At 38.1% G+C, this 115,343-nt stretch carries 101 protein-coding genes (1 of these 101 running past the window's edge); 49 read left to right on the top strand and 52 right to left on the bottom strand.

Translation table 11 applies throughout. From position 1 onward, the window contains the following. From AC1DDK_RS21075 to AC1DDK_RS21045, 7 genes are all read left to right on the top strand, one after another. Window positions 1-520 carry the 3' portion of a LacI family DNA-binding transcriptional regulator gene (locus AC1DDK_RS21075; RefSeq protein WP_288884262.1) on the top strand. The gene continues 491 nt to the left of window position 1, outside the view, so 520 of the gene's 1,011 nt are visible here — the last part of the coding sequence; its start codon lies beyond the left edge, outside the window; it ends in the stop codon at window positions 518-520. A gap of 105 nt (window positions 521-625) precedes the next feature. Further along, window positions 626-1,180: an RNA polymerase sigma factor gene (locus AC1DDK_RS21070; RefSeq protein WP_172659324.1), complete on the top strand. Its 555-nt coding sequence runs from the start codon at window positions 626-628 to the stop codon at window positions 1,178-1,180. Between the two features lie 129 nt (window positions 1,181-1,309). After that, window positions 1,310-2,380 carry a FecR family protein gene (locus tag AC1DDK_RS21065; RefSeq protein WP_172659325.1) on the top strand — a complete coding sequence of 357 codons (1,071 nt, stop codon included), beginning with the start codon at window positions 1,310-1,312 and terminating at the stop codon, window positions 2,378-2,380. A gap of 292 nt (window positions 2,381-2,672) precedes the next feature. After that, window positions 2,673-5,840, top strand: coding sequence for a SusC/RagA family TonB-linked outer membrane protein (locus AC1DDK_RS21060; RefSeq protein WP_288884264.1), 3,168 nt, complete (start codon window positions 2,673-2,675; stop codon window positions 5,838-5,840). Between the two features lie 20 nt (window positions 5,841-5,860). After that, the gene (locus tag AC1DDK_RS21055) at window positions 5,861-7,459 is read left to right on the top strand and encodes a SusD/RagB family nutrient-binding outer membrane lipoprotein (RefSeq protein WP_172659327.1); all 1,599 of its coding nucleotides are present in this window, start codon (window positions 5,861-5,863) and stop codon (window positions 7,457-7,459) included. Between the two features lie 165 nt (window positions 7,460-7,624). After that, window positions 7,625-8,515 (top strand): pirin family protein, encoded by an 891-nt coding sequence (locus AC1DDK_RS21050; RefSeq protein WP_172659328.1) that lies wholly within the window; start codon window positions 7,625-7,627, stop codon window positions 8,513-8,515. Window positions 8,516-8,524: 9 nt separating this feature from the next. After that, on the top strand, window positions 8,525-9,061 hold the full coding sequence (locus AC1DDK_RS21045) for an NADPH-dependent FMN reductase (protein ID WP_172659329.1): 537 nt from the start codon (window positions 8,525-8,527) through the stop codon (window positions 9,059-9,061). Here AC1DDK_RS21045 and AC1DDK_RS21040 read toward each other — a convergent pair. The 3 genes from AC1DDK_RS21040 to AC1DDK_RS21030 all read right to left on the bottom strand — a co-directional run bounded on the left by AC1DDK_RS21040 (window position 9,045) and on the right by AC1DDK_RS21030 (window position 12,068). After that, complete coding sequence (locus AC1DDK_RS21040; RefSeq protein ID WP_246269383.1) at window positions 9,045-9,800, bottom strand: alpha/beta fold hydrolase; 756 nt, start codon at window positions 9,798-9,800, stop codon at window positions 9,045-9,047. The two genes, AC1DDK_RS21045 and AC1DDK_RS21040, sit on opposite strands and share 17 nt — an antisense overlap. Window positions 9,801-9,903: 103 nt before the next feature. Next, window positions 9,904-10,782, bottom strand: a complete 879-nt coding sequence (locus tag AC1DDK_RS21035) for a sterol desaturase family protein (protein WP_172659331.1) — start codon at window positions 10,780-10,782, stop codon at window positions 9,904-9,906. A 164-nt stretch (window positions 10,783-10,946) separates the two neighbouring features. Next, window positions 10,947-12,068, bottom strand: coding sequence for a metallophosphoesterase family protein (locus AC1DDK_RS21030; RefSeq protein ID WP_172659332.1), 1,122 nt, complete (start codon window positions 12,066-12,068; stop codon window positions 10,947-10,949). A gap of 166 nt (window positions 12,069-12,234) precedes the next feature. Here AC1DDK_RS21030 and AC1DDK_RS21025 point away from each other — a divergent pair, with 166 nt between their 5' ends. Continuing rightward, window positions 12,235-12,492: a hypothetical protein gene (locus tag AC1DDK_RS21025; RefSeq protein WP_172659333.1), complete on the top strand. Its 258-nt coding sequence runs from the start codon at window positions 12,235-12,237 to the stop codon at window positions 12,490-12,492. Window positions 12,493-12,618: 126 nt separating this feature from the next. Beyond that, window positions 12,619-14,658, top strand: coding sequence for a M13 family metallopeptidase (locus AC1DDK_RS21020; RefSeq protein WP_288882582.1), 2,040 nt, complete (start codon window positions 12,619-12,621; stop codon window positions 14,656-14,658). Between the two features lie 107 nt (window positions 14,659-14,765). On the opposite strand, the gene AC1DDK_RS21015 is transcribed toward AC1DDK_RS21020, so the two are convergent. From AC1DDK_RS21015 to recJ, 4 genes are all read right to left on the bottom strand, one after another. Further along, window positions 14,766-15,194 carry a CBS domain-containing protein gene (locus AC1DDK_RS21015; protein WP_172659335.1) on the bottom strand — a complete coding sequence of 143 codons (429 nt, stop codon included), beginning with the start codon at window positions 15,192-15,194 and terminating at the stop codon, window positions 14,766-14,768. 72 nt (window positions 15,195-15,266) lie between these two features. Next, a complete protein-coding gene (locus tag AC1DDK_RS21010; RefSeq protein ID WP_288882581.1) occupies window positions 15,267-16,778 on the bottom strand; it encodes a GH3 auxin-responsive promoter family protein in 1,512 nt (503 codons plus the stop codon). A gap of 20 nt (window positions 16,779-16,798) precedes the next feature. Then, window positions 16,799-17,533, bottom strand: a complete 735-nt coding sequence (gene lptB / locus AC1DDK_RS21005) for an LPS export ABC transporter ATP-binding protein (RefSeq protein WP_172659337.1) — start codon at window positions 17,531-17,533, stop codon at window positions 16,799-16,801. 9 nt (window positions 17,534-17,542) lie between these two features. After that, the gene (gene recJ, locus AC1DDK_RS21000; protein ID WP_337717918.1) at window positions 17,543-19,246 is read right to left on the bottom strand and encodes a single-stranded-DNA-specific exonuclease RecJ; all 1,704 of its coding nucleotides are present in this window, start codon (window positions 19,244-19,246) and stop codon (window positions 17,543-17,545) included. Window positions 19,247-19,393: 147 nt separating this feature from the next. Here recJ and AC1DDK_RS20995 point away from each other — a divergent pair, with 147 nt between their 5' ends. Beyond that, window positions 19,394-20,161, top strand: coding sequence for an MBL fold metallo-hydrolase (locus AC1DDK_RS20995; RefSeq protein WP_477634030.1), 768 nt, complete (start codon window positions 19,394-19,396; stop codon window positions 20,159-20,161). On the opposite strand, the gene AC1DDK_RS20990 is transcribed toward AC1DDK_RS20995, so the two are convergent. From AC1DDK_RS20990 to AC1DDK_RS20970, 5 genes are all read right to left on the bottom strand, one after another. Next, on the bottom strand, window positions 20,158-20,562 hold the full coding sequence (locus AC1DDK_RS20990) for a response regulator (RefSeq protein WP_172659340.1): 405 nt from the start codon (window positions 20,560-20,562) through the stop codon (window positions 20,158-20,160). The genes AC1DDK_RS20995 and AC1DDK_RS20990 overlap by 4 nt on opposite strands. A gap of 125 nt (window positions 20,563-20,687) precedes the next feature. Beyond that, entirely contained in the window at window positions 20,688-21,281 is a 594-nt protein-coding gene (locus tag AC1DDK_RS20985; RefSeq protein WP_172659341.1) for a YceI family protein, read from the bottom strand. A 111-nt stretch (window positions 21,282-21,392) separates the two neighbouring features. Then, window positions 21,393-24,269 carry an aminomethyl-transferring glycine dehydrogenase gene (gcvP, locus tag AC1DDK_RS20980; RefSeq protein ID WP_172659342.1) on the bottom strand — a complete coding sequence of 959 codons (2,877 nt, stop codon included), beginning with the start codon at window positions 24,267-24,269 and terminating at the stop codon, window positions 21,393-21,395. A gap of 48 nt (window positions 24,270-24,317) precedes the next feature. Next, entirely contained in the window at window positions 24,318-24,887 is a 570-nt protein-coding gene (locus AC1DDK_RS20975) for a hypothetical protein (RefSeq protein ID WP_172659343.1), read from the bottom strand. Window positions 24,888-24,902: 15 nt separating this feature from the next. After that, the gene (locus AC1DDK_RS20970; protein WP_288882577.1) at window positions 24,903-25,622 is read right to left on the bottom strand and encodes a pyridoxine 5'-phosphate synthase; all 720 of its coding nucleotides are present in this window, start codon (window positions 25,620-25,622) and stop codon (window positions 24,903-24,905) included. 75 nt (window positions 25,623-25,697) lie between these two features. Here AC1DDK_RS20970 and AC1DDK_RS20965 point away from each other — a divergent pair, with 75 nt between their 5' ends. Continuing rightward, the gene (locus tag AC1DDK_RS20965; protein ID WP_172659345.1) at window positions 25,698-27,266 is read left to right on the top strand and encodes a mechanosensitive ion channel family protein; all 1,569 of its coding nucleotides are present in this window, start codon (window positions 25,698-25,700) and stop codon (window positions 27,264-27,266) included. Window positions 27,267-27,279: 13 nt separating this feature from the next. After that, window positions 27,280-28,245 (top strand): polysaccharide deacetylase family protein, encoded by a 966-nt coding sequence (locus tag AC1DDK_RS20960; RefSeq protein ID WP_172659346.1) that lies wholly within the window; start codon window positions 27,280-27,282, stop codon window positions 28,243-28,245. Window positions 28,246-28,316: 71 nt separating this feature from the next. Here AC1DDK_RS20960 and ahcY read toward each other — a convergent pair whose 3' ends face one another. Continuing rightward, complete coding sequence (gene ahcY, locus AC1DDK_RS20955; RefSeq protein ID WP_172659347.1) at window positions 28,317-29,633, bottom strand: adenosylhomocysteinase; 1,317 nt, start codon at window positions 29,631-29,633, stop codon at window positions 28,317-28,319. A gap of 354 nt (window positions 29,634-29,987) precedes the next feature. Here ahcY and AC1DDK_RS20950 point away from each other — a divergent pair, with 354 nt between their 5' ends. The 3 genes from AC1DDK_RS20950 to AC1DDK_RS20940 all read left to right on the top strand — a co-directional run bounded on the left by AC1DDK_RS20950 (window position 29,988) and on the right by AC1DDK_RS20940 (window position 34,653). After that, window positions 29,988-31,241 carry a 6-bladed beta-propeller gene (locus tag AC1DDK_RS20950; RefSeq protein ID WP_172659348.1) on the top strand — a complete coding sequence of 418 codons (1,254 nt, stop codon included), beginning with the start codon at window positions 29,988-29,990 and terminating at the stop codon, window positions 31,239-31,241. A gap of 6 nt (window positions 31,242-31,247) precedes the next feature. Next, window positions 31,248-34,091 carry a porin family protein gene (locus tag AC1DDK_RS20945; protein WP_288882555.1) on the top strand — a complete coding sequence of 948 codons (2,844 nt, stop codon included), beginning with the start codon at window positions 31,248-31,250 and terminating at the stop codon, window positions 34,089-34,091. A gap of 151 nt (window positions 34,092-34,242) precedes the next feature. Continuing rightward, window positions 34,243-34,653 (top strand): BrxA/BrxB family bacilliredoxin, encoded by a 411-nt coding sequence (locus AC1DDK_RS20940; protein WP_172659350.1) that lies wholly within the window; start codon window positions 34,243-34,245, stop codon window positions 34,651-34,653. A 66-nt stretch (window positions 34,654-34,719) separates the two neighbouring features. On the opposite strand, the gene AC1DDK_RS20935 is transcribed toward AC1DDK_RS20940, so the two are convergent. Next, entirely contained in the window at window positions 34,720-36,318 is a 1,599-nt protein-coding gene (locus AC1DDK_RS20935) for a glycoside hydrolase (RefSeq protein ID WP_288882553.1), read from the bottom strand. Window positions 36,319-36,384: 66 nt separating this feature from the next. Here AC1DDK_RS20935 and AC1DDK_RS20930 point away from each other — a divergent pair, with 66 nt between their 5' ends. Both AC1DDK_RS20930 and AC1DDK_RS20925 read left to right on the top strand, forming a co-directional pair. Then, complete coding sequence (locus tag AC1DDK_RS20930; protein ID WP_172659352.1) at window positions 36,385-37,581, top strand: DUF4185 domain-containing protein; 1,197 nt, start codon at window positions 36,385-36,387, stop codon at window positions 37,579-37,581. A 21-nt stretch (window positions 37,582-37,602) separates the two neighbouring features. After that, window positions 37,603-38,571, top strand: a complete 969-nt coding sequence (locus AC1DDK_RS20925; protein WP_337717916.1) for a FecR family protein — start codon at window positions 37,603-37,605, stop codon at window positions 38,569-38,571. Window positions 38,572-38,780: 209 nt separating this feature from the next. Here AC1DDK_RS20925 and cdaA read toward each other — a convergent pair whose 3' ends face one another. Together cdaA and folP are read right to left on the bottom strand one after the other, a co-directional pair. Continuing rightward, entirely contained in the window at window positions 38,781-39,572 is a 792-nt protein-coding gene (gene cdaA, locus AC1DDK_RS20920; RefSeq protein ID WP_172659354.1) for a diadenylate cyclase CdaA, read from the bottom strand. Between the two features lie 20 nt (window positions 39,573-39,592). Beyond that, a complete protein-coding gene (gene folP / locus AC1DDK_RS20915) occupies window positions 39,593-40,450 on the bottom strand; it encodes a dihydropteroate synthase (protein WP_477634029.1) in 858 nt (285 codons plus the stop codon). 93 nt (window positions 40,451-40,543) lie between these two features. On the opposite strand from folP, the gene AC1DDK_RS20910 reads away from it, so the two are divergent. From AC1DDK_RS20910 to AC1DDK_RS20895, 4 genes are read left to right on the top strand one after another with little or no spacing between them, the layout of a single operon-like run. Further along, entirely contained in the window at window positions 40,544-41,086 is a 543-nt protein-coding gene (locus tag AC1DDK_RS20910) for a DUF1599 domain-containing protein (RefSeq protein WP_172659356.1), read from the top strand. Window positions 41,087-41,096: 10 nt separating this feature from the next. Further along, the gene (locus AC1DDK_RS20905) at window positions 41,097-42,248 is read left to right on the top strand and encodes a BT_3928 family protein (protein ID WP_337717912.1); all 1,152 of its coding nucleotides are present in this window, start codon (window positions 41,097-41,099) and stop codon (window positions 42,246-42,248) included. A gap of 2 nt (window positions 42,249-42,250) precedes the next feature. Then, complete coding sequence (locus tag AC1DDK_RS20900) at window positions 42,251-43,306, top strand: ABC transporter permease (RefSeq protein WP_337717910.1); 1,056 nt, start codon at window positions 42,251-42,253, stop codon at window positions 43,304-43,306. A 1-nt stretch (window position 43,307) separates the two neighbouring features. Beyond that, window positions 43,308-43,814, top strand: coding sequence for a shikimate kinase (locus tag AC1DDK_RS20895; RefSeq protein WP_288882546.1), 507 nt, complete (start codon window positions 43,308-43,310; stop codon window positions 43,812-43,814). Here AC1DDK_RS20895 and AC1DDK_RS20890 read toward each other — a convergent pair. The 16 genes from AC1DDK_RS20890 to AC1DDK_RS20815 all read right to left on the bottom strand — a co-directional run bounded on the left by AC1DDK_RS20890 (window position 43,797) and on the right by AC1DDK_RS20815 (window position 61,969). Further along, window positions 43,797-45,506 (bottom strand): M28 family peptidase, encoded by a 1,710-nt coding sequence (locus tag AC1DDK_RS20890; protein WP_337717908.1) that lies wholly within the window; start codon window positions 45,504-45,506, stop codon window positions 43,797-43,799. The genes AC1DDK_RS20895 and AC1DDK_RS20890 overlap by 18 nt on opposite strands. 53 nt (window positions 45,507-45,559) lie before the next feature. Then, entirely contained in the window at window positions 45,560-46,015 is a 456-nt protein-coding gene (locus AC1DDK_RS20885) for a DoxX family protein (protein ID WP_048903699.1), read from the bottom strand. An 86-nt stretch (window positions 46,016-46,101) separates the two neighbouring features. Beyond that, the gene (locus AC1DDK_RS20880) at window positions 46,102-46,911 is read right to left on the bottom strand and encodes a tRNA pseudouridine synthase A (RefSeq protein ID WP_288882544.1); all 810 of its coding nucleotides are present in this window, start codon (window positions 46,909-46,911) and stop codon (window positions 46,102-46,104) included. A 4-nt stretch (window positions 46,912-46,915) separates the two neighbouring features. Further along, window positions 46,916-48,877, bottom strand: coding sequence for a beta-N-acetylhexosaminidase (locus tag AC1DDK_RS20875; RefSeq protein ID WP_477634028.1), 1,962 nt, complete (start codon window positions 48,875-48,877; stop codon window positions 46,916-46,918). Window positions 48,878-48,898: 21 nt separating this feature from the next. After that, on the bottom strand, window positions 48,899-50,305 hold the full coding sequence (gene dacB, locus AC1DDK_RS20870) for a D-alanyl-D-alanine carboxypeptidase/D-alanyl-D-alanine endopeptidase (protein WP_337717904.1): 1,407 nt from the start codon (window positions 50,303-50,305) through the stop codon (window positions 48,899-48,901). 76 nt (window positions 50,306-50,381) lie between these two features. Continuing rightward, entirely contained in the window at window positions 50,382-51,374 is a 993-nt protein-coding gene (locus tag AC1DDK_RS20865) for an aspartate-semialdehyde dehydrogenase (protein WP_048903702.1), read from the bottom strand. Window positions 51,375-51,556: 182 nt separating this feature from the next. Next, window positions 51,557-52,441, bottom strand: a complete 885-nt coding sequence (locus tag AC1DDK_RS20860) for a sugar phosphate isomerase/epimerase family protein (RefSeq protein ID WP_172659364.1) — start codon at window positions 52,439-52,441, stop codon at window positions 51,557-51,559. Between the two features lie 10 nt (window positions 52,442-52,451). Then, a complete protein-coding gene (locus AC1DDK_RS20855; RefSeq protein ID WP_172659365.1) occupies window positions 52,452-53,333 on the bottom strand; it encodes a hydroxypyruvate isomerase family protein in 882 nt (293 codons plus the stop codon). A 38-nt stretch (window positions 53,334-53,371) separates the two neighbouring features. After that, the gene (locus AC1DDK_RS20850; protein WP_048903704.1) at window positions 53,372-54,613 is read right to left on the bottom strand and encodes an MFS transporter; all 1,242 of its coding nucleotides are present in this window, start codon (window positions 54,611-54,613) and stop codon (window positions 53,372-53,374) included. A 32-nt stretch (window positions 54,614-54,645) separates the two neighbouring features. Then, entirely contained in the window at window positions 54,646-55,338 is a 693-nt protein-coding gene (locus AC1DDK_RS20845) for a 3-keto-disaccharide hydrolase (RefSeq protein WP_172659366.1), read from the bottom strand. 28 nt (window positions 55,339-55,366) lie between these two features. After that, entirely contained in the window at window positions 55,367-56,824 is a 1,458-nt protein-coding gene (locus tag AC1DDK_RS20840; RefSeq protein ID WP_172659367.1) for a Gfo/Idh/MocA family protein, read from the bottom strand. 26 nt (window positions 56,825-56,850) lie between these two features. Then, the gene (locus AC1DDK_RS20835; RefSeq protein WP_288882541.1) at window positions 56,851-57,336 is read right to left on the bottom strand and encodes a c-type cytochrome; all 486 of its coding nucleotides are present in this window, start codon (window positions 57,334-57,336) and stop codon (window positions 56,851-56,853) included. 12 nt (window positions 57,337-57,348) lie between these two features. Beyond that, window positions 57,349-58,407, bottom strand: coding sequence for a sugar phosphate isomerase/epimerase family protein (locus AC1DDK_RS20830; RefSeq protein ID WP_288882539.1), 1,059 nt, complete (start codon window positions 58,405-58,407; stop codon window positions 57,349-57,351). A gap of 8 nt (window positions 58,408-58,415) precedes the next feature. After that, complete coding sequence (locus AC1DDK_RS20825) at window positions 58,416-59,576, bottom strand: Gfo/Idh/MocA family protein (RefSeq protein ID WP_172659370.1); 1,161 nt, start codon at window positions 59,574-59,576, stop codon at window positions 58,416-58,418. Next, on the bottom strand, window positions 59,576-61,279 hold the full coding sequence (locus AC1DDK_RS20820) for a GMC family oxidoreductase (RefSeq protein WP_337717902.1): 1,704 nt from the start codon (window positions 61,277-61,279) through the stop codon (window positions 59,576-59,578). The genes AC1DDK_RS20825 and AC1DDK_RS20820 overlap by 1 nt, the downstream gene beginning before the upstream one ends. Before the next feature lie 18 nt (window positions 61,280-61,297). Further along, window positions 61,298-61,969, bottom strand: a complete 672-nt coding sequence (locus tag AC1DDK_RS20815; RefSeq protein WP_048903711.1) for a gluconate 2-dehydrogenase subunit 3 family protein — start codon at window positions 61,967-61,969, stop codon at window positions 61,298-61,300. A 266-nt stretch (window positions 61,970-62,235) separates the two neighbouring features. Between AC1DDK_RS20815 and AC1DDK_RS20810 the strand changes: the two genes are divergently transcribed. Together AC1DDK_RS20810 and AC1DDK_RS20805 are read left to right on the top strand one after the other, a co-directional pair. Then, complete coding sequence (locus AC1DDK_RS20810; RefSeq protein ID WP_172659372.1) at window positions 62,236-63,180, top strand: NAD-dependent epimerase/dehydratase family protein; 945 nt, start codon at window positions 62,236-62,238, stop codon at window positions 63,178-63,180. A gap of 38 nt (window positions 63,181-63,218) precedes the next feature. Beyond that, window positions 63,219-63,944 carry a YebC/PmpR family DNA-binding transcriptional regulator gene (locus tag AC1DDK_RS20805; protein ID WP_172659373.1) on the top strand — a complete coding sequence of 242 codons (726 nt, stop codon included), beginning with the start codon at window positions 63,219-63,221 and terminating at the stop codon, window positions 63,942-63,944. A 21-nt stretch (window positions 63,945-63,965) separates the two neighbouring features. Here AC1DDK_RS20805 and AC1DDK_RS20800 read toward each other — a convergent pair whose 3' ends face one another. The 9 genes from AC1DDK_RS20800 to trhO form a co-directional block, all read right to left on the bottom strand. Beyond that, window positions 63,966-64,748, bottom strand: coding sequence for a carboxylesterase family protein (locus tag AC1DDK_RS20800; protein ID WP_172659374.1), 783 nt, complete (start codon window positions 64,746-64,748; stop codon window positions 63,966-63,968). A gap of 229 nt (window positions 64,749-64,977) precedes the next feature. Further along, window positions 64,978-67,275 (bottom strand): beta-glucosidase BglX, encoded by a 2,298-nt coding sequence (bglX, locus tag AC1DDK_RS20795; RefSeq protein WP_172659375.1) that lies wholly within the window; start codon window positions 67,273-67,275, stop codon window positions 64,978-64,980. Window positions 67,276-67,283: 8 nt separating this feature from the next. Beyond that, window positions 67,284-67,946: a GDSL-type esterase/lipase family protein gene (locus AC1DDK_RS20790; RefSeq protein WP_288882533.1), complete on the bottom strand. Its 663-nt coding sequence runs from the start codon at window positions 67,944-67,946 to the stop codon at window positions 67,284-67,286. A 14-nt stretch (window positions 67,947-67,960) separates the two neighbouring features. After that, window positions 67,961-69,709 carry a family 43 glycosylhydrolase gene (locus AC1DDK_RS20785; RefSeq protein ID WP_477621888.1) on the bottom strand — a complete coding sequence of 583 codons (1,749 nt, stop codon included), beginning with the start codon at window positions 69,707-69,709 and terminating at the stop codon, window positions 67,961-67,963. A 3-nt stretch (window positions 69,710-69,712) separates the two neighbouring features. Beyond that, window positions 69,713-70,993: a glucoamylase family protein gene (locus tag AC1DDK_RS20780; RefSeq protein WP_337717898.1), complete on the bottom strand. Its 1,281-nt coding sequence runs from the start codon at window positions 70,991-70,993 to the stop codon at window positions 69,713-69,715. Between the two features lie 129 nt (window positions 70,994-71,122). Further along, entirely contained in the window at window positions 71,123-72,604 is a 1,482-nt protein-coding gene (locus AC1DDK_RS20775; RefSeq protein ID WP_288882528.1) for a RagB/SusD family nutrient uptake outer membrane protein, read from the bottom strand. Between the two features lie 12 nt (window positions 72,605-72,616). Beyond that, window positions 72,617-75,631: a SusC/RagA family TonB-linked outer membrane protein gene (locus AC1DDK_RS20770; protein WP_337717896.1), complete on the bottom strand. Its 3,015-nt coding sequence runs from the start codon at window positions 75,629-75,631 to the stop codon at window positions 72,617-72,619. 249 nt (window positions 75,632-75,880) lie between these two features. Continuing rightward, a complete protein-coding gene (locus AC1DDK_RS20765; protein WP_337717894.1) occupies window positions 75,881-78,772 on the bottom strand; it encodes a ligand-binding sensor domain-containing protein in 2,892 nt (963 codons plus the stop codon). A gap of 6 nt (window positions 78,773-78,778) precedes the next feature. Beyond that, complete coding sequence (gene trhO / locus AC1DDK_RS20760) at window positions 78,779-79,726, bottom strand: oxygen-dependent tRNA uridine(34) hydroxylase TrhO (protein WP_337717892.1); 948 nt, start codon at window positions 79,724-79,726, stop codon at window positions 78,779-78,781. 292 nt (window positions 79,727-80,018) lie between these two features. Between trhO and AC1DDK_RS20755 the strand changes: the two genes are divergently transcribed. The 3 genes from AC1DDK_RS20755 (at window position 80,019) to AC1DDK_RS20745 (ending at window position 82,557) form a co-directional block, all read left to right on the top strand. Continuing rightward, on the top strand, window positions 80,019-81,212 hold the full coding sequence (locus tag AC1DDK_RS20755) for a C1 family peptidase (protein ID WP_430709612.1): 1,194 nt from the start codon (window positions 80,019-80,021) through the stop codon (window positions 81,210-81,212). A gap of 174 nt (window positions 81,213-81,386) precedes the next feature. Further along, on the top strand, window positions 81,387-81,899 hold the full coding sequence (locus AC1DDK_RS20750; RefSeq protein WP_172659384.1) for an RNA polymerase sigma factor: 513 nt from the start codon (window positions 81,387-81,389) through the stop codon (window positions 81,897-81,899). A 10-nt stretch (window positions 81,900-81,909) separates the two neighbouring features. Beyond that, window positions 81,910-82,557: a hypothetical protein gene (locus tag AC1DDK_RS20745; protein ID WP_172659385.1), complete on the top strand. Its 648-nt coding sequence runs from the start codon at window positions 81,910-81,912 to the stop codon at window positions 82,555-82,557. 4 nt (window positions 82,558-82,561) lie between these two features. On the opposite strand, the gene AC1DDK_RS20740 is transcribed toward AC1DDK_RS20745, so the two are convergent. Further along, a complete protein-coding gene (locus AC1DDK_RS20740; protein WP_337717890.1) occupies window positions 82,562-85,009 on the bottom strand; it encodes a DUF5686 and carboxypeptidase regulatory-like domain-containing protein in 2,448 nt (815 codons plus the stop codon). Window positions 85,010-85,151: 142 nt separating this feature from the next. Here AC1DDK_RS20740 and kbl point away from each other — a divergent pair, with 142 nt between their 5' ends. The 7 genes from kbl to AC1DDK_RS20705 all read left to right on the top strand — a co-directional run bounded on the left by kbl (window position 85,152) and on the right by AC1DDK_RS20705 (window position 90,630). Next, window positions 85,152-86,339, top strand: a complete 1,188-nt coding sequence (gene kbl, locus AC1DDK_RS20735) for a glycine C-acetyltransferase (protein WP_477634027.1) — start codon at window positions 85,152-85,154, stop codon at window positions 86,337-86,339. 104 nt (window positions 86,340-86,443) lie between these two features. Further along, window positions 86,444-87,481: a phenylalanine--tRNA ligase subunit alpha gene (gene pheS, locus AC1DDK_RS20730; RefSeq protein ID WP_172659388.1), complete on the top strand. Its 1,038-nt coding sequence runs from the start codon at window positions 86,444-86,446 to the stop codon at window positions 87,479-87,481. After that, window positions 87,481-87,891, top strand: coding sequence for a hypothetical protein (locus AC1DDK_RS20725; RefSeq protein WP_172659389.1), 411 nt, complete (start codon window positions 87,481-87,483; stop codon window positions 87,889-87,891). Before pheS ends, AC1DDK_RS20725 begins: the two co-directional genes overlap by 1 nt. Further along, entirely contained in the window at window positions 87,891-88,466 is a 576-nt protein-coding gene (locus tag AC1DDK_RS20720; RefSeq protein WP_048903726.1) for a TetR/AcrR family transcriptional regulator, read from the top strand. Before AC1DDK_RS20725 ends, AC1DDK_RS20720 begins: the two co-directional genes overlap by 1 nt. Before the next feature lie 82 nt (window positions 88,467-88,548). Continuing rightward, window positions 88,549-88,659: a phenylalanyl-tRNA synthetase subunit alpha gene (locus AC1DDK_RS20715; protein WP_172659390.1), complete on the top strand. Its 111-nt coding sequence runs from the start codon at window positions 88,549-88,551 to the stop codon at window positions 88,657-88,659. Window positions 88,660-88,751: 92 nt separating this feature from the next. After that, complete coding sequence (rlmD, locus tag AC1DDK_RS20710; RefSeq protein ID WP_172659391.1) at window positions 88,752-90,221, top strand: 23S rRNA (uracil(1939)-C(5))-methyltransferase RlmD; 1,470 nt, start codon at window positions 88,752-88,754, stop codon at window positions 90,219-90,221. A gap of 1 nt (window position 90,222) precedes the next feature. Then, window positions 90,223-90,630 carry a hypothetical protein gene (locus AC1DDK_RS20705; RefSeq protein ID WP_172659392.1) on the top strand — a complete coding sequence of 136 codons (408 nt, stop codon included), beginning with the start codon at window positions 90,223-90,225 and terminating at the stop codon, window positions 90,628-90,630. On the opposite strand, the gene AC1DDK_RS20700 is transcribed toward AC1DDK_RS20705, so the two are convergent. Both AC1DDK_RS20700 and AC1DDK_RS20695 read right to left on the bottom strand, forming a co-directional pair. Further along, window positions 90,631-92,307, bottom strand: coding sequence for a serine hydrolase domain-containing protein (locus tag AC1DDK_RS20700; protein ID WP_337717886.1), 1,677 nt, complete (start codon window positions 92,305-92,307; stop codon window positions 90,631-90,633). Window positions 92,308-92,423: 116 nt separating this feature from the next. After that, a complete protein-coding gene (locus AC1DDK_RS20695) occupies window positions 92,424-93,134 on the bottom strand; it encodes a head GIN domain-containing protein (protein ID WP_337717884.1) in 711 nt (236 codons plus the stop codon). Between the two features lie 160 nt (window positions 93,135-93,294). Between AC1DDK_RS20695 and AC1DDK_RS20690 the strand changes: the two genes are divergently transcribed. The 5 genes from AC1DDK_RS20690 (at window position 93,295) to hemH (ending at window position 97,338) form a co-directional block, all read left to right on the top strand. Beyond that, on the top strand, window positions 93,295-93,804 hold the full coding sequence (locus AC1DDK_RS20690; protein ID WP_172659395.1) for a phosphoribosyltransferase family protein: 510 nt from the start codon (window positions 93,295-93,297) through the stop codon (window positions 93,802-93,804). Window positions 93,805-93,843: 39 nt separating this feature from the next. Next, a complete protein-coding gene (locus AC1DDK_RS20685; protein ID WP_172659396.1) occupies window positions 93,844-94,464 on the top strand; it encodes a 1-acyl-sn-glycerol-3-phosphate acyltransferase in 621 nt (206 codons plus the stop codon). Next, the gene (locus AC1DDK_RS20680; RefSeq protein WP_172659397.1) at window positions 94,461-95,360 is read left to right on the top strand and encodes a hypothetical protein; all 900 of its coding nucleotides are present in this window, start codon (window positions 94,461-94,463) and stop codon (window positions 95,358-95,360) included. The genes AC1DDK_RS20685 and AC1DDK_RS20680 overlap by 4 nt, the downstream gene beginning before the upstream one ends. Window positions 95,361-95,413: 53 nt before the next feature. Beyond that, the gene (locus tag AC1DDK_RS20675) at window positions 95,414-96,262 is read left to right on the top strand and encodes a 4-hydroxy-3-methylbut-2-enyl diphosphate reductase (protein ID WP_172659398.1); all 849 of its coding nucleotides are present in this window, start codon (window positions 95,414-95,416) and stop codon (window positions 96,260-96,262) included. Between the two features lie 62 nt (window positions 96,263-96,324). Then, window positions 96,325-97,338, top strand: a complete 1,014-nt coding sequence (gene hemH / locus AC1DDK_RS20670; RefSeq protein ID WP_172659399.1) for a ferrochelatase — start codon at window positions 96,325-96,327, stop codon at window positions 97,336-97,338. Here the strand turns inward: hemH and AC1DDK_RS20665 are convergent. After that, window positions 97,335-98,549: a 3-deoxy-D-manno-octulosonic acid transferase gene (locus AC1DDK_RS20665; protein WP_172659400.1), complete on the bottom strand. Its 1,215-nt coding sequence runs from the start codon at window positions 98,547-98,549 to the stop codon at window positions 97,335-97,337. The genes hemH and AC1DDK_RS20665 overlap by 4 nt on opposite strands. A gap of 61 nt (window positions 98,550-98,610) precedes the next feature. Between AC1DDK_RS20665 and AC1DDK_RS20660 the strand changes: the two genes are divergently transcribed. From AC1DDK_RS20660 to rfbB, 5 genes are read left to right on the top strand one after another with little or no spacing between them, the layout of a single operon-like run. Next, a complete protein-coding gene (locus tag AC1DDK_RS20660; protein WP_172659401.1) occupies window positions 98,611-99,921 on the top strand; it encodes a UDP-glucose dehydrogenase family protein in 1,311 nt (436 codons plus the stop codon). Next, window positions 99,921-100,910, top strand: coding sequence for a UDP-glucuronic acid decarboxylase family protein (locus AC1DDK_RS20655; protein ID WP_172659402.1), 990 nt, complete (start codon window positions 99,921-99,923; stop codon window positions 100,908-100,910). The genes AC1DDK_RS20660 and AC1DDK_RS20655 overlap by 1 nt, the downstream gene beginning before the upstream one ends. 5 nt (window positions 100,911-100,915) lie before the next feature. Continuing rightward, the gene (gene galE / locus AC1DDK_RS20650; protein ID WP_337717882.1) at window positions 100,916-101,938 is read left to right on the top strand and encodes a UDP-glucose 4-epimerase GalE; all 1,023 of its coding nucleotides are present in this window, start codon (window positions 100,916-100,918) and stop codon (window positions 101,936-101,938) included. Window position 101,939: 1 nt separating this feature from the next. After that, window positions 101,940-102,506: a hypothetical protein gene (locus tag AC1DDK_RS20645; protein ID WP_477612184.1), complete on the top strand. Its 567-nt coding sequence runs from the start codon at window positions 101,940-101,942 to the stop codon at window positions 102,504-102,506. A 3-nt stretch (window positions 102,507-102,509) separates the two neighbouring features. Beyond that, entirely contained in the window at window positions 102,510-103,562 is a 1,053-nt protein-coding gene (gene rfbB, locus AC1DDK_RS20640; protein WP_172659405.1) for a dTDP-glucose 4,6-dehydratase, read from the top strand. Window positions 103,563-103,576: 14 nt separating this feature from the next. On the opposite strand, the gene AC1DDK_RS20635 is transcribed toward rfbB, so the two are convergent. Further along, complete coding sequence (locus AC1DDK_RS20635; protein ID WP_172659406.1) at window positions 103,577-104,809, bottom strand: ABC transporter permease; 1,233 nt, start codon at window positions 104,807-104,809, stop codon at window positions 103,577-103,579. A 92-nt stretch (window positions 104,810-104,901) separates the two neighbouring features. Continuing rightward, window positions 104,902-105,255 (bottom strand): HesB/IscA family protein, encoded by a 354-nt coding sequence (locus AC1DDK_RS20630; protein WP_172659407.1) that lies wholly within the window; start codon window positions 105,253-105,255, stop codon window positions 104,902-104,904. A gap of 179 nt (window positions 105,256-105,434) precedes the next feature. Between AC1DDK_RS20630 and AC1DDK_RS20625 the strand changes: the two genes are divergently transcribed. The 3 genes from AC1DDK_RS20625 (at window position 105,435) to dnaA (ending at window position 109,155) form a co-directional block, all read left to right on the top strand. Then, window positions 105,435-105,980 (top strand): DUF7935 family protein, encoded by a 546-nt coding sequence (locus AC1DDK_RS20625; RefSeq protein ID WP_288882502.1) that lies wholly within the window; start codon window positions 105,435-105,437, stop codon window positions 105,978-105,980. A gap of 2 nt (window positions 105,981-105,982) precedes the next feature. Continuing rightward, window positions 105,983-107,530, top strand: a complete 1,548-nt coding sequence (locus tag AC1DDK_RS20620) for an acyl-CoA mutase large subunit family protein (protein WP_172659409.1) — start codon at window positions 105,983-105,985, stop codon at window positions 107,528-107,530. Between the two features lie 194 nt (window positions 107,531-107,724). Further along, window positions 107,725-109,155, top strand: coding sequence for a chromosomal replication initiator protein DnaA (dnaA, locus tag AC1DDK_RS20615; RefSeq protein ID WP_048903745.1), 1,431 nt, complete (start codon window positions 107,725-107,727; stop codon window positions 109,153-109,155). Between the two features lie 78 nt (window positions 109,156-109,233). On the opposite strand, the gene AC1DDK_RS20610 is transcribed toward dnaA, so the two are convergent. The 5 genes from AC1DDK_RS20610 to AC1DDK_RS20590 form a co-directional block, all read right to left on the bottom strand. Then, window positions 109,234-109,785, bottom strand: a complete 552-nt coding sequence (locus tag AC1DDK_RS20610; RefSeq protein WP_172659410.1) for an NUDIX hydrolase — start codon at window positions 109,783-109,785, stop codon at window positions 109,234-109,236. 1 nt (window position 109,786) lies between these two features. Beyond that, the gene (locus tag AC1DDK_RS20605) at window positions 109,787-110,185 is read right to left on the bottom strand and encodes a hypothetical protein (protein ID WP_172659411.1); all 399 of its coding nucleotides are present in this window, start codon (window positions 110,183-110,185) and stop codon (window positions 109,787-109,789) included. 5 nt (window positions 110,186-110,190) lie between these two features. Continuing rightward, window positions 110,191-110,967 carry a TPM domain-containing protein gene (locus AC1DDK_RS20600; RefSeq protein WP_172659412.1) on the bottom strand — a complete coding sequence of 259 codons (777 nt, stop codon included), beginning with the start codon at window positions 110,965-110,967 and terminating at the stop codon, window positions 110,191-110,193. Window positions 110,968-110,970: 3 nt separating this feature from the next. Beyond that, window positions 110,971-111,414 (bottom strand): TPM domain-containing protein, encoded by a 444-nt coding sequence (locus tag AC1DDK_RS20595; RefSeq protein WP_172659413.1) that lies wholly within the window; start codon window positions 111,412-111,414, stop codon window positions 110,971-110,973. 83 nt (window positions 111,415-111,497) lie between these two features. Next, entirely contained in the window at window positions 111,498-112,079 is a 582-nt protein-coding gene (locus AC1DDK_RS20590) for a LemA family protein (RefSeq protein WP_048903749.1), read from the bottom strand. Window positions 112,080-112,509: 430 nt separating this feature from the next. On the opposite strand from AC1DDK_RS20590, the gene AC1DDK_RS20585 reads away from it, so the two are divergent. The 3 genes from AC1DDK_RS20585 to AC1DDK_RS20575 are packed head-to-tail and all read left to right on the top strand — an operon-like array spanning window position 112,510 to window position 114,900. Continuing rightward, window positions 112,510-114,051: an NAD(P)/FAD-dependent oxidoreductase gene (locus tag AC1DDK_RS20585; protein ID WP_477612183.1), complete on the top strand. Its 1,542-nt coding sequence runs from the start codon at window positions 112,510-112,512 to the stop codon at window positions 114,049-114,051. A 30-nt stretch (window positions 114,052-114,081) separates the two neighbouring features. Beyond that, complete coding sequence (locus AC1DDK_RS20580; protein ID WP_172659415.1) at window positions 114,082-114,537, top strand: DinB family protein; 456 nt, start codon at window positions 114,082-114,084, stop codon at window positions 114,535-114,537. A 3-nt stretch (window positions 114,538-114,540) separates the two neighbouring features. After that, on the top strand, window positions 114,541-114,900 hold the full coding sequence (locus AC1DDK_RS20575) for a CoA-binding protein (protein WP_172659416.1): 360 nt from the start codon (window positions 114,541-114,543) through the stop codon (window positions 114,898-114,900). Window positions 114,901-115,343 lie beyond the last annotated feature (443 nt).

The raw sequence follows: 115,343 nt of genomic DNA, 5'->3' as shown, positions 1-115,343 counted from the left end.
TTATGAAAGTGCTTACAATGCAACTTGTCATCTAATAGAATGTGGTTGTAAAAAGATTGCCTATCTGTTTGCACTTAATAATCTGGTGACCGGTAAAAATAGGTTTGCCGGATATCTGAAGGCTTTAGAAAAGTACAATATGCTTTATACTGATGAGATGATTGTTCATTACGACAAAGATACCAGCAAGAATTATGAAAATATAAAAGCCATGGTATCGAACCAGAAGCCAGACGCTGTTATTGCTTCAATCGAGGAGCTTGCTTTGCCCTGTTATTATGTTGCTCGCGAGTTAAATCTAAATATCCCGAAAGATCTAAAAATAATAAGTTTTTCCAATCTTAATACTGCACCTCTTTTAAATCCATCCCTTACAACAATTGAGCAGCCTGCTTTTGAAATTGGAAAAGAAGCAGCTGGTATTTTATTCAAAATATTAGAAAAAAAGTATTTTGAACCAAATGAAAACCACATCTTAAAATCCCGCTTGATTAAGCGCGAATCAACATCTTGCGGCTAGCTTGTTCGTTTTTGTTTATTGTATGGGTTAACAAGAATAAATAAGATCTGATCATGTAAATATTCCTTAGATTTTCTTAACATTGTCTTAATCTAAATTAACCAAATGGAGAATAAGCTCTTGCATCATTTATTATGGGAACGTATCAGGGGAGGTGATAATGGTGCATTTTTTGATCTCTACAAAGCGCTTTATTATGACCTGGTTAATTTTGGTATTCGTGTATGCGGAGATGCTGAAACATCAGGGGAGGCAACCGATCAGGTATTTATTACCATCTGGGAAAAACACGAGCAGCTAAACAGGGTTGATAATGTGCCTGCTTACTTGCGTACATTTTTAAAACGTAAGATTTTACGACTGTTAGAGCGTAAGCGCAAAATTAATGATGCGCTGCAAAATGCAGGTGCGGAGGGCGAGTGGATGGAGATGTCGTACGAAGAGTTTATAGTAAAAGTTCAGACCGATGAACTGGTACGATATAAACTTAAAAATGCGCTGGAGAAATTGACCTTCAGACAAAAACAATTGATTCATCTAAAATTCTTTGATGGATTGAGCTATGAACAAATAGCTGATCAAACTCAACAAACCATTAAAACTGCTTATAATACGGTTTATGATGCGCTTAAGATATTGCGTAAAGAGTTGAAAGACTAATAAATTCAGAATGGCGGGATGGTAAAAGTGTGCTATTAAGCAATGTTATTCGTGTAAAGTAAAAAAAAGTAAAATTTTCTTAGGAAAAACATAACATTTTTGGCACTGGTATTATAAAAGCCAAATGTTATGATAGATCGTAGTCTTTTCAATGTTGAAGACTTTTTAGTAGATAATACCTTCCAGCTATATTGTGCCGGAACAGATAAACTTTGTATTAGCTACTGGGAAAATTATATTAAAGCACATCCTGAGCAAGAGACTGTTATTGCCGAAGCAAAACGCTTGTATGTGATATTAAGTGGGAACAAGAAACCATTAAATAAACAGGTAGACCTCTTGAAAAATAATATTGAACCTCAAAATGAGGCTGATATTATCCCTATCCATAAAAATTATATGTGGCTGAAAATTGCAGCGGCGGTTCTGCTAATGGTAGGCGTTGCGGTTATCTTTAAAAATAACCCTAAAGAAAATACCCCAAAGGTTAGTTTGGTTACCAATTTTAGTACAAAAGGTGGCGAAAAGAAAAAAATCACGCTATCGGATGGTTCTGTGGTTTTGCTTAATGCCAAAAGTACATTAACGCTCGATAAGAATTTTAATGAAAAAAACAGGGAGGTTAATTTAGTTGGAGAGGCCTTTTTTGATGTTACCCACAATAAGAGTAAGCCCTTTAAGGTACATACCGAAGATTTTGATATCAATGTGCTTGGTACCTCTTTTAATGTTAAAATATATCCGGGAGAAGCAACATCTGAAACAGTGCTGATTAAGGGCCTGATTGTGATGGAGGGAAAAGGAACCAAGGGGAGCTCTATAACTTTAAGGCCAAGTCAGAAGGTTACTTTTTATAAAAAAGTTGACGAACTTCCTAGTAACATCAAACCACAAAAACCTTCAGTTGTACATCCGCAAATAGCTATTAATCAATATACCAAAGTTAACGACAGCACAATTGTAGAAATGGCCTGGACGCAAAACAGGCTGGAGATTTTAGATCAAACTTTTGCTGAAGTTAAAGGGGACTTGGAAAGATGGTACAACGTAGAGATTATTTTTAATGATCGTGAAGTAGAAAAATATCGTTTTACAGCAACATTTAGACATGAAAATATAGAGCAGGCATTAAAGGCATTTCAAGACGCAGAACATTTTAAATATGAAATAAAAGGGAATCAAATTACCATATCTAAATAATTAGAAAGGGACGGTGTTGACGCACCGCCCCAATAATTTTTTTGATATAAGCACTGGCAGTTTTATGCGCAAACAGATTGCTGCCAAATACTAAAGCAACCAAAAAAACAAAAATATGATTAATTATTACTTACTGCAAGTGCGTCCCGATGTCAGGACGTTCTTAAAATTCATTATTTTAATGAAATTAACCTGTATTATAATTTTTATTACATGTCTCAATGTTTCGGCATCTGTCTTTTCTCAGCAAAAGATATCACTAGATGTTACGAAAACAAAGCTGGGCAAAGTTTTGAAGATTATTGAAGAGCAAAGTGATTATCATTTTGTGTACAGTTCGTCAAATGTTCCTATAAACAAGGACATCACATTGTCGGTAAAAAATACTTTAGTTACAGATGTTTTAGCTGTAATATTTAACAACACTAACTTAAATTATTCTGTTTCTGGTGCAGGGCTGATTGTAATTAGCCGGAAAAAAGATATTAAAGTCAGCGGCACCGTCAAGGACGCTAATGGCGGACCTTTACCGGGGGCAACGGTTCGAATTAAAGGAAGTGGTGCAGGAACATCAACCGATATAAATGGTAAATTCTCAATATCGGCACTCCCAAATGCAATTCTAGTAGTTTCATATGCTGGTTTTCAGACAAAAGAAATAGCCGTTGATGGTAAAACAGACTTACAGGTTGTATTAACAGAAGACACCAAATTGTTAAACGAGGTAGTGGTAACAGCTTTGGGTATTAAAAAGGAACGTAGAGCACTGGGATATTCTGTTTCTCAGGTTCAGGGCGAATCTTTAACGCAAGCCAGAGAAAACAATGTAGCTAACGCTTTAGTCGGTAAAGTTGCAGGTCTGGACATCAGCTCAACTTCAGGTGGTGCAGGTGCAGCTACAAGTGTTACCATTCGTGGTGTTTCCAGCCTTAGCCAAAGTAATCAGCCACTATATGTAATTAATGGTGTGCCAATGGAAAATAAGCCTACAGGTTTAAACAATATCAATCCAAATGGGAACTCAGGTAGTCAGTGGGACAACGCCCCGGATCTTGGAGATGCAGTGGGTAACTTAAATCCTGATGATATTGAAAGTATCTCTGTATTGAAAGGTGCAGCCGCATCAGCACTTTATGGTTCAAGAGCTAAAGCAGGTGTTATTCTTATTACAACTAAAAGTGGTAAAGGAAATAGCGTTGACTTTAATAGTAATTACGTGGTAGAGCAAATCATGGACAGAACCGACTGGCAGTATGTATATGGGCAGGGGGCCAACGGCACAAAACCATTAGACAAGGCTGCGGCCGCACAAGTTGGTGGATCTAGCTGGGGTGCAAAATTAGACGGGACCAGCGTGGTTCAGTTTGATGGTGTTTCAAGACCGTATTCAGCACAGCGTAATAATATAAAGAACTTTTATGGTAATGGCGGTACATGGTCTAATACACTTGCCTTAAACAAAACATTTGAAGGAGGCGCAATCCGCTTTTCTGCCAATGATGTAAATAACAATTCTGTAGTTCCAAATTCAGGACTGAATAGACAATCATTTAATTTGGTAGGTACATTTGAGCCAGTTAAACGCTTAAACATTGATGCCCGCTCTAATTATATTTTGGAGCAGGCTAAAAATAGACCAATGGTGTCAGACGGTGCCGGTAATGCTAACTATAATGTGGTGTTTTTACCCACCAGCGTTAGCGTAAATGATCTAAAGCCAGGGAAAGATGCAGATGGGAATGAATTAAAGTACAATACCGGAAATGCATTTGCTACCAATCCATGGTTTGCTGCAAACGAATTTGTTAATGACACTAAACGCGAGAGATTAATTAGCTCTTTCAATGCACGCTATACTTTTGATAACGGTCTGTTTATTCAAGGTCGTGCAGGTCGCGATGCTTACTCTGATACTTATAAGAATGTGGTGCCATCAGGAACTGCGTATTATGAACCCGGCAAAATTGCAGAACAGCAAACCAAGTTTGCAGATGTTAACACCGATGTATTATTGGGGAAATCATTTGCTGTAGGTGATGAATTTACTGTTACTCCAAATGTTGGGGCAAGTTTCAGAAATACCAGAATTAATCAAACAACAAATAATGGGACTAATTTCGCAGTGTTTGGAGTTTATAACATCTTAAATGCTAAAAACAAATCAGTTGGACATATAGAGACCGAGTCAGAAACTCACTCGGTATATGGCACTTTAGAACTTTCTTATAGAGATATACTTTATTTAACCGGTAGCGGAAGATCAGACTGGTTTTCTACACTTGCTACTCCTGGAAAAGACAATAAACTCAGTGTTTTTTATCCTTCTGTAAGTGGTTCATTTGTGTTCTCAGAACTTTGGAAACCCTCATTCCTTAATTTCGGTAAGTTAAGGGCAGGCTATGCCATTGTTGGACAAGCAACCGATCCTTATCAAACCTTACTTACCTATGGTTTTAGAAGTGAAACCTTGAATGGAAATCCATTAGGTATCATAAATAACTTAAGTATTCCTAATCCGGGATTAAAAGCTTCTAAAGCAACTGAGCTGGAAATTGGTACTGAGTTAAGATTCTTTGGCGATCGTTTAAACCTGGATATGACCTGGTACAAAAAACGTTCAAAAGATGAGATATCTGTAGTTACCACATCAAGTACAACTGGTTATTCCGGAGCAGTTTTAAATTCTGGAGAAATTGAAAACAAAGGGGTAGAGGCACTAATCTCTGGGGTTATTCTTAAAAATGAAGATTTTACCTGGACTTCATCAGTGAATGGAACGTATAATGATAATACGGTGCTTTCTTTAGCAGAAGGATTGCCTTCGCAACTATTGGCAACTTCCAGATCGGGGGTTGGGTTTTTACAGAATATACCGGGGTTAGCTGCGGCTCAGGTAATGGCATATGATTATAAGTATGATGCTAACGGCGCAATTTTAAAAGATGCACTTGGAGAACCGTCAAGAGGAGATTTAAAAGCATACGGATCGGCATATAATAAATGGTTTGCAGGCTGGAATAATGAGTTTAACTATAAAGGGGTAAGTCTTTCTTTCCTTATTGATGGAAAATGGGGAGGCAAGGTATTCTCGGCAACTGATTACTACGGATATATTTTCGGATTACATAAAAATACCCTTGTAGATCGTGAAACTCTTGGGAATAATGCGGCAAAATTCTATGAAAATACCGCCAATAATGTATCTAATAAATTTGTACAGGATGCGAGTTTCATCAAATTCAGACAGTTAACGTTGGGCTATAATTTCCCGGCAAAAATGTTTAATAATAAAGTAAAAAGCTTAAATGTAAGTCTGGTTGGCAGAAATTTATTTATTCTGATGAAGAAAACAGACAACATCGATCCAGAATCGAGCTACAATGCTACATTTCCAGGAATGGAGTTAGGAGGGGTGCCGCCAGTAAGAACTTTCGGCGTAAACCTAAGTGTTAAGTTTTAATTATTTAAAGATAAAGAGAAATGAAAACGAATATATTAAACAAATATAGCCTGGTATTACTTGTTACTGTTCTAGTAGGTACAAGTTGTACAAAAGATTTTAAGGACATCAATACCAATCCAGTTGCCTATGGGCCGAGTAGTTTTGATCCAAATTACACATTAACATCAGCACAGCTTACTTATACAGGGAGTATAGATTTTGCATACGATACCTGGCGTGGAAATTTGATTTACTCTGCCACAATGATGCAGGGTTTTTCTACAGTGATTAGCTATTGGGCAGGCGACAAGTATCTTTTGAATGAAGGCTACACAGCTGCGTATTGGGGAAATGGTAGTGTAGGTGCGTATATAGAGCAAGTACGACCAATTGTTGATGTTGTTGAGTACGCCAAAGGCAAACCAAAGTTAAACAATGTGTATCAGGTAGCCCGCATCTGGAAAGCGCTGATTTTTGAGCGACTAACTGATTTGTACGGAGACGTTCCTTATTCAGAAGCCGGATTGGGAGTGTATACCGGTAATTTTACACCTAAATATGATAAGCAACAAGCTATTTATATGGATTTGCTGAAAGAGGTAGAGGAAGCTTCGACTGCTTTGAATGAGACTGGCGATGCAGTAACAGGGGATGTTATTTACAAAGGAAACATTGCACAATGGAAACGGTTTGCCAACACTTTAATGCTTCGGTTAGCAATGAGGTTAACTAAGATTGATGAAGCCACGGCAAAAACATATGTTCAAAAAGTTGTTGGTAAAACAATGAATGATAATAAGGATAACGCATTTTTGGCCCATGATGCTGCTGGATCAAGGGTAACACAAAACAGAAACAGTCAGGTGCTACTTGGTGATGGCGGACAGGAGAACTACTATGTTAAATGGTCGAAAACATTTATCGACTTTTTGAAAAATAATAATGACCCTCGTCTGGAGAAAGTTGCTGTAACACAGTTGTATTTAACAGAGAGTGGTAAAGCACAAAATCCACTTTATGTTACAGCTGCTGCGGCTCAAAAAGGAATGCCAAATGGTAAGGATTTAAGTGGACTAGCTGGTAGAGACGTTAGGCAAGACCCCTCATTTACAAGTTTCTCTGATTATTCATCTCCAAATCCGGCAATGATAAAACAAAATGGGGTAACATTTATTCTTACCTATGCCGAGAGTGAATTATTGCTTGCAGAGGCCGCACAAAGATGGGGGATAGGAGGTGTCGCGGCTGATCATTATAAGAATGGGGTTGCAGCTGCAATTACTTTTCTTGGGCAATATGATGCATCGCTGGCAATATCAGAAGGTGTTGCTGTAAGTTACGCGAATGCACATCCTTACAATTCCGCAAATGGTTTAGAAATGATTAACAACCAATACTGGGCTCATACCAATACCATGCTCGATTTTTATGAAACCTGGTCTAATTGGCGTAGAAGTGGGTTTCCTGCATTAACACCAGTTGTATACCCTGGAAACGCAACTAATGGTACTATTCCTCGTCGTTTCCCTTATCCTGTAGAAGAAGGTGCGAAAAATGGTGCTAATTACAAAGAAGCATCTGCCGCAGTGCCGGGTGGAGATAAATTATCTGGTAGAGTATGGTGGGATAAACAATAGTCCATCAAAAACTATTATTAATGATCAGAAGGCCCTTCAGTTATACTGCTGGGCCTTCTGATTTTATTGAAAAATCTTGTAATACTAAGCTAATTCATGTAAATTCACATTGCCTTATGTCAAATCTATCTGTTTAATCTGAACAGTTAAAATCATTAAAATAGCATGTCAAATATTAACTTGATTATCGAAGAAAGACCAAGTAACATTGGTAATTTTATGGTTGGCAGACTTTTGCCMTTTCGTGAAAAAAGAATGGTTGGGCCATTTGCCTTTGTAGATCACATGGGCCCCACAAGTTTAAGTGACCACGAGAATTTTGATGTTCCCCCACATCCGCATATTGGGCTTTCTACTTTAACCTATCTTTTTGAAGGAGCCATAATGCATAAAGATAGTTTGGGTAATGAAACTGAAATTCAACCTGGGCAGGTAAACTGGATGACTGCAGGAAGCGGAATTGTTCATTCAGAAAGAACACCAGTCTATTTAAGAACTTCCAATAAAATGCTCCACGGGCTTCAAATATGGGTTGCTTTACCAAAAGCCCTGGAGGAAATGGAACCAGAGTTTTTTCATTTTAATGAAGATGAGATTCCGCACTGGACAGAAAATGGAATTGATTTTAAACTGATTGCCGGTGATGTATTTGGACACTTCTCACCAGTACCGGTGTACAGCCCGCTTTATTTTCTGGAGTTAAAAAGCGCCAAAAGTCAACCTGTTAAAATAGGTAAAGATCTATTCGGTGAAAGTGCCTTATATATTCTTGAGGGTGGCATTGAAAGTGAAGGACATATCTTTGGGCCTAAACAACTCCTGGTGGCTAAAGACAGTAAGCTGTGCGAATTTGTAATGCAGGAAAATTCAACAATATATATATTTGGCGGAGAGCCTTTTTCTGAGGAACGTTTTATTTACTGGAATTTTGTAGCGTCTACCCGCGAAAGAATCGAGGAAGCAAAGGAAAAGTGGCTTTCACAATCTTTTATTCCAGTTCCAGGCGAAACTGATTTTGTTCCGTTGCCAGAGCAAAGTAGAAATATTAAAAACTAATTATATCAAATGAAGATTTTAGCGTTCGCCGGAAGCAGTAGTCGCCAATCAATTAATCGGAAATTGGTTATCCACACCATTTCTTTCTTTAAAGAGCATGATGTTAAGCTGTTAGATTTAAATGATTTCGAGATGCCATTATTCTCTGTAGACAGAGAGGCCAGTGACGGATACCCGGAAAAGGCTTATAAGCTAATAGATCATATATCAGAAACGGATCTTATTATTCTTTCCCTGGCCGAACACAATGGAAGTTACAGTGCTGCTTTTAAGAATGTGATGGATTGGTGTTCCCGTACAAACAGTAAGTTTTTCCAGAACAAGCCAATGTTGCTAATGAGTACTTCGCCTGGTGGATTTGGAGGCGGGAATGTAATGAATGCGGCGATAATCAGACTCCCAAAATTAGGTGCAGAAGTATTGACAACCTTTTCGCTTCCTTCTTTTCATCAAAATTTTGACCAGGAAACAGGCATCTCAAACCAAGAACTTCTTGAAACACATCTTTCCAAGATTAATGAGGTAAAAGCTAGAATGTCTCTTTAATTATGGCGTCTATTTCTTTGATTACCCTTGGGTCAATAATTATTTTGGCATGAGTGGTATCATCATATCTGGAAGCATTTATTGTTGGGTACTGCTCTAGAAATGTTTCAATAAAACCTGCAGGAGATATATTGTCATTAACTTCATAGATGAGCAGATGCTTTAACTCCTCAGAAAAAGTGTACATATCATTTAATAAAAAGCGATTGGTACTCATTTGGTAAAGCTCTTCGAATTCATTAAAAAAACGTTGCTGTATATTTTCAGGGATGCTTACAGCTGTCATAGACGATTTGAAGTTCTCTGTTAAATTAACGAGAGGAGCAATGCTGATAAGAAGTTTAGGGAATTGCAGTGTTTCCTGTATCACCAATGTATTTGCCATGCCACCTAGTGAGTGACCGATCATTGCATCGGGAGCTCCATAATTTTTTTGGAATTCTTTAATCGCCTCTGCAAAAAGGATCAGGTTGCTGAGTTCGCCTTCTGAACTTCCATTCCCTGGTGCGTCAAAGGCCCATATCTCGAGATCTTTGTTAAGTAATAACACATCAATCAATTCGCTAAAATCTATGGCTTTAGAGCCCCATCCGTGTGTAAGCAAAACCTTAATTGATCCATTGCCCCATCTAAAACAATTAAAATTCAGATCTGATTTGCTGAAATATTGATCATACACTTTTAAAGTAGAGGTTTTAGCAGCATTTAAAAGATTTTGCTGATGTAAACGACTTGGCATTTTTGGGGAGTAACAAATAAACTTCCAGAGCGTTGCCTGTAAAAGTTCAGGGTTGTGGCCCTGAACTTTTATATCTTCGATTATTTGTTTTAGATTTTTCACTTTATAATTCCCGTTGCATTACCCTTGCCGTTTGTGTACTGCCATCGTGGCTCCATCCCGGAGGGTAAAAAATATACTTTAATTTATCTTTAAAGGTAGGCGCTTTTTTAACATCGGCATATAGCGCAATAAATTCATGGAAAATGATATTTACCGGTCCAGAGTCTTCTGGCTGCTTTGTTAATCCATACTTTATTTCTTCCTCCGGTACCTCTGCCTGGAATGTTCCGAATATACGATCCCATAGAATTAATACCATACCCATATTCTTGTCAAGATAACGTACATTACTTGCATGATGAACACGATGATGTGAAGGAGTGACAAAAAGATATTCAATTATTGGATGTAGTTTTCCAACCGATTTAGTATGTACAATATTGCCATAGATTTGAGTAACCAGGTAGGCAAAAAGGATATCAACTGCGTTGAACCCCATCATCGCCAAAGGCAAATAGAAGAATACCCTGTATAGTGGTTCAAATACTGTAGACCTGAAGCCTGTGGTAAGGTTAAAATGTTCGGAAGAATGGTGGGTAACATGCATTGCCCAAAAGAAACGTACATAATGACCAGTGTAATGTAATAACCAGTATAAAAAGTCTTGAGCCAGGATGAGTACGATCCAATAAACTAATGTATTTGAAATTTGGAATAGGCGATAATGAACATAGAAATACTGAAGTAACATGAAGGTTCCGGCTTTTGTAAGGATATTGATCACAAAGGCGCTGGCCATCAGGTAGATATTGGTAAGTGTATCACGTTTCTGATAATGTTTTTTATCATGGACGTAACTAAAGTACATTTCAAACAAGGTAAGTAATATAACGAAACCAAATAGTGTTCCAACCGTTATACTTTTATCCAAATCTGTCATTTTGAGGGCTTTCTATAAATTTACGGAATTACTATTGCTTAAAAACTCGATACTGCAAGTTTAAACAGTATTGATTTAAACAAATCAAAATTCCTGATTTTTATAGAAATAGCTGTCCTTAGAGTGTCATAATCAATACTTTTACCCTAAAAGTCTGACTTTTATTACCTTCCGGTCAAATCGATTGAAAATTCATCAAATAAAGTGGCTTCCTCATCAGTATCTAAATTCGGAACGGTATAGTATTCACCTTGGATAGTAAAGTTAAAAGGTGTTTTCTCGATGCTGACTTTTAAAAAGCCGTGTCTGTTGTCGCAGTAGCTATCAAGCTGGACCTTATTAAATAAGTCACTTTTAGCGATGTAATTGTTATCGTAAGGATCTGCAAGTTGGTGTAATTCGTCAAAACCTCCGGCTCCTGCAACAATAAATGGCAGTGTTTTCCCATCTTCATATTGTTTACTAAAGCGTTGGTAATTATGTACGTGTCCGCTAAAAATAATGTCTGGTTTTACCCCAGCTTCTTTAAAGGCAGTTTCCAGAAATTCTATCATTGGTTTGCTCGATCCATGATTTGTATCTGCAGAATAAGGGGCATGGTGCATACAAACAATTATAGCCTTATCAGAGCGAAGTGTAGCGGCATTTTGCAGCTCTTTAACAAACCAGTTTTTTTGTTCCTTGGTAATGTGACCATATTTTGGAACATTGGTATGAAGGCCAATTATTGTCGCCAATGGCGATTCCATTGTCCAAAATACGTGAGGCTGAATCTGACTTTTTCTACTGCTTTCGGTCCCAAAATGAATTGTTTTAGGGCAAGTATTGCAAAATGCAGCATAAAATGCATCAAGACTTTCGTAATGTAAATCGCAGTCTGGATTTATATCTGTGTCATGATTCCCAGCAATGGCATAAATAGGGCCAGGGTAGGTCTCAAATGGTTTTAAAAACTGTTCGTTATATTGCTCTGCCTCGCCATAATGATATACAATATCTCCAAGGTGGTATAAGAATGCAGGCCTGTCGTGTTCGCTCGTTGCGCACAAGTATTGTTCGGCCATTTTCCCTGCCACCTGTTTTTGAGCATCAGCAGATTTCAGTCCGCCGGTATCACCAACCATATGAAAAACCATTTTCCCAGGTACTGTTTCATTTAAGCGATTTCCAAGATTTAATCGGTACGGGTAACTACCGGTAGGTTCAGGCAAAGGTTGAAATTTATCAAGGTCATCTACCTGATCTGTTTTAAAAACAGCGTTATACAGAATCTTTGTGCTGATCATAATCTTAACGTTTGGTGACTATCATAAAATTAGTACGCTAATATTAAGTCAGCATTAAAAATTGATTATTATCAAAAATGGTAATATTGCCTTATCAGGAGTAATTGTGATAAATCTATTGTTAAGGGTTTGGGTTGTGTTAACATAATGATAATTGAATATTAAAATGCAGTTAATTTATATTTGCGGAGTGACAACACCTCTATACGTACTTTACGAATTACTGATCAGACTCACAGAGTTAGATCCAACGATTGGCGATTTCTACGCTCATAAATACACAGATGCCGGTGCAATTATCAGGACAAACAATGGATCATTGATCGTTCCTCAACATATACTTGAAAAACAATTCTCAAATCCGTCCCAAATAACGGATGCAGATTTAAAGCAGTTAGTAAATGAATTTAAATGGAGTACTTAATTTAAGACCATCAAATTTATGTTGGGATAAAGTAACTAAGATATTATGAACTCTTTAGAAGTTAGGTGATAATCTTTTGTTAAATTTGGTTTAACACTTATTTCTTATTCATAAATTCTTATATAAATGAAAATTAAAAAATCTTTTAGCATCCCGCTTACGGCTTGTTCTTTGCTGCTTATGGCATCCTGCAATAATTCGGAACCGAAGCAAGAACTGCATTCAGGTATTATCCTTAAAAATATGGATACTACAGTGGCGCCGGGGAATAATTTTACGGCCTATGTGAATGGCACCTGGATGAAAAACACAAAAATCCCTTCTGATAAGGCTTCATATGGTATAGGGGCAATGGTGAATGATAAGGCACAGGAAGATGTTAAAGCAATAATTGAGAATGCTGCCAAGGGAAATCCTGCTGAGGGTTCTGATGAGCAGAAAATAGGCGACTTTTATGAATCTTATATAAATATGAAGGTTCGTGATTCTATAGGGCTGGCACCTTTAAATGTTGAGTTTAAAAAAATTGATGCTATCGCCTCCGGGAAAGATTTGGCTTCCTATTTTGCTTATGCCAATAAGATAGGCAATATGATTCCTTTCAATTTAAGTGTTGCTGAGGATCTGAAAGATCCAAGAAAGTACATGCTTTATACCTGGCAAGGTGGCCTGGGTTTACCAGATCGTGAGTACTATCTATTAAAGGATGCAAAATCTGCAGACATCCGTACTAAATATGTAGCCCATATTGAAAAGATGTTAACTCTTGCCGGAATTCCTGATGCAAAAGCTAAGTCTGTTCAGATAATGGCACTCGAGACCTTGATTGCCTCAAAACAAATGAAGAAGGAAGAAACCAGAAATATGGCTGGTCTTTATAATAGTTTTCCAATTAAGAATCTGAGTACGTTAACTCCAGATTTTGATTGGAACACCCTACTAACAGAGGCAGGAGTAAAGAATCATGATACCTTAATTATTAGCCAGGTAGCATATACAAAGGATCTAAATGCCATTTTGAAAAATACACCACTTGATACCTGGAAAAATTATTTAAAATGGAGTGCTGTTACAAGCGCTGCAACTGCTTTGAACACTGCGCTTGATCAGGAGAATTTCAATTTCTATGCTAAAACATTATATGGCGTTAAAGAGCAGAAACCTCAATGGCGCAGGGCCGTTGATGTAGTTAACGGGAACCTTGGTGAGGTAGTTGGTAAACTATATGTTGAAAAGCATTTCCCGCCTGCAGCTAAGGAACGCATGCTTAAACTTGTTGGCAATCTATTGAAAGCTTACGAGACGAGTATTAAAGAGCTCGACTGGATGGGTGCAGAAACTAAAAAACAAGCACTTGAAAAAATAAGCAAGTTCACTCCAAAAATTGGATATCCGGATAAATGGAGAGATTATGGTAAACTTAAAATTGCAAAGAACGATTTGTTTGGTAATGAAAAACGGTCTGCAGAGTTCGAATACAACCGCACTTTTAACAAGCTGGGTAAGCCTGTTGACCGTACAGAATGGGGGATGACACCACAAACTGTTAACGCATACTATAATCCTAGTATGAATGAGATTGTTTTTCCGGCTGCAATTCTTCAGCCGCCATTTTTTGATATGACTGCAGATGATGCGGTAAATTATGGAGGTATCGGTGCGGTGATTGGTCATGAAATAGGTCATGGTTTCGACGATCAGGGAAGTACATTTGACGGCACAGGTGCAATGCGTAACTGGTGGACGACGAAGGATCAAAGTGAGTTTAAAAAGAGAACAAGCGCTCTAAAAGCGCAATACAGCGGGTTTAAAGTTTTTCCTGATCTGAATGTAAATGGAGATTTTACACTTGGAGAAAATATAGGTGACCTTGGCGGATTAAGTATTGCACTGAAGGCCTATAATGCAAGCTTAAATGGTAAACCAGCACCAGTTATGGATGGATTTACTGGCGAGCAAAGAGTATTCCTTGGATGGGCTCAGGTATGGTTAAATAAATCAACAGATGAGGCATTAAGAAATCAGGTTGGAACAGATCCCCATTCCCCGGCTAAGTTTAGGGTTAATGGTGTAGTTAGAAATATACCAGAGTTTTATACTGCATTTAATGTAAAACCAACAGATTCTTTATACCTGGCACCAGAGAAAAGAGTTAAAATCTGGTAGCGTATTTATCAGAGAGCCGGCATAAAAGAAAAGCTCGTATCATTAATCATGATACGAGCTTTTCAATTTAATTGAGATTACGGTTAATATTAGATTGATAAAGTTCTTTAACTACTGATATAGCTTTCTAGCTGAGATATGGTTTGTTTCTGATCTGCAATGATGAATTTAACCACATCACCTATGGAAACCATTCCAAGTAATTGATTGTCCTGCATTACCGGTAAATGTCTGATATGTTTGTCAGTCATGATTTGCATGCACAGGTCTATGCTGTCTGTCGGCACGATGGTGATTGGATCGGGTGTCATTACCTCTTTTATCGGAGTGCCAGCCGATGATTTCCCATACAGTATGATCTTCCGGGCATAATCTCTTTCTGTAAATATACCCTGTAGCTTATGATCTTCAAGAATAAGCAACGCACTTACATTCTTTTCCATCATCAACTGAAGCGCCTCTAAAACAGATGAATTTTCTGTAACTGAGAAAATCTGTACAGGTTTAGCATTAAGTATTTGTTGTACTGTTTTCATAAGCGATTAAGAATTAGCTATTTAAATTTAACTAAAAAAAATTAAATCACCATTATCTTGTACAAAAAAATATTATTTCATCAGGGGCAATATTTCCTCTACATATTTCCTGTCATTTGCCAGTCTGGGAACCTTATGTTGTCCTCCAAGTTTACCTTTCGATTTTAGCCAGTTATAAAAAGTATTGTTAGGGGCATTATGTACTTTAGGACGACGTAGTGCCATATCTTTAAATCTTTTGGCATCATAATCAGAATTCACTTCTCTTAAAGTCTGGTCCAGAACGTCTATAAAGAGTTCAAAATCATTTGGCTGATGATCAAATTCGATGATCCATTCATGACCTCCAACCTCTTCACCTTTAAAGTAAATTGGGCAAGCAGTATAATCTTTAAAAACTGCTCCTGTTGCATCACAGGCTTTGCAGATCGCTTGTTCGGCGTTGTCTATAATAACTTCTTCTCCAAAAGCATTTATGAAGTGCTTTGTTCTGCCTGTTATCCTTATTCGGTATGGAGACAGACTTGTGAACTGAACGGTATCTCCAATCATGTACCGCCAAAGACCACCATTTGTGGAAATTATGATGGCGTAGTTTTTATTTAGTTCTACCTGTTCAAGAGTTAAGGTATCAGGATTTTCATCATCAAGTTTTTCAAACGGTAAAAATTCGTAGTAAATGCCGTAGTCAAGCATCAGCAGAAGTTCATCAGAATCTACTTCATCCTGAATGCCAAAAAAGCCTTCAGAAGCATTATAGGTTTCCAGGTAATACATGTGATTACAAGGGATTAGTTCTTTGAACTGCTCTCTGTAAGGTTTAAAATTTACTGCACCATGAATATAAAGCTCAAGATTTGGCCATACCTCAAGCAAGTTGGCTTTGCCGGTAATTTCCAATACTTTTTTAGCCAATACTATTGTCCAGGTGGGTACCCCGGCAATATTGGTTACGTTCTCTTTGATGGTAGCCTCAGCCATTTTTTCCATCTTTTCCTCATAGTTCTCCATTAGTGCAATGGAGATATTTGGTGTGCGGTAATATTCGGCCCACATAGGCAGATTTTTGATCAGCACGGCCGAAAGGTCACCATAAAAGGAGTCTTCATTGAGCTGGTTAATTTGATGGCTGCCGCCAAGAACCAGCCCTTTCCCGGTAAAAATCTCATTGTCAGGTCTGTTGTTGCAGAAAATCGACAACATGTCTTTCCCTCCTTTAAAATGACATTCCTGCAAAGATTCCTCTGATACGGGAATAAACTTACTTCTGTCGCTGGTGGTGCCAGATGATTTGGCAAACCATTTAATTTCAGTTGGCCAGAGGATGTTTTGTTCTCCTTTAAGCATCCTTTCTATATATGGCTTTAGCGTATCGTAATTCTGTAGGGGAACACGTTCTTTAAATTGTTTAGGGGTCTCAATAGTACGGTAATCATATTTTTCCCCCCATTCAGTATCCTCAGCACTGGAAATTAGTTTTTGAAACCATTCTTCCTGTACATCATGTGGGTACTTCATAAAAAGCTCAATCTGGTGAACGCGCTTTTTCATATACCAGGTAAAAATTGAATTTACAATTGCCATGCTTTTGTTTAAGTAGTGAATTATAAGTTTTTACTTCGTAATACGAAATTAGAGCCTAAGTAAACCCGTCTTACCATTTCGTTGGCAGCAAGTACTTCCGGAGTGCCGGATTCGAGGATTTTACCCTCAAATAGTAAATAAGCTCTGTCGGTGATTGATAGAGTTTCCTGTACGTTGTGGTCGGTAATCAGAATACCTATGTTTTTTTGTTTTAGTTTGGCTACGATGGTCTGAATTTCCTCAACAGCAATAGGGTCTACTCCTGCAAATGGTTCATCCAATAAAATGAAGTTTGGACTGGCTGCAAGTGCCCTGGCAATTTCAGTTCTTCTGCGTTCTCCTCCTGAAAGCAGGTCGCCTCGGTTCTTACGTACCTTGTGTAAGCTAAATTCAGTAATGAGTTCTTCCAGTTGCTCATGGCGTTCTTCTTTGCTCATTTTAGTCATTTCTAAAATGGCCATGATATTATCTTCCACTGAAAGTTTTCTGAAAACTGAAGCTTCCTGAGCTAAGTATCCAATACCTTTTTGTGCCCTTCGGTACATTGGGTCGGTAGTAATATCCTCCTCATCTAAATATATTGTACCCTCATTTGGTTTAATCAGACCCACAATCATATAAAAAGAGGTGGTTTTTCCAGCACCATTTGGGCCTAATAAACCAACAATTTCACCCTGACTAACACTAAACGAAACGTCGTTAACAACAGTACGTTGTTTATATTTTTTTATCAGATTTTCAGCTCTTAATATCATCTAATTATATTAGTTATCAATTTCTATCGCTTTAATGTTTAGTTGCAAGCGCCGTTGATCTTTCCATATATTTTCTTCCACTGTATAACAAACAGAGAAGGGCTGGTTTGGTTGCAAAAGCGATTCATATTCTGCCAAGCCAAATCCAATGCCTTCAAAAATAGTGGAATTTTGTTGTTTTAAATTTAATTTTAAATGTTTTATACCTACAACATAAGGTTTTCCTGTAATAAATACATTATGTGAAACAAAAACGGGTGCTGTATTTAGTGGGCCAAATGGGGCCATTTGTGCTACAATACGTTGAAATTTACCATCTATCTGGCCAAACTCAATTTCTGTATCGATATTTATTTCAGGGCTTAGTAAGTCATCCGTTATGGTTGAAGCAACGATATTTTCAAAACGATCAGAAAATAATTGAATATTTTCAGGTTTTATAGTTAGCCCGGCAGCAAATTTATGTCCACCAAACTGAACCAAAAGGTCCTGACAACCAAGTAATGCTTCATATAGGTCGAACCCAGCAACAGACCTGGCTGAACCCGTAAGTAATCCATTTGAAGCTGTAAGCACAACAGTTGGTCGATAGTATTTTTCAATCAACCTCGAAGCAACAATCCCAATTACGCCTTTATTCCAGCTTTCATGATACACCACTGTAGTTTTTTTATTTACAAGGATATCGCATTCTTCAATCAAAGCAAGTGCTTCGGCAGTCATGTTTTGATCGGATGTTTTACGATCAGTGTTCTGTATGTTGATAAATAAACTCTGTTCCTGAGCCAGAGAACTTTCAGTACAAAGTAACATTTTAACAGCTTCCGATGCATGATCCATTCTTCCTGCCGCATTTATTCGGGGCGCCAATGTAAACACTACGTCTGTAAGTGTGTAATCCTTGCTCTTTCCGGAAATTTCCATTAACGCCTTTAATCCAACACAAGGCTTAGCATTTAACTTAATTAAGCCATGATACGCTAGGATTCTGTTCTCATCAATTACTGGTACAATATCCGCAGCAATACTTACCATTACTAAGTCTATATACTGCTCATAATTTTCGGCAGGTAGCTGATGTGTGTCACAATAAGCCTGGGCAAGTTTAAACCCAATACCGCAGCCTGCAAGTTCTTTAAAAGGGTAGGCGCAGTCATTACGTTTGGGATCAAGTATTGCGATTGCTGCGGGAAGTTCATCGCTGGGTAAATGGTGATCGCAAATAATAAAATCTATATTTAAGGTATTAGCGTAAGCAATTTTGTCATTAGATTTTATTCCGCAATCAAGAGCAATGATTAAAGTAAAGCCATTTTTTGCAGCATAATCAATTCCAGCTGTTGAAATGCCATAGCCTTCTTTATGCCTATCGGGAATATAATATTCAATGTCTGATGTAAATTGACTAAAGAAACTGAATGCAAGCGCAACTGATGTTGTGCCATCAACATCATAGTCTCCATATATTAATATTTTTTCTTTTTTGGCTAGGGCTACGTCAATTCGATCGATGGCTTTATCCATATCCTTCATCAAAAAAGGATCATGTAAATGAGACATCTGAGGCCTAAAATAGTCACGTGCAATATCAAAGGAAGAAATACCCCTTTGAACTAATATTTGTGCTAAGCTATTGTCTATGTTTAATTGTTGTGCAAGCAAATCTGTTGTTTCTGTATTGCCCTTTGCGGCCTGCACCCATCTTTTTTTCATCTAATACCTGTCTTCTTTTTCTCTGCGAAGCTTGCATAAACTTCTGTTTATTTTATTGCCAGCGTGTTAACTTCATGGAGGTTCCCTATCTTTGCAATGATATTGTTGTAAATATATCATTTAATTTTCTTACTAATAACTACGCCATTGCAAGTTTTCACTTTATACGAAGGATCTTATTCTGTAGACGCTACTAAAAAATTTATACCTTTTAATGCCGAAAAAGATAATCCTAAAGATCGCCCTGCCTCCCTTTTTATACACGTACAACCCTTTTTAGTTAAGCTAAAAAATAGTCTTGTTTTGTTCGATACAGGCTTAGGGTATAGTGATGAGGATGGGCAGCTGATTTTACATAAAAATATCAGGAAAGCTGGTTTTGATCCTGAGGATGTAGACATGGTTTTAATGTCTCACCTGCATTTTGATCATTCTGGAGGTATGGTTCATAACAAGCTAGATGGTAGTGTGGAATTAAGCTTTCCGCATGCAACTTATGTTATTCAACATGGAGAGTGGGAGAATGCGTTTACAAACACCTCTTCATCTTATAAAACTGAAATATTTGATTTTTTACAGCGCAATGCACAACTGAAATTTGTTGAAAACTCTGGTCAGMTTACTGATGAGATTAGTTATGAACTAACGGGGGCACACTGTCCGTTTCATCAGGTGTTTTTATTGGACGATGGGGTAGATAAAGTGTTTTTTGGAGGTGATGTTTTACCCGAACCTGAAGAGCTGTTAAGGAGATTTATTGCCAAATATGATTTCGATGGTCGAAAGGCAATGGAACTACGAGAAGAGTTTGGCAAAAAAGCAGCAGAAGAGAATTGGAATTGCCTTTTTTATCATGCAAAAAGTAAGGCTACCGGTTATATAACCTATACCGATGGGCAGTTTAAAATAATTTAAGGAACAACCAACTGTAAAAGCTCTTTAAGCCTTTCTATGGTTAAAGGTTTAGAAATAAATCCATCAACCGATTTGAAGCCTTTAGCTTTCTCAATATCATACTCATAAACAGATGAAGAGAGCATATACAAGAAAACCTTTTGGCGCTGGATGTTAAGTTTTTCATAAACTTCCAGAAATTCCCAGCCATTAAGAACAGGCATGTTGATGTCAACCAAGATGATGTGTGGAAAAATTTCTACATTATTAGCGATGCTGGTTAAATAATCTACAGCTAATTGGCCATTACTTTTCGAAATCATGTCTACCTCATAGCCTGTCTTTTCTATCACTTTTTTTATGATAAATATATTGATGTCATCATCATCAATTACAAGCATATTGATTCTAGAGTTTCCCATAAATTTCGTAGAGAGCGGAAAATGTAAAGTCCAAAATTAAAACATATTTGAATGTTTTAACAAGTATATTTATAAGAGCAAAAAAAAAGCCATTAAATGAATAATGGCTTCTAGTTTCTATTTTTTTATTTTTTTGCCACAAGCTTGATAGTCAGTTCAAAATCATCATAGATCATTTTATCGCCAACATCAGGGAACATTCCTTTTGATCTAAATTTAATACCAAATTTAGTCCTGTCCACAGTAACTTTTTCAGCGGTAGCAGTTACTGATCCATCTGCATTCCAGGCAATAGTTGCAGGGAAAGTGATAGAATTTGTAATGCCTTTAATGGTAAGATTACCTGTTACATTTGCCGTATTGGCTCCTGTATTTGTAATCTTTTTAATTACAAAAGCAGAGGTTGCAAATTTATCAACTCCAAAAAAGTCATCCGCTTTTAAATGGCCTTCTAACTTTTCACTTTTGTCGGCATCTTTAATCGTTGCCATATTTATAGTGAAATTGCCACCTGCCAGTTTTTTATCATTGAAAATCAAACTTCCTGACTGAAGATCGATAGTTCCATTGTGACTGCCTGTAAGTTTTTTGCCAACCCATGTTAATGATGATTTCTCAACATCCACTTTATAAGTAGTTGCCTTAAACACAGGAGCAATAAATGCCGAAGAGACAAATACTATTAAAAGTAATGCCAGCGAAGTGATTTTTAATTTCATTGTATTCTAATTTAATTTTTTAATACTAAGGTCTGTTTTAGCCTTTTGATACATTTAATAGAACAAATGTATCAAAAGGTTTAACGGCCAAAGTTGACCTATGATAAGTTTTTAAGCTAGATCTTCTGCATAGCTTTCAATCGGCGGGCAAGCACAAACCAATGATCTGTCGCCAAATGAATCATTTACTCTTCCAACCGATGGCCAGAATTTGTAAGCAGCTACATAAGGTAGTGGGAAGGCTGCAGTTTGTCTGCTGTAGCCATGATTCCATTCATTACCGGTTACTACAGCTGCAGTGTGCGGAGCATTTTTTAGTGGGTTATCAGTTTTGTCAAGCTCGCCAGTTTCAACGGCAGTTATTTCATTTCTAATGGCAATTAAAGCATCACAGAAACGATCTAACTCATGTTTAGGCTCACTTTCTGTTGGCTCAACCATTAATGTTCCGGCAACCGGGAAAGAAACAGTAGGCGCATGGAATCCGTAATCCATCAAGCGTTTTGCAATATCAACAACCTCAATACCGAAGTTTTTAAATCCTCGGCAATCTAAGATCATTTCGTGTGCACAACGGCCATTAGCGCCTGAATAAAGTACAGGATAATGTTTTTCTAAACGAGCCTTCATATAGTTGGCATTCAATATCGCATACTTTGTAGCGTTGGTTAATCCTTCGCTACCCATCATTGCTATATAAGCATGAGATATGATCAGAATTGAAGCTGAACCCCATGGTGCCGAAGAAACTGCATGAATGGATTTATCATTATTGATGTCTACCACGGCATGTCCTGGTAAATAAGGGACAAGGTGTTTTGCAACGCCAATCGGACCCATGCCAGGGCCACCACCACCGTGAGGAATACAGAATGTTTTATGTAAGTTAAGGTGACAAACATCGGCACCGATATTTGCAGGGCTGGTTAAACCAACCTGAGCATTCATGTTGGCTCCATCCATGTAAACCTGGCCACCATTTTCGTGAATGATGTTACAAATGTCTACTATGCTTTCTTCAAATACACCGTGTGTAGAAGGGTAGGTTACCATTAAACAAGAAAGATTGGCTGCATGTTCAATTGCTTTAGCTTTTAAATCCTCAACATCAATATTTCCGTTTTCTAATGATTTTACAACCACAATCTTCATACCTGCCATTGCCGCAGAAGCCGGGTTAGTTCCATGAGCAGACGAAGGGATTAACGCGATGTTACGATGAGCATCGCCACGATCCTGATGGTAAGCTCTGATTACCATTAAACCTGCATACTCGCCTTGAGCACCGGCGTTTGGCTGTAAACTCATAGCAGCAAAACCGGTAATTTCACTTAACCATCTGTCAAGCTCATTAAATACCGTATAGTATCCAGCTACCTGATCAGCAGGAGCAAAAGGATGCACTTTGCCAAATTCAGGCCATGTAACCGGAATCATTTCAGTTGTTGCATTTAGCTTCATTGTACATGAACCCAAAGCAATCATCGAATGACAAAGAGAAAGATCTTTAGTCTCTAATGATTTTATATAACGCAACATTTCATGTTCAGAATGGTGCGCGTTAAATACCGGATGTGTTAAATAGGCAGATTTACGTTGTAAATTTGCAGGAATTACAGTTTCAACGTTTTCATCAGCCAGCTCAACAGCATCAGCAGCAATTGCTTTTACTTTTGAGAATATTTTAGTTAATAGCTTTATATCTTCAACTGAAGTAGTTTCATCAAGAGCGATGGTAACTACACTTCCTTTATAGTTAAGGTTGATTTCATTGTCGATGCATTCTCTGTGAATAGAATCAACTAAATCGCCAAGGTCTAACTGAATGGTGTCGAAATATGCTTTGTTTAACTGTTTGTAGCCTATTTTCTCTAATGATTTAGCTAATGTAATTGCCAGGCCGTGTGTACGCTCTGCAATAAGCTTTAATCCTTTAGGGCCATGATAAACAGCGTAGAAACCAGCCATAATAGCCAATAGTGCCTGTGCTGTACAAATGTTAGAAGTAGCTTTATCTCTACGGATATGTTGCTCTCTTGTTTGCAAAGCCATGCGTAAGGCATAGTTGTTATTACTATCGATGGTTACACCAATGATACGTCCTGGGATTGAGCGTTTGTATTCATCTTTAGTCGCAAAAAACGCAGCATGAGGCCCACCAAATCCCATTGGTACACCAAAACGTTGTGTTGTTCCAACTACAACATCTGCGCCCCACTCTCCCGGAGGAGTTAATAAGGTTAAGCTAAGTAAGTCGGCAACAACTGTAACTTTAACATTTTTTTCATGTGCTTTTTGAGCAAAAGCAGTATAATCAAATACTTCACCGTTTCCGGCAGGATATTGAATAATTGCTCCGAAGAATTCTTCATTTAGCTCAAACGAGTCATGCGCACCAATTACCAATTCAATTCCAAAAGGATTTGCACGGGTTTTTAAGATGTCGATTGTTTGAGGAAATAACAATTCAGAAACAAAGAATTTAGTTGCCTGTTGATTTTTGCGCAGGCTATATTGCATAAACATGGCCTCAGCAGCAGCAGTACCTTCATCAAGAAGTGATGCATTTGCTATTTCCATACCGGTAAGATCAATAACCATAGTCTGGAAATTCAACAAAGCCTGTAAACGACCCTGAGCAATTTCAGCCTGGTAAGGAGTATATTGAGTATACCATCCCGGGTTTTCCATTACATTACGTAAAATTACACCGGGAGTTAAAGTATCATAATATCCCTGACCGATATATGATTTGAAAACTTTGTTTAAAGAAGCAGTTTGTCTTAAGCTGCTCAGGTAATCTGTTTCAGATTTTGCTTTTGGCAAATTTAACGGTTGTTTCAACCTGATCTTTTGTGGAACAGTTTGTTCTATTAATTCGTCAACAGAACCAACGCCAAGCGTGGTTAGCATTGCGTTTGTGTCATCAGTATTAGGCGCAATGTGGCGGTCTTTAAAGTCTTCTTGGTAATGAATGTTTAAGCTCATGTATTCTTTGAATAAAAAGTTGCGCAAAGGTAATAAAAAAATAGCCTTTTAACCACCAACTAATATCCAGCCAACTTCTTTCTTCAGCTTCAACTTATAAGTTTTGGTAATGAAGTTGCTGCCGATGTTTTTATCTTTAAAGAATATCGAGAAATCTGTCATTTCTTTTTTGAGTGAAACAGTAACGCGAGCTATTTTTGAGTCTCCTTTTATAAGTGTAATTGGCTTCTCTTCATCAAGAACATAATTAACGGCTCTTACGGTAGCATTATGTGCATCATGTTTAATAATGTAAGGTTTTGATTTATCGGTTAGCGTAATCAAATAGAAGTACACACTGTCTTTAGATAAGAACTTCTTTTTTTGATTCTGAAGGACCATTTCAACAAGTCCTTTTTCTTCCAGGGCTTTATACTTTTGCAGCTCCAACTGATCGTTCTTGCTTCTGAACTTAATTTCCCCAATATTTATTTTGGTACTCTCGTATTCCGGATTTGCTTTAAGGTGGGCTGATATTACATCTTCAGCTGTACCCTCGTCTAAATTACCACCGCTTTTACAAGATGATATAAAGAAAATCAATGTTGCTGCGATAGTTAATAATGTGAAGTTTTTCATGGTGAGCATTATAGATTAATGTTTCAATTGTTTTAGGTATAATTGAATGGTGTTCTCCAAACCTAAATAGAGGGCATCACTGATTAATGCGTGGCCAATACTAACCTCCAGTAACCCAGGAATGCTTTCAGCAAAATATTTTAGGTTGTGTAAGTCTAAATCGTGGCCTGCATTAATGCCCAGTCCTATTTCATTAGCCTTGTGCGCAGCTGCGATGTAAGGTAAAATGGCTTTTTCCCTATTGTCGTAATAATTATGCGCATAAGCCTCGGTGTAAAGTTCAATTCTGTCGGTTCCACTTTCTGCCGCAGCCTCCACCATTTCTACTACCGGATCTACAAAGATGGACACACGAATTCCGGCAGATTTAAACACAGAGACCATCTCTTGCAGGTAATCTTTATGTTTTATAGTGTCCCATCCATGATTGGAGGTAATTTGGCCTTCTGCATCCGGAACAAGGGTTACCTGGGCAGGTTTATTTGCTAAAACCAGGTCAACAAATTTTTGCTCTCTGCAGTTACCCTCTATATTAAATTCTGTAGCTATAGTTGCTTTCAAATCAAAAACATCCTGATATCTGATGTGTCTTTCATCAGGTCTGGGGTGTACAGTTATCCCCTCCGATCCAAAGCGCTCACAATCCAATGCTACTTTAACAAGATCCGGATTGTTTCCTCCACGACTATTACGAAGGGTTGCTATTTTATTGATGTTTACTGAAAGTTTCGTCATGTTATCCCAAATATAAATATGCAAGTAAAGGTAAAAAATTTCTGTATTTTGCTATCAGTTATAATCATTCGATATATGTCATTTAAATTGTTGATCTCATTTGTCGCTTTCTGTTGTATTCAGCATGTTGTTTATGCACAGAAAGATACTGTTGTGTTTAAAGGGTATCCTGTAGTTGCGCATACAGACACACTCTTTCACATTAAAAATAAGCTTGGTTCCTTGTCTGCACCAGAAAGAGCACAAAGAACTTCTTCCAAAGTTGAGGCCTTATCTGAGGATCTTCTTTTTGTACCCGATTCTTTAATTACAGTTGATGATTCTACCCTTGTAGGAATTGTTTATAAAGGCGATATTTTATTAAGCTTATCAAAAGCTGACGCAGATTCCGTGAAGATGGATAAAGAGGTTATGGCTAAAGCTTATCAGGAAATTATTATAAATAATATCAATAATTACAGGAAGGAAACCAACGTATCAGAACTTTTAAAGCGAGCGGGATTGGGGCTGCTGATCATTGTTGTATTAGGCGTATGTATATTTTTTTTAAATAAATACTCTAACAGGTTTAACAGCTGGTTGAGTTTCAAATTGCATGAAAGAATTGGGCATTTGAAAATTAAGGATTATGAGTTGATCGACAGAAGAAGGGAGCTGATATTAATAAGCAAGTTCCTGAACTTAATTAAAATCTTTGTCATCCTTTTGCTGATCTATCTTACCCTCCCAGTTATTTTTAGGCTCTTTCCATGGACAAAACCCTGGAGCGATAGTCTGATTAGCTTTGTGCTGAACCCACTAAAGAACATATTTAGTGCTTTAATTGACTTTGTACCAAAACTGATTACTATAGCTGTTATAGTTGGGGTATTCCATTATGTGAAAAAGGCAATTAAGTTTTTAGCTTACGAGGTCGAGACTGAAAGGCTAAAGGTTAGCGGTTTTTATCCTGACTGGGCAAAACCTACATTTAATATTGTTAAGATTTTATTAAACGCCTTTATGATAGTGATGATATGGCCCTATATTCCGGGGTCGGATCTGGCCATATTTAAAGGAGTATCTGTGTTTTTGGGGATACTGATTTCCTTTGGATCATCATCGGCCATTAGTAATGGCGTGGCTGGCATGGTGATTACTTATATGCGTCCTTTTAGAATTGGAGACGTTGTTAAAATTGGAGATACTACCGGCGCTGTTTTAGAGAAATCATTATTAGTTACCCGTGTCAGAACAATCAAAAACGAAATCATTACCATTCCTAATAGTGCCATCTTAAATGGGAACACTGTGAATTATACCAGCATGTCTGTTAACGAAGGATTGATTATCCATAGCACGCTTACTTTAGGCTATGATATTCCATGGACAAAAATTCATGAACTGCTGATTAATGCTGCACTTGCAACCGAAGGCGTAATTAAGGATAGAGCTCCTTTTGTGCTGCAAACAAGTCTTGATGATTGGTACGTGTCTTATCAGCTAAATGCCTACATCAGTAATCCGGGCATTATGGCTGTTATCTATTCAGAGATGCATAAGAATATTCATGAAGCATTTGATAAAGCGGGAGTAGAGATTATGTCTCCTCATTATCAGGCAATAAGGGACGGCAATGCAAGCACTGTTCAGGTTAAAAATTAAATGAAATAAGTGTGTGAAGACGATTTTGTATCTATTAATGGTCTTAGCTATTCCTTGTTCGGCTCAGGTTAGTATTGAGGGGTATAATAAATATTTTGCAATTACTAAGTATAACAATAAGGAATTACTGATACTTCGGAAATTCAAAACCTCAGGAACTGCTTCTTATTTAGCGGTTAATCCTGCTGAACTAACTACATCAATAATTCCGGCTGCCGGAGTAATTGTGAAAGAAATGGCGTTAGACCAAGCACTTATTTATTTTGAAAATTCAGCATATTCTAAGGCAATGTCGTCGGCAAGGCAACTATCTAATAGCTTGCAGGATGCAGGAATTATTCATGGTTTCCAAAAAGAAAAAGGAATAACGTTAACAATTGATCTGTGCCCTTCGCATAAAGTTCTAGATAGAATAATCTTTACCTCACTCATTTCAGAATTTCAGAAAACAGAGAAACCGGTGCCAATTGCAATATCAATTACCGGCCGATGGATGCTTACCCATGCCAACGATTTAAATTGGCTTAAAGAGCTGGAAAAATCCAACTATATAAAGGTTACATGGATAAACCATTCTTACAATCATCATGTAAGTTCTAAAGCACCCCTTAAAACTAATTTTTTATTGGAGCCGGGCACAGATTTGAATTTCGAAGTATTAGGAACCGAACTGGCTATGTTACAACACGGGATGTTGCCATCTGTTTTCTTCCGTTTTCCGGGTCTTGTATCAGATACAGAAGTAGTAAAACGTGTGCTTTCTTATGGGGTTATTCCTGTTGGGAGTGATGCATGGCTTGCAAAAGGTCAGCCAGCCAACTCAGGGAGTATAGTTCTAATTCATGGAAATGGAAATGAACCACTGGGGGTTCAGGATTTTATTAAACTCCTTAAGAATAAGCAAAAAGACATTCAAGGCAAACAATGGATAATGTACGATTTAAGAGAAAGTGTTGAGGATGAGTTTCAACAGAAATAATGGATATGCCTGATAACAAAAAGAGGGAAATTACATTAGTAATTTCCCTCTTTTTATATCTATCCGAGTGATTAGTATCTGTAAGTATCTGGTTTAAATGGACCTTCAACCGGAACACCAATGTATTCTGCCTGATGTGCATCTAAAACATCAAGTTCAACACCAATTTTAGCCAGGTGTAAACGAGCTACTTTTTCGTCCAAATGCTTAGGTAACACATAAACTTTGTTCTCATATTGATCTGTATTGGTCCACAATTCTAATTGAGCCAAAGTTTGGTTAGTGAATGAGTTAGACATTACAAAACTTGGGTGACCAGTTGCACAGCCTAAATTTACCAAACGACCTTCGGCCAATAGGATGATGTCTTTTCCGTCAATAGTATATTTATCAACCTGAGGTTTGATCTCTACTTTAGTAGCACCATAGTTTTTGTTTAACCAGGCAACATCAATTTCATTATCAAAGTGACCAATGTTACAAACGATCGCTTTATCTTTCATGCTTTTGAAATGCTCAGCACGAACGATATCGCAGTTACCGGTTGTAGTTACAATAATATCAGCTTCTTTAACTGCGGTAGCAAATTTCTTAACTTCATAGCCTTCCATTGCAGCTTGTAAAGCACAGATCGGGTCAATTTCAGAAACGATTACACGTACACCTTGTGAGCTTAAAGATTCAGCTGAACCTTTACCAACATCACCGTAACCAGCAACAACAGCTACTTTACCAGCCATCATGATATCAGTAGCACGACGGATCGCATCTACTAATGATTCACGACAACCGTATTTGTTGTCAAATTTAGATTTGGTAACTGAGTCGTTTACATTGATTGCAGGTAAATGCAATGTTCCGTTTTTCATACGCTCGTATAAGCGGTGAACACCGGTAGTAGTTTCTTCAGATAAACCTTTGATGTTAGCGATAAGCTCCGGGAATTTATCGAAAACCATATTGGTTAAGTCGCCACCATCATCTAAGATCATGTTTAACGGCTGACGCTCAGGGCCGAAATGTAAAGTTTGCTCGATGCACCAGTCAAAGCTAGCTTCATCTAAACCTTTCCAGGCATATACCTGAATACCAGCTGCAGCAATAGCAGCAGCAGCGTGATCCTGAGTAGAAAATATATTACAAGATGACCAGGTAACTTCAGCACCTAACGCAACTAGTGTTTCAATTAAAACTGCAGTTTGGATGGTCATGTGAAGGCAGCCTGCAATGCGTGCGCCTTTTAATGGTTGAGAAGGACCAAATTCTTCGCGTAATGACATTAAACCAGGCATTTCTGCTTCTGCCAGTTCAATCTCTTTGCGGCCCCATTCTGCCAGTGAAATGTCCTTAACTTTGTAAGGAACGTAAGTTGTCTCTACTGATGACATATGTTTATTTATTAAGTTTCTAATATACAGCCTGCAAATTTACGACTATTTATGTTTATTTATTGCAACAAAAAAGGAATGGATCAATTCAACTCGTTCTGGTCTATTTGATACGATGTTTCGTATTAGATAAATCGGCATTAAAGAGCCCGATTGTTCGGTAAAAGCACCTTTTTTTCTAAGTATGGGGACGAAGTATCATCGAACAGAAACACAGAGCAAACAGCGTTCCTTTTGTAGAGTAAGACGTGTTTTGTCTAAACGTTAATTATTGTTAAAAATAAAGGCCGAGCTTCACATAGAATCATTTGTCTCCTGAAAATTAATATATTTAAGGAACCAAATGACGCCTTTATGTTAAAATTCGCTCTCAGCAGTTTAATAATCTGCATTTTCTCCTATGGCCATGCTGTGGCTCAAGCAAGCAAAATTGATAGCACAGGAATGGTGACGCTCAGGATTGACCCCAACAGCGCACGCGGTGCGGCTGTATCTCAGTTCTTCGATGAAGTTATCTTTACCCCGTTAGAAACCACTAAGGAAAGTCTGTTTGGTTCTATAAATTCACTGAAAATCGCCGGCGACAATTATGTTATTTACGATTGGGAAACCAAAGCAGTATTGATTTTTACTAAAGCGGGAAAATATGTTGCGAAGATCAATGCCAATAAAATAGAGAAAGATCCTAAAGTTAAAGATCAGAGTTTCTATGGCTTTAATATTAAAAAGGAAGATGGTCAAGTGCTGATTGAGATTTCGTCAGGTAAACAAATTTACTATTTTGATTTAACTGCCAAGCTGGTAAAGAAAGTACCTATTGTTAAGGATAAACAGAAAGACTATACCAATTATAAGAAATTTAGTGATGGTACGATTATAGACCAGGCTTTTCTGGAGGAAAGTGGTAAAGACAGCATCTACTATAACGTAAGCATTTTGAAGGATGGCAAGAGGGTAGAAAGTTATTTCCCTTACCGAACGGCTGACCACAAGGGCGATGAGCGCTGGCATGGTGGCCGTGTATATGATTATGGTAATCCGGATGAGTATCTTTTTGTAAAGAACTTCTATTATAACATTTACAAATTAACGGCTAAAAAGCTTTCTTTGGCTTATAGGATCTTGTTTCCGGCCTCAAACTCTCTTCCTATGGATTATGATACCAACCCAATCTATAAAGGGAAGGGTTATGATTATTATGAGAAAAACAGGGATGTTTTTTATGATTTGGCTAACAGTTACCTGCATTTTAATAACCTGTATTTCCAGGTTAGGAACTGGAATTGGAGCCGGGATGAGAAAAAAGCTTTTATATATAACTTAAAAACAACTGAATTGACATCTATTGCAGATATAGAGCCTGATTCTACCTCTCAGTTTTTGCCGATTACGGATTTGGCATCTCAATATGATTTTACAAACAAAGGCTTTCATATCGTTACTCCTGAATGTTTTTACACCAGCTATTCTTCTCTAACGCTCTTTACCGCTAAAGAACAGAATGAAGATAAAAACAGGAAGTATAATGCTGCTTTAACAGAGTACTTTAAAACACAAAACAAGAAAAGTAATCCCATAATTATTCAGCTTAAACCAAAAAAATTCTAACGCTCCATGTTCAAATTAAATACCATAACGCTGGCATTTCTGCTCAGTATTGCCTGCTTTACGCTTAATGCACAGCAAGCTACCACTGTAAATCCAGGAACTGCAAAGGGTATTGTGAGAGATACGGCACAGAACTATGTGCTAAAATCTGCTACCGTATCTATCTATAAATCGGCCGATAGCACCTTGTTAAGCTACCAGGTAACCAATAATTATGGGGAATTTAGCTTTAAAAACCTGCCTGTAAATGTTCTTCTAAGACTGGATATTAACAATGTAGGTTACTATACTTCCAGAAAGACATTTACGATACCTTCGGGTAAGAATACCATTGACCTCCAGACCATTGTTGCCAACCGCAGGGACATCACGCTTGACGATGTAGTGATCACCGTGCCACCGATTAGTATGAATGGTGATACGTTAGAGTTTAATGCTGCGGCTTTTAAATTAGATAGTAATGCTGTGGTTGAGGATTTGCTTAGGCAGATACCCAACATCACCTTGTGGGGAGACGGACAGATTACGGTAAACGGTAAAGAGGTTAAAAGCTTATTGGTAAATGGAAAGTCCTTTTTTGGTGGTGATATGAAGCAGGCTACACAAAATCTGGCTAAAAATGCGGTCCAGAAAATACAGGTGTACAACAAATCAAGGAGTCAGCAAAGTACCAATCCTGCAGATTCTACGCTGGAGATGAACATTAAACTAAAAAAAGGCAAGGATGTTGGTTTTTTTGGTAAGATTGGCGCAGGTTATGGAACAGATAAGCGTTTTGAAACGGACGCCAGTATCAATATGTTTACGCCCAAAATGCAACTTGCCGTTGTTGGCGCCATAAACAATATTAACAAGATTGCGGATAATACGCGCGATCTCCAATCTAACAGTACGTTTAAGGGGGTTGGTACCAATGTAGAATATCAGCCTGATTTTAGGGCTGAAGGGATAACACGCCCCAGTGCACTCGGGGCAAACTTTACCTACAATTTTATAGAAAAGCCCACGTGGGAGTTAAAAAACACCTTAAAATCTAATTACTTTTTACAAGACAAGAATACCAATTACCTAGCTGATGCTAAGACAACTACCTCTGTTAACAGTACGGATAAGGTGATTGACAACAGCATTACCAACAATCAATCTTCTAATACCACGCAGCGATTTGATTCGAATTACGAGTATACTAAAAAGGGGCATAATTTGAATTTCTCCCAGGAAGTAAACTTTAATCAGGGTGATAATGTAGATCAGACTTTTCGTACGGCTACTAATTTGCAGGATGTGCTAACCAGTACAAATAATTCAATGAATACCGGAAATTACAACAATAAGAGTTTTAGGTTTGGTGGTCAGTACAGGTATTCTCCATATATCATTACACAAACAACGCGGTTTAGGGGTTTCGAGGCCAACTATAATTTGAATACCTACAATAATGAAAGCGACCGCCTGAACCTGACTGAGTTTAAATCATTTACTGGTACTGCAGCTAATCAGAAATTTAACAGAAAGTACAACACCCTTGCGGAAGGGTTCAGACAGGAACTCAATTTAACTATACAGGATCTAAAGGGGCTGATTTTTGGAAACAAAAAATACTCACGTATGAGCTTTGATTTAACGAACAGGTTACTGCTGAACTCTGATAAAAATAATAACAGGGTGCAGGATTTGGATACCATAAATAACGTATACCGGACTAACGCCTATTTAAATAATCAAATAACTACGAATGTTATTGAGGAAACACCTGGGTTGAGAATAAGAAGATCTTTCTCGAAAAGTATGTCTAACCGTTATTACAAGTCCTTGTCCCTCACGTTTCATCCTAAAGAGCTATTAATTAGTCAGGATAATAAATCTGACAGGTCTTTCCAAAACTTAAAACGCAACTACAGCCAGTTTGCCCCTGACGTAGAGATTAGTTTTTACAATAATCAATATGGGGAAACCTCGAGGAACTACTCTCTTGAGTACAGAACAACTTTGAAGATACCTAATATCAATCAGCTTGCTCCACTAACCGACAGCACCGACGTATACAATCTTAGAAGAGGCAATATTAACCTGAAAGAATCGGTACAGCGTGAATTGTCATTCAGCTTTTACAGCGATGATCAACATAGTAAAAATACGCTTAATTACAACTTCACACTAAGGGCAGGGTTGATTGCTAACAATATTGTAGACAGTCTTTTGATTGACGAGCAGAACAGGCGGACGGTCTATTTGGTCAATGCAGATGGGAATAAATATTTAAATGGCGAAGCGGGTATCAGGAAGGCTTTAAAGCTTAAAACATCGGAATTTCAGTTTAATTTATATGGAAACTTCAATACAGCTATAAACCCTGGGTATACCAATAGTGTATTTACTTATTCGAGTAATTTAAATACGTATTATAGCGGTAGTGTTAATTATACGTATAAGAGTTATTTGGCGGTGGCGCTTAGCCAATCGTGGTCTACCTACAAATCCAAACAAGAGGCCTTTAACACCCAATATAGCGGAAAGAACGTTGGCACCACATTGACGGCCAGCTATAACATCACCAAGAAGTTGACGTTGAATAGCAATATCAGTAACAACAACAGTTCTTCATCGAATTCTAAAAACATTGTTTACACCATCTGGAATGCGAACCTGGTTTGTCGCTTCCTTAAAGGTAATAATGCTGAGGTCAAATTCGCGGCCCTCGATTTATTAAGGCAGAACACCAGCGTAATTAACTATGGTGATGCCAATAGTTTTACCATAGGTAGGCAAAATGTATTGACACAATATTTTATGACCACAATTTCCTACTATCCAAGACAGTTTGGAAAGAAGGCCAAGGCTAAGAAATGATGATATAACAGAGGAGAGCGCTTGTTTTTGATTTATACAAAGTAATTTAAAGGTCAAAACTATATTGGTCTTATCGCCAATGCTTTGATGCTAGTTACAGGTACAGTACCTTTGTATACTCAAAAAGAAAATTTATAAAAATATTAAGCATATGTATCCAGAATATTTAGTTGAACCAATGCGTGCTGAACTTACAACCGTAGGTTTTGAAGAATTAAAAACTGCTGAAGCAGTTGATAGCGCCATTACAAGCGAAGGAACTGTGTTTGTAGTAGTGAACTCGGTATGTGGTTGTGCAGCTGCAAACGCGCGTCCGGCAGCAAAATTAGCTGCAGCAAATGAAAAACACCCTACAAAATTGGTAACGGTTTTTGCTGGTATGGAAAAAGAAGCGGTTGACAGAGCTAGAGGTTATATGTTGCCTTTTCCTCCATCATCACCTTCAATGGCTTTATTTAAAGATGGTAAATTAGTTCATATGATAGAGCGTCATCAAATAGAAGGCCGTCCGGCGCAAATGATTGCCGATAGCCTTATTGGTGCTTTTGAGCAGTACTGCTAGAAATAAAAAAATATAAAAGAGGGAGCCTGAAAATATCAGGCTCCCTCTTTTTGCGCTTAATATTATTTAAAGAGCAGAAAATATAAAGGTGCTTATAGAACGCGGTGGTAGGGCAGTATCTCCAATTGGATAAGGGCGAATATTGTCATCCTGCTTTTCAGAGGTTATATAATGCTTTTTAAGCTTTAAGGCCTGTCCTTTAAGTAGCCCTTTCAATACAAAATCAGTTTTTTTAGTTTCACTTGTGTAGTTAATTACATTTATTACAAGACTTTTTCCATTCGGGTCTTTAAATGCAGAAACCATTACCTGCTGGGCAACCTCCATGTCATTTAAGCTGTCGCTTCTTTGTGTTTCTATACGAACCATACCAGGGCGGATAAAAAGACTGTAATGTCCTAAGGCCCACAGATTTTTAGTAATGGTGTACTTGTTTTCAGGTTTGCTTGCTCTTTGCGGATTTAATGCGATAAGAAAGTAACGTGGATTTAACGGATTCCCGGGCTCGTATGCATTCCAGAAATGCCAGGCAGATGCATCCCCTACGGTAAAATCATGATTAATTACCTTTGCAAGGAATAATGCATGATCCATCTCGCTTGGCTTGCCTTCGATTTTATCTTTATAACCATTACCAAGCATAGAGTATTCTGATTGCCAATATTCCAGACCATTATATTTCTTTAAAGTATCTCTTAAAGATCTTCTTGTGTTTATTAGCGTACTGTCGCCGTTTTCTGTAAAATATCCATGGCCTTCAACAAACTTTGTACTATTGCTAAAACCGCCTATGTATAAAGGGCTTTTTGGATTCCAGAAGCTGTCTATCTGGCGTGATGTCCGTCCCTTGTCAGCATACAAAAAATCAAGCTGACCGGCTTCGGTGGTCAGGATTTTTGTACTAAGCTTTTGCTTCTGTAAACTGATATTTAAAGATTTAATGGTTTGATACATTTCCTCATTTGTCCATGGACTGCCTTCCTGATTAGATTGCTTTAACCAATCCCATTGGGGCTCATTTATTGGACTTATGTAGTTAAAACGAAGGCCCTCTTTATCATAATGCTTTATTACTTCGGTCAGGAAGTTTGCATAAGCATCATATTTATCGGGCCTTAAATTTGTAGAGCCATCTTTTTGCGACTTGTACCCACGGCCATTCTTGTTAAACTGTACCGGAGGGCTGTTTACAAATGCAATCAGGTCTTTTACTCCATAATTTTTTGCCTGCCGTAACATCCAGGTGTATCCTTGCTGTTTGCTCCAGTCGTAAGTTCCATCAGGAGATAAAAAACACTCTACTCTGCGCGAAGGATCTGCAATTCCACTGCTGTCGCCTTGTTCAGCAGTACCCCCGCCAATATTAAACCTCCAAGCAGATAAGCCGATCCCCTTTGGCCTGCCATCTTTTTCAAATCCCCTGCTAAATAACAATTCTGCAATGTGTTGTTTTTCGGCCAATGGCCATTGCTTGCCAATTTCCTCGGTATACCAGCAACCAGAACCGCCGATGTTGTGTATTTGTTGTGCAGTTTTGTTGAGCAGAAGGGTAAATTTAATTGGTTTCTGATCTTGCGAGAATGAACTTAGGGCACTGGCTAAAAGAAAAGTGCACAGGGTAATTTTCCTAATAAAGACACTGGAAAGGAGTAGCTTAATTTTCATAGATACAATATTAATAATTGACAGCTTAATATACATATAACTCTACTTTTAATATATTTATACCTGATGAATAGACTTAAATTTACCTCAGGCATAAAAGAAATCGTTTTGTTATGTTGTTTGGCCGGCTTTTTTAGCAATTCCAATGCTCAGGATTTGACGAATATAAAATTTACGGCTACGGAGGCTACAGAGTGGACAAATTTATTTGTAAGAAATAATGGATGGTTTGGCGGTGATGGTATCTATACTATTCCATTAAATGGGGTAGAATCAGGTAAACCAGAAGCTAAGAAAACCCTCTTCATTTTTAGTGATAGTATGATTGGGAACATTAAAGATGATAAAATGGAGCCCGGAGCTAAAATGATCCATAATAGCATAGCGATATTAAAAGGTACAAAACCTGTAAAGGACAACATAACTTTTTTTTGGAAAAACGACCAGAAGGATAACCCGGAAACTGTATTTGTGCCGAAAACTCCCCTAACAGGCCCTACAGATTATTATTGGCTTGGCGATGGTTTTGTAAACCAGGAGCAAAATAATGCCATCTATATTTTTGGTTACAGGGTTAAACAGGTAAGTGATGGCGCTTTTGGCTTTTCTGAGGTAGGTAATACGCTAATCAAAATCGCCGAAAAAGAAGAGCCTCCTTATAAAACCTTTGAACAGAAAGATACTCCATTTTATTTAAGCAGTAATGAAACCGAAAAGGAAATGGCATCTTTTGGTGCAGGTATATTCGTAAACACAGCCAAGGCCGGAGCGCCTGGGCCTGATGGATATGTTTACGTTTATGGGGTAAAAGGGATGGCTAAAAAATTGCTGGTAGCAAGGGTAAAACCTAAAGAATTTGATGATTACGCTAAGTGGAACTTCTGGGATGGGGCAACGTGGAATGCAGATATTAAGAAGGCTGAAGCAATAACAGATCAGGTTTCAAATGAGCTTAGTTTATCGGTATTGCCAGATGGGAGATATGCGTTAATTTTTCAGCAGGGTGGCATGGGAAGAGCAGTAGGGATGCGTTTAGGGAAAAGCCCTATCGGGCCTTTTGGGCCAATAATAAAATTGTGGGACAGCTCTGATGCGTTAAAAAAGAAAAGTTATTTTTCTTATAATGCTAAGGCTCATCCAGGTTTATCTGAAAAAGGAGAACTTTTAATTAGTTATAATGTTAATTCTTTTGATTTCTTTAAAGATCTTGAAACGGATCCTCAGTTGTACAGGCCCCGGTTCATTAAGATAAAATTTAACTAAAACTGAAAAGGAAGTGTAAAAATGAGTGAAGAACCAGAAAAGAAGCCAATATTTTACGACAGGTGGGCATTCAGATATTTAGCAATAGCCTGTTTGGCGTTAATAGCATGTGCGATTGGGGCAATTTTTTATAACCATCATCCAAAACCCTTAAAAGAAAACAGGTTTGCTAAGAGAGACATTCATGCAGGCAGCAGCAGGGCTATATTAACTTTGGCAAGCGGTAAAAAGATTAGTCTTGATGAAGCGCCTAATGGAGTTCTGGCTGAGGAGTCTGGAGCAAGTATTGTGAGGACAGGAAGCGGACAAATTACCTATGCTGTTCATGAAAAAGCGCTTAATTCTGATACGGTCAAAAATGCAGGGATTAATAGTCTTGAGACTCCCTTGGGTGGCCAATATCAGGTTCGTTTACCAGACGGCACTAAAGTGTGGTTAAATGCGGCCTCTAAATTAACTTATCCGGCATCATTTGATCCAGGTGCTGAGCGTAAAGTAGAGCTAAAGGGTGAAGCTTATTTTGAGATCGCTCAGATTGCCAATACGCCATTTGTGGTATTTTCTGGAAAGCAGCGCATTGAGGTTGAGGCTGCGCGACTTAACATTAGTAGCTATGTTAATGATGAGGCCATAAAAACTACGCTGTTGGAGGGGATGGGCAGAATTAATTCCGATAATATCATAAAGTCGGGCCAGCAGGCTATAAATAAAAAAGGCAATTTGGAAATCATTCCTGCAAATACCAAGGAAGCAGTTGCATGGAAAAACGAGCTCTTCTTATTTGAAGATGAAAGCCTGGAAACCATAATGAAAAGTATTTCCAGATGGTACAACGTTGAAATAATTTATGCTAACGAAAACGCACCTAAGGAATTATTTAGTTTATCTGTTTCAAGGTTTGATAACATCTCTTCTACTTTAAAATCTTTAGAGAATACAGGTTTTGTACGGTTCAAAATAAAGGGGAGAAAAATAACCGTTCTTCGCTAAGTCTGGCATATGTTGCGAAAAACAACAGCTGCTAGGCCTCATCGAAGAAGGTGATTTTTAAGGAAAGTAGGGGGCTATCTAGTATTGCCAGTTGAACAGACAGTATTAATTATCATCAATTTATATTAACATAAGAAGGTGGTTTGCCATGCTATTTTCCTTAAATTCAGTGTCAGAGATGGGGCCTAGGAACCATCTCTGACACTGAATTAAAAATCTTTATTTAGAAGTTTCTCCAACTCTCCAAAAGATACATTCATTCTTACACGGCCTTGTTTAGCATAGGCAATCTCTCCGGTTTCTTCTGAAACAATTACTGCAACGGCATCCGTAGTTTCAGACACGCCAATCCCGGCTCTATGACGAAGACCAAACTGAGGTGGTAATTTATCATTATCAGTTAAAGGGAGGATACAACTTGCACTTTTGATTTTGTTTTCGGCAATAACAACAGCTCCATCATGTAATGGGCTGTATTTTTGAAAGATGCTCTCCAGCAATCGTTTTGATATTTTTGAATCTATTAGCTCACAACTGTTGGCAAAAAGCTGATCGTCGTAAAACTTTACAAATACAATTAGTGCTCCGGTTCTTGATTTTTTCATGCTCTTGCAAGCGTCAATGATAGGTTTTATCCTTACTAAATTGTCGCGCTCAATATTTTTACTTCCAAATAAATAGCCCCACCAGGCTTTGTTTTGCTGTAGAAAAGTATTTTTCCCGATGAGTAATAAGAAGCGCCTGATCTCTGGCTGGAAAATAACAATTAGGGCTATTATCCCCACACTCATAAATTGGTTAATGATAGTGGATAGTAAATTCATTTTTAATGCATCTACAACCCAATGTATTACCAATATGATTACCATACCTAACAACAGGTTTACTGCGAGGGTGTTCTTAATCAGGTTGTAGATGTAATAGATAATTAAAGCGACAAGAATAATATCTACCGCATCTGTTACTGTTACCTTTAAGAAATCAAATTCTAAGCCTTTCATCACTGCCAAGTTATGGATTTTTATTGTTGCTGCGTCTTTTGAACTAAAGCTATACACTCTACTGCAGCTTTTACATCGTGAACACGCAATATGCTTGCTCCTTTTAATAGCGCTATAGTATTCAATACCGATGTTCCGTTAAGGGCTTCCTGCGGAGTTAAACCCAGAAATTTATAGATCATAGATTTTCTGGAAAAGCCGACAAGTAGGGGAAGCTCAAAAATGTTAAAGTCCTGAAGTTGATTTAGCAGCTGATAATTCTGGTCTAAAGTTTTTGCAAAACCGAAGCCGGGATCTAAAATAATATCTTTTACCCCCAGTTTCTGTAGTTCGGCAACTTTAAGGGAGAAGTAGTCCGTTATGTCCAATGCAAGATCTTTATATTCTGTTTGTTGTTGCATGGTTTGTGGCGTTCCCTTCATATGCATCGTAATGTAGGGAACCTGAAGGGCCGCAACTGTTTCAAACATGGCTTCATCCATGTCGCCCGAAKCGATATCATTTATGATATGAGCGCCGGCTTCTATGCTTTCTTTTGCTACTCTTGCTCTAAAAGTGTCTATAGAAATGATTACTTCAGGTAACTTTTTTGTGATAGCCTCTACAATCGGAACTATCCTTTTTAATTCTTCATCCGGACTCACTTCTGCTGCACCCGGACGAGAGGAGTATGCTCCTATATCTATAAACTTAGCCCCATCTTTCAGAAAGGCTTCCGTTCTTTGCAATGCATCGTCTAAAGAGCCGGCCCGGCTGTTACTGTAAAAGGAGTCTGGGGTCAGATTTAGGATGCCCATTACACATGGGGCACTGATATCTGTCAGTTTGCCTTTGACGTTTAGTGTAGTCTTTCGGTTTAAAAATGTATCTTTAGCCATTGTTTGAATACAAACTTAGATAAAATCTTTAAATGATTTTACTCAATTAGGATACAGTATTAAAACGGATGTAAACTTATTATTTTAATCGTTTTGGCAACAAACACTTCACAAGAATTTGACTCAGTAATAGCGGTTTGCAAATCGCTTTTTTTAAAGAAAACAAACGACTATGGAACAGCGTGGCGAATATTAAGGCCGGCTTCTATAACAGACCAGATCTTCATTAAAGCACAGCGGATCCGCACGCTTGAGGAAAAGAAAGTATCTAAAGTAGGAGAAGACATTGTTTCTGAGTATATAGGAATTATTAATTATTGTGCAATTGCCATGATGCAGCTTGAGCTTGGAGAAGATGATCCGTATGAGCTGGGTGTGGAAAGAGTAGAGAAGCTTTTTGACGAGAAGGTAAATGGGACTAAAGAACTTATGTTTGCCAAAAATCACGATTATGGTGAGGCCTGGAGAGACATGCGCATTAGCTCTTTAACAGATCTGATTTTAATGAAAATTTTAAGAGTAAAACAAATAGAAGACAATTCGGGGCACACCCTGGCCTCCGAAGGTGTAAATGCAAATTATCAGGATATGCTAAACTATGCTGTTTTTGCTTTAATTAAGTTGGGCGTAAAATAGCTGGTAAACAATGAAGAAAGCCGCATTAAACTTTTCCAGGATATTTGTTGGTATCCTCTTTATATTTTCAGGATTAATAAAAGCCAATGATCCGCTTGGATTTGGTTATAAATTGCAGGAGTACTTTGAAGTGTTCCATATGCCGTTTCTTAGTGGCATGGCTACAGGAATTGCCATATTGCTTTGTGTATTTGAAATTGTATTGGGTGCTTTACTGCTTTTTGGTTTTTGGCGCAAACAGGTAACAACTGGTTTACTGGTGGTTATTATTTTCTTTACATTTCTAACCTTTGTTTCGGCAGCGTTTAAAGTAGTAACCTCATGCGGATGTTTTGGAGATGCCATTCCTTTAACCCCTTGGCAATCTTTTTCTAAAGATCTGGTTTTATTGGCAATGATCGTTTACCTGTTCAAAAACAGGGATAGGATACACCCGGTTACTGAAAATGCCAGATGGCAAAGCGCTTTGTTTGCTATTGTACTTACTTTTTCATTAATGTTTAGTCAGTTCACCTATAGCAGATTGCCTGTGCTAGATTTTCTGCCTTATAAAGTTGGGGCTAGCTTGCCCGATTTGATGAAGATACCTGCCGGGGCACCGCCTGATGAGTATTTAATCATGTACAACATGAAGAATAAGGAAACAGGTGAAACCAAGGTGATGAGTGATAAAGATTATCTGAAAACTGAGATCTGGAAAGATGACAACTGGGAAATTATAGGTGATCCGGAGAGCAAGCTGATTAAAAAAGGCTATGAGCCTAAAATTAAAGATTTACAAATAACCGATGCTTCGGGCACCGATTATACAAAAGAACTAATAGAAAATCCATATTACAATCTGGTAATTGTAGCATACAATTTAAAAGACTCCAATGAGGAAGGTATAGCTAAGTTAAATGCGCTGGCATTAAATGCAACGGAACAATTTAATATCAGGTCCATAATGTTAACCTCCAGTTCAGCACAAGATGCAGATGCCTATAGCAAAAAAATGAAACTGTTTAGTGAAGTCTTTTATGCTGATGCTGTGCCTTTAAAAAGTATGGTGAGGGCAAATCCAGGTGTGCTTTTACTTAAGAACGGTGTTGTTATTAATAAATGGCATTATAATAATGTTCCTTCTTTTGACGAACTTACTAAAATGTATTTTGCTAAATAATCATGTTACAATACGCTTTTAAAAAATTCATCTATGGATTTGCCGTAATGGCAGGCGTAATTGTAGTCGTGTTTGTATTATTTAATGTATTGCCCGGAGATCCCGCAAGGATGACTTTAGGACAACGTTCTGATGTACAATCTTTAGAGGCTGTACGCAAAGAGTTTGGGTTAGATAGATCAAGACCTGTACAATTCTTCCTTTATTTAAATGACCTTTCGCCAATAGGGCTCCACGATAATAATAAGGAGACGAAGGACAAGTACCATTATGTAAAACTGTTTTCTGTTGGCAAAGATGTTATAGCGCTTAAATGGCCTTATTTACGCCGTTCTTATCAAACTAAACGCGATGTAACCACAATTCTTACTGAAACGGTTCCCAATACTTTCATTCTGGCACTTACAGCTATGATATTTGCTACTATAATAGGTGTTTTTTTAGGGGTACTGTCGGCTGTTCATAAAGATAGCTGGATTGATAAGACTGCAAATGCTTTTGCTATTTTGGGTATATCTGCACCTTCTTTTTTCGCCGGGATCATTATAGCATGGTTTTTTGGCTTTGTACTTAGCGATTACACCGGGTTAAATATGTCTGGCAGTTTGTATAGCTATGATCCTTTTGAGGGTGAGGTAACCACCTGGAAAAATCTGTGGTTACCAATGGTAACCCTGGGCTTAAGGCCACTGGCTATTATTGTACAGTTAACGCGCAGTGCGATGTTAGATGTTCTTGCACAGGATTACATTAGAACTGCACGGGCAAAAGGATTAGGGAGAAATGCAATAATTTACAAGCATGCACTTAGAAATGCCCTAAATCCCGTTATCACCGCTATTTCGGGATGGTTTGCTTCACTGCTGGCTGGTTCGTTTTTTGTAGAGTATATTTTTGGTTATAATGGTTTAGGGCGCACTACTGTAACTGCACTGGAGATGTCAGATTTTCCGGTAGTTATGGGGTCTATACTTTTTATTGCCTTTGTTTTTGTAGTAATTAATATTTTTGTAGATATTTTATATGCCTTTGTTGATCCAAGGGTAAAGTTGGCTTAAAATGATGATATTCCTGATTGGATTTATGGGTTGCGGCAAAAGTACTTTAGGTAAAAAATTAGCCACTAAATTAGGTTACGATTTTATAGATCTGGACCATGTACTGGAAGACAAGGTGGGTTCCAATATCGGAGACTATTTTGCGGCTAATGGAGAAGATGCTTTTAGAAGATTGGAAAGCAAATTACTGAAAGAACATAATTACCCTGCAAACTGTGTAGTAGCAACCGGTGGAGGCGCTCCATGTTATTTTGATAATATGGAATGGATGAACGACAACGGGGTTACCATGTATGTCGAAATGTCTCCAATTGCCCTGGCTAAGAGACTGGAAAAAGGTAAAGAAAAACGCCCCTTAATTAAAGATATGAATCATGAGCAGCTGATTGATTTTATTGAAACCAGGTTGGTTGAAAGGAACCGTTTCTATAAACGTGCTATTTTAAGTGTTGATGGAATAAACCTTACACCAGATAAGGCATTGGAGCATTTATCTCAGTTCATCTAAATACTGGTTGGTTTGTTTTTCTACTTCCAGAACTGCAAATTTAATTGCTGAACTTACTCGTTTTGTTTCTGTCTTTACCGGGATTGAAGAAATGGTTGCAAGGGCATCGGCATAGTATTTTCCCCAGGTTGATAGGATGTGCTTTTCCTGCTCGATAGTAGACTTTCCGCTCATAATGGCTTGTTTGCTCAAGCTAAATTCTGTTTTTAATCGAATTAAAGCAGCCGCTTTTACTTCATTAACGGTAAATAATGCGGTGTTTTCATCTGCCGTTACCAGTGTGTAGGCAGTGGTTAGGGCGCTGATACCAACGTTTTTCATAGTTGTTGCTGATACTTTGTCTAGCCGGTCATTATCGGTATGGTAAAAAACATCTGTAAAATGCCACATTAATAAACCCGGGATTTTGTTTTTCAGGAAAGGTGTATGATCGCTACCTCCTTCAAAGGGGTTATAGTTAACCTTCCAGTTTGCATGTTTGCCCTGGTCATTACAAATTTTCATGACCAGATCGTTATAGTAATGAGGGAAAAGATTCTCCTCCTTTACATCTCCGGATCCCCATTCTGAATGTTTATCTGTACCTCTTGTCCATATGGCCGAAGGATCGGGCATTTTTTCTATGAGGAAAGATCCTCCGGTTTTCTCTGTGTTTTCTCCAACCATATCCAGGCTCATTCCCCACATAATTCCCTTTGCCCTTTCGTTATTCTCTTTGATGTACCGCTGGGTAGAAACAATTTCATCACCCCATAAAAAGGTTAGTGTTCTTTGAGGTATAAGTTTCCCTGATTTTACCAGCGATGCAGTAAGTCTTGCCATTTCAGCTAAGGTACCTACCCCAGATGCATTGTCGTTTGCACCAGGTTCCTGTACATGAGCACTATATACAAAACGCTCATTAGGCTTAATGTTCCCTTTTATGTTGGCAATTATAGTTAATTCTTCTGAAGGATAGGTGTTTGTTGCTACAGTAACATTTAGTTTAACAGGACCTTTTGCTATTGCTTTCTTTAGGCGCTCTTTGGCCTTGTATGAAAGATTGATTGCCCAGCCCTTACCATCTGGATTATTAATTCCAGAAAATTGAATAGATGTTTGATACTTCTCGGGTTGGGTATAATCAGGCATTGCATATCCTAAAACTCCCAGAGCCCCCGCATTGATGGCAACATTGAAAAGCCTCCCTGTTCCAATTTCTGAAAATACAATTTTGCCTTTGATGTCCTTATCATCTATGGTGCTGATATCTGCTGGATTTACGTAAATCACCTCAGCTGTAGTACCTCCTATAGGGGTTGAAGAAGAGTTTATCGTAATCATATTGCGATTTGTTTTAAACTCTAATAGAGGCTCATGCTCAACTTCAATGCCTACTGTGGCATTAACCGGCTCCCATGTATTTTGTTTCATCGGACGTTTTTCGATGCGGTAGGTTAATAGGCCTTCCGATTCATCTTTCTGTTCCGCTACGAACCCTGCTTTTTTTAATAGACCTTCTACATAATAAATGCTCTCATTAAAACCCTTGTTGCCAGGCAAACGCCAGTGCTGTTCCACAAAAGATGTAGTTTCAAAGGCGTTTTTTTCATTGAACCCATTGCGGGTAATGTCGAAATAGGATAACGTAGGGTCTTGCGCAAAACTATGCGAAGCATATAATAGCAATCCGGCAAGCAACAGTTTTTTCATGCATATAAAATATGCCGAAAGATACTAAGAATCGCAGAATCGTTATAGGCTATCTACCTGTTAATATCTTGCCTTTTTTTCATAGAGTAATCTACCGAGTATGGTCCAGATCCAATAACCCAAAATAAGACTAATAACAGCAGTACAATAATTGAAAGCCACAATTCAGAATTCAAAGCTGAAAAGCCATGTGACAGGTTGACGAAAAAAACAGCACACAATAATATTGGAATCTGTATCACAGATGCAAACCGTGTAAGCAAGCCTATAGCAATTAAAAGACCTCCTACCAGATGTACAAATCCGACAATGTGAACGGCTACGCTTGCCATCATTCCAGAAAAACCAAATACATTATTCTGTAATAATAGATCTTGAAGCACTGCCGTGTTGCTAACTATTGCAATACCCTTGCTAAAAATGAGAATACCTAAAGCAATACGGATGATGTCTAGCCATTTGGCATGATGTAGATCGCCCCAACGCTCGATTTTTTGAATAACAGTCATGATAATGCCTCCTATTTTATAATGGTCTATTAAAGCTAACTAATTTTGATTAAATAACCAATAGCAAGATATTAACAATCAATATATTATAATGTTTTCCAGGAAAGGTCTGTTTGCTTCTGAAGTATAGATGAAAAAGCGGTTCTGGGAGGTAAATTTAAATATGGATAAGTCACTTTTGACAGGTATAATCCTTGAGGGTGCGCAGGTGTAATTAATGCCGGGGTCTGTTTGTTGACCAGGTAACTCTCAAATTCGTCTACACTTAAAACTCCTTTCCCGATTTTTAAAACCTGACCCATGATAATCCTGATCATCTTGCTTAGGAAGCGATTTGAAGCGATTTGGAAGCGTAACTTGTCGCCGGTGGAGTCTACCGCCAGATTTGCAGACATGACATTACAGATGGTGTGTTCGTATTTATCAGGGCTGGTACAAAAGGGTCTGTAATCTTTATAATTCGGAAGTATTTCAACCGCCTGTTTCATTCTATCAAAATGAAGGTCTTCAAGCAAATAAAAGGAACTGAGGCCACTTAGAAAAGGATCTTTATAAGTGTGGATAAAGTAGTCATAGGACCTTTGTACGGCGTCAAATCGGGCATGTTGCAAGCCATCCATTGCAATGATATCAAATATGGCAATGTTTGCAGGCAAGAGCTTATTTAACCTGAACAAGAGATCAAAATCCCAGGTTTGTTCTATATCCATGTGAAAAAAGAACTGACTGGCGTGTACATGTGCATCAGTACGCCCGCAACCGATAATAAATACAGGAGTCTTTAATACTTGAGTAAGTGCTTTCTCAAGCACACCTTGTACGTTTAGTACTCCGGGTTGTTTTTGCCATCCGTTATAGTGTAAGCCGTTGTAGCCAATGTGAACAAAGTATCTCAATGTCTTATTTTCTAGATCTTCTGCTTAACTCGTCTACAGGCATAGACAACATTCTGCCTACTGGTTGTTTTCCTTTGTAAGTAATCACTTTAAGTGTAGTAGCGTCTTTTGGCGGTGCTAACTTTTCTGTGTACTTAGGGTAAAAACGATCGGGAAATGAATTATCGAAACTGTAATAAATATCAAGCCCAGGTACCTCTGTACTCAATTCGATCATAAGCTGCTTATCTGCCGATCTGCTTACACTAAATATAGGGTCATAAACACTTGGGGCATATTTTGTTTCAGCTACGTCGAGCCTTTTAAAATGCTGCTCAACCCGATTAAAGAAATTGTTCCAGTTTTTCTTTTCAATAGGCGACCATACGGACTCCGCTATGGCCAGCCCTCTTGGCCAGGTCATATATTCTGCCTGGCGGATATTGTAAACTTGTTCAGTCCATAAGTTGGCCTGTCCGCCTTTAATGTATTTTTTGTCAACACCAGCCGGGATAGGATCGAACTCATATGATTTACTTAGTCTTAATGAGGCATATACCTTGGGTTCTGTAATGGGGTCAGCCTGCATATAATCTAGGTAAGCATAAGTAGTTGGACTCATCACTACTTCGTGTTTTCTTTTGGCTGCTTCAATCCCGTATTTCATACCCCGCCAGCTCATCACGCTAGTGTTTGGTGGCATATCTCCATCCAGAATCTCATCCCAACCCATAAATTTCTTACCTTTTGATTCAACGATCTTTTGTGCCCGCTTTTCAAAATAGCCCTGAACCTGATGCATATTTTTTAAGCCTTCCTTTTTCATTAGGGCTTTAATGCTATCACTCTTTTCCCAAAAGTTAAACGGAGCCTCATCACCACCCATATGAATGTATTCGAATGGGAATAATTGGGCTACCTGTGTAATTACAGTATCTAAAAAAGTGTACACTTTTTCATTGGCAGGACAAAGCGTGTTGTCTACTAGAGCAATAGGAGGGGCGCCTCTCGACCAATCCATAATTCGTTCACCAGAACGTACACGGTAGTTCTCGGCACCAGGGGTACATGATAATTCGGGATACGAAGCAATCGCAGCTAAACTATGACCGGGAACATCTATTTCTGGTAGTATATCTACAAATCTTTCTTTAGCATATTGCACCAGATCTCTTATGTCATCCTGGGTGTAAAAACCTCCATAGTTTCGGGGCTCATCAGCGGCAGGAGGGAAGAAGTTTCCGAATTCACCTATCTTTTTAACATTCCATGCACCTACTTCAGTTAATTTTGGCAAACCTTTTATTTCTATTCTCCATCCCTCATCATCAGTTAGATGTAGATGCAGGATATTGTATTTGTATCTTACCATTGCATCTATGTATTGTTTCACTTCTGCTTTGGTGAAAAAATGACGTGCGACATCAAACATTAATCCTCTCCACCCCACTCGTGGATAATCTATTATTTCTACACAAGGAGCTTTCCATTCTATATTTTCAACAGCTTCTTTACTTTCAATTTCTTTAGGAAACAACTGGATAAGACTCTGAACACCATAAAATAAGCCTGCTGGTTTGTTTGCTTTAATGGTAATATGATTAGGTGTTACCGACAATTGATACCCCTCTTTACCTAACGCCGAATTTGCTTTTTCATTTAGGATGAGGTTAATGGTTGATTTTGCAGACGGAGTGCTCACCTCAGCAACGTAACTTCCTGTTGGAATAGAAAGTCTTTCTTGTAAAAAAKCCACCACCTGCTTAATTTCTGCCACTGCCGGAGCTTGTATAACCACATTTGAAGGAAGCAAAAAATACCCCTCACTTTTTATAACTGATACCGGTTCTGGTATAATTGCAATATCCGGTGCATTGTTTACTATAGCAACAGTTTCTGTTGTAGCTTCGGTATTGGGAATAGCATACTGACCGAAGGCAGGAATACTTAAAAGACTTAAACAGAGCAGGTAAAAGGTGTTTTTCATAATTGCCGCAATTTATCAATTTTACTTAAGGGCATCCAAAACCCGGAACAGTTTTTTGCTGATCCCGGAACCAGAATAGTTGTTTATGTTAATTACTATGATATATTTATTGCCGTTCTTGTCGGTGTAATAGCCGGCATAGGCTGATACGTCATTAATACTTCCGCTTTTAAGTCTCATGCCATTGTTTTCCGGCAGGGATTCGTAATAAGCAGGGAACCAGCTTTCCTTTTGACTTTGAAAAAGAACGCTTGCCATTGCTGCGGTTGTTACTCGGGTGCCAGGCGATAAGCCACTGCCATCCAAAATGTTTAACGCGCGACTATCTATGCCTTTTGCGGACCAGTAATTAATTACAGTAGCAGCTCCGTTTTGTGTGGTAGCTTCTTTTCCCGATTTCCAGGCAATGGTTTTTAATAAGTGTTCTCCATATAGGTTCACACTTTTTTTATTGAACCAGTATACAATTTCGCTAAGAGCAGGGGAGCTTATTGTTGTTAATTTTTGGGTTACTACCGGCATTGGTTTTTGTTCTGCCGTCAACTGTCTGGCTGTAGTAGGTGTTTCTGTAGCGCTTATGCCTATACGATGTAAAGTGTCTTGTAATCTAAATGCCGCATCAAAAGCCGGATCAGGCAGTGCTGCCGAAACTCCCGATTTTGAAATGCCAATAGCCCAGCTTCCTCTTAAATACGCAGTAGTGCCAAGTGGAGGTAAATAGGCATAAACCCTGTCTCCTGTGCCCTCAGCGCCCGCCTTCAATTCATTTACAAACTTAATGTAAGGCATTTCAGGGACGGCTTTTAATACTGTTACAGTCCGCTCAGCTTTATTTGCCTTTAAATGAAGATCAAATTGGTTCTCTCTCCAACTCAGTGCCGAAGCCCCTGCACCATAGTAATTACCTATATCTTGCCAAATCCAACCATCAGGAGTCGTTTGGCTTCCCCATAAACCATCATCGCCTATAACTTTTCCTTCAATCTTTTTAATCCCGGCACCTTTTATGGCATTTACCCATTGATTTAAGATCACCCCTTCTTTAGTTGTTTCATATCGCCATGAACCCAATGTAGGGTCTCCGCCGCCAACAATAATCAGGTTTCCTTTTAATGTCCCTTCTGAATTGATGGTGCCGCTGTAGGCTAATGTTGTCTGGTATTGAAAATCTTTACCTAGTAATCCAAATGCAGTTGCTGAGGTGATGGTTTTCAATGTCGACGCAGTAGCCACGCCTATATTCTCATTTTTGGCGAAGATCGTTTGTCCAGTTTTTGCATCCAGTACACATAAAGAGGTTAGTGCATATTTTGCCTGCGGGTCGGCAAGTAAATTATTAAAGGCCTGTTCCAGTTTCTGCACAGGCGCCTGTGCGTAAACAAGACTTTGAGACAATAAGAACAGTAAAAGGAAAAATTTCTTTAACATAGGCATTTTAAAAAAAAAGTGATGTAAAAATAGCAATCGAGCTATTTCTACATCACTAACGTTTTTTACAGATATTTTATATCAGCTCATTTCTTACCAGGAACTCTGCAATCTGTACAGCGTTGGTAGCAGCACCTTTACGCAGGTTATCGGCAACAATCCACATGTTTAATGTGTTTGGCAACGATTCATCACGTCTGATCCTTCCTACAAATACTTCATCTTTTTCATGAGCATCTTTAGGCATCGGGTATTTAAGGTTCGCTGTATCATCAACAACAATGATTCCTTCAGTTTTAGTAAGCAAATCTCTTACATCAGCAAGGTCAAAATCATTCTCAAACTCTATGTTCACTGATTCAGAGTGCCCCCCCATAACCGGGATACGTACTGTAGTAGCAGTAACCCTGATGCTGTCATCGCCCATGATCTTGCGTGTTTCAAGTATCATTTTCATTTCCTCTTTAGTATATCCGTTTTCAGTGAATACATCAATTTGAGGAATAACATTTAAATCAATAGGATATGCGTAAGCCATAGGGCCGTCTGTAATACCTTTACGCTCATTCATTAGTTGTTCTACAGCTTTTACACCAGTACCGGTAACAGACTGGTAGGTAGAAACCACAACGCGTTTGATTCTATATTTATCGTGAAGTGGTTTTAAAGCCACTACCATTTGTATGGTTGAACAGTTAGGGTTTGCAATGATCTTATCATCGATAGATAATTCATTTGCATTAACTTCAGGAACGATCAGTTTTTTTGAAGGATCCATACGCCATGCCGACGAATTATCGATTACTGTTGTACCAGCCTCTGCAAAAAGAGGAGCATATGTTAATGAGGTACCACCACCTGCAGAGAACAATGCGATGTCGGGCCTCATTGCAATTGCAGTTTCCATATTTACAACAGCATACTTCTTACCCTTGAATGAGATTTCCTTACCAACACTCTTCTCAGATGCTACAGGGATCAATTCAGTTAACGGGAAGTTACGCTCTTCTAATACTTTTAACATTACGGTGCCTACCAGACCGGTGGCGCCAACTACTGCAATTTTCATTTTTTTCTAATTGTTTTTTACTTGTTTTTAATTAATTATAAAGGTTTTATGTTTAATAAGTCCCCAAAGATGTGAAATATTTCAGCATTAAGTAAATGTTTCTGCAAACCAGGGTACTTATAAACAAAAAAGGGAAGTGATTTTTGTAAACCACTTCCCTTTTGTTGTTAAGATATATCTTCTTAAACCAGTTCGCGATTTACGTAATCAAAGCTTTGCTTAATGCTTACAAAAGGATCCTTTGAGAAATTCTCCTGCTCAACAATTAAGTGTTTAAGGCCTGATTCCTTGGCGTGCTTATAAATGCTCTTAAAGTCGATTTTTCCACTTCCTACTTCTGTATTAATCGTATTGTTCGCTTTATCCATATCCTTCACATGCCACATCACAAAACGACCAGGATGTTTCGCAAATAATGCAAGTGGATCGTTCCCGGATCTTACAACCCAGTATAAATCCATCTCAAACTGAACATTTTTCTTGTCGGTTTCCTGAAGCAATATGTCGTATCCGGTAGTATCTCCGTATTTTTTAAACTCAAAATCGTGATTATGGTATGCTAGCTGTAATCCAGATTTAGCACACAGTTCTGCTGCTTCATTTAATCTTGCCGCTACCTTTTTAAAAGCATCAAGATCGGGTCTTAATGATTCATCAAGATATGGACAGGTTAGATATTCCATATTTAAAGTTAAAGCACCTTCAATTAAAGGTTTAACTTCGTCCAGATTGCCGCTTTTAATAAAGCCATCTAAGCCAAAGTGGCCACTAGGAGCTTTTAATCCATTCGCATCAAGCAAACCTTTAAATGTTTTGGCATCTAAACCCCAAAATCCTGCATCAGCAGTATAACCATAGGTTTCAACTTCTTTGTAACCGGCTTTTGCTACCTTTTCTATTACACCTTTAACATCTTTAGGTAGTAATTCTCTTAAGGTATAAAGTTGTAGCCCAATTGGATGCGCACCACCTGCAGCAGGCGTGCTGCTGCAGGCAAAAGATGGTAATAACGCTGCACCTGCAACGGCAATACCTGCCTGCTTAATAAAATTTCTTCTAGAATTCATAGTTTTTGAATTATACATCACAAATATTTACTGCTTCTCTTAATGACTTCATACCGTCTTTACTCTTTGGAATAAATTCCTGGGCAAGATAGCCTTTGAAACCAGTTGCTACAATAGCTTTAATAATAGCAGGATAAAATAGTTCCTGAGTATCATCAATCTCATTTCTTCCGGGTACTCCGGCCGTGTGATAATGAGAAATGTATTGGTGGTTATTTGTTATTGTACTGATAACATTCCCCTCGTCAATTTGCATATGGTAAATGTCATAAAGCAATTTAAAGTTTTCAGAGCCTAACCTTTTACATAGTTCGACACCCCAAGGGGTATTATCGCACTGATAATCTCCATGGTTAACTTTACTGTTAAGTAGCTCCATAACCACTACTACATTATGCTTTTCAGCAATTGGAAGTATTTGTTTTAAGCCTTCAACACAGTTTTTTAATCCTGTCTCATCGTCTTTACCCCTACGGTTTCCGCTGAAGCAGATCAATTGCTTGTAGCCCGCTTCGGCAACCTTCGGAATCATTTCTGAATAGTTTTTAATCAGTGTTGCATGAAATTTAGGATCATTCCACCCGTCCGGGATACTGATTTCTGCACCATTACACATTGAAGAGTATAAGCCATGTTTCTTTAACGTAGCCCAATCATTAGGGCCAACAAGGTCTATCGCTTTAATGCCGATTTTTTTTGCCTCAATACATAAAGTATCAAGATCTACGCTTCCAAAGCACCAACGGCAAACAGAATGATTTACATTTCCTTTTAACATAGTTGACTTATATGGGTCAAGAGCAAAAGCGGGCAAAGCTGCCGAAACACCTAATGCGGCGGTTCCGGCAACGATATTTTTCAGTGCAGTTCTCCTGCTTAATTCTGATTCCATTTTTTTAAATATCTAAATTTTGATTTGGTTCAAATAGATTAATGGGCAATAGCTTCTTCTTCAATTTTCTTCTTGTCATTGAAAGTTAGTGCAAACAATAAGAAAACTACAAATGCAATACCAGATGGGATTAGCCACACCATTTTCCAGTCGGCAGCTCCGTTGGCACCTTTGTAAGTATCTGTAATCCATCCTGCAACTTCAAATCCAATAAGCATACCAACACCATATGTTGCTAACGTGATTAATCCCTGAGCAGCACTTTTATATCTTTCACCAGCTTTTGAATTGGTGTAGATCTGTCCTGATACAAAAAAGAAATCATAGCAAATACCATGTAATGCAATGCCAATCAGAATCATAAAGCTAAGCTCTCCTGCATTTCCATAGGCAAATAATAAATACCTAACAGACCATGCCAGCATACCCACAAGAATGGTTTTTTTGAATCCATATTTTTTGAAAAAGAATGGAATCAATAGTAAAAATAGCGCCTCTGAAATTTGTCCTATTGCCATTTTACCGGTAGGCCCTTCAACACCGATATTAGATAAGAAAGGGTGGGCATTTTGGTAATAGAATGCCAGAGGGATACAGATTAGGATAGCAGAAACAAAGAATATAGCAAAGTTTTTATCCTTTAATAGTTTCAAAGCGTCAAGACCTAAAATATCACCGATCTTTACTTTTTCACCTGCAGCTACTTTTGGTGGCGTTTTAGGTAATGTGAAACTAAATAAGCCTAAGCCTAATGAGGCAATACCAGCCATAAGGAAAGTATTTTTCAATAAACCTGCAGACAAGGCCTCAGGTGAATCCCAAATGAATACATAACTGATAATTAGTCCAGCTGTAATCCAACCGATAGTTCCCCAAATCCTGATAGGAGAGAACTCTTTCTCCGGATCTTTCATCTGGTTAAAGGATACTGAATTCACCAATGCAAGTGTTGGCATATAAAGGATCATATAGCCTAATACGTATGGATAAAAAACAGATATATCTGCAGCAGTATACATTTGGTACATTAAAGCAGCACCAAGAAGGTGTAAAACACCAAGGATTTTTTCTGCATTGAAAAATCTATCGGCAATTAAGCCGATAATAAAAGGGGCAACTATTGCTCCCCATGATTGGGTTGAAAAAACAGCGGCAGTTTCTGAGCCAGAAGCAGAAAGGTTCTTGTCCAGAAAAGTACCTAAGGTAACAAACCATGATCCCCAGATAAAAAATTCTAGGAACATCATGATTGATAATTTAACACGGTTAGTCGTATTCATATTCGGGTTTTCGTTATTCTTTAAAAGTTAAATTATAGTTCTTTAATCATAATGTTACGGTACCAAACAGCATCTCCATGATCCTGAAGAGCTATTTTGCCTGATTTAAAAGTTCCAAATCCTTCCCAGCCAGCAAACTTGCTTTTTGAAACAAGATTTTTCCAGTTTTCATCCCAGAGTGTAGTAGTTACCACTTTAACGCCATTTAATCTTAATTCAAGGGCTCCATTGTTACTGATTACTTCAGCTGTATTCCATTCTCCAACAGGTTTTACCGGTTCAGAGTTACTTTTAACAAGATCATACAAATCTCCCGCTCTGTGCTTGGTTATCTTTCCGTCCGGATGACCATCGTTGTCCAGCACCTGCATTTCTAAACCTGTACTGTATGTAGCACCATATTTCGGGTCTTCGTGTACATAGAAAATTATACCGCTATTCGCTTTAGGAGCTACTTTCCATTCCAGTTTTAAATGGAAATTGCTGTATTCCTTATCTGTCACTAAATCACCTCCACCATCATTTTGGCCGTTTGGATCAAAGTGGAGTGTTCCATCTTCTACTTTCCATTTACTGCCGGCGGTTGTTTTTCCATATGTATGCCATCCGGCAGTGGATTCACCATTAAATAGTTTGGTGAATCCTTTGGTGCCTTTTTGACTTTTTGTACTACTGCAGCTCATTATTGTTGTTAAGATCAGCGCAGAGAAAATGTATTTTTTCATTATGTGGTTTAAAATTGTTCTTTATTTTTTATGCGCCCAAAGTCCAGCCTTTGCGATACTCACGTTTCACATATTGGTTCACATCATCAAGGTTAGTAACCTTCATCAGGTCGTTATCCCAAAGTAATTTAATATTACGGCCAGGATAAGAGATTTTTCCTTCACTGTTTTTACGTTGAACATCTACACCACGTATAGCAAGGTTTGCCATTAACAAGGCTTCTGTAAGCGGGCCTGCAATTTCAAAAGGAGAACTTACTTCCTGCTTGCCATAACCGGCAATAGCAGCTTCAACCCATTGTTTGTAGTGGCCACCTGCGCCACCTTGTACGCGGGCAAATTTTTGCGCTACCTTGATGTCTTTGTTTTTAGTTAAAGGAAGTAATTTCGGATTTGCGCTATAAGTTTCGCTCATCATTTTACCTTTTGTACCAATAAATAAGGTACCATTACCACCGTCTCCAAAGGTTTCGTTTGCTTGTAATTCTTCTGGTCTTTCAGGTTGGATACCACCATCCATCCAGTGTACAGTAACATCGCCCTTGGTCTTAGTTGTTTTAGGGAATTTTAATGTAACGTGACTTGATGGAGGACAACTATCAGGGAAATATCCTCTTTTGAATTCATCAACATATACAGAACCAACACTCGCCTGAACTTCGCTTGCATATTTTAAATTCAATACGCTAAACGGAGCTTCTAGTAGGTGACAGCCCATATCTCCAAGAGCACCAGTACCATAATCCCACCAGCCACGCCAGTTAAACGGAACCAATTTATCTACATAGTCTTTGTATGGGGCAGTACCTAACCAAAGATCCCAATCAAGATCTGATGGCACCTGAGCTTTGTTAGCCGACCATGGAATACCTTGAGGCCATACCGGACGATCTGTCCATGCATAAACCGTGTGTACATCTCCAATCAATCCTGCGTCATACCATTCTTTCATTTGTCTTGGGCCATCATTTGAAGCACCCTGATTTCCCATTTGGGTAACCACTTTATATTTTTTAGCAGCAGCTGTTAAAGCTCTTGCCTCATAAATATCATGAGTTAAAGGTTTTTGCACATACACATGCTTACCCAATTGCATTGCTGCAAGGGCAATAATGGCATGGTTATGATCTGGAGTAGAAACAGAAACAGCATCAAAATTTTTAGCTTCTTTATCCATCAATTCGCGCCAATCTCTATAATATTTAGCTTTAGGGAAAGCTTTTACACTATTCGCAGCTCTTGAATCATGCACATCGCATAAAAAACCAATATCGGCTTTTCCACTTTTTGCAAATTCAGCAATATCAGATTGACCTTTTCCGCCTGCACCAATTCCCGCTACAATTAATCTGTCGCTAGGAGCTAAAAATCCTTTTCCGCCCAAAACGTGACGCGGAACTATCATAAATGCAGATGCAGCAATAGCTGATGTTTTTAGAAAACTACGTCTGTTGGTAGCATTCTGATCTTTTTTTGTTTCTTCCATGGTTCTATTTGGTTAGGTAGGTTGAATTATTTTTTAAGTGATAAAATATATTTTACCATTTCTTTTGCATCGTCTTTACTTAATGTTGGGTGCGGAGTCATTGGAATTGCACCCCAAACACCTTGTCCACCTGCAATGATCTTATCAGCCAGATGGTCAATGTTCTCTTCAGTTGCAGGATATTTACCAGCCACATTTACATAAGCAGGTCCAACAAGTTTTTGAGTTTTGCTATGACATGCAAGGCAGTCAGACTTAGAAATAAGTGCTTCGCCTTTTCCCTTTTCTGCAGTGGCAGCTGGAGCTGCCGGTGTAGTTGCAGCTGGTGCAGGTGCTGCTGCTTCCTTTGCAGCCGTATCAGTAGCGGCAGGGGTTGTAGCTTCAGTTGCAGGAGTCGATGCTGATGTGTTAGCTGAATCTGCAGCTTTATTTGCTGCGGCTCTTTCTTCCGGACTTGCACATGAGGCCATAAAGATTGCTAAACAGCCTAAAACTAATAATGTTCTTTTCATTGTTGTGTTGTATTATTTATCTAAACCTAAAATTCTGTTATTGAAATCATCGTCACCACCAGAAGCAGCAAAATCATCGAATGCTTTAGTGGTTACTTTAATGATATTCTTTTTAATGAATTCCGCGCCTTCTCTGGCGCCAACTTCAGCATCCTTAATGCAGCATTCCCATTCCATTACCGCCCATCCTTTGTAATCATATTGCGCAAGCTTACTGAATATGGTTTTGAAATCTACTTGTCCATCACCAGGAGAACGATATCTTCCGGCACGATTCGCCCAGCTTTGGTAACCACCAAATGTTCCTTGTTTACCTGTTGCATTAAATTCAGAATCTTTAACATGGAATGCCTTTATGCGCTCATGATAAAAATCAATATACTGAATATAATCAAGCTGTTGTAAAACAAAGTGTGAAGGATCGTAAAGCAAGCACGCACGAGGGTGATTGTTTACTTTTTCAAGGAACATCTCATAAGTGATGCCATCAAAGAGGTCTTCGCCTGGGTGTATCTCGTAACATACATCTACACCACAGGTATCAAACTCATTTAATATTGGAGTCCATCTTTTTGCAAGCTCGGTAAAAGCTGCATCAACAAGTCCTTCCGGACGTTGAGGCCACGGATGGAACATATGCCATAACAATGAACCACTAAATGTAGCATGTGCATTTAAACCAAGATTCTGAGAAGCTTTTGCAGCATATTTTAATTGCTGTACTGCCCATTCTGTTCTTGCTTTTGGATTGTTTTTATACTGATCAGGAGCAAAGGCATCAAATGCAAGGTCATATGCCGGATGTACAGCAACCAGCTGACCTTGTAAATGTGTCGACAATTCCGTGATTTCCAAACCGTATGATCTAACCTTACCGGTTAATTCATCAGCATAAGTTTTGCTTTCTGCTGCTTTTTGAAGGTCAATAAACCTTGCGTCAAGCGTGGGTACCTGGATACCCTTAAAGCCTAAGCTTGCCGCCCATTCACAAATAGCATCTAAAGAATTAAAAGGAGCCTCATCACCAATAAATTGAGCAAGGAAAACTCCGGGACCTTTAAGTGTTGTCATGATATTTTTTATATTTTAAAATCTGTCCATTTTTGATCAGACTGACTTGAAGCTACTACTGTATCAATAAATGCCATACCTCTTACACCATCTTCAACCCTTGGGAAATCCAGCATGGCTTCTGTAGGAGTTGTTCCATGGATTTTAGCCGAAACCGTAAGTGCAAAATTTCTATAAATGTTTGCAAAAGCTTCCAGGTAGCCTTCCGGATGTCCGCCTGGAACACGTAAGTTGTGTTTTGCAATATCTGAAAGATAAGCTTGTCCTGCGCGGTAAATCTGAGCTGGTTCATTAAGCCATTTTAAAGTAAGCGTATTTGGCTCTTGCTGGTTCCACTCTAATCCGCCTTTTTCTCCATATACTCTAATTTTTAAAGCATTTTCTTCACCTGCAGCTACCTGAGATGCTGATAATACACCGCTTGCGCCATTGTCAAATTTCAAAAGTACGTTACCGTCGTCATCAAGTGCCCTTCCCTGAACTACAACGTTCAGATCGGCACATAGCTTAGTGATTTTTAAGCCTGAAATATACTCTGCTAATTGCGCAGCGTGTGTTCCTATATCTCCCATACAACCGCTTTTTCCACTTTTGGTTGGGTCAGTGCGCCATGCGGCCTGGGCATTTCCTTCTCTTTCGGTAAGGGTGCTTAGCCATCCCTGAGGATACTCAACCATGATTTTTCTAATGGCACCAAGTTTTCCTTCTTTTACCATTTGTCTGGCTTGTTTTACCATTGGATAACCAGAGTAGGTATGAGTTAAGCATAGAATTAAGCCAGTTTCCTGTACTTTTTGCTGTAATAACTTAGCTTCTTCAAGAGATAATGCAATTGGTTTTTCAATTACCACGTTAAACCCATGATCCAAGGCCATCATTGCAGGAGCAAAGTGGGCAAAATTTGGGGTAACAATAGTTACAAAGTCGATACGTTTGTCAGCAGGTAATTTGCTTTCTTTCTCAATCATTTCCTCAAAGTTCATATAAACCCTGTCTTCCGGAAGGAATAACATTTCACCAGATTCTCTGGCAATTTCGGGGTGTATACTCAATGCTCCGCAGCAAAACTCTACCTGGCCGTCAATGTTAGCGGCAATACGATGAACTGCACCGATAAACGCGTCTTTACCGCCGCCTACCATGCCCATTCTAATTTTTCTTGTCTTCATTAAATGTTACCTTTTTTTAATTCACTAACTGCAAAATCACAAGCTCTTGCTGTTAAAGCCATATATGTTAATGATGGATTCTGGCATGCAGCTGAAGTCATGCAAGAACCATCTGTTACAAATACATTTTTTACTTCATGCATCTGATTCCATTTATTTAATACCGAAGTTTTAGGGTCATGTCCCATGCGGGCAGTTCCCATTTCGTGTATTGCCATACCTGGAGCAGATCCGTTGTCATAAGTTTTTACGTCTTTAATTCCTGATGCTTCAAGCATTTCTGCAGCATCATTCATCATGTCAACGCGCATTTTTTGTTCATTATCTTTAAACTCACAATCAATAGCCAATACAGGTTGACCCCATTTGTCTTTTTTGCTTTTGTCTATATAAACACGGTTTTCGAAATATGGGAGAGACTCACCGAAACCTCCTAATCCCATGTTCCATGCACCTGGTGTAGTCATTTGATCTTTAAATTCAGCACCAAATGCCATTTCAGCAACATCAGCATGCCAGTTACCTCTGCTTGCACCACCCTGATAGCCGAAACCTCTTACGTAGTCGCGTTTATCATTGCCCATGTTCCTATATCTAGGTATATAGATTCCGTTTGCTCTGCGGCCATAAGTATATTTGTCGTCAAAACCTTCAGCTCTTCCAGATGCACCACAACGGAAGTGGTGATCCATTAAGTTATGTCCCAATTGTCCACTGCCATTACCTAATCCATCAGGGAACTCAGCAGATGTAGAGTTAAGCAATAGGAAAGTTGAGCCTAAAGTTGATCCGTTTACAAAAACGATCTTTGCAAAATATTCTATAGTTTCTTTTGTTTCTGAGTCTATTACTACAACACCTTTTGCTTTTTTGGTTTCTTTATCATAGATAATGGTGTTTACTAATGAAAAAGGACGTAAAGTAAGGTTTCCTGTAGCTACAGCTGCAGGTAGGGTAGATGACTGAGTGCTAAAATAAGCTCCAAACGGACAACCTCTGCTGCAAAGATTACGGTATTGGCAAGATCCTCTTCCTCCATGAGGGACAGTTAAATTGGCTGTACGGCCAATTGTCATGATTCTCGATTTTTTCCACTTATCTTCAATACGTTTCTTTACATCTTTTTCAACGCAGTTCATCTCCATTGGGGGTAGGAATTGACCATCAGGTAATGCCGGCCAGCCTTCTACTTGTCCGCTGATACCTGCAAATTTCTCTACATAGTCATACCATGGAGCAATATCTTTATATCTGATTGGCCAGTCAACACCATGCCCATCTTTAAGGTTGTCTTCAAAGTTAAGATCGCTAAAACGGTAACTCTGTCTGCCCCACATCAGTGATTTTCCACCAACATGAAATCCGCGGTACCAGTCAAAACGTTTAATTTCTGTATACGGGCAATCGTGGTCATTTACCCAATAACTCTCGTTGAATTCCGAGTATGGATAATCTCTCTTTTGCACCGGATGCGCTTCTTTTTGTGCTTCGGTTATTCTTCCACGGTGTTCAAACTCCCATGGTTTCTTTGTAGCGGTAGTATAGTCTTTTATGTGCTCAATGTTTCTTCCTCTTTCAAGTAATAGAACTTTTAAGCCCTTTTCTGTTAGTTCCTTTGCTGCCCAGCCACCACTAATTCCAGATCCTACAACAATGGCGTCATATGTATTGTTAGCTGTCGCTTTCGTATTTAAATTGCTCATTTTAATGCTATAAAAGGTTTATGCCCAAACTTTTTGACCAGGTTTCAAATCCACACAGCCATCATAGCGGCCAGGGATATCAACATAAGCCATTGCTTTTGTTGCTCCAATCTCAGAGGTGAAATAACCTAGTAAGGTTAGATCTCTAATGATAGAAAAGAAACGTGGTTCTGTTTTCGGCTTGTCCTTTGGTAGTATTGATGCGAAGCCGGCATTTTCGGTTTGAGACTTTGCCTTATCAGGGTCAGTTTTTTGAGCGTCTGCCTCTTTTTGTTTATCCTGTTCAGCTTTGGTAGCAGCAATAGTCTCTTCTCTGAGTTTACTAAGCAATTGTGTGCGCTCGGCCGGAGAAATTTCCAGGAAAGATTTTTTAAACTGGTCTTTAGATTGCTCTTCAAGAGCATCAAGTCCTTTCACAAATGCCTTTTGAGCATCCTCGGGATAACAATCTTTTACCATTAAGGCTATAAACGGGCCTACTCCTGCAGCCTTTGCACCCGGCGAGCTCGTTGTAGGGATAATGATGTCGGCAACTTCGGTAATCAGTTTAAGCTGGTTATCATCAAATAATTTGCCATTGGTTTTAGTAGATGGTGAGTTACAACTATCAAGAAATACTCCTATCGTAGTTGCAGATAAAGCTCCTCCCATTAGGAAGGCCATATTCCTCACTGCTTCTCGTCTGTCCATATTTGGTGTTTTAGGTGTTTTGGTGTATTCTAAGTGTGTTTTGTTTTGTAATATTAAGAAAAAATAAATAGTTAGTGTTCTAAATACACAATTAAAGTAAATATATAATGTTTTTGTTACTTTATAAAGCTACTTTGGAATTTAACGAAAATCCATCCAATTGAGTATCCTTATTATCGGTTTTATCCAGGTAAAATGTTGGTTGCACTAAAGATTTTTGAATAGGTTCGTTCATTTATTTATTTTTGTGGAAATCCAAATCAGTCATGATTGAGAATATAGTAGTTTTAGGCTCTAACGGCCAGATAGGCACAGAGCTGGTAACGGCTTTACGTAAAGTGTATGGAGAGTCAAATGTTATTGCGTGTGACATTCGCCGGCCCGATTATGACATCAAGAATTCGGGGCCTTTTGAATTTGTAAATGTTCTGGAAAAAGATACTTTAAACAGTATTTTTCAGAAATATCAGCCAACACAGGTTTATTTACTGGCTGCCTTATTATCTGCAACAGGCGAGCAAAATCCTAAGCTTGCCTGGGACCTTAACATGAATGGCTTACTTAATATCTTAGATTTGGCAATTACTTATAAAACAGCAAAAGTATACTGGCCAAGTTCCATAGCTGTTTTTGGTCCAAATTCGCCTAAAGATCATACCCCTCAGTTTTGTGTGATGGATCCCAATACCGTTTATGGAATTAGTAAACTGGCAGGTGAACGTTGGTGTGAATATTATAACCAAAAGTACAATTTAGATGTACGAAGTATCCGTTACCCAGGCCTAATAAGCTGGAAAGCTGCACCGGGTGGAGGAACTACAGATTATGCCATCCATATTTTTCATGATGCGTTAAAAAAAGGAACGTATGCATCGTTTTTAAATGCCGCAACAGAATTACCAATGATGTATATGGATGATGCCATCCGTGGTACTATAGAATTGATGGATGCTGAGGCATCAAAAATTACTATCCGTTCCAGTTATAATTTTGCGGGGGTAAGCTTTACTCCGGAGATTTTAGCAGCGGAGATCAGAAAGCATATTCCGGAATTTACATTAACTTACACCGAAAATGACCCCCGCCAAAACATCGCAGATAGTTGGCCAAGGTCCATTGACGACAGTTTCGCTGTGAAAGAATGGGGATGGAAGCCAGAGTTTGACCTTTCAAAACTTACGCTTGACATGATTAAGAATTTAAAGAAATAGTATTTACTAACTACTAAATAACCACCAAAGAGAATAAAATGGGAAGAGCATTTGAGTTCAGAAAAGAAAGAAAATTTAAACGTTGGGCCAAAATGGCCGTACAATTTACCAGGATAGGTAAAGAGATAGTAATGGCCGTTAAAGATGGCGGACCAAGTCCTGATACCAACTCTCGTTTGCGTACAGCTATACAAAATGCCAAGGCAGTAAACATGCCTAAAGATAGAGTTGATGCGGCAATTAAACGTGCTTCAAATAAAGATGAGAATGGGTATGAAGAGTATGTTTACGAAGGCTATGCACAGCATGGTGTTGCTGTTTTAATTGAAACTGCAACAGACAATACAAACAGAACTGTTGCTAACGTACGTAGTTATTTTAATAAAACAGGTGGTACTTTAGGCAAAACGGGATCTCTTGATTTTATTTTTAATCGTAAATCAATATTCAGATTCTTACCTGGAGAAAAAGACCTGGAAGAACTGGAATTTGAATTAATTGATTCAGGACTGGAAGAACTATATCTTGAGGCTGATGAAGAAGGGAACGATATTGCTGTAGTTCAAACCGCTTTCGAAGATTTCGGTAAAATGCAGAAAGCACTTGAAGATCTGGCTGTTGAAATGAAAAGTGCTAAGCTTGAGCGCATTTCTCTTTCAACTACCGCAGTTACAGAAGAGCAGGCTGCAGATGTATTTAAACTAATAGATAAGCTTGAAGAGGACGACGACGTTCAGGCGGTTTATCACAATATGGCAGAATAAGTTCTGCCATATAAAAACCCATTATTTCTGATTGGAAAATAGCCATGGCAACAGTTCCGGCTCTGCAAAGGCAGAGTCCCAGCTGTTGTGATTGGCTTCGGGATAAAGCGTTATTTTCGGAGTTTTTCCCAATACTTGAAGCTGATCAGCAATGGATGTAGAAAGCACTACAGGCACTACATCATCTTTTTCTCCATGAAAAATCCATAGTGGAACCTTTTTATACTTCTGAACATTTGCAATGTTATCGCCACCGCAGATAGCAAAAGCAGCTGCAAATGTTTTGCGCTTACGTCGTAATAATTCATAAGTACCCATTCCTCCCATAGATAAGCCACCTATGTAAACTTTTTTCTTATCCACAAAGGGCTTATCCAAAAAATTATCTATCATACCCAGTAGTGCATGCATGGCTTTTGTGGGTTTACCTCCTGTTTGGAAATTAAATTCCCGCTTGCCATCTTCATTATTTTTGAATTCGACATTTGCCCAGAAACTATCATTGCTACATTGTGGGAATACGATTATTGCCGGAAATTTTTTACGAACACTGTCTTTTAAAAACAACTTGCCTCCATGGGTAAGCTGTTTCTCATTATCGTTTCCTCTTTCTCCACTTCCATGTAAGAAAAACAGTATTGGATATTTTTGATTTGGATCAAAGTTTTCGGGAAACAGAACCCTGTAATAAATGCTGTCTTTTCCTTCAATGAAATTCCCTGAATCATATTTCTTGAAGTCCTGGGCCATACCATTTAATCCTAATAGCAAGACCATAAAAGCCGTTAATTTAATCCTGTTCATATTACTAAACTAAACAAAATTGTAATCTTTTAAAAATGAGGGGATATAGGAATGACGATTGCTTTAAGCAGTCGTCCTCTCGACGATAGGAGAGATCTCTTGAACTGGCATAACCAAGGGATCTCTCACGATGCTCGAGATGACGAGGCGTGCTATAGGATGGCGATCAATTACATAAAAAAGGCTGATCATGTTATGATACAGCCTTATATACTCTAAACTTAATCTGCTAAAGCAGCGTAAACTGATTAGTCTTAACATCTCTTGAATTTGTACCAATGAACACTTTAAAATCTCCTGGTTCTGCTACATATTTAAGTTCCGAGTTGAAGAATTTTAAATCATCAACAGTGATTTTGAAATTAACTGTTTTGCTTTCTCCCGCCTTTAAATCAATTTTTTCAAAGTGTTTTAATTCTTTAACAGGACGTGTAGAACTGCCTACAAGATCTCTGATGTAAAGCTGAACTACTTCTTTGCCTTCCCTTGATCCGGTATTCTTTACAATAACACTCGCATTGATCGTTTCGCCGGATTTAAATTTATCCTTGTCTAGCTTTATATCACTATAATCAAAGGTTGTATAGCTTAATCCGTATCCAAATGGATACAAGGGATCGTTGCTTACATCAATGTAATTAGAACGGAATTTAGAAAACCATTTGCCATCTTCTAATGGACGGCCTGTATTTTTATGACTGTAATACAATGGTATCTGACCCACATTTTGTGGGAATGTTGTGGTTAGTTTTCCTGATGGATTTACATCGCCGAATAATACATCAGTAATTGCTTTTGCCGCTTCGGTACCACCAAACCAAACATTAAGTATCGCCGGAACATTCTCGTTTTCCCAATTTAAAACTAATGGCCTACCACTAAACAAAACTAAAACAACTGGTTTGCCAGTTTTAAGTAAGGCCTGTAATAAGCGTTTTTGAACTTCAGGGATTTCCAGATTGGTACGGCTTGAGCTTTCACCACTCATTTCAGAACCTTCTCCCAAAGCTGCAATAACTACATCCGACTGTTTTGCAATGTCTACTGCTTCTTTGATCACTTCTTCTTCCGGGCGATTATCTCTTGGAATATCACGAGCAAACATAGTTGCTCTTTTTTGATACGCTTCATCCGCCAATAAGTTCGAACCTAAGCTATGTAATACTTTAACGTTTGATCCTAAAGCAGCTTTCATACCTGCAAGAAGAGAAGATGTATTGGCTAAATCACTATTTACACTCCATGTGCCCGGCATATTGGATCCAGTGTTGGCCAAAGGGCCTATCAATGCAACGGTGCCTGTTTTTTTGAGTGGTAATGTCTGTTTGTCGTTTTTTAACAAGACAAAAGATTGAGTTGCCGCTTCACGCGCAAATTGTAAATGTTCAGGTTTAAGTATTTCAGTTTTTGCACGTTCTTCATTGCAATAACGATATGGATCCTCAAACAAACCTAGCTTATATTTAGCCTCCAACACAAGGCGGCAGGCATTGTCAATTTGTTGTGTTTTTACTTTACCTTCCTGTACCGATTTTTTTAGGGTGGTTAGAAACCCTTCACCCACCATATCCATATCAACTCCGGCATTCAATGATAAGGCAGAGACTGTCTGCAAATCGCCCAGGCCATGATCGATCAGTTCGTTCACAGCGGTGTAGTCAGTAACAACGAAACCCTTAAAGCCCCATTGTTTACGTAGCAAATCTGTCATTAACCATTTGTTAGCGGTGGCAGGAACACCATTAATATCATTAAAAGATGTCATTACACTTCCGGCACCGGCATCAATAGCAGCCTTGTAAGGAGGCAGGTATTCATTATACATCCTGTCCAGACTCATATCTGTAGTGTTATAGTCTCTTCCAGCTTCGGCAGCGCCATATAACGCAAAGTGTTTAACGCAGGCCATCATGGTGTTGTATTTAGAAAGATCATCGCCCTGGTAACCTTTAATCATTGCTTTGGCAATTTGACTTCCTAAATAAGTATCTTCTCCTGATCCTTCAGATATTCTTCCCCACCTCGGGTCTCTTGATATATCAACCATTGGAGAGAAAGTCCAGTTAAGTCCGTCAGCAGTAGCTTCAACCGCTGCTATACGTGCCGTTTTCTGGATAAGAGACATATCCCATGTACAAGATAAGGCCAATGGAATAGGGAAGGTGGTTTTATACCCATGGATTACATCCTGCCCAAAAATGATAGGGATTTTAAGTCTGCTTTCGTTTACAGCGATTTCTTGTGCCTTACGGATTTTTTGAGGTGTTGTAAAGCTAAACATGCCGCCTACCTGACCTTTTTTGATCTTACTTTCAACATCTGTACTTACTACCGATCCTGTAGTTGCTTCGCCGCCGGTTAGCAAATTGAGTTGCCCTATCTTTTCATCTAAAGTCATTTTAGATAATAGGTTGCCGATAAAAGCATTCATCTTTTGATCAGCTGCGGGAACTTTTTTTTTCTGTTGCGCAGATGTTGCGCCGATGCAGAAAAACATAGACAAGAATAGTAAGTGAGATATTTTCATTTTTTGTGTTATTTTTTTAAATAGGGTGTTATTTCTTTGATCCAGATGGCATAGCCTTCTGGCTTCATATGTAGCATATCTTCTACAAACAGTTCTGGTCTTGGAGCACCGTTGCTGTCGAGCATTTTGGAGTTTACATCAATAAAAACTGCATTTTTTTGCTTACTGATATACTCTTTTATCATGGTGTTTGCTTTGGTCACATTATCAGCAAACTTCATTCTTGAAGGACTCTGCTTCATAGAGATATACACTATGTTTGCTTTGGGAAGACCTTTACGAAGGTTATTATAAAACGTTACAAATCTGTTGTACGTTTGCTCTGCACTTGTGCCTGTTGCAATGTCGTTTTCTCCACTGTAAATTACAACCTGCTTAGGCTTATAAGCAAACACAAGCTCGTTGATATACTCATTCGCCTGTTCAAGCGTAGAGCCTCCAAAACCACGGTTAATGGCATGATAATCTTTAAAAACTGTCTCCAGTTCATTCCAGCGTGTGAATGAAGAACTGCCCACAAATACAACTTTGTTTTTGGCAGGCATTGATACACTATCCTGATGTTTAAATTTCTGGATATCGTTCCAGAAAGGTTTCTCCTGCGCATGTGAGTTAACAGACAGACTTACCAGTAATACAAAAAGCAGACGGAAATAGAAGTGATGTTTCATGATTTTTTAAATTTCTAATTAACTTTGGCAACCTCTGTTTTAGGAGCGACTCCGCTCTCATTGATTGCTTCTATGCTAAAATAGTAAGTTTTATTTTTGTCCATCCCTTTATACCAGTATTCATTAGTATTATACACCATAATGCAGTTGTACAACTTGTCGGGTTCAGTGCCTATGTAAATGTTGTAAGCATAAGCATCTTCTACAGGTGCCCATTTTAACCATGCACTGCGTTTGTCTTTTTCGGTTCTTAGTACTACAAAATCTTTGACGCTTTTTGGTGTCGACTGATTGCCATTACCAAAAACCCGTAGGCCGCTAATAGCGAACTTACCTGTAGGCATATGTATGTTTTCCAGTTTTATAAATCGTGCCTTAACCGGTTGTTCAAGCTCAATATAATCATGAGGAACATCAGTTTTATTTGTGCCTTTATCCTTTAAGATTTTCCATTTAACACCATCTGTAGAATACCACAGCTTGTATTGATGATAAATATCCTGGCGTTTGCCAAGGAACTCGGCATCCTGATCTGCATAGTTAATCTGTACTGCATTTACTGTCGACACGCCACCGAGATCAGTTTGGATCCATTCGCCTTTATTTCCTGTTTTTGCACTCCAATAAGTTTTAATGCTTTCATCAACAGCATTGTTGGCATAGTATGATCCAAGTGTCGATGATACAGCTACAGGCTTGTTATAATTTAACAACATCCATCCGGTAAAACCGCTTTTTAAGTGATCCTGGGCTTCAGTAGGTAAGTAATGAGGATAATCGCCGAAGGCAGCATCCATATACATTACATCGTCATTATCGAATCCGGCTGGCCAAATACCAAGGCGACGTTCAAAGTTGTTTTTTACGGAGATGGCTATTGTAGAAACATGCCAGTAGTTCTTCCATTTATCCTGATAAGTAGCACCATGGCCTGCACCACGGGCAAAGCCACCTGGTTTCCATGAAAAAGGATTAGACTGGTGTTCAAATGGTCCCAAAGGAGTAGGCCCAACAGCAACACCATCGGCATAGCCGCTAAATTCCGTGCCTGGTGCGCCATATTGAAGGTAGTACTTACTGTTGTGCTTTGTTACCCAGGCACCCTCCATAAATGGATCTAAAAAGGTGTTGTCCAAATATTCTCCAAACCGTTGCCATCCATAGCGCTCCGGATTTAACAGGAGTAATTCTTTACGGGTGCCTATGGGATCAAAAGTTTTTCGGTTTAACTCAATACCATATAGCGGGTAGCTATTGCTGCTACCATTGTACATGTACAATTTGCCGTCGTCATCAACAAAATGAGCAGGATCCCATCCACCAATCTCAAATTCATGAACAGCTTCTTTCCATTCATTGTTTTTAGGATCTGTGCTCATCCATATCGGGAAATTTTTAGAATAAGTAGAGCCGAAAACAAGCATCGTGTCTCCCTGCACCCATACAGACGGGGCGCAAAGATCATCGTAAACCTTATGCTCAGGTCTTAAGAAGTTTTTAGAAACGAATTTCCAGTTATACATATCGCTGCTCCACCAATAACCCCATTGGTTGGTAGAAAACAGATAATAATCACCTTTGTAGGTTACAATAACAGGATCGGCTGTAGCCCTGTGTTTTCCTTGCTCCGCAAAATTAGGAATAGGAGTATAGCCGTAATCCAGATTAATTGGATTACAATAAGTAAGTTGTTTTTTTTGAGCAAATGCGCCCATGCTTACAATAAGCATTAACAACATTGAAATATATATATTCTTCGTCATCATCTACAAATTGGGACTCGTGAATCCTAAGGTTTTAAGACCTCTTTTTACATCAGGGCTGCTCATAAATAATTTCCACAATAAGCCGCTGCGGTAGTTTTCAATCATTACAATGATTGGCCCCTGATCTATAGCAAGGTGAGATTTTGCATACCAGTTTTTTTCTTCACTAAAAGCATCCACAAAACCATATTCACTCCATAGTTTGTCTCCTTTATCATAATAAAAATGTTTTAGCGCTTCCATTGAATATTCTGGGGTATAAGGGAAGGCAGATAAAGCTGCAGTTGGTGTAATTACACCAAGGTCTTCGCTTGGCGAATGGGCAGCATAACCACCCCAGCTATCACTGGCAGTTAAGCCCCAGCTGTTGGCACCATAGCCTTTATATTTTTTTGGGTTTTCTATACAATAAGCCCTATTAATAAGTGTATGATTTTTATTTTGTTCCCAATAATCTGCATTGTTGTCTTTTAAACCACGTGGATCTAAGCCCATGAATGAGTAATGCGAAAAGAATAACGGGCCTCCGTAATCAAAGCCTAATGGTAGCGTAATGCCATTAAATTTACGACCATTGAAGTAGGTGTTGTTATTTGCGTAACCATCGTCGTAAACGCGTTTGTTGATAGGGAATTTTGGAGATGATGCTGCCATCACATAGGTAATCAAACACTCGTTCCATCCTTTAATCTGATGGTTCATGCTCCAGCCGTTGTTTGGACTCCAGTGCCAGTAAAGAACATTTTGATTTTGAGTGAACCAATTCCATTCAATACCTTCCCACATCCATAATATTTTATTTCTGATGTCGTTTTCGACAGGATTATCTTCAGTATAATACTGACGGGCAGTTAATAAACCTTGAAACAATAAAGAAGTTTCAACGATATCTGCACCATCATCTTTTGGGCTAAAGCGGATTACTTTTCCGGTTTCGCCATTTAACCAATGAGGGAAAGCACCATGAAACATATCGGCCTTCCATAAAAAGTCTACTATTTTTTTTGTGCGTTCAGCAGCTTGTTCACGAGTGATAAATTTACGCTCTGAGGCTACTATCATAGCCATAACACCAAAGCCGGTACCTCCCGTTGTAACTACCTCATCGCCGTAGTCAAAAGATCGGTTACTTCGTTCGCGTGCCATGCCGCTAACAGGGTGTCCAAAATCCCAGAAGTATCTGAAAGTTTGTTTTTGTACCAGATCAAGAAGCTGATCGTCGGTAAGGTTTTTTTTAATGGAGAGGTCAGCCGTTATTTTATTGCTTTTTTTTTGCCCCATTACAAGATTTGTAAATAGAACAAAAACTAATGAAAATATTAGGAGTATTGAAGAATGACTGATTTTTATCATGTGCTTGTTAACTAAAAAAGGTTGCTGCTTTAACAGGAGCAACCTTTTAAAAGTGAATTAATTATAGCCGGGGTTTTGCTTTAATAAACCACCACTTTGGTCTATCTCTGTTGAAGGAATTGGCCAAACTTCATTTTTGTTAGCTTTCCATCCTTTTGGACCAAACACTTGAAGTGCACGGCCCTGACGAATTACGTCGAAGTAACGATCACTTTCCATTGCCAACTCCACTTGTCGTTCGTGCCAGATTGCTTCTTTTAATGCTGCCTTATCGCTGGTTGTCACGTCTGGTAGAATCGCCGCATTAGTTCCTCGCGCACGTTTTCTTACACGATTTAATGATGTCTTGGCAAGTGTTGGGTTTCCAAGTTCATTGGCGGCTTCTGCGTTCATCAAGAGTATGTCTGCAAATCTCAGCACACGAATATTCTGCTGGGCACCTTCATTAAATCCAGATACACGCATTCCAAATGGCACATATGATTTTTGATTATATCTCTCATTTGGTACTGTGTTAGGAATCACATCTCCCTGAGGAGTAGTCTCGCCTTTAAAAATAATGGTTGCATCTCTTCTTGGATCGCCGGTTTCAAAGGCATTAGCCAAAACTTCTGAAGGCGTATTGAATCCCCATCCGCCCCCGGCAACACCGGCAACACCCTGTACCTGACTGTATTGTGAATTTGATGCTGCAGAGTTGCCAGGCAACAATTCACATTGGATCTCAAATAGAGATTCAACGTTGTTCTCGTTTTGTGTTCTGAATCCTTTTTCAAAATCTGGAAAAAGATCATAGCCTAATCCCATAACCTGGTTGGTTAGCGATAACACCTGATCCCATTTTTGCTGGTACATTGCTGCTTTGGCCATCATTCCTAAAGCGGCACCCTTTGTTGCTCTGCCAAGCTCGGCTGCCCCGTAAGTAGTTGGCAGAACTGCAGCCGCTTCTGTCAGATCTTTTTCGATTTGAGCATATACCTCTTCTTTGGTGGATTGAGGCATGTTGTATTCCGTAGCGTCTTTAGGAACATGAAGCCTTAAAACCACATTTCCATAGGCACGTACAAGTCTGAAATAAGAGTATGCCCGTATAAATTTGGCTTCGGCCAGATAACGTTCTTTTAAGTTAGCGTCCATTTCTATGTTTGGCACATTGTCTAATACCTGATTGCATAGATTGATGTTTTGATACTGCCCAGTCCAGAAATCCTGTAGGGAACCTTGTGTAGAGGTTACGGTAAAATTATCATAAAGATTAAAAAACGTTGCATCAGTAGGTGTACTTCCTTTATCAGCTTCATCAGAGCCAGTGCTCTCTATAACAATGGCATTAAATGCCACGCTGTTCCAGCTGCGCAATTGTGCATAAATCGCATTTACCCCTTTTAAGGCATCTTCCGATGTTTTCCAGAATTGAATAGCCGGCTGCTGAGCCTGTGGCGGAACATTTAGGAACTCTTTTTTACAGGAGGCCGTAAACAGCATTACACTTAAAGCTGCCGCTGCGAAGCAGGACTGTATATTTATATGTGTTTTCATATTCAAAGTCAGTTAGAATGTTAAATTAACACCGAAATTATAAGTAGCAAATAATGGATAGACATTGGTGTCTATTCCTGCATTTGTAGGGGTGCCGCCTACCTCAGGACTGAATCCTTTGTAACCAAATAGGTTTACAGCATTTTGTGCATTTATAAAGACCCTTAGACTCCTTGCTTTCCATTTAGTAGTTAAAGATTGAGGTAGGGTATAGCCCAGCTGTATGTTTCTCAAGCGGATATAATCACCACTTTCCACATAAAAAGAGCTGGGAGCTTTGTTAAGCTCATTAGCAAGATTTGCTGATGGATAAGTGTTGGATGATCCAGGACCAGTCCAACGGTGGTCAAAAAAATCTTTGGTATAATTCTCATTACCAAAACGATTAGCCAGATTGGCGTTTAACACATCTACTCCGGCAACACCCTGAATGTCCACAGTAAGATCAAAGCTTTTGTAAGCGAAATTGGTATTTACACCGTAGCTAAACTTAGGATTAGGATTACCCAACACTACCCTGTCTCTGTCATCGATAGTGCCGTCATTATTAATGTCTGCAAATTTGAAGTCACCTATTGAAAATTTATTGTTTTTCCATTCAGCAACTTCCTCGGCTGTTTGGAAAATACCTGCAACCTGATAACCAAAGAACTCACCAATAGGTCTGTTGTTAACAGTCCTTGTAGATCTGTAACCACTGGTCAGTCCTACTCCGCCTTGATAAACCGGATTGTCTCCTGAACTTACATTCAATACTTTATTATTATTGATACCTAGATTGGCACTGATCGTATAAGTTAATCCGCCTTGAGTTTTGTCAGCCCATGTAGTTAAAAATTCAACTCCACTATTTTTAATGTCGGCCTGGTTACCTAAGATTGTACTGTTAGTCGTTCCTAGACTTCCAAGGATTGGAATATTAAAAATGGCCTGTTCAGTTTTTCGTGTGTAATAATCAGTCTCTATTTTTAATCGATTTTCCATAAAACCCATTTCCAGGCCTACGTTTGTTCCGGCACTGCGTTCCCAAAGTAATGATGGGGGAACAATTGATCTGATGCTGGCACCAGTTTGAGGGTTGCCACCAAAAAATGCAATCAATGCTGCACTTTGGTCAACAGTTAATGTAGAAGGATTAAAAGGTACCCCGGCATTCCCTACTTTACCCCAGCTTCCACGAAGTTTTAAATTGCTAAATACCTTCTGATCTTTCATAAAATCTTCGTTGGTGATTACCCAACCTGCACCGACAGAAGGGAAGTTGCCCCATGGATTCGAATCAAAGCCATAGAATTGAGAAGCACCGTCTCTCCTGAAGGAAGCATTCAATAAGTATTTGTTCTTGTAGGCATAGTTTACCCTTGCAAAATATGAAGAAAAGGTACTGAGCTCACCTTCATCCCGAATTGATCGTGACGCTGCATCGCCAAGTGCCAGATATAGGTCACTTTCTGAGCTGTAAGGCACATTCTGAGCTTCGGCAAAGGTTTTGTATGTTTTTACACGTTGTGCTGTTTGGCCTGCAAGTACCGTTAATCTATGGTCATCCCATTGTTTATCATAAGTTAATGTATTTTCTATTATCCAGTTTCTATTTTCAACCCTGTCTATGTTTAACTTACTGATAGTGTTGTTCTGTGCAGTAGTAGCTTCGTATTTTGGTACATAACCTCTTACTTCCTCCTGACCGAAATCACCGCCCACGCTTGTTTTAAAGGTAAAGTCTTTTAGTAATTTCAGCTCGGCAAACACGTTTCCTGTAACTTTATATTTGGTTGTTCTTTGGTTAAAGAAATCCATTGTTACCTGAGGGTTTATATTACTTCCATTTCCTAAATTAAAATCATTAGGATCGCCGTAAGAACCATCAGGATTAAATACAGGCACTACGGGAGAAGCCGCATAAAGCCCTCTGAATAGTGCGGTTGGTGCATCCTTCGATTTGCTGGAATTAGCTGCTACGTTATATCCGATTTTCAATGCCTCAAAAATCTGAATGTCATTAGATAACCTTGCGGTGTAACGCTGATAGTTGTTGTTTTTTACAATCCCATCCTGATTAAGGTACCCAAGCGAAAGGTTGTAAGTTGATTTTTCCGTACCACCGTTAATAGAGATCTGATGATTTGTCACCATCGCATCTCTCAGCATTAGACCGTACCAGTCGGTTCCTTTACCAAGATCAGTACTAGCAAACAATGCTGGCTGACCAAGGAGCGCATATGCCTCATTAACTGCTGTTGCATATTCCGACGCATTGGCCATCTCCACTTTATTGGTAACTCTTTGGAATCCTACAGATCCATTGTAGTTAATAATGGGATCTCCTTTTTTGCCTTTGGTAGTAGTTACCAGTACAACCCCATTGGCACCGCGTATACCAAAAATAGATTGTGCCGATGCATCCTTTAAGATACTTATGTCAGCAATGTCTGCAGGATTAAGAAAGTTAATATCATCATACCAAACCCCGTCTACTACATATAAAGCTCCGGTTTTACCGTAAATTGTACTTGTACCACGTATGGTTAGTTGCGGAGTCCCACCGGGTGCACCCACATTGGTAATGGTTACACCTGCTACCTTACCTTGCAGTGAACTTACAGGATTCACGGATGCCTGCTTGGCGATGTCCTCACCTTTTACATTTCCTACCGACCCGGTAACATCAATTTTTTTCTGAGTACCATAACCAACTACTACAACTTGCTCTAATTGTTGCGAGGATGAGGCAAGTTCCACGTTGATCACTGTTCTGTTGTTCACTTGCATCTCTGTTGGATTATATCCAATGTAAGAGAATACAAGAGTCGCATTGGCCGGAGCACTTATTGCGTATTTTCCCGTTGCATCTGTTTGTGTCCCAATTTGTGTTCCCTTTACTAAAACGCTTACACCTGGAAGAGTGGTTTTATCTGCACCGTCACTTACTACACCTCGTATAGTAATATCTTGCGCAGAAGCTGCGTTGATAAAAAGAAAACATAAAAAAGTTAAAACAGAAAGTTTTGTAAAGATTCTTTTCATGCTGTTTAAAATTTAGTTGTTAGTTGTATAAATCTCCGAGAGTATTTGAGTTAAAACAAATAAAACGCCTCAACATTAATACATCATCATAGAAATCTGTACTTTCTCAAACAATCGAAATAGGCCTCTTGTTTCGCTAAAAACAGTGTTCTATGCCGACATAACAAAATTTAGACCTACAACAAGAGGTCAAAAGAATTTTATAAAATCAATCTTAAAAAAAAGGATATGAGAGGTAATGATGTAGTGCTATAGCTCCATTAGAAACTCCACGAGGTTCTTGTCGTGCGGTACATCAAGCTTTTTTCGAAGTCTGTAGCGGCGTATTTCTACACCTCGTAACGAAATGTTCAGTAATGATGCCATTTCTTTGCTACTCATATTCATGTGCAGGTATGCGCAAAGTTTTAAATCGTTAGGTACAAGATCGGGGTGATTGGCTTTAAGTTTTTTGAAGAAACTCTCATGCGCCTCGTTAAAACTGCTCTCGAATAAATTCCAGTCGCGCTCATCGTTCATGCCTTCATCAATTACTTTTTGGATTTTTCTTAGCTGTTCTTCTGCCAAAGGTTTTCCGCTCGAATCCTTAAGCTTCAGCATCTCCTGACTAAGCTTTTGCAGCAGCTCATTTTTGTAAACCAAACTCATGGCTGAGTTGGCAAGTTCCCGGTTCTTACCTGCAAGTTCTACCTGCAGTTTCTCTGTTTGCAATTTGATGATTTGCCTTTCAGTTGCCTCAGCTTCTTTTTTAAGAAATTCCTCCTTTTCAACCTGCAACTTATCAGAAATGGCTTGCTGATCTTTCATCAGCTTTCTTTCGTAAAAGCGCTTAGAAGCAATTAGTAAAAAGACAATGCCAACCAGGTATAAAACGAAAGCCCAGTTGCTGGCATAAAAAGGAGGGAGGATCGTAAACTCAAACTCTGTATCCTTGCTTATGGTCTCATCATTAATCTTAGCCCTAACCAGAAAGGTATAAGTTCCTGCACTAAGGTTAGTGAAATCTTTTTGCGAAGCAGAACTCCAGTCAGACCATTGTTTAGAATAGCCTTTCAGGAAGTACTGAAACTTGATACTGCTTTGTCTGTAATAAGGAAGCGCGTACGAGATCCTGATGTTGTTTCTGCTAAACGGTATTTCAATTTCCGAATCTGAATTTCCTACCTCACTGATAATGGAATAGGTGTCTGTAATATCTTCTATTTTTCTAATTAATACAGATGGGAGTGCTATTTTTTTGCGCTTTAGTGAATCTAGCTCATTGTAAATAACAAAGCCATCATCAACACTGATCAGATAAATATGGTCGCTGATCTTACTGATGTTTTCATAGTACTGAACCATTCTGCCATCTAAAACACTGAAACGATTGGAGTCTATTTCTATTTTTCCTGGCTGCGAAAAATTGATCAGCGCCATTTTTCCATGGTTAATAAACCAATATTTCTTATGGTCGGCCTTAATGATCTTATTGGATTGAGAAAAAGATCCAAGTTCCTTATTCAGAGTGGTATATTTGCTGAAATTGTTGCTGATCTCGTCGTAAGTTAAAAAGCCCTCATTGGACGAATAGATCAGTTTATTTTCAAGAGTGAAGAGGTTAATGCCATATGTACTTGGCAACCCATTCCGTTCGTCGTAATACTTAACGTTTGTAACTGTTTTGAAATCGGGACTCAATACCAATTTATATAAGCCTCTGTAGGCATGGCTTACCCAGATATCGCCTTTGGAATCCTGTTCTACATATCTTGATGGTTCATCGAAACCTTTAATTTTGGAATCAAATTTCCACTGACCGGCCGGGTCCTTTTTGAATAATACCAGTCCATTATAAGTACCTTGAATAAGATAATTGTCGTTCAGTTTCTTGATAACCCAACCTCCGCTTATACCGGTAACTTTTTCAATTGTGTTTCCGGTAACGCTAAAAGTACCATCATTATGTCCACAAAGAAGCTGTCCGTCAATCATCCTTAAGTCCCAAACCTGTCCCTGCGATTTGGGTATCAGTTTGAAATCAAAAGAACTGAAAGTGTTGTCTTTACCACCAACCCATGGGCTGTAAAAAAGACCCTGGTTGGTTCCTAAATAAATTATGTTTTTATAAATAATGCTCGAATACACGGTGCCAAAAAGGCCGGTCTTATCAAAATAAAAGTAAAGAGGAGAATTTAATTCTATGCGGTCTATCCCGTTATCGAGACCAGTCCATAAGTTCTGATCGTCATCTGCATAAATACTAAGTACCGTATTGTTCTGTAAACCACTTGACTTATTGATCCTCTGTACAATATTTCCATCCTCATCAATAATAATCAAGCCGTTTAAAATTGTTCCGTAAGCATAGTATTTTCCTAATACTTTAACCCCGTTATTTAATTGATAGGTTTGCAGAAAGGTATTTGCAGGCGTATTAAAGGGAGTGTATTTTTCGCCATCGTATAGAAACAAACCATCTTTGCTGGTACCAATTAATAAACTGCCGTTTTTATAAGGAAGGATCGAAAGCACGCTTCCAGGTAGTGGGGTGCCAATATTTTTAAGGGGAACAAGTTTATCGCCGGTTAGCTCAAACAAGCCTTTCCCTAAAGCTTCGATAATGAAGCGTTTATCTACTTTATGCAGAAACAGAAAGAATGCAGGTATTTTTACAACATTTATTTTCTGGTCATTGTAAATATATATGCTCGAAAAAGACTGAAAGATAATGCGTTTGCCATCTACATAGATTTTCCATATCTCATCGGTCATTTTATGTTCCTTCGGAATAAGATTGATGAGGGAAGTATATTTTAAACGCTTATGGTCTATTTTCCAATATCCGAATTCACCAAAGCTTCCGGTATAAATTATACCGTTATCATCTGTAGCTACCGAACGAACAATCTGGCGGTTTGGCATTTCATATTGTTGCCAGTATTTGCCATCGTAAGTTAAAAGACCCTGGGTATTACCAAAATACATAATGCCATTTTTGCCTTTGGCAATAGACCAGTTTTGGTTACCGGAAAGGTAAACTGATTTAGGATAATTTTGAATGTAAGGCACCCCAATACTTTTGATGTCATCTGCCAGAGCAGAAACAGATACAAAACAAAAGATTAAAAATATAAAGTATTTAAAGGGTCCGTTGCTCATCAACAGCTAAGATAGTTGTTTACTTGAAACGTTTACCTGCTGTGGTACTTTTACGTAATACCCTGTTCCATCATAAGTGCGCTTACGAGGATTTGTAGTACACTCAACAGAGCAGCATCCTTGTAAAGTCTCTCCGCATTCATCACATTGAGTGAAATGTTCATTACATTCCGGATTGGCACAATTGATCATTTTTGGGGTAGTTTTGCCGCAATTATAGCATTTAGACACTATTGTTGGGTTTACGGTATTAACGTCAACTGCAATACGGTTGTCAAAAACGTAACATTTACCTTCAAAATCTTCACCTCCGGCTTCTTTACCATACTTGATAATGCCGCCATGCAGTTGGTAAACATCATTAAATCCATGGTGTAATAGCAAAGCCGATGCTTTTTCGCATTTTATACCTCCTGTACAGTAGGTAAGTACTTTTTTGTCTTTGTACTTAGCAAGCTCATTTATTTTATCAGGAAAATCTCTGAAATTCTCAATATCGAGGGTTACTGCATTTTTAAATTTCCCTAAATTGTGCTCATAGTTTGAACGTACATCAAGTATTACCACATCTTCCTGATCTATCATTTTTTGAAAATCAGCAGGTTCAAGGTGTTTGCCGGTTTGCTTGTTTGGGTCTATAATATTCGGATCTCTTAATCCTGAGTGGACAATTTCGGCTTTGTAACGACAGTGCATTTTGATGAATGAAGGCTCTTCAACATCATCAATTTTAAAATCAGTTTTTGCAAAACGTTCATCAGCTTTTATAGCTGCCATGTAGGCTTCGCAGGATTCTTTTGTTCCTGAAACGGTACCGTTTAAACCCTCATTAGCAACAATGATGCGACCAACAAGATTTAAAGATTTACAAAATGTAAGATGATCAGCAGCAAATTGTTCTGCCTCGGCTATGTGACTATAGCAATAGTAAAGTAGTGTCTGGAATTTTCTCATAATTCATTGATACCGATGCAAACGGCGTTTAATGCGGTGCAAAGCTAAGAAAAATATGTGAATTTGCATCAGATTGTGATCGTATGCTCAGGCTTTATTAGGGCTATGTTACGTTGTTGGTAGGACAATCAGCCCTTTCAAGGCCCTAGCAACGCCTTGGCAACAATAGTTCTTTATGTTAAAGCAGTATTGTTTGTAACATTATTGTAAACCTACCACCTTAGTTAGATTATTGTTAAGTTTGTATGCGTTATTTAAAAACACAAATAAAACTAACTTATTATTTATAAAAATGACTAACACTACGATGAGATCATTGTGGTTGACCACAAGTCTTCTACTTGGATCAACAGTTGGATTTGCGCAAGACAACCTTGTAAATTCATTAAAAAACAACCAAAGCGAAAACAGCGCAACCAGCTTTAAATTTACTCCGGTTATCAATACTGAAGCTACTTCTGTTAAAAATCAAAAATCATCCGGTACTTGCTGGAGCTACAGCACCAACTCTTTTTTAGAGTCGGAAATGATTAGAATGGGTAAAAAACCTGTGGATCTTGCAGATTTATTTACTGCCCGTAATGCGTATGTTGAAAAAGGAATTAACTATGTGCGTATGCACGGTGCCTTAACATTAGGCGATGGGGGTGCATGCCATGATGTAATTAATATGTTTGCTAAATATGGCGCTTTACCTCAAGAGGTTTATAGTGGTAATGACTATGGCGCTCCTGGCTCATCAGATAGAATGAATAGCCTTACAAAAGCCATTCTGGAAAATGCAGTAAAAGCACCAGATGGTAAGCTTGATCCTAACTGGAAAACTAAATATATAGCCACTATTGATTCTTGTATGGGGGCTGTTCCAGAAAAATTCACTTACGAAGGAAAAGAATACACGCCAAAAACCTTTGCTAAAGAGGTTGTAGGTATCAATCCTGAAGATTATGTTGAACTTTCATCTTTCAATACTTCGCCTTATTATAAAAAAGCAGTTTTGATGGTGCCTGATAACTGGTCATATGATCAGGTATACAACGTACAAATGGACGATATCACTAAAATTATCGATAATGCTTTAAAAGGCGGTTATAGCGTTGCATGGGCAACAGATGTTAGCGAAAAAGGCTTTAGCTGGAAAAATGGTGTTGCTTACGTTCCTGAAAAGAATTTTGATAGCATGACGGACGAAGAGAAAAAAGCAATGTTCAATGGTCCGAAAGCTGAAAAAGAAATCACAGTTGATTTACGTCAGGCAGCATTTGATGATTATCAAACTACTGATGATCATGGTATGCAAATTACAGGATTAGCAAAAGATCAAAACGGCAAAGAATATTACATTGTTAAAAACTCTTGGGGTGCTACTAACGATTATAACGGCTATTTATATGTGACCAAAAACTTTGTGAAATATAAAACCACAGCGTTTTTATTGCATAAAAAAGGTATTCCTTCAGATATCCGTAAGAAGCTAGACATATAACAGCAAAGGATTTTATTAAAAAGGGGCCTGTATCTTGAAATGCAGGCCCCTTTTTATTTAGGGTTTTTATGGATGCTTCAATATCTTTTAATCATACTGTGATATTTCTATACTTGAAACGAATAATTGAGTGAGTTAAAAAAGTATAACTTTATTCTAAGCATATGCCTTACAATGGATACACTTAAACAGAAGGAGCAGTTTGTATCAGTAATTGAACAGAACAAGGGGATAATTTACAAAATAGCCAATTCATTTAACAGGGATGAGGAGGATAGAAAAGATCTGGTTCAGGAAATTATATTTCAGTTGTGGCGTTCGTTTCCGGGTTATGACAACAAAAGCAAGTTCACTACATGGATGTATCGGGTTGCTTTAAATGTTGCCATTACCTCATACAGAAAGGAAAGAAAAAAATCGGCGCTGATTAGCCCCATTTCCGAAAATGTAATTGAGTTTATAGAGGATGATGTGCCAATTGATAATGAAGCCAATTTAAAACTTTTGCAACAGTTTATAAATGAATTAAAAGAGCTCGACAGAGCATTGATGCTGCTTTACCTGGAAGAAAAGAGCCAAAAGGAAATGGCTGAGATTCTTGGGCTTTCAGAATCAAACATTGGCACTAAAGTGAATAGGATTAAAGAGAAATTAAAGCAAAGATTTTTAAAGATTAACAACAATTAATAAACCGAAAATGGAAGAGCAAGATATAAAACGACTTTGGAGTAGTTTTGATGCGCAACTGGAAAGATCATTAGCACTTAATTTAAAAATGTTAAAAGAATTGCAGACCCAAAAAGCTGAACATAAGCTTCGTTCTTTTCGTAGAAATCAGGTAACAGGTGTAGTCCTTGGTGTAATATGGATTGCTTTTTTAGTTTTTTTACTGGTCAATACCTTGCACAATATTTACTTTGTAATATCTGTAGGCTTTATCATATTGTTTAATGTGTTTGCCACGGCTGCCTACATTAGGCATCTTGTAATGCTCTCTGAGGTAAATATAGAAGACAGTGTTACGGAATCTCAGAGAAAGATAACCAAAATCCAGTCGTCGTTTAATAATATCGGCAGAATACTAATTTTACAAACGCCATTCTACTGTACCTTTTGGTACAATGATGATCTGGTTGCAAATGCAGGACCAGGCTTTTGGTTAATTCAGCTCGTAATCGTTTCATTTTTTACCTTTATATCAGTATTCTTATTTAAAAAGCTGACATATAAAAATGTGCATATTAAATGGGTAAAAGCGGCTTTGGAAAGTTTTGGTGGTAAAACTTTAACTAAAGCCATGGAGTTTTTGGATGAAATAGAAGCTTATAAAACTGAACGATCATAAAAGACTAGAATCCATAATACAATCTAAACCCATGATTTACTCTTCTGTTTCCATCATAAGCAAAGCCATATGTGGCTTTGAAAATCAATCTTTGTAAGCCAAAGTAGAACTCTGTGTAATTTCTCTTTACTGGCTGACTCAAATAGTTAACCCCAACAAGTTCTTCCAGCTTTAATTTACGCAGCAGCGGAACTTTATTTGTTAAAAGGCCAGAGAAATTGTGTTCAAAGTGCGCTTCAAGATATTGACGGTCCGTACTGAAAAGATAGAAATCGAGGAATAAGAACTTTCTTAAGTTCGGAAGCCCAAGTAAAGAGTTATTACCTCTGAAATGTTTCGCCTCAGGATAGTAAACCGTGTTATTATTGATGAACTTACCAGCGCCAACAACGAATGATGAGTAACCCCATAAACCAGCGCTAATGCGGTTTTGGGAAACTTCTAATGATACCAGGTCGTAATCTACATCACTATTGAATAATCCTTTTATGCCTTTTTTATAGGTAAGGTTAATTACCGGATATTTTGATCCCTGGTAAAATTTACCATCAGGGCGGGTTATATATTGCTGATCAATGGTGTAATTTAATGATGCCGTAATTGCTAACGATTTATATGTTGGAAACAATGGTGTTTCTGTATCAGGTGTAAAAGGGTTGTTTGATGTAAAAGTTTCGCCTTTTAGATCTTTTATTTTGAAGGTTGTCGAGTTTTCAAGATTAGTATGGCGAGCATAATCAGCAGTCAACGATGCCTGAAGTCCATTTGTMAGTTCCCTTGTGGTTCCAATGTTCGCAAATTCCTTTTTATAGAATTTGGAAAAGTTGGTTTCGAACAATAAAGAGTTAATGGAGTTGCCCAAAAGACTCATTGTTCCAAGGTCGTTTAAGTCGTAAATGCCAGAACCGCCACTTATACTAATGTTTGCTCGTTTTACCGGGTTGTAGTAATAATTTGCAGATATGTTCCCGGTTAGGGTTTTATTAGAAAATCCGTATCTCACCTCCGGTCGGATACTGTAATAACGGCTGTCCTGAAGTCGCTTCACATAAGTTACCCCGTATTTAAGTGCGAAACCTTCAACGGTGTTATAAAATATAGAACGATATATGGGGTCAAAACTATAATATTTCTGGGTGTACCTGTTGTTTATGGTGTATCCTGTTATAGCGGCCTTTACAATTCCAAATTTATTGTTTTCACGTTCTAATGAATCAAGATAATGCTTTGAAACTTTAAGCGCAGCAATGCTATCCTTTCTCACATAATCCCGGCTTTCTTCCTTTGTAAGCGGAATTGGTCTGTTATTAAGCCAAAACAAAGAATCTTTTTTATTTACCGCTTTGGTTATCTTGAGGATTTCGCCAGTGAAATAGTTTTTCGGAAAGTTTGGGTGGAGATTGTAATTGCTGTAAACCCCAACATAATAACCCTCGAACTTAAAGCCAAGCACATTCCCGTTAAACTGGAAATTGATATTTGAAGGCATATAAGTATTCTCGGTTTTAATAAACTGTTGTGAGATATTTAAAGTATCAAGAAGATTGATGCCTGAATTGCTGGTTAGGTACACATCGGCATTAAAAAGATGCCAGCTATCGTCTGTAATATATATAGTTCCCCTGAAAACAGGATCGTGTTCCCGGCGGGGGATGATCTGGATTTTGTTAATCGTTGCTCCGTTTTCTGTAGAAACACCTAGTAATTTGTATCTGTAATAGAGAAAAGCATTGTCGGAAATTGGTGATACAAAGCCGCGGGCACTTAGTTTATCCTCTAATAAAATGTTGTCGTAAAAATTTATAATCAGGTCTGATGCTTTATTGAAGCTAAATGCATTGTTACGGCCAGCAATTTTTGAAGACACCATTTCTTCGTGAATCTTATTTGGGCGCTCATATGAAAATGTAGAGGTCGACTCTGATAAATATAAAATCCCTTTTCTGTTGGTATCCAGATCAAGCGTTTTTTGAATGTCTTTTCCAAAGAACTTTTTTGGGGCACCTACAAGTTTTTGTACTCCTTTAATATATACATCGGCTTTATATGCCTTTACTTCGGTAAGGTGTTCTTTCCTTTTTTTAATGGCTTGCCTGATGATTTCGTAGGCAGGATCTTCTGCATTGCCATCTATGGTAACTCCGGCCAGGCTATAAGTTTCCGGCGTTATCACTACATCTTCAGTTAGGTTATCATTAATAGTGATTTCTTTCTCTAATGCTTTATAGCCAATTGCTTTATAAATAATGGTAAAAGTTCCCTTTTCAATGCTTAATGAATAAACACCATCCACATTTGCTGAAGTTCCAATCGTTGTGTTTTTTATATAAACAGAAGCAAATGGAACGGATTGTCCTTCTGTATCTTTTATTGTGCCACCAAGTTTAAGCTGTTGTGCTGATAGGCTAAGGGCGCTTACAAAAAGAAATAGCGTTAAAAAAATCTTCTTCATTAAATGGATTTAAGGCTTAAATATCGGATTAGTTGTGAATACTAAACAGTTTTTTTGTGTTAAAGTTTGCAACCATCGTTTAATTGCCTTACCACCACAAGACGATATTTTTATAACTTTGGTTGCATTAATTATTATAAATATGTACAAAACCTTAAAACCCGTTCTAGAACAAGAACTGGAGCAAATAGAAAAAGACGGTTTATTTAAACGTGAACGTATTATTGTAACCCCTCAGGGAGCCGATATTAAGATCAGCACCGGGCAGGAGGTGATCAACTTTTGTGCAAATAATTATTTGGGACTATCGTCTCATCCGGCAGTTATTGAAGCGGCAAAAAAAGCTATAGATAAATATGGTTACGGAATGTCCTCAGTACGTTTTATATGTGGTACACAGGATGTCCATAAAGAACTGGAATCAAAACTTTCCAAATTTTTAGGTACAGAAGATACAATTTTATATGCTGCAGCATTTGATGCTAACGGTGGTGTTTTTGAACCTTTGTTTAATGATCAGGACGCTATTATTTCTGATGAATTAAACCATGCATCTATTATAGATGGAGTGCGCTTGTGTAAAGCAAAGCGTTTTAGATATAAAAATGCGGATATGGCAGATTTGGAACAGCAATTAATTGCTGCTAAGGATTCCAGACATCGCATTGTTGTTACAGATGGGGCATTTTCTATGGATGGAGTTGTGGCTCCATTAGATGAAATTTGTGATTTAGCAGATAAATATGAAGCGCTTGTAATGATTGATGAGTCGCATTGCACTGGTTTTATGGGTAAGACAGGTCGCKGTACTCATGAGCATTTCAATGTGATAGATAGGGTTGACATTATTACAGGTACCTTGGGTAAAGCGCTTGGCGGTGCATCTGGAGGGTTTACTTCGGGTAAGAAAGAAATTATTGACATGTTGCGCCAAAGATCTCGCCCTTATTTATTCTCAAATACACTTGCCCCTGCAATTACAGGAGCATCTGTAGCGGTTCTGGATCTTTTAAGTGAAACTACTGATTTAAGGGATAAACTGGAGCGTAATACTGCTTACTTCCGTACAAAAATGACTGAAGCTGGTTTTGACATTAAAGAGGGGGTACACCCGATAGTTCCTGTTATGCTTTATGATGCTAAGCTTGCCCAGGAATTTGCGGCTAAAATGCTCGAGGAAGGAATTTATGTAATCGGGTTTTATTATCCGGTGGTTGGACAAGGCAAGGCTAGAATTCGTGTGCAATTATCTGCGGCACATGAGCAGCACCATTTAGATAAGGCCATAGCAGCATTTACTAAAGTTGGTAAAGCGTTGGGCGTAATATAAAACTAAGCGGCTGAGTCTATTTTCTTTATGGAGTGATGCTTCATGACGATTTTTGGACTCAGCCGTTATAAATATATTGCATAAATAGCTGTATATTTGTTGCCATGTTACAAGACAAGATAACACAGTATACAGCAGAAATAAATGCTTTCTCAACTGATAAAGCAGATGAATTAGAACAATTCCGTATAAAATTCCTTGGTACTAAAGGAATTATCAAAGATATTTTCGATGAATTTAAGGCCGTTTCACCAGAAGAAAAAAGAACTCTGGGAAAGGTTTTAAATGAATTTAAACAGCTCGCAGAAGCAAAATATCAAACACTGAAAGATCAGGGTGGGGTAGCAGAAGTTTCAGCAAGTGCTGATATAGATTTAACCTTACCTGGTGAAGGGTTTGAAGTTGGCGCCCGCCACCCATTGGCTTTGGTTAGACGAGAAATCATCGAGATTTTTAATAAACTTGGTTTTATTGTAGCAGAAGGTCCGGAGATTGAGGATGACTGGCACAATTTCTCTGCTTTAAACTTCCCGGAAGAACACCCTGCTAGAGATATGCAGGATACTTTCTTTATTAAAAAAGGAGGCGAAAAAGGCGATATTGCCTTGCGTACGCATACTTCTTCTGTTCAGGTAAGAATGATGGAGGCTGGTAAGCCACCATTCAGAGCAATTATGCCGGGTCGTGTTTATCGTAACGAGGCCATTTCTGCTAGGGCGCATTGCTTTTTCCACCAGGTAGAGGGTTTGTATATTGATGAAAATGTTTCATTTGCAGATCTAAAGCAAACGCTGTTCTATTTTGTACAGGAACTTTATGGAGAAGGTACAAAGGTTCGTTTCCGCCCTTCTTATTTCCCTTTTACAGAGCCGTCAGCTGAAATGGATATTTCTTGTACTATCTGCAAAGGCGCAGGTTGTCAGATGTGTAAGTATAGCGGCTGGGTTGAAATTTTAGGATGTGGCATGGTTGATCCTAACGTTTTGGAAAATTGTAATATCGACAGCAAGAAATATAGCGGCTTTGCATTCGGAATGGGTATTGAGCGTATTGCCAACCTTAAATTCGAAATCAAAGACTTGCGTTTATTTTCTGAAAATGATGCTCGCTTTTTAAAGCAATATAAAACGTCATTAATATAATGATTAAAAAAATAGTCGGATTATTTCTGTTGGTGATCACTTTTGGAGGATGTGGAAAAGAAAGTGAAATGATTCCTAATGTTTTTGTGGAATACAATGTGACCGTTCAGGAATTTAAGATTAAAGCCAAGAACAATGTATTACTGGTAGATAATCAGGGCGTTAAAGGTCTGATGATTGTTGCAATTGGTGGTGGCTACAGGACATTCGATAGAGCCAGTTCAGTAAACCCTCAAAATGGTGGTTGTGCAGTTGTTCCGGACTCGACCGGAATTACAGCTACTGATCCGTGTACAGGAGCTAAATTTTTGCTGCTTGACGGAACTCCGCAAAAAGCGCCGGCTGTACGTAATTTAAAATCTTATACTACATCACTTCGTGGTGGCCTGACTATAAATGTAAGTAACTAATGGAACCAGAGAAAATAAAGGAAAGTATAATCAGGTCTGCAAAAGAGCTATTCAGAAAGTACGGCTATCATAAAACAAGTGTTAATGAGATCGCCAGAAAAGCCAGAATAGCTAAAGCAACTATATATAAGTATTTTGAAAGCAAAGAACAGATTTTGGATGCTATCCTGATGAATTATCTGGACCTGAACCTTCATGAAATTTTAAAAAATAAAGCTCAGTTTGCTGATGAAGAAGAGCACCTTAAGGCGCTTGTAATGAAAACATGCAGACTTACTTATACCGTTTGTAATGAGTTTATCGGCTGGGATTTTGTTAGGGAAAATGCAAACTCGCAAGATTTTTTAAAGCATTTATCTGATCAGTTAGAGTCTTTATTGCTTTCTGCCTATTTAGAGCTCGACCATTTTAAAAATAACCCATCTCGTAAAGAAGGCCTGGCATTTTTATTAAAAGCAAGCAAGAGCATTGTATTCTCATTCGCCTTCACTTCTGTTAGTGATTCTGATGTTCGCAAGAACTTTGTTAGTTTTCAGAAAGAACTTCTTCCCTTCCTGGTAAAGGCCGCTTTGTAGGTTTCTTTACAAAACCTTAACATGTACCGTTTTGGTATTCGGTATAAAAACATCTATATTTGACTGTATACGTCAATATATTATGAGTAAAGAGGTTTTAGAGATTTCTGTAATGGTTGATGAGAAATTTGATATGAGCTTTAATATGGTTGAAGGCTTTTTCGGTTTAATCCTTAAAGTTTTTGGTAAGTAGAGTTTGATATTGCATTTTCTTTTCTTTTAAAGGTGTTTTGAATGCCTTATGGAGATTAGTATGTCTGAAATTTTATCTAATTTTGCGGCATAATGAGTAGAAATAGAAAAGCCGGAACAGTAACCATCATCCCTAATCTAAGTATTATTGACATTGCCGAAGAGGGCAAAGGAGTTGGCAAAGCAGATGAACTAGTTATATTTGTGGATAAAGCCGTGCCGGGCGATGTGGTTGATGTCCGCATAGTAAAGAAAAAGAAAAATTTTGCAGAAGCAGTAATTGAAAGCTTAAATAAAGCTTCTGATTTAAGAGTTGACCCTTTTTGTCAGCACTTTGGTACCTGTGGTGGTTGTAAATGGCAACACATGGGCTATGATGCTCAACTAAAATTTAAACATAAAAATGTAGAGGCTGCTTTACAGCGCCTTGCAAAAATTGATACCTCTGCAATGGAGCCAATTTTGGGTTCTGCAGAAAATAAATACTATCGCAATAAGCTTGAATACACGTTTTCTAATAAACGCTGGTTGAATAAGCAAGATATGGCAGATAGGCCAGAGGATTTAACTGGTCCGAATGAGGATCTGGAAATGAATGCGCTGGGTTTTCACGTTCCGCTAAGGTTTGATAAAATTCTGGACATCCAGCATTGTTACCTGCAGGCTGAGCCTTCTAATACATTAAGGAATAGTGTTAGGGCTTATGCTTTGGAAAACGGTTTAACTTTTTATGATCTGCGCAATCACGAAGGTAATTTAAGAAATCTGATTATACGTACTTCATCTACTGGTGAGGTAATGGTGGTGGTGGTTTTTGCTTATGCAGAACAGGAGCAGGTAGATGGTTTAATGGAGCATTTGAAAGTGAATTTCCCGGAGATCACTTCGTTGCTTTACATCCTGAACCAAAAAAAGAATGATACTATTTTTGATCAGGAGGTAATTACCTATGCAGGTAGAGATCATATTTTTGAGGAAATGGATGGCCTACAGTTTAAAATTGGGGCTAAGTCTTTTTACCAGACCAATTCTGATCAGGCCCATGAGTTGTATAAAATTACCAAAGAGTTTGCAGGTTTTACTGGTGATGAACTGGTTTATGATTTGTATACCGGAGCTGGTACCATTGCTAATTTTGTAGCAAGAAGTGTAAAACAGGTGGTTGGAATTGAATATGTGCCAACAGCTATTGAAGATGCCAAGTTTAATTCTGAGCTTAATAAAATAGATAATACTATTTTTTATGCAGGCGACATGAAGGATATCCTGACAAGGGACTTTATTGCAAGTCATGGTAAGCCTGATGTGGTAATTACAGATCCGCCAAGAGCCGGAATGCATGTGGACGTAGTGGAAAGACTCCTTGAAATGGAAGCTGAGAAAATTGTGTATGTGAGTTGTAATGCAGCTACCCAGGCAAGAGATTTGGCGCTGTTAAAAGAAAAATATGAGGTAGTTCGTATCAAACCTGTTGATATGTTTCCTCATACTCAGCACGTTGAAAATGTAGTGTTATTGAAATTTGTAGGTAGTACATCGGAAGATAGTTTAGAGAATAATTAAGATGGATATAGAAGAATTATTGCCACAGGAACCAGAAGGTGGAAAAGCAGAAGAGAAAAAGCAAAGCCCATTGGTAAGCTTAGAAAAGGATTTAGATTTATATGCTGACTCTATTAAAGAGATTGCTGTAGAGATAATGTTGGAAGGAATATCTGCTAATCCCATTTTTATTGCCCACCAGTACGAAGTAAATATTGGGGAGGTAATTTTGGATAGAAAAGAATTAAATACTGAATGGACTATACAGGCGTCTACTTTTGAAGAGTTTGTAGAAAAAGGTATAATCCAACCGGATAAAAAAGCATTATTCCTTAAAAGCTACAAAAAACCCGAAGATTTTATGTGCGTTTTTGTGATTGTACCTGAAGGGGCTAACTTTATTTATTATCCTTATAAAAACAAAGGATAACTATTCTTTTAAGAAAAGCAGTTTTTCTACTCTGACATGATTTAAAATAAGGCCATCAATTTGATGGCTTTCGTTTCTTCTGAAATTGAACTCCATTCCTGTTTCCGGGAGATAATAATAGTCTTTATTACCAGAAGAGGTTATTTTTTGTGTACTGCTGCCTATCTTCATATTCAGGCTACCATTATTTATTAGTATTGTATAATGAGCATCGATCTCAGGACTGTAAAAGTTTCCGCAATATTGATTTAAGGTATTGATGTCTTCTTTTTCCGGTTCAATTCTTTTTGCCCATGATGGTTTTCCTTGCTGAGTAATTAGCATTTTTTGAGTATGACTATTCTGGGGTTGCCTAAATTCGAAGGTGATGTCTTCCTCGCCTTTAATATAAAATAAGGAATCGTTTAATGGTAAAATAGGATAATCATTCTGATTCCATTTTTGGAGAACAGTTAAGGAACTGTCTTTACTGAGCACATCAAAAACCATATTTTGGCTTCCTTCTATCAGGTAACTGCCAGCGTAAGGTAAGGTACTTACACTAAGCTTGAATTCTTTAACTACTTTTTTTTCGATTGGTTTTTCTGTTTCTTGTTGAAGTAATATTGGTTTGGTACCAGGGTAGATGTTATTATAGATACTGGTAAGTATATTATAACCTGAAAAAGTACCATTGTTGCTCATAATGATAATACCAAGGTCTTTTTCAGGAAAAAATGCCATATAGCTATGATAACTTGGCAAATCTCCACCATGAGAGATCATTTTTTGATCTTGGAAAGAGGTAATTCTAACTCCTCCTGCGTAATCTATTTGATTTCCATCGTTGTTTATGGCAGGTGTCAGTATTTTTTTCCAGACTTTATCACCCAAAACCCTATGGTTTTTCATTTCGTTGAACCATTTATCCCAGTCAGTGATCGCACTATAAACATTCGAATGACCTATAATTGAAGTCTTGGGATTATACTGGATGTATTTATTGTCTTCTAAAAGATATCCATTAGCCTTATTTTGTACCAGGTGGCTACGTGAGAAACCTGTATTTGCCATTTTTAAAGGATTAAAAATGTGCGCTTTAGCGAACTGACTAAGGTCCTGACCGCTTACTATACTCACAATTTTGGAAAGGAAAAAATAACCGGAATTAGTGTAGCTTTCCTGATCGCCCGCTGGAAAGTTTAATGATGACTGACGCGAAAGTGTAGCGTAAGCTTGCTGATCTGTGGTTTTACCATTTTCCTCCATATCCCTAAGCCAGAGTAATGTAGTGAAGTCTTTAATGCCGCTTTGATGGTGAATAAGCTGATCAATGGTAATGGTATCTGCATACGCAGGGAGGTCCTTGAAATATTTAGAAAGGTGGTTGCTTGTTTTTAATTTTCCTTGTTCTTCAAGCAAATAAATGCAGGCTGCCGTGAATTGTTTAGATACTGAGCAGATGTTAAAGCAAGTTGCAGAAGTATTTTTACGTTTTGTATTCAGATCAGCTAATCCAAACCCACTGGCGTAAACCAGCTTTTCCTTTTGTACAATACCTACTGCTACTCCGGGGATATTGTTCTTTGAAAGATTGGCTAGAATACTGTCAATCTTTTTCTTATTGATAGATTGACCATTAACAGCATTTGCAAAGAAAAGGAATATAATAATTATATGAACAGAGAGGTTTTTCATAAGTATGGCGTCTATATAGTTATAGACGATTGATCTGAAATAATGGTTGCAATTTAAAATAAAAATTCCTGCCAGACATCCGTTTGGCAGGAATAACTAAAAACTAAAACTAAACTTTATTTTAATCGGTTTACATCTCCGCTTTTGCTGGAGTTGTTTTTTACTGATGCACTTCCTTTGTAGTTTATATCACTACCTCCACTGGCACTTGCCTCTAATGCTTTATTAACATGAATGTTTGCATCAGAACCACCACTTGAACTTACTTTTGCGTAATCAACTATAAAATCCAGTGCATTTACATCGCTGCCTCCACTTGTAGCAACCTCCATATTTGTTGCACTTCCTTTTAAATCAACATCAGATCCACCACTTGTGTGTACTTCAATATCTTTAGCAACTACATCTAATTTTAAATCAGAACCTCCTGATGCACTTAATGACAATCTATCGGTTTTTAGTGTGTTTTGAGTATACACATCACTACCTCCGCTTGCTGATAAGGCTTTTAACGTTTTATAATTGACATAAACTTTGATGCTTTGATTTTTAAATAACCGACCCCAGTTAACACCATCTTTATATCTGATTTTTAGGTTGTTTCCTTCTTTCTCGATGATGACATTTTTAATGAGATCAGGATGAGCGTTGATACGAATATTTTCGGAATTACTCTGTGTAAGGTATACGTCTATTCCACTTGAAACTGAAACTTCATTAAAGTTGGTTATAGAAACGTCTTTGTTCTGCTGGGCATTTGATGATATTACAGATGCCGAAAATACAAGTAATGTTAGGGCTGATTTAAGTATAGATGATGCTTTCATAATTGGTTTTAGATTGAGGGTTTATTGATTAGACGCAACAGAGGCCTAAACGTTGCACGATTTGTAAACTTTTTTTAAACGCATATAAAAATATTTTTATCTAAGTTTGAATATGAACCTTAAAATGGTTCTTTTTGTAGCATAAACAATGTGATACCAGATGGCAGAATCTCAATTACTTATTCTAGATAAAAAACAGATACAGCAAAAGATCAACAGAATTGCATACCAGATTCTGGAAGATAATTTAGACGAGAAGGAAATTGTATTGGCAGGAATATGGGACCGGGGCTATAAATTAGCCTTAAGGCTTAAGAAGGTATTGACAAAAATCTCTGATCTTAAAATCACGATGCTCAGGATAGATCTTGACAGGCTGAATACTAAATTGGTTGCTAATACTGATTTAGACGAGTCGCATTGGAAAAATAAGGTGATCATACTTGTTGATGATGTATTAAATAGTGGTAAAACACTTGCTTATGGTTTAGGCGTTTTCCTGAATACGCCACACAAAAAAATCCGTACAGTGGTACTGGTAGACAGGAGCCACAAAATTTTCCCGATAGCTACTGATTTTGTTGGTCTGGAGATGGCTACTGTTTTAAAGGAACATGTTGATGTGGTTATGGATGTTGAAGGTGAGGAAGACAGGGTTTATTTAAGCTAGCCGTTTGCATTTGAGGCTAATTTTTCTCATTTTAGAGGGATGTACCAGTCCCAAAAAAGCCCTGTAATTTTTAAGTTCTTTTCCTGGTATGTTACTTATATCATTAAGAAGGACTTTTCTTCGTACAATTTTAACAAGCTTCAGATCAAAGAAAATGAGGCTGTGCTTTTATTGGCCAATCATTTTAGCTGGTGGGACGGTTTTTTGATGTTCTATTTAAACAAAAAGTTGTTTAAGAAACAGTTTCATGTGCTGGTTACGAAAGAAGATTACGAGAAGTTATGGTTTTTAAAATATTTGGGCGCTTTTGCTGCAGAAACGAAAGGAAAGGATGTGGTGCAAACATTAACATATGCAGGGAGCTTACTGGATAATCCTGATAATTTGGTCCTCATGTTTCCTCAGGGAAAACTCTATACTAGCTACATCGGTAGTATAACTTTTGAAAAAGGAGTGATGCAGGTTGTGAATGCTTCCAGGAAGAAATTTCAAACTATATTTTCGGCTAATCTTACAGATTATTTTGGAGGCAGAAAGCCAGAGGCGAGGAGTTACCTCGCCACCTGGGAAGCGGAGGAGTATGTGAGTTTGCAACTACTCAAAAGTGAGTATAACAAACATTATGGGTATGCAGTTAAAAGCCAGAGTAAAACAATATGATCACTTTCGTTTATGCTGTGCTTGTATTTATTGTGCTGCGGTTTTCAGTTACGTTATTTAATTTCTTATCCAATCCAAAGCTTGGCTATTACGGAAAACACTTTACAGATAAGGTTTCAGTTATCATTTCTTTGTCGGATAAAAATGATGATCCTTCTTCATTGATCGCATCTATCAATGCTCAGGATTACACGAATGTTGAAGTTGTTGTTAAAAAACATTCAGAAACAACAGAAAAAGCAGTGGCTAAAACAACTGGCGGCTTTATTCTTTTCTTGGATGTTAATACAATTATTAATAAGGGGTTGATAAACAATCTTATTTGTCGTGCTAAGGTGTTTGATCTGGACTTGTTGAGCATAGTTCCTAATCGTAGATTTAGCGGACTATTTAGCCGGTTGGTTTATCCTTTAAGTGATTTCATTTTGCTGAATCTTTTGCCGTTAAGATTGGTGAGGTTGAGTACCCAACAAATATTTGCAACAACTAATACCGGGTGCATGTTTTTTAAAGCAAGCAGCTATAAGACGAGTGACTGGCATGGGAAAACAGAAGTTTTACTTGCAAATAAGTTCGTTTATATTGATGAAAAGGTAGGATTTGATAAGGTCTCATCGCAGTTGTTGCTGACATTTGGGAATAACATATTTGCCGTGTTAATTTACCTGGTGCTGGTTATTGCCGGACCTATTATTGTGTTGATCAATTTTGAACCGGTATTTTTGGTTTTACCTTTTGGATTGATTTTCCTGAGTAGGGTAATGATATCTTTCCTTACAACACAAAATCCTTTTATAAATGTTTTGCTCCATCCAATTCAAATGATTATGCTCTTAGGACTGTTATTAAAGGGACTTTGGATTAAGGTATTGACATCAGTTAAACATAAGATATAAGAATATGAAACTCTTTTTGTGTAATTTTGTACATTATTAGTGTCAGAAGAAAGATGAAATACGATTTAACCGTTACTATAGATAAGGCGTCGGGCTTTTGCTTTGGGGTAGTTTATGCTATTGATATGGCTGAAGATATTTTAGATCATGAGGATTACTTGTATTGCCTGGGCGATATTGTGCATAACGATGAAGAGGTTAAACGGTTAACCGATAAAGGTTTAAGGATAATCGATCATGAGCAATTGCAGGGCTTAAAGAAGGAAAAGGTTCTGATCAGAGCTCATGGAGAAGCTCCATCTACTTACCAGCTTGCATTGGAAAATGAACTAACATTAATTGATGCTTCTTGTCCGGTTGTTTTAAAACTTCAAAACAGAATTAAGAACTCACACGATGATGATGAGCAAATTCTGATCTTCGGTAAACATGGTCATGCGGAAGTAGTAGGCTTACAAGGACAAACTGATGGGAAAGCAATTGTTTTTCAGGATTTGGCAGAGTTGGATCATGTAGATCTGCCTTCGAAATTCACTTTGTATAGTCAAACAACTAAGAGTACAGATAAATTTTACCAGATAAAAGATGAACTCATAAGTAGGGGATATGACATTAAAGCAAATGACACCATTTGCCGACAAGTTTCTAACCGTTATACTGATTTGGAGAAATTTGTGGTAAACTATGATAAGATCATATTCGTTTCGGGGAAGAAATCATCTAACGGAAAGGTTTTATATGATGTTTGCAAAAAGTATAACGACAATTCATATTTCATTTCAAATATTGAGGAAATAGATTTCAACTGGTTTTCTCCTAAAGATAAGGTTGGAATTTGCGGTGCTACATCTACGCCTATGTGGTTGATGGAAGAGGTTAAAGCATTTCTCCAAAATCATTAAAAAGTAATTATTGTTTTTACGGAAGATTATAAAAGTATAATAAGTTAATTTTGGGCCATATTATGGGAAAAAAGGGCGTTTTGTTAGTCAATTTAGGAACTCCGGATAGTCCGGAAGTAAAAGATGTACGCAAATATCTTGATCAGTTTTTGATGGATGAGCGCGTAATTGATGTTAATGCTTTTAACCGTACACTATTGGTTAAAGGTATAATTGTTCCTTTTCGCAGTCCTAAAACTTCAAAATTATATAAAGAAATCTGGGATGAAAACGGATCTCCATTATTGTATTATAGCAAAATACAAGCTGCGTTAGTTCAGGAGAAATTAGGAGATGAATATCATGTTGAACTGGCGATGAGGTATCAGAACCCTTCGATTCAGTCTGCTTTAGATAAAATGAAAGCAGGTTTGGTTGAAAGTATAAAAGTAATTCCCTTGTTTCCTCAATATGCTTCTGCTAGCAGTGGTTCGGTAATACAAAGCGTAATGGAAATTGTAAGTAAATGGACCACTATACCTCCGGTTTCATTTGTAAATTCATTTCACGATAACGAATTGATGTTAGAGGTCTTTGCTGAAAATGCAAAGAAATATCAGCCAGAGACCTATGACCACGTATTGTTTAGTTTTCACGGGCTTCCGGAGCGCCAATTGTTAAAGTGTGATCATACTGGAAATTATTGTCTGAAAAAGGACAATTGCTGTGAAACTTTAAATGATACCAATAAATTTTGCTACTCTGCGCAGGGGCATGATACAGCAAGGTTACTTGCAGAGAAATTGAATATTTCCAGAGAAAATTATACCGTTTGCTTCCAATCGCGTTTGGGTAAAGAGCCATGGGTGCAGCCATACACAACCGATGTGTTAAAGAAACTTGCTGCTGAAGGAAAAAAACGTTTACTTGTATTTAGTCCTGCATTTGTTGCCGATTGCCTGGAAACACTTTATGAAATTACAGTTGAATATCATGAAGAATTTAAGGCCTTAGGTGGCGAACATGTTCAGTTGGTTGAAAGCCTTAATGATCATCCAAAGTTTATTGATGCCATTGCAGAAATGGCGGTGAGCTAAAAATTTTGAGCAATGTATTTAATGATCTGATCTGTTGATCCGGTCTTTGTGTTTACATACCTTTTTGCAAGATCACCCGAAGTTCTGTCCTCTGTAAGCTTTTGGAATGCAATGAATAATTCCTCAGCATTTTTAATGCTAACAGCAGCATTTATGGAGATCAGGTCTTTTGCTTCTTGAAATTTATCGTATCTAGGCCCAAAGATTACGGGCATTCCAAATGCGGCAGCCTCCAGTGTATTGTGTATCCCTACACCAAATCCCCCACCTATATAAGCAATTTGTCCGTACTGATAGATAGATGATAAAAGACCAATGTTATCTATTATTAGCGTTTGAGTATCTACAGGCTGGTTTGTTAATTCTGAATACTTAACCGATTCAGGGATAAGTTTTACAATTTCGTCTATATGCGCTTTATCTATCTCATGAGGGGCGATAATGAATTTCCAGTTCGGATAGGCGTTAATAAGTGTTGCTAGTAAATGCTCATCAGCCGGCCAGGTACTTCCTGCAATAAGCGTGTTGTTGTTATCACAAAATTTTCTGATTGTTTCAAATTCCTTTGGCGATTTTGCATTCTCTGCCACCCGGTCAAACCTGGTATCGCCACTGATACTTACATTGTGTATGTTTATTTGACTGAGCAACTGCTTGCTTTCTTCATTCTGGACAAAAAAGTGATTTACAAAACTTAAAATTTTGCGGTTAAAAGAGCCATACCATTTGAAGAAAATCTGATCGGGTCTGAAAATACCGGATATAATGTAAAGTGGAATACCAGATTGGTGAAGGACTTTAAAATAATGATACCAGTACTCATATTTAGTGAATACCGCTAATTCAGGATTTATAGCTGCAATAAGTTGTTTGGCATTACTGGGTGTATCAAGCGGCAGGTAAAATACTCCGTCAGCCAAGGCGTAGTCTTTTCTGATTTCGTATCCTGATGGGGAGAAAAAAGTAATTATAATTTGCTTTTCGGGATAAGTACTTTTAATTTTTTCTAATAAAGGCCGGCCTTGTTCAAACTCTCCAAGTGAGGCAAAGTGAAACCAGATGTTTGACTTAGCGGGATCTATCTTTTTTTGTATTTTTTCAAAAATATTCCTTCTTCCTTGAACAAAAAGTTTAGCTTTATTATTGAACAGGGAGAATATTTTAATAATTAAACCATAAAGTTGAATCGCGATATTATAAAGCAAAAGCATTTTGTGTTTATTTCTTATCTTAGCCGAAGATACTTCAATAAAATTAAAACCGAATTAATATATGAAAATAGCCGTAATAGGAACAGGGTACGTAGGTTTAGTTACCGGTACTTGTTTGGCCGAAACTGGTAACGACGTTATATGCGTTGACGTTAATGAAGCCAAAGTGCTCAAAATGCAAAATGGTGAAGTTCCTATTTATGAACCCGGATTAGATGTACTATTTCACAGAAATATTGCTCAGGGAAGATTGGTTTTTACTACTGATCTTGCAGCCGGAATTAAGGAAGCACAAATTATTTTTATGGCTTTGCCTACGCCTCCAGGTGGCGATGGTGCAGCAGATCTATCGTATATTCTAGGGGCAGCAAAAGATATTTCGAAGCTGGTTACTGAATATAAGGTGGTTATTAATAAATCGACAGTTCCGGTTGGAACAGCAGATAAGGTGCAGGCTGTTTTTAAGGAAAATACTTCAGTAGAAATTGATGTGGTTTCTAACCCAGAGTTTTTACGTGAAGGTGTGGCTGTAGATGATTTCATGAAACCTGATAGGGTAGTAATTGGCACCAGCAGCGAAAAGGCAAAGAAATTGCTTTTAGAGCTATATGGCCCGTATGTTAGACAAGGAAATCCGATATTGTTTATGGACGAGCGATCGTCTGAGCTGACAAAATACGCTGCTAATTCATTTCTTGCTACCAAAATAACATTTATGAATGAGGTGGCTAACCTATGCGAAATTGTAGGAGCCGATGTTGACGCTGTACGTAAAGGTATTGGCTCTGACGCAAGAATTGGCAAAAGATTCTTATTCCCTGGTATCGGTTATGGTGGAAGCTGCTTTCCTAAAGATGTGCAAGCCTTAGCAAAAGCTGCGGATGAACATAATTATGATTTTCAGATTCTGAGAGCGGTGATGAATGTGAATGAAAGGCAGAAAATTGTTTTGGTTGATAAGCTTTTGAAATACTATAAAAATGATTTAAAAGGCAAGCACTTCGCTTTATGGGGCCTTGCCTTTAAACCAGAAACAGATGATATCCGTGAGGCACCAGCTTTGTATATTATTCAAGAGCTAGTGAAACATGGTGCAACGGTTACTGCATTTGATCCGGAAGGGATTGACAACGTAAAAGCGCTGATAGGTGATAAAATTCAGTACTCAAGCAATCAATACGAAGCTTTGGAAGGTGCAGATGCATTGCTGATTGCAACAGAGTGGTCTGTTTTTAGAAATCCAGATTTCGAAAGAATGGAACAGACATTAACTAACAAGGTTATTTTTGACGGCCGTAACCTATACGACTTAGAAAAGATGATTGACTTAGGTTATTACTATAATAGTGTAGGCCGTAAGCTAATAAACTAATGGGACGTAAAAGAGTTTTAATAACCGGTGCTGCCGGTTTTCTAGGATCGCATTTGTGCGATAGATTTATAAAAGAAGGCTATTATGTGATTGCCATGGATAACCTGATAACAGGGGATCTGAAAAATATAGAACACTTATTTGGTTTAGAGAGTTTTGAATTTGCACATCATGATGTTTCAAAATTTGTTCATGTACCTGGTAAATTAGATTATATTTTACATTTTGCTTCGCCTGCGAGCCCTATTGATTATCTTAAAATTCCTATTCAAACGTTAAAGGTAGGATCTTTAGGAACACACAATCTGTTAGGTTTAGCAAAGAATAAAAAAGCCAGGATGCTCATTGCTTCTACTTCGGAAGTTTATGGCGATCCAAGTGTAAACCCTCAGCCAGAGGAATACTGGGGAAATGTGAATCCGGTTGGGCCTAGAGGTGTTTATGATGAAGCCAAACGTTTTCAGGAAGCAATGACTATGGCTTATCACACCTTTCATGGTGTGGAAACACGAATAGTTAGGATTTTTAATACTTATGGCCCTAGAATGCGTCTAAATGATGGACGTGTTTTACCTGCTTTTATTGGTCAGGCCTTAAGAGGTGAAGACTTAACTGTGTTTGGCGATGGGTCTCAAACCAGGTCTTTCTGTTATGTTGATGATCTGATAGAAGGTATTTACAGGTTATTGTTAAGTGATTACGTGATGCCGGTAAATATTGGTAACCCGGATGAGATAACAATTAAGCAATTTGGAGAGGAGATTATTAAACTAACGGGAACAAATCAGAAACTGGTTTTAAGAGATTTGCCGGTTGATGATCCGAAACAACGCCGCCCGGATATTACAAAAGCAAGAGAGATTTTGGGCTGGGAGCCAAAAGTTAGTCGTGAAGAAGGATTAAAGATTACCTACGAATATTTTAAATCACTGCCAGCTGAGGCTTTAATAAACAAGGAACATAAAGATTTTACAACATATAATCGTTAATAAGAATGTCTAAAATATTAGTAACTGGAGGAACTGGTTTTATTGGTTCGCATACAGTAGTTGAATTGCATAATGCAGGATATGAGGTGGTAATTATTGATGACCTCTCTAATTCTAACCCTAAAATACTTGATCAGATAGAAACAATTATAGGAATTAAGCCAAAATTTGTTCAGCTTAACCTATGTGATGAAGCTAAGGTAAATGAATTTGCAGCGAAAAACACTGATATTGATGGAGTAATCCACTTTGCAGCTTTTAAAGCAGTTGGAGAGTCTGTACAGCAGCCACTGAAGTATTATAAAAATAATTTTTACTCACTAATTAACCTGATTACTGCGTTTAACAGTTCAGTTAAATTGGTGTTCTCTTCATCATGTACCGTTTATGGTCAACCAGATGTGTTGCCGGTAACAGAATCAGCCCCTACAAAAAGAGCAGAATCGCCATATGGCAATACCAAACAAATAGCTGAAGAAATTTTACAGGAAACCTGTGCAGTTACACCATCATTAAATGTGATTTCACTTCGTTATTTTAACCCGGTGGGTGCGCACGAAACTGCCTTAATTGGTGAGTTGCCAATTGGTGTACCTCAAAACCTTGTTCCGTTCATTACACAGTCGGCAATTGGAAAACGTGGACCGATAACTGTTTATGGTAATGATTATGATACTCCTGATGGAAGTGCGATAAGAGATTATATTCATGTGGTAGATTTAGCTAAAGCACATGTTGCAGCTATTAAGCGCCTGGAAGGTAATAAAGCAGATTCAAATTACGAAGTGTTTAATTTAGGAACCGGAAAAGGATCTTCAGTATTGCAAATTATTGATGCCTTTGAGAAATCAACAGGACAAAAGCTGGATTACACTATTGGAGCAAGGAGAGAAGGTGATATCGAGAAAGTTTGGGGTGATGTAACAAAATCTGCAAGAGACTTAAACTGGAAGGCAGAATTAGACATCGATGTAATGATGTCATCGGCCTGGAACTGGGAGAAGTACTTAAAAGACAACCCATTTTAGTATGCTGTTAAGTGAGCATAAGGATCTTAAACTGGAGATAAAATCTCTTCCTGAAAAGGAAAAAGATAAATTATTGCTCAGACTAATTGCAAAGGATAAGGTTTTAACAGAACATTTGCATTTTAAGCTGTTCGAAGATGAACATGATCTGGTAGAACGTTATGAAAAACTATTGGCAACAATAGATGAAACGGCTAAAGATCTTTTATCTAATAAAAAACTCACTTCAAAAGATACACTATTAAGAATGCGTAAATTAAATGGAAGCATCAGTCATCATTTTAAGGTAACAAAGGACGTTACTACAGAAATGGAGTTGAGAATTCATTTATTAAACCAAATTCCAATAGATTTTAAAGAAGGTATTTTTTCGCCTTTGCATAAGTTTAACGAAAAACTTTCTGTTTACTTTGTTAAGTCGACAGTTTCAGTATTAAATAAGTTTTATAAACTACATGAAGATCTGCAGTTTGATTTAAAGGATCGACTAGATACCGTGCTTAGTAAAATATATCAAAACAAAACATCTTCGGTAGCTCTGGAACTTGGACTGCCTAAAGAATTATAGACTATGAAAAAAATATTAATAACCGGAGGAGCTGGGTTTATTGGCTCTCATGTTGTAAGAAGATTTGTAAATAACTATCCTGATTACATGATTGTAAATCTGGATAAGTTAACCTATGCTGGTAACCTTGCAAATCTTACCGATATTGAGGATAAACCAAATTACCGTTTTGTTAAAGCTGATATTACAGATGCAACTGTAATAAATGAGTTGTTTGGTAAAGAGAATTTTGATGCAGTTATTCATTTAGCGGCTGAATCGCATGTTGACAGGTCGATCACTGATCCGACAGCTTTTGTGATGACCAATGTTATCGGAACAGTTAATCTTTTGAATGCGGTACGTGAATACTGGAAAGGTAGCTATGATAAGAAAAGGTTTTACCACGTTTCAACAGATGAAGTTTATGGTGCGCTTGGCGAAACAGGAATGTTTACTGAATCTACAGCTTATGATCCACATAGTCCTTACTCTGCTTCAAAAGCATCTTCGGATCACTTTGTAAGAGCTTATCACGATACTTATGGGATAGATATAGTTGTGTCTAACTGTTCTAATAATTACGGATCTCATCATTTTCCTGAGAAATTGATACCATTGGCAATCAATAATATTAAAAATGAACAACCAGTGCCGGTATATGGTAAGGGCGAGAATGTTCGCGATTGGTTATGGGTAGAAGATCATGCACGCGCGATTGATGTTATCTTCCATCAGGCTAAAACAGGACAAACATATAATATTGGTGGCCATAACGAATGGAAAAACATAGATCTTATTCATTTACTATGTAAGATTATGGACAAGAAACTAGGCAGGGCAGAAGGGGAGTCGGCAAAGCTGATCACTTTTGTAACGGATAGAGCCGGTCATGACTTACGTTACGCTATTGACTCCACCAAACTTCAAAATGAATTAAACTGGGTGCCTAGTTTACAGTTTGAAGAAGGATTAGAAAAAACAGTAGAGTGGTATTTGAAAAATGAAGGGTGGCTTTCTGATGTCACTTCCGGGAATTACCAGGCTTACTACGAAAATCAATATGAGGGAAGATAATTATCTTCCCTTTTTTATTCATACCTTAAAGCTTCTACCGGATCGAGTTTAGAGGCTTTTTTTGCAGGGTAATAACCCGAAATAATACCTACCCCAACACATAATGCAAAACCGCCCATAATCCATTCCCATGGTATTATGAATGATCCTCCCATTGCAAATGAGATGAGATTTCCTATGGCTATTCCAAGGAATATGCCAAATGCACCTCCAATAAGACAAATTATAACGGCCTCTATTAAGAATTGTTTACGAATTACAGAAGGATTTGCACCAATGGCCTTCCTGATTCCGATTTCCCTGGTTCTTTCTGTTACGGAAACCAGCATAATATTCATTAGTCCAATGGATGCACCAATTAGTGTAATGGCTCCGATGGCAATTCCTCCTAACACTACATATCTTAATTGTTCGAAAAGGGTTTGGGCAAGGGAATCACTTTTTGTGATCTCAAAATTGTTCGGTTCTGAAACCTTTACCTTTCTTATCTTTCTTAGTTCTGATGTAGCTTCGCCAATAATGTTATCCATCTGATCATTGCTTGGTACCATTACCGTAATGGTATAAGAAGGATTTGAGTTGGAGTTAATCAACTTAGCTTTTAGAAGGGGAACATAAACGGATCTGTCGCCGCTAAACCCCATACTTTGACCCTTTGACTCAAGAACTCCAATAACTTTTAACCTGTTGTTTCCAACGTTTATTACTTTATCTATGGGACTTTGATCTCTAAAAAGCTTAGTCCTGATCTCATTACCTATTATGCAGACATTGTTCCCTGACACTACTTCGGCGGGACTGAAATTACGCCCAAGCGAAAGATTCAAGCCTTGTGAGTTCAATCCATTTTCATCAATACCTTGAATATTGATATTAGGGTTAGTTTTTTCAGCGCCAAACTTAGCTGTTGACCCTCCTGTAGCAAATACACTGATCGCGACTGTTGCAGGTGTATTTAATCTTTCCTTAAAACTTACCGCATCTTCGTATTTGATAGACCGGAATGGTTTTGGGCGTTGGCCAGAGCCGCCAACCCTTATGCCTGATCCTCTGTTTCTGATGGTAAACGCGTTGGCCCCCATACTGGAGAAGGCCTCAGTCATACTTTTTTTAACAGCATCCAGTGTTGTTAATATACCTACTAATGCAGATAGGCCAATTGCGATGATCAATGCGGTAAGCATGGTACGCAACCTGTTGCTTTTTATTGATTGAAGGGCTAGTTTTACGTTTTCGGTATAGGTCATTTCAGATGAAATATATTCTTAAAGGGATAAAAATAAAAAGTCCCGCTGTTAAGACAACGAGACCATGTATAATGTTACAAAAGAAAAGGAACTTAAACTGAGAAACTTGTTCCGCAACCGCAAGTACTACTTGCATTTGGGTTGCTAAAGGTAAAGCCCCTTGAGTTTAATCCATCTTGCCAATCTACCTGCATTCCCATCAAATACATCTGATGCGCTTTGTGCATGAAGACTTTAATGCCATCGATAATAAATTCCTGATCACCTTCTTTTTTTTGATCGAAACCAAGTACATAGCTCATTCCAGAGCAGCCCCCACCGTCAACACCTACGCGTAACCCAAAGTCCTCAGAAATTTCTTGCTGATCTTTTAATTTAAAAAGCTCCTTTACAGCGCCTTCTGTAAAAGTTACCGGTGCAAATGCTGTATCAACTGTATTACTCATATTATTAAAAATTAGGAAGTACAAATTTAGTTATAATTGTTTATAAAAGCGCTATAGCTATCTCTAATAGAGACCTCTATCTCGTCATTTAAAAAATCAAATAGTGGGGTAAATATAAATAAAATGTACATTTTTGCTGAGACTCTATACTAATTATTACTGTATTCAAACAAAGCTGAATGAACGTACAAAACTTTTTAACAGAAGTTGCCACATTAGCCACCGGTGGTATTATAACAGTTGCAGCAGGATATTATCTTTTTATAAATGACCTGAGAAGGTATCTGGACACAAAACATGTTGAAGCAAAACCATCAGATCCTAAAAAAGACGAACATTTACAGATCCTTCCGTTACGATTGCAGGCTTACGAACGGCTGATTGTTTTTGTCGACAGAATTAATCCTGCAAATTTGCTGATCCGAGTACATCAGCAAGGTATTTCTGTTGTAGATCTTCAATCAGTTTTACTTAATGAAATAAGATCTGAATATCAGCATAATGTTGCCCAACAATTATATGTAAGTGCCCAAACATGGGATGTTGTTCGTAAACTTAAGGATGATACTTTAACCATGGTTAGCAATGCCGCGCGAGGATTGCCTGTGGATTCTGCCGGTGTGGATTTGAGTAGAAAAATACTGCAGCATATGACTGATATGTCTGATAACCCTTATGATTTAACATTAGATCTTATTAAAAAGGATATTCATTTGTTATTTTAACTATGAAAGAGAAAAGTTTTACCACTACTTCGGGTATTGAAATAAAAGAAATATACACTACTGCCAAACCTTTAACAGAGGTGCCAGGAGAATTTCCTTTTACCAGGGGGATTCAGAAAGATATGTATAGGGGCCGGTTGTGGACTATGCGGCAGTATGCCGGGTTTTCGACTGCAGAGGAATCTAACAAACGGTACCATTATTTGCTTAAGCAAGGAACAATGGGCCTGTCTGTTGCATTTGATCTTCCCACCCAGATTGGATATGATTCTGACCACGATATGGCCGAAGGAGAGGTTGGTAAGGTTGGTGTTGCAATTGATTCATTGAAAGATATAGAAATCTTGTTCGATGGGATAGAGCTGCAAAAGATCACCACATCTATGACAATAAATGCTACAGCCTCGATTTTGTTGGCTATGTATATAGCCCTGGCTAAAAAACAGGGGGCTGATATTAAGCAAATATCTGGCACCATTCAAAACGATATCTTAAAGGAGTATGCCGCAAGGGGGACTTATATATACCCGCCAAAACCCTCTATGAGGATTATTACCGATATTTTTGAATATTGCAGTAAAGAAGTACCGAAATGGAATACAATTTCCATTTCGGGCTATCATATCCGGGAAGCAGGCTCAACAGCCGTTCAGGAGCTGGCCTTTACACTGGCAAATGGAAAAGCATATTTGAATGCTGCATTAGAGAAGGGATTAGATATTAATGTATTTGCTAAACGACTTTCTTTCTTTTTCAACTGCCACAATAATTTCTTTGAGGAAATTGCCAAATTCAGGGCTGCCAGAAGAATGTGGGCAAAAATAACAAAGGAGCTTGGGGCTACGGATGAGAAAGCTCAAATGCTTCGTTTTCACACGCAAACAGGTGGGTCAACACTTACAGCCCAACAGCCACTTAATAATGTAATAAGAGTCACCAATCAGGCCTTGGCTGCAGTTTTGGGAGGCACACAGTCCTTGCATACAAATGGTTACGATGAGGCGCTGTCGTTACCAACCGAAGCAGCAGCAAAAATCGCTCTGCGTACACAGCAGGTAATTGCTTTTGAAAGTGGGGTAACAGATACCGTTGACCCATTGGCGGGCTCCTACTTTGTAGAAACATTAACAGATGAGGTTGAGGCGGCAGCGCAGCTGTATATAGATAAAATAGATGCCATGGGCGGTTCAGTAAATGCGATAGAAAATGAGTATATCCAGAACGAGATCGCAGATGCAGCTTACCGGTACCAGGTTGAAGTGGAAGAGGCAACCAGGGTTATTGTTGGGGTAAATAAATTTACACAGGAACAGGAAGGGATAACCGAGGTGTTTACCATAGATGAATCTATCCGTACGATCCAAACGGAGAAGATAAATAAGTTAAAAGCAGAAAGAGATAACATAGCTGTTGAAAAAGCGTTGAAGAACCTAAGGGAAGCTGCAAAGGGGAGCGAGAATTTAATGCCGTATATTTTAACAGCCGTAGAGGCCTATTCCACGCTTGGTGAAATAGCGGACACACTACGTAATGTTTTTGGAGAATATTAAAAAGGATGTTAATAAATAGTTATTAACACAAAAAATTCAGGTTAAGAAGGGTAGGTTATTGCTACCTAAGCAGTTACCAAATAAATGAAAATTAAGTTTTTTTTGTTGATAATTTTTTGAATATTCGATCTCTCGAAACAGCAGTTTTTTTATGCTCGTATCGTTACTGTAAACCAACAAATTATAGAATAACAATGGAAAAAACTTGTACAGAAGTGTGGAAAAACTGTCTCCAAATCATAAAAGATAACATACCGACCCAAAGTTTCAAGACTTGGTTCGAACCGATATCAGCATTGAAATTGGAAGGCAAAGTTTTAACCATACAAGTGCCTAGTTTGTTCTTCTATGAATGGTTGGAAGAACACTATGTAGGGCTGCTTCGTAAGACAGTTAAAAAGCAATTAGGAGATGAGGGAAGGTTAGAGTATAACATCGTTGTGGATAAGTCTTCTAATACGGGATCGCCTTATACTACTAACATGCCGAGTAATGGAAATGGGGCAGAGGCGAAGATTCAATCAATGCCAATTCCGGTTTCTATAAACAAAGACATTAAGAACCCTTTTATCATTCCGGGTTTAAAGAAACTGAATGTTGATCCTCAATTAAATTCTAACTATACGTTTGAGAATTACATAGAGGGAGATTGCAACCGTTTAGCAAGATCAGCGGGGTATGCCGTAGCCGCAAAACCGGGAGGTACTTCATTTAATCCTTTAATGATTTATGGAGGAGTAGGGTTAGGGAAAACACACCTTGCGCAGGCTATTGGTAATGAAATTAAGCGTAACATGCCAGACAAACTGGTAATTTATGTCTCATGTGAGAAATTCTGTCAGCAATTTGTAGATTCATTAAAGAACAATACGATTAATGATTTTGTGAATTTCTATCAGGCAATGGATGTAATCATCATGGATGATGTACACAACTTTGCCGGAAAAGAAAAAACGCAAGATATATTCTTCCATATCTTTAATCATCTTCATCAATCAGGTAAACAGGTTATTTTATCATCAGATAAAGCACCTAAAGATCTGGCCGGACTAGAAGAAAGATTGTTAAGCCGTTTTAAATGGGGTCTTTCTGCAGATTTGCAGATTCCTGATTTTGAAACAAGAATAGCAATTCTTAAAAAGAAAATGTATGCAGATGGTATTGAATTACCTTCTGAAGTAGTGGAGTACGTAGCCCACAACATTGACAATAACGTAAGGGAACTTGAAGGCGCAATGGTTTCCCTGCTAGCTCAATCAACTTTAAACAAAAAAGACATCGATTTGGCATTGGCTAAACAGATGTTGAAGAACTTTATTAAAAATACGTCCAAAGAGATTTCGATGGAATATATCCAGAAATTGGTATGTGAGTATTTTGAAGTTCCTGTAGACATGGTGAAATCACAAACACGGAAACGTGAAATTGTTCAGGCAAGACAGATTTCCATGTATCTTTCCAAGAGTCATACTAAGTCATCATTAAAAACTATTGGAGCTTTCTTTGGAGGAAGAGACCACTCCACGGTAATTTATGCATGCCAGACAGTTGAAGATCTGATTGATACAGATAAGAAGTTTAAAGGATACGTACACGACATACAAAAGAAATTAAAAATGAGCTAAATCATTAGAGCTCAAGTCTTATCACAAAAAAAGACCCTGTAAGTTTTACTTGCAGGGTCTTTTTTTGTGATTGAATGTTTATTTTAAAACATCAAGCTTCATTAACCCATAAAATAATGCAGCTGAATGTAATGCCTGATCAATTTTATTGTCTTTTAGAATTTGTTTAGCCTCTTCGATAGTATATTCCTCAACGTTAAGGATTTCATGGTCATCTAAGTGCTGATCATGAGTTTTAACACCGCCTTTTAATAAATAGGTATAAGTAACATTTGTAGATGTTGCGGGATTGGGGTATAGCGTAGCTATCAATTCGGAACTTTTAAAAGAATAACCGGTTTCTTCTAATAGCTCTCTCTTAATGGCTACCTCAGGCAATTCATCGCCATCTATGACGCCACCAGGAACTTCTAAGGATATAATATCAGCACCATGGCGATATTGGCGAACCAAAATTATTTTATTGTCTTCTGTTACTGCTACGGCATTAACCCAATTCGGGTATTCAAGTACGTAATAGTCGTCTTTTATAACGCCATTTTGTAAATCACAGGTATCCACACGTAATGTCGCCCATCTTTCTTTCACCAGATATTTTGATGAAAGTCTTTGCCATTTTTTTATTTCCATATTAGGTATTAAGGTATTTATCAACTAGTTTTTGGCGGTCAAGATTAGTCATGTTTATAATGTGATGCTTTGTTTCCAGCAGGTAGTATATTAAATATAGCTTCTCAGCAAAAGAATCGTTCCTTGGGTTAATAACCGAAGGATCAAATTGAGAGTAGAGAAACTGACTTAGCATTTCCAATTTTTCGGCAGGGAATTCCTTTTCAGTTAACCGTGCCTCAAATTCAGAAGAATTACTGGAGAATAGTTCTTCAGGTGTAATTCCAAAATTATTTACCAATGATTCCATTAACAGATCATCTGCCTCAGTCAATTTGCCTTCTAGCTTTAAGCCCATAATACGGGCTAAAACTTGCGCAAGTTTCTGAATTTCTGCTGTAATTAAGTCTCTTCTTAACATATTCTTTACCAGCTACCGCTACTACCACCGCCACCAAAACTACCACCACCAAAGCCTCCGAAGCCACCACCTCCGCCGCCGCCACTGCTACCTCCGCCCCAGCCACCGCCAGAACCTCGGCCACCGCCTAATAACATACTCCAGAAAAGAGCATCAGCAGCACCACGACCACTGATAACTTGTCCACTGCCACCGCTACCGCCACCTCTTCTAAGGATAATGATTATAACAACAATGATAATGATGATGGCCAACATGCTGCCTCCTTTGCCAGCATCATTCTTCCTTTTTGGATTTTCGTTTTTGTATTCGCCTTTGGTATATTTTATAATAGCATCAGTACCTGCATTGAGTCCCTGATAGTAATCTCCAGTTTTAAAATACGGTTTTATCTCGTTTTCGATAATACGCTTGGCATAGATGTCTGGTAATACCCCTTCCAGGCCATATCCTGTTTGGATAGAGATCTTTCTGTCGCCAAGAGCAACCACGATCATTATCCCATTATTTTTCCCTGAGCTACCAACTCCCCATTTTCTACCCAATTCAAGCGCATATTCGTTAATGTCATAGTCGCCAACAGATTTTAATACAGCTACTGCAATTTGAGTGGAGCTTGAATCATCAAAAGCAACAAGTTTCTGTTCCAATTGTTGCAATTGATCAGCTGAAAGTGTTCCTGTATAATCATTTACCAATTTGGTCGGCTTTGCCGGAAAATCCTGAGCAAACCCAACCAGGGATGTTGTAAGTAAGAATAATGCTACGATTAATTTTTTCATAGCTTATGTGGTTTTATTCTGATCCATAAAAATAATGTCATTTGGCAGTTCATTGATGTCGTCATTTTGCGAAGGGAAAAACGTTGCAAGTTTTTCTCCTGCCAAAATTACGCCTGCTATAATGCCCTGAGCTAAATTGCCAGAGGCAAAATGAGCTTTCATTGCAACTTTAGTTGTTTCCCAGAAATCTGTAGGTACAACTTTATTAATTCCACTATCACCAACTATTGCAAACTTATGATCTACATAAGCCAGGTATATCAATACACCATTATGTCTTGATGTTTTATCCATCCCAAGTTTTGAAAAGTAGGATGTTGCTTTTTCAAATGCATCGCCGCTGCAATGTTTATCTATGGCAATTCTGATTTCGCCTGAAGTGGCTTTTTCAGCATCTGATATGGTTTGGGAAATTAGTTCTTGTTCTTGTTCTGTGAATGGCCCCATAATTGGATTGCTTTTATAAAGATAAGGGTAATGTATGTTTATTCATTTAAACATACATTACCCTTAAATGTTGTTATGGTATATTAGAATTCTACTTTTGGTGCATTTTGTGCACCAGCGTCAGCTTTAAAAGCAGCTTTTTGGCTAAATCCGAATATGCCTGCAGTAATGTTGTTAGGGAATGATCTTACCTTTGTATTATAAGTTTGAACCGATTCGTTAAAATCTTTACGCGCTACTGTGATACGATTTTCAGTACCTTCCAGCTGAGCTGATAATTCACTAAACTGTTGAGTAGCTTTAAGCTCAGGGTAGTTCTCGGTTAAAACCATCAATTTACCTAATGCCTGACTTAACTGACCTTGAGCAGCCTGATATTTTTGCATATTCTCTTCAGTTAATTTATCAGGGTCTATTGTGATCTGGCTTGCTTTAGAACGTGCTTCAATAACCTGAGTTAATGTACCCTGTTCAAACTTTGCTGCACCTTTAACTGTGCTTACAAGGTTAGGGATCAAATCAGAACGGCGTTGATATTGTGTTTCAACCTGTGCCCATTTGGTTTTTACATCCTCATCCAGTTTAACCAAGCCGTTGTAACCACAACCACTTACTGCCACTAATAAGACTAAGATTCCTACAATTACTAAAACTACTTTTTTCATATTTTTCTGTTTTGTTTTTCAGTGTTAATTTACGCATTAGAACTCAATTTCTGTACCTTTGTTACAGTTCAGTAGAAAAACCTGACAACAATAACGCAAAAAGACATCTAAATTACGCTGGCTCTGGCAAAAATCAATGATAAAATCGCCGATGTGCAAACCTTTAGAAAACCCGAAATGGTGGTATTTCTCAATGTAAAGCCTATAAAATTCTTAAAAGATTAAATAACCGCTTTCAAGAAAAGTAATTTTCGAAGGGAGGATGAAGCAATTTTTTCGCTGTAAAATAACTGACATAATTACAATTCGTGTACTGCCAAAAGAAGTCAGAAGCTTTCAAATTTATATTTAATGTTTAAAATAGTAAGGATCTTTTAATGTTGTAAGATGTACCTTTGCATCAATTCAGGATAAAAACCTGACGATAATTATGCAAAAAGACATTGAAATAACGCTGGCTCCGGAAGAGACCGACAACATAACTGCGATTAAGAAAAACCTTTCGGAAGCTTTAAAAATTGATCTTTCCCGAATTGGCGGATATAGAATCCTTAAAAGATCAATTGATGCCCGTTCAAGAAAAGTAATATACAGGCTACAGGTAAGAACATTTATCGATGAACCGTTATTAACCGAATCGTTTGTTGTTAACTATAAGAATGCTAGCAATGCGAAACATGTGGTTATTGTGGGTGCTGGTCCGGCCGGATTATTTGCAGCACTTCAGTGTATCGAAAACGGATTAAAACCAATAGTGCTTGAACGTGGTAAGGACGTAAAACAACGAAGGAGGGATTTAGCAGCAATAAACAAAGAAGGTATTGTAAATACTGAATCTAATTATTGTTATGGTGAAGGGGGAGCCGGAACTTATTCAGATGGAAAATTATATACCCGATCCAATAAGCGTGGGGATATTAATAAAGTGCTTCAGGCCTTTGTTCAGCACGGCGCTGCGGAAGATATTCTTGTTGATGCCCGCCCCCATATCGGTACAAATAAATTGCCCCATATAATTACTGCAATTAGAGAAACAATTTTAAATGCAGGAGGGGAGGTGCGTTTCGACCAAAAAGTAACGGACGTTTTAATTGATTTTGGAAAGATAAAAGGTGTAGAGATTAACGGAGAAGAGAAACTATTGTCTGACGCTGTTATTCTAGCCACCGGGCACTCAGCAAGAGATATTTATGAATTGCTTCATAAAAAGAATATCCTTGTTGAAGCCAAACCATTTGCCTTGGGAGTAAGAATAGAGCACCCTCAGTCTATTATAGATGCGGCTCAATACCATTGCGATATCCGGAGTGAATTTTTGCCTCCGGCTTATTATAGTTTAGTTGAGCAGGTTGGTGCCAGAGGCGTGTTCTCGTTTTGTATGTGCCCGGGAGGGATAATTGCCCCTTGTGCAACGTATGCTGATGAAATAGTTGTTAATGGATGGTCGCCATCAAAAAGGAATAATCCATATGCGAATTCCGGAACGGTAGTGCAAATAACGCTTGATGATGTTAAGGGCGAGGATCCGCTAAGAATGATGCATTTTCAGTCGGAAATAGAGAAAACTGCTTTCAGGCTTGGTGGGGGAGATCTGGTTGCGCCTGCCCAAAGGATGGTTGACTTTGTAGAGGGTCGAATTTCAGTAGATCTACCTAAAAATTCTTATTTACCTGGAACACGGAGTGTAATGCTTAAAGAAACGCTGCCAGATTTTGTTGCATCAAGTCTGAAAAATGCTTTGCCCCTGTTTGGGAAAAAAATGAAAGGTTATTATACGAATGAGGCTATTTTGGTAGGAGTAGAAAGCAGAAGTTCATCGCCAGTTAGGATTCCAAGAGATAAAGAGACTTTTCAACATCCACAGGTTGCGGGCTTATATCCTTGTGCAGAAGGTGCAGGTTATGCAGGAGGTATAGTATCGGCTGCAATTGACGGTGTTAATTGTGCAAATGCAGTTTTAAAGTTTAGCTAAACACATTTACCTTTTATTTGTTGTTTTCGTATGATTGATTTCGCAAATGAGCTTAGAAAAGGATATAGTGGGGATGCCTGGCACGGCAACAGTGTATCCGCTATTATTTCGTCGGTAAGTAAAGATCAAATATTTAAACGACCAATTCCAACTGCACATACCATTGCTGAACTTGTATTGCACTTAACTTCATGGACGGAAGAAGTATTTTCGAGGCTGGAAGGTAACTTGGCCAAGGAACCTGAAAAAGGCGATTGGCCTATGGCTAAAGAAGAAACAATGCAGGAGTGGGATGCCATTTTAAGTGATTTTCGTTTAGCTAATGAAAAACTGCTTAATCTTGCGAGGGAAATTTCTGAAGACCAATGGAGAACAACGGTTAATCAGGTTTCGGGACCTAGAGTGAATTATTTTGAGTTATTCAATGGTTTGGTGCAGCATCATGCTTATCATGCAGGGCAAATCTCATTGTTATTAAAATTTTAGATTGTGAAAAAAACATTAATTATAGGGGCGAGCCCCAATCCGGATAGATATGCCTATAAAGCTGCGCATATGCTTAAATCAAAAGGGCACAACATTATCAATGTTGGTATAAAAAAAGGAGCTGTGGCCGGAGAAGAGATTGAGCAACCAGGGCATCTGCATAATGACATTGATACGGTTACCTTATATATAGGTCCGCATTTGCAGAGTGGTTACTATAACTATATACTAGAAACAAAACCTAAACGAGTTATTTTTAATCCTGGAACTGAAAATCAGGAACTGGAAGAATTGCTGTTGGCAAATGATATTGAGCCGATAGAGGCTTGTACTCTGGTATTGTTATCTACAGGTCAGTACTAGTATATTTTTTTAACGACTTTCCAACGACTCATAGACGACTTTGAAACGACTCTGAACGACCTTTTGTCGTTTGTAAGTCTTTTTGGTGTGAGGTGATAGGCGATAATGTATTATACTTATATGTAGTACTACGCTGTAGCATATTTCATAGATTAGCGCTGGCTCGTCGTTTTTTAAGATAAAGAATTAACCTGATTTTAACTTGCTGTTAATTTTTCTGGTTGTGGTTTAGCGAGTTAGGGATATTTTGTAAGAAATAGTGTGGAAATGTTTGTGTGGTGGCTGAATTTTCCTACTTTTGCATCCCGCTTCGGAGGAAGGGAAACAGTGAAAAAGGAAGGTGAAAAAGAGTTTCAAAAAAGATTTGCAAAACAGAAAAAGATTTCTACCTTTGCAGTCCCAAACAAAACGGGAGTTACCAAACAAAACGGGAGTTACCAAAC

Source organism: Pedobacter sp. 05T44, from assembly GCF_056395985.1.
The sequence above is the reverse complement of the archived record's forward strand: the minus strand, read 5'-3'. Positions and strand labels throughout refer to the sequence as shown.

Bases quoted from the DNA above. Each gene is read 5' to 3' on its own strand.
- AC1DDK_RS20590 (WP_048903749.1), bottom strand. From the start codon at position 112,079: ATGAAAAAAGTAGTTTTAGTAATTGTAGGAATCTTAGTCTTATTAGTG.
- AC1DDK_RS20660 (WP_172659401.1), top strand. From the start codon at position 98,611: ATGAAAATAGCCGTAATAGGAACAGGGTACGTAGGTTTAGTTACCGGT.
- AC1DDK_RS20860 (WP_172659364.1), bottom strand. From the start codon at position 52,441: ATGAATTCTAGAAGAAATTTTATTAAGCAGGCAGGTATTGCCGTTGCA.
- AC1DDK_RS20805 (WP_172659373.1), top strand. From the start codon at position 63,219: ATGGGAAGAGCATTTGAGTTCAGAAAAGAAAGAAAATTTAAACGTTGG.
- AC1DDK_RS20580 (WP_172659415.1), top strand. From the start codon at position 114,082: ATGATTGATTTCGCAAATGAGCTTAGAAAAGGATATAGTGGGGATGCC.
- AC1DDK_RS20750 (WP_172659384.1), top strand. From the start codon at position 81,387: ATGGATACACTTAAACAGAAGGAGCAGTTTGTATCAGTAATTGAACAG.
- AC1DDK_RS20865 (WP_048903702.1), bottom strand. From the start codon at position 51,374: ATGAAAATTGCAGTAGTTGGCGCCACCGGTCTGGTAGGCACCGTAATG.
- AC1DDK_RS20600 (WP_172659412.1), bottom strand. From the start codon at position 110,967: ATGAAAAAATTAATCGTAGCATTATTCTTACTTACAACATCCCTGGTT.
- AC1DDK_RS20635 (WP_172659406.1), bottom strand. From the start codon at position 104,809: ATGACCTATACCGAAAACGTAAAACTAGCCCTTCAATCAATAAAAAGC.
- AC1DDK_RS20745 (WP_172659385.1), top strand. From the start codon at position 81,910: ATGGAAGAGCAAGATATAAAACGACTTTGGAGTAGTTTTGATGCGCAA.
- AC1DDK_RS20715 (WP_172659390.1), top strand. From the start codon at position 88,549: ATGAGTAAAGAGGTTTTAGAGATTTCTGTAATGGTTGATGAGAAATTT.
- AC1DDK_RS20985 (WP_172659341.1), bottom strand. From the start codon at position 21,281: ATGAAATTAAAAATCACTTCGCTGGCATTACTTTTAATAGTATTTGTC.
- AC1DDK_RS21020 (WP_288882582.1), top strand. From the start codon at position 12,619: ATGAAAATTAAAAAATCTTTTAGCATCCCGCTTACGGCTTGTTCTTTG.
- dacB (WP_337717904.1), bottom strand. From the start codon at position 50,305: ATGTTAAAGAAATTTTTCCTTTTACTGTTCTTATTGTCTCAAAGTCTT.
- lptB (WP_172659337.1), bottom strand. From the start codon at position 17,533: ATGATATTAAGAGCTGAAAATCTGATAAAAAAATATAAACAACGTACT.
- AC1DDK_RS20975 (WP_172659343.1), bottom strand. From the start codon at position 24,887: ATGAAAAACTTCACATTATTAACTATCGCAGCAACATTGATTTTCTTT.
- AC1DDK_RS20645 (WP_477612184.1), top strand. From the start codon at position 101,940: ATGCTGTTAAGTGAGCATAAGGATCTTAAACTGGAGATAAAATCTCTT.
- AC1DDK_RS20840 (WP_172659367.1), bottom strand. From the start codon at position 56,824: ATGGAAGAAACAAAAAAAGATCAGAATGCTACCAACAGACGTAGTTTT.
- recJ (WP_337717918.1), bottom strand. From the start codon at position 19,246: ATGAAAAAAAGATGGGTGCAGGCCGCAAAGGGCAATACAGAAACAACA.
- hemH (WP_172659399.1), top strand. From the start codon at position 96,325: ATGGGAAAAAAGGGCGTTTTGTTAGTCAATTTAGGAACTCCGGATAGT.
- AC1DDK_RS20585 (WP_477612183.1), top strand. From the start codon at position 112,510: ATGCAAAAAGACATTGAAATAACGCTGGCTCCGGAAGAGACCGACAAC.
- AC1DDK_RS21025 (WP_172659333.1), top strand. From the start codon at position 12,235: ATGCAGTTAATTTATATTTGCGGAGTGACAACACCTCTATACGTACTT.
- AC1DDK_RS21030 (WP_172659332.1), bottom strand. From the start codon at position 12,068: ATGATCAGCACAAAGATTCTGTATAACGCTGTTTTTAAAACAGATCAG.
- AC1DDK_RS20895 (WP_288882546.1), top strand. From the start codon at position 43,308: ATGATGATATTCCTGATTGGATTTATGGGTTGCGGCAAAAGTACTTTA.
- AC1DDK_RS20675 (WP_172659398.1), top strand. From the start codon at position 95,414: ATGAAATACGATTTAACCGTTACTATAGATAAGGCGTCGGGCTTTTGC.
- trhO (WP_337717892.1), bottom strand. From the start codon at position 79,726: ATGAGAAAATTCCAGACACTACTTTACTATTGCTATAGTCACATAGCC.
- AC1DDK_RS21055 (WP_172659327.1), top strand. From the start codon at position 5,861: ATGAAAACGAATATATTAAACAAATATAGCCTGGTATTACTTGTTACT.
- AC1DDK_RS20890 (WP_337717908.1), bottom strand. From the start codon at position 45,506: ATGAAAAAACTGTTGCTTGCCGGATTGCTATTATATGCTTCGCATAGT.
- AC1DDK_RS20665 (WP_172659400.1), bottom strand. From the start codon at position 98,549: ATGCTTTTGCTTTATAATATCGCGATTCAACTTTATGGTTTAATTATT.
- AC1DDK_RS20990 (WP_172659340.1), bottom strand. From the start codon at position 20,562: ATGGGAAACTCTAGAATCAATATGCTTGTAATTGATGATGATGACATC.
- AC1DDK_RS20655 (WP_172659402.1), top strand. From the start codon at position 99,921: ATGGGACGTAAAAGAGTTTTAATAACCGGTGCTGCCGGTTTTCTAGGA.
- AC1DDK_RS20625 (WP_288882502.1), top strand. From the start codon at position 105,435: ATGAACGTACAAAACTTTTTAACAGAAGTTGCCACATTAGCCACCGGT.
- AC1DDK_RS20950 (WP_172659348.1), top strand. From the start codon at position 29,988: ATGTTAAAATTCGCTCTCAGCAGTTTAATAATCTGCATTTTCTCCTAT.
- AC1DDK_RS20800 (WP_172659374.1), bottom strand. From the start codon at position 64,748: ATGAACAGGATTAAATTAACGGCTTTTATGGTCTTGCTATTAGGATTA.
- AC1DDK_RS20685 (WP_172659396.1), top strand. From the start codon at position 93,844: ATGTACCAGTCCCAAAAAAGCCCTGTAATTTTTAAGTTCTTTTCCTGG.
- AC1DDK_RS20605 (WP_172659411.1), bottom strand. From the start codon at position 110,185: ATGTTAAGAAGAGACTTAATTACAGCAGAAATTCAGAAACTTGCGCAA.
- AC1DDK_RS20785 (WP_477621888.1), bottom strand. From the start codon at position 69,709: ATGACGAAGAATATATATATTTCAATGTTGTTAATGCTTATTGTAAGC.
- ahcY (WP_172659347.1), bottom strand. From the start codon at position 29,633: ATGTCATCAGTAGAGACAACTTACGTTCCTTACAAAGTTAAGGACATT.
- AC1DDK_RS20905 (WP_337717912.1), top strand. From the start codon at position 41,097: ATGAAGAAAGCCGCATTAAACTTTTCCAGGATATTTGTTGGTATCCTC.
- AC1DDK_RS20680 (WP_172659397.1), top strand. From the start codon at position 94,461: ATGATCACTTTCGTTTATGCTGTGCTTGTATTTATTGTGCTGCGGTTT.
- AC1DDK_RS20835 (WP_288882541.1), bottom strand. From the start codon at position 57,336: ATGAAAAGAACATTATTAGTTTTAGGCTGTTTAGCAATCTTTATGGCC.
- AC1DDK_RS20820 (WP_337717902.1), bottom strand. From the start codon at position 61,279: ATGAGCAATTTAAATACGAAAGCGACAGCTAACAATACATATGACGCC.
- AC1DDK_RS20755 (WP_430709612.1), top strand. From the start codon at position 80,019: ATGACTAACACTACGATGAGATCATTGTGGTTGACCACAAGTCTTCTA.
- AC1DDK_RS20925 (WP_337717916.1), top strand. From the start codon at position 37,603: ATGAGTGAAGAACCAGAAAAGAAGCCAATATTTTACGACAGGTGGGCA.
- AC1DDK_RS20945 (WP_288882555.1), top strand. From the start codon at position 31,248: ATGTTCAAATTAAATACCATAACGCTGGCATTTCTGCTCAGTATTGCC.
- pheS (WP_172659388.1), top strand. From the start codon at position 86,444: ATGTTACAAGACAAGATAACACAGTATACAGCAGAAATAAATGCTTTC.
- AC1DDK_RS20935 (WP_288882553.1), bottom strand. From the start codon at position 36,318: ATGAAAATTAAGCTACTCCTTTCCAGTGTCTTTATTAGGAAAATTACC.
- AC1DDK_RS20810 (WP_172659372.1), top strand. From the start codon at position 62,236: ATGATTGAGAATATAGTAGTTTTAGGCTCTAACGGCCAGATAGGCACA.
- AC1DDK_RS21040 (WP_246269383.1), bottom strand. From the start codon at position 9,800: ATGCCAAGTCGTTTACATCAGCAAAATCTTTTAAATGCTGCTAAAACC.
- AC1DDK_RS20970 (WP_288882577.1), bottom strand. From the start codon at position 25,622: ATGACGAAACTTTCAGTAAACATCAATAAAATAGCAACCCTTCGTAAT.
- AC1DDK_RS21035 (WP_172659331.1), bottom strand. From the start codon at position 10,782: ATGACAGATTTGGATAAAAGTATAACGGTTGGAACACTATTTGGTTTC.
- AC1DDK_RS20900 (WP_337717910.1), top strand. From the start codon at position 42,251: ATGTTACAATACGCTTTTAAAAAATTCATCTATGGATTTGCCGTAATG.
- AC1DDK_RS20690 (WP_172659395.1), top strand. From the start codon at position 93,295: ATGGCAGAATCTCAATTACTTATTCTAGATAAAAAACAGATACAGCAA.
- AC1DDK_RS20940 (WP_172659350.1), top strand. From the start codon at position 34,243: ATGTATCCAGAATATTTAGTTGAACCAATGCGTGCTGAACTTACAACC.
- AC1DDK_RS20850 (WP_048903704.1), bottom strand. From the start codon at position 54,613: ATGAATACGACTAACCGTGTTAAATTATCAATCATGATGTTCCTAGAA.
- AC1DDK_RS20845 (WP_172659366.1), bottom strand. From the start codon at position 55,338: ATGAAAAAATACATTTTCTCTGCGCTGATCTTAACAACAATAATGAGC.
- AC1DDK_RS20965 (WP_172659345.1), top strand. From the start codon at position 25,698: ATGTCATTTAAATTGTTGATCTCATTTGTCGCTTTCTGTTGTATTCAG.
- AC1DDK_RS20725 (WP_172659389.1), top strand. From the start codon at position 87,481: ATGATTAAAAAAATAGTCGGATTATTTCTGTTGGTGATCACTTTTGGA.
- AC1DDK_RS21045 (WP_172659329.1), top strand. From the start codon at position 8,525: ATGAAGATTTTAGCGTTCGCCGGAAGCAGTAGTCGCCAATCAATTAAT.
- AC1DDK_RS20885 (WP_048903699.1), bottom strand. From the start codon at position 46,015: ATGACTGTTATTCAAAAAATCGAGCGTTGGGGCGATCTACATCATGCC.
- AC1DDK_RS21015 (WP_172659335.1), bottom strand. From the start codon at position 15,194: ATGAAAACAGTACAACAAATACTTAATGCTAAACCTGTACAGATTTTC.
- AC1DDK_RS20930 (WP_172659352.1), top strand. From the start codon at position 36,385: ATGAATAGACTTAAATTTACCTCAGGCATAAAAGAAATCGTTTTGTTA.
- rlmD (WP_172659391.1), top strand. From the start codon at position 88,752: ATGAGTAGAAATAGAAAAGCCGGAACAGTAACCATCATCCCTAATCTA.
- AC1DDK_RS20720 (WP_048903726.1), top strand. From the start codon at position 87,891: ATGGAACCAGAGAAAATAAAGGAAAGTATAATCAGGTCTGCAAAAGAG.
- AC1DDK_RS20790 (WP_288882533.1), bottom strand. From the start codon at position 67,946: ATGAAACATCACTTCTATTTCCGTCTGCTTTTTGTATTACTGGTAAGT.
- AC1DDK_RS20855 (WP_172659365.1), bottom strand. From the start codon at position 53,333: ATGGAATCAGAATTAAGCAGGAGAACTGCACTGAAAAATATCGTTGCC.
- AC1DDK_RS20695 (WP_337717884.1), bottom strand. From the start codon at position 93,134: ATGAAAGCATCATCTATACTTAAATCAGCCCTAACATTACTTGTATTT.
- AC1DDK_RS21065 (WP_172659325.1), top strand. From the start codon at position 1,310: ATGATAGATCGTAGTCTTTTCAATGTTGAAGACTTTTTAGTAGATAAT.
- AC1DDK_RS20630 (WP_172659407.1), bottom strand. From the start codon at position 105,255: ATGAGTAATACAGTTGATACAGCATTTGCACCGGTAACTTTTACAGAA.
- AC1DDK_RS21010 (WP_288882581.1), bottom strand. From the start codon at position 16,778: ATGGCAATTGTAAATTCAATTTTTACCTGGTATATGAAAAAGCGCGTT.
- AC1DDK_RS20770 (WP_337717896.1), bottom strand. From the start codon at position 75,631: ATGAAAAGAATCTTTACAAAACTTTCTGTTTTAACTTTTTTATGTTTT.
- dnaA (WP_048903745.1), top strand. From the start codon at position 107,725: ATGGAAAAAACTTGTACAGAAGTGTGGAAAAACTGTCTCCAAATCATA.
- galE (WP_337717882.1), top strand. From the start codon at position 100,916: ATGTCTAAAATATTAGTAACTGGAGGAACTGGTTTTATTGGTTCGCAT.
- AC1DDK_RS21070 (WP_172659324.1), top strand. From the start codon at position 626: ATGGAGAATAAGCTCTTGCATCATTTATTATGGGAACGTATCAGGGGA.
- AC1DDK_RS20825 (WP_172659370.1), bottom strand. From the start codon at position 59,576: ATGAAGACAAGAAAAATTAGAATGGGCATGGTAGGCGGCGGTAAAGAC.
- AC1DDK_RS20815 (WP_048903711.1), bottom strand. From the start codon at position 61,969: ATGGACAGACGAGAAGCAGTGAGGAATATGGCCTTCCTAATGGGAGGA.
- cdaA (WP_172659354.1), bottom strand. From the start codon at position 39,572: ATGAAAGGCTTAGAATTTGATTTCTTAAAGGTAACAGTAACAGATGCG.
- AC1DDK_RS20780 (WP_337717898.1), bottom strand. From the start codon at position 70,993: ATGGGGCAAAAAAAAAGCAATAAAATAACGGCTGACCTCTCCATTAAA.
- gcvP (WP_172659342.1), bottom strand. From the start codon at position 24,269: ATGAGCTTAAACATTCATTACCAAGAAGACTTTAAAGACCGCCACATT.
- AC1DDK_RS20595 (WP_172659413.1), bottom strand. From the start codon at position 111,414: ATGGGGCCATTCACAGAACAAGAACAAGAACTAATTTCCCAAACCATA.
- AC1DDK_RS20620 (WP_172659409.1), top strand. From the start codon at position 105,983: ATGAAAGAGAAAAGTTTTACCACTACTTCGGGTATTGAAATAAAAGAA.
- AC1DDK_RS20700 (WP_337717886.1), bottom strand. From the start codon at position 92,307: ATGAAAAACCTCTCTGTTCATATAATTATTATATTCCTTTTCTTTGCA.
- AC1DDK_RS20610 (WP_172659410.1), bottom strand. From the start codon at position 109,785: ATGGAAATAAAAAAATGGCAAAGACTTTCATCAAAATATCTGGTGAAA.
- AC1DDK_RS20765 (WP_337717894.1), bottom strand. From the start codon at position 78,772: ATGAGCAACGGACCCTTTAAATACTTTATATTTTTAATCTTTTGTTTT.
- bglX (WP_172659375.1), bottom strand. From the start codon at position 67,275: ATGAAAATATCTCACTTACTATTCTTGTCTATGTTTTTCTGCATCGGC.
- AC1DDK_RS20705 (WP_172659392.1), top strand. From the start codon at position 90,223: ATGGATATAGAAGAATTATTGCCACAGGAACCAGAAGGTGGAAAAGCA.
- rfbB (WP_172659405.1), top strand. From the start codon at position 102,510: ATGAAAAAAATATTAATAACCGGAGGAGCTGGGTTTATTGGCTCTCAT.
- AC1DDK_RS20775 (WP_288882528.1), bottom strand. From the start codon at position 72,604: ATGAAAACACATATAAATATACAGTCCTGCTTCGCAGCGGCAGCTTTA.
- AC1DDK_RS20830 (WP_288882539.1), bottom strand. From the start codon at position 58,407: ATGACAACACTTAAAGGTCCCGGAGTTTTCCTTGCTCAATTTATTGGT.